This is a genomic window from Labrenzia sp. THAF35, assembly GCF_009363595.1.
Taxonomy (GTDB): Bacteria; Pseudomonadota; Alphaproteobacteria; order Rhizobiales; family Stappiaceae; genus Roseibium; species Roseibium algicola.
In genome coordinates, this window is the sequence record NZ_CP045380.1 from 2,732,440 (window position 1) to 2,846,220 (window position 113,781).

General features: G+C 59.7%; 110 protein-coding genes and 1 tRNA gene (2 of these 111 cut by a window edge). 58 read left to right on the top strand and 53 right to left on the bottom strand.

Features of this window, described 5'->3' with window-relative positions; all coding sequences use genetic code 11:
• The 4 genes in view from FIU93_RS12395 to FIU93_RS12410 are tightly spaced (at most 41 nt apart) and all read left to right on the top strand, a layout consistent with a single transcriptional unit that may run on beyond the window.
• Positions 1-128 carry the final stretch of a DUF6212 domain-containing protein gene (locus tag FIU93_RS12395; protein WP_077291995.1) on the top strand. 1,402 nt of this gene lie to the left of the window's left edge, so the window shows 128 of its 1,530 coding nt (coding positions 1,403-1,530); the start codon falls outside the window, past its left edge; it ends in the stop codon at positions 126-128.
• Positions 129-134: 6 nt separating this feature from the next.
• Entirely contained in the window at positions 135-2,936 is a 2,802-nt protein-coding gene (locus tag FIU93_RS12400; RefSeq protein WP_023003333.1) for a glycosyltransferase, read from the top strand.
• A 41-nt stretch (positions 2,937-2,977) separates the two neighbouring features.
• The gene (locus FIU93_RS12405; RefSeq protein ID WP_152505730.1) at positions 2,978-4,321 is read left to right on the top strand and encodes a polysaccharide pyruvyl transferase family protein; all 1,344 of its coding nucleotides are present in this window, start codon (positions 2,978-2,980) and stop codon (positions 4,319-4,321) included.
• Between the two features lie 15 nt (positions 4,322-4,336).
• Positions 4,337-5,146, top strand: a complete 810-nt coding sequence (locus tag FIU93_RS12410; RefSeq protein WP_152505731.1) for a glycoside hydrolase family 16 protein — start codon at positions 4,337-4,339, stop codon at positions 5,144-5,146.
• 75 nt (positions 5,147-5,221) lie between these two features.
• Here FIU93_RS12410 and galE read toward each other — a convergent pair whose 3' ends face one another.
• A complete protein-coding gene (gene galE, locus FIU93_RS12415; RefSeq protein ID WP_023003336.1) occupies positions 5,222-6,250 on the bottom strand; it encodes a UDP-glucose 4-epimerase GalE in 1,029 nt (342 codons plus the stop codon).
• A gap of 382 nt (positions 6,251-6,632) precedes the next feature.
• On the opposite strand from galE, the gene FIU93_RS12420 reads away from it, so the two are divergent.
• The 4 genes from FIU93_RS12420 to FIU93_RS12435 all read left to right on the top strand — a co-directional run bounded on the left by FIU93_RS12420 (position 6,633) and on the right by FIU93_RS12435 (position 10,114).
• Positions 6,633-7,340, top strand: a complete 708-nt coding sequence (locus FIU93_RS12420) for a metallophosphoesterase (RefSeq protein ID WP_055655991.1) — start codon at positions 6,633-6,635, stop codon at positions 7,338-7,340.
• Positions 7,341-7,537: 197 nt separating this feature from the next.
• A complete protein-coding gene (locus FIU93_RS12425; protein ID WP_139314102.1) occupies positions 7,538-8,752 on the top strand; it encodes a hypothetical protein in 1,215 nt (404 codons plus the stop codon).
• Positions 8,753-8,864: 112 nt separating this feature from the next.
• Positions 8,865-9,386: a hypothetical protein gene (locus FIU93_RS12430; protein WP_152505732.1), complete on the top strand. Its 522-nt coding sequence runs from the start codon at positions 8,865-8,867 to the stop codon at positions 9,384-9,386.
• A 260-nt stretch (positions 9,387-9,646) separates the two neighbouring features.
• Positions 9,647-10,114, top strand: coding sequence for an ABZJ_00895 family protein (locus FIU93_RS12435; RefSeq protein WP_152505733.1), 468 nt, complete (start codon positions 9,647-9,649; stop codon positions 10,112-10,114).
• Between the two features lie 146 nt (positions 10,115-10,260).
• Here the strand turns inward: FIU93_RS12435 and FIU93_RS12440 are convergent, their stop codons facing one another.
• The 4 genes from FIU93_RS12440 to FIU93_RS12455 form a co-directional block, all read right to left on the bottom strand.
• A complete protein-coding gene (locus FIU93_RS12440) occupies positions 10,261-10,494 on the bottom strand; it encodes a hypothetical protein (RefSeq protein ID WP_055655984.1) in 234 nt (77 codons plus the stop codon).
• A 150-nt stretch (positions 10,495-10,644) separates the two neighbouring features.
• Positions 10,645-11,544 carry a hypothetical protein gene (locus FIU93_RS12445; RefSeq protein ID WP_075282386.1) on the bottom strand — a complete coding sequence of 300 codons (900 nt, stop codon included), beginning with the start codon at positions 11,542-11,544 and terminating at the stop codon, positions 10,645-10,647.
• The gene (locus FIU93_RS12450; protein ID WP_152505734.1) at positions 11,541-12,377 is read right to left on the bottom strand and encodes a hypothetical protein; all 837 of its coding nucleotides are present in this window, start codon (positions 12,375-12,377) and stop codon (positions 11,541-11,543) included. The genes FIU93_RS12445 and FIU93_RS12450 overlap by 4 nt, the downstream gene beginning before the upstream one ends.
• Positions 12,378-12,394: 17 nt before the next feature.
• A complete protein-coding gene (locus FIU93_RS12455) occupies positions 12,395-13,708 on the bottom strand; it encodes an oligosaccharide flippase family protein (protein ID WP_152505735.1) in 1,314 nt (437 codons plus the stop codon).
• Between the two features lie 245 nt (positions 13,709-13,953).
• Between FIU93_RS12455 and FIU93_RS31385 the strand changes: the two genes are divergently transcribed.
• Both FIU93_RS31385 and FIU93_RS12460 read left to right on the top strand, forming a co-directional pair.
• Positions 13,954-14,130: a hypothetical protein gene (locus FIU93_RS31385; RefSeq protein ID WP_023003345.1), complete on the top strand. Its 177-nt coding sequence runs from the start codon at positions 13,954-13,956 to the stop codon at positions 14,128-14,130.
• A gap of 50 nt (positions 14,131-14,180) precedes the next feature.
• Entirely contained in the window at positions 14,181-14,858 is a 678-nt protein-coding gene (locus tag FIU93_RS12460; protein ID WP_152505736.1) for an SDR family oxidoreductase, read from the top strand.
• 2 nt (positions 14,859-14,860) lie between these two features.
• Here the strand turns inward: FIU93_RS12460 and FIU93_RS12465 are convergent, their stop codons facing one another.
• The 6 genes from FIU93_RS12465 to FIU93_RS12490 all read right to left on the bottom strand — a co-directional run bounded on the left by FIU93_RS12465 (position 14,861) and on the right by FIU93_RS12490 (position 20,490).
• Positions 14,861-15,457, bottom strand: a complete 597-nt coding sequence (locus FIU93_RS12465) for a hypothetical protein (protein WP_152505737.1) — start codon at positions 15,455-15,457, stop codon at positions 14,861-14,863.
• Between the two features lie 22 nt (positions 15,458-15,479).
• Positions 15,480-16,907 (bottom strand): dihydropyrimidinase, encoded by a 1,428-nt coding sequence (gene hydA / locus FIU93_RS12470; RefSeq protein ID WP_152505738.1) that lies wholly within the window; start codon positions 16,905-16,907, stop codon positions 15,480-15,482.
• Entirely contained in the window at positions 16,904-18,187 is a 1,284-nt protein-coding gene (locus FIU93_RS12475) for a cysteine desulfurase-like protein (RefSeq protein ID WP_152505739.1), read from the bottom strand. The genes hydA and FIU93_RS12475 overlap by 4 nt, the downstream gene beginning before the upstream one ends.
• Before the next feature lie 27 nt (positions 18,188-18,214).
• Entirely contained in the window at positions 18,215-18,952 is a 738-nt protein-coding gene (locus tag FIU93_RS12480; RefSeq protein ID WP_152505740.1) for an amino acid ABC transporter ATP-binding protein, read from the bottom strand.
• The gene (locus tag FIU93_RS12485; RefSeq protein ID WP_152505741.1) at positions 18,952-19,623 is read right to left on the bottom strand and encodes an amino acid ABC transporter permease; all 672 of its coding nucleotides are present in this window, start codon (positions 19,621-19,623) and stop codon (positions 18,952-18,954) included. Before FIU93_RS12485 ends, FIU93_RS12480 begins: the two co-directional genes overlap by 1 nt.
• A 72-nt stretch (positions 19,624-19,695) precedes the next feature.
• Positions 19,696-20,490 (bottom strand): ABC transporter substrate-binding protein, encoded by a 795-nt coding sequence (locus FIU93_RS12490; protein ID WP_152505742.1) that lies wholly within the window; start codon positions 20,488-20,490, stop codon positions 19,696-19,698.
• A gap of 173 nt (positions 20,491-20,663) precedes the next feature.
• On the opposite strand from FIU93_RS12490, the gene FIU93_RS12495 reads away from it, so the two are divergent.
• Positions 20,664-21,350, top strand: coding sequence for a FadR/GntR family transcriptional regulator (locus tag FIU93_RS12495; protein ID WP_152505743.1), 687 nt, complete (start codon positions 20,664-20,666; stop codon positions 21,348-21,350).
• Positions 21,351-21,443: 93 nt separating this feature from the next.
• On the opposite strand, the gene FIU93_RS12500 is transcribed toward FIU93_RS12495, so the two are convergent.
• Complete coding sequence (locus tag FIU93_RS12500; protein WP_173017310.1) at positions 21,444-22,970, bottom strand: phospholipase D family protein; 1,527 nt, start codon at positions 22,968-22,970, stop codon at positions 21,444-21,446.
• 252 nt (positions 22,971-23,222) lie between these two features.
• Positions 23,223-24,419: a mandelate racemase/muconate lactonizing enzyme family protein gene (locus FIU93_RS12505; RefSeq protein ID WP_152505745.1), complete on the bottom strand. Its 1,197-nt coding sequence runs from the start codon at positions 24,417-24,419 to the stop codon at positions 23,223-23,225.
• 376 nt (positions 24,420-24,795) lie between these two features.
• On the opposite strand from FIU93_RS12505, the gene FIU93_RS12510 reads away from it, so the two are divergent.
• The 3 genes from FIU93_RS12510 to FIU93_RS12520 all read left to right on the top strand — a co-directional run bounded on the left by FIU93_RS12510 (position 24,796) and on the right by FIU93_RS12520 (position 28,282).
• Complete coding sequence (locus FIU93_RS12510; RefSeq protein WP_286202425.1) at positions 24,796-26,424, top strand: RNA-directed DNA polymerase; 1,629 nt, start codon at positions 24,796-24,798, stop codon at positions 26,422-26,424.
• Positions 26,414-27,163 carry a hypothetical protein gene (locus tag FIU93_RS12515; RefSeq protein WP_209010354.1) on the top strand — a complete coding sequence of 250 codons (750 nt, stop codon included), beginning with the start codon at positions 26,414-26,416 and terminating at the stop codon, positions 27,161-27,163. The genes FIU93_RS12510 and FIU93_RS12515 overlap by 11 nt, the downstream gene beginning before the upstream one ends.
• A 552-nt stretch (positions 27,164-27,715) precedes the next feature.
• Positions 27,716-28,282 (top strand): hypothetical protein, encoded by a 567-nt coding sequence (locus FIU93_RS12520; RefSeq protein WP_152505747.1) that lies wholly within the window; start codon positions 27,716-27,718, stop codon positions 28,280-28,282.
• Positions 28,283-28,323: 41 nt separating this feature from the next.
• Here the strand turns inward: FIU93_RS12520 and FIU93_RS12525 are convergent.
• Together FIU93_RS12525 and mnmA are read right to left on the bottom strand one after the other, a co-directional pair.
• Positions 28,324-28,400: transfer RNA gene (locus FIU93_RS12525), tRNA-Met, on the bottom strand.
• Positions 28,401-28,514: 114 nt separating this feature from the next.
• On the bottom strand, positions 28,515-29,693 hold the full coding sequence (mnmA, locus tag FIU93_RS12530; protein ID WP_152505748.1) for a tRNA 2-thiouridine(34) synthase MnmA: 1,179 nt from the start codon (positions 29,691-29,693) through the stop codon (positions 28,515-28,517).
• 308 nt (positions 29,694-30,001) lie between these two features.
• Between mnmA and FIU93_RS12535 the strand changes: the two genes are divergently transcribed.
• The 9 genes from FIU93_RS12535 (at position 30,002) to flhA (ending at position 41,126) form a co-directional block, all read left to right on the top strand.
• A complete protein-coding gene (locus FIU93_RS12535; protein WP_152505749.1) occupies positions 30,002-32,122 on the top strand; it encodes a flagellar hook-length control protein FliK in 2,121 nt (706 codons plus the stop codon).
• 31 nt (positions 32,123-32,153) lie between these two features.
• Positions 32,154-32,813 carry a flagellar hook capping FlgD N-terminal domain-containing protein gene (locus FIU93_RS12540; RefSeq protein ID WP_152505750.1) on the top strand — a complete coding sequence of 220 codons (660 nt, stop codon included), beginning with the start codon at positions 32,154-32,156 and terminating at the stop codon, positions 32,811-32,813.
• Between the two features lie 381 nt (positions 32,814-33,194).
• The gene (locus tag FIU93_RS12545) at positions 33,195-33,470 is read left to right on the top strand and encodes a DUF1153 domain-containing protein (protein ID WP_022998157.1); all 276 of its coding nucleotides are present in this window, start codon (positions 33,195-33,197) and stop codon (positions 33,468-33,470) included.
• 310 nt (positions 33,471-33,780) lie between these two features.
• Positions 33,781-35,394 carry a flagellar basal-body MS-ring/collar protein FliF gene (gene fliF / locus FIU93_RS12550; RefSeq protein ID WP_031268276.1) on the top strand — a complete coding sequence of 538 codons (1,614 nt, stop codon included), beginning with the start codon at positions 33,781-33,783 and terminating at the stop codon, positions 35,392-35,394.
• Between the two features lie 2 nt (positions 35,395-35,396).
• Entirely contained in the window at positions 35,397-36,443 is a 1,047-nt protein-coding gene (gene fliG / locus FIU93_RS12555) for a flagellar motor switch protein FliG (protein WP_022998155.1), read from the top strand.
• 38 nt (positions 36,444-36,481) lie between these two features.
• Positions 36,482-37,174 carry a FliH/SctL family protein gene (locus FIU93_RS12560; RefSeq protein ID WP_208984228.1) on the top strand — a complete coding sequence of 231 codons (693 nt, stop codon included), beginning with the start codon at positions 36,482-36,484 and terminating at the stop codon, positions 37,172-37,174.
• A complete protein-coding gene (gene fliN, locus FIU93_RS12565) occupies positions 37,171-37,506 on the top strand; it encodes a flagellar motor switch protein FliN (protein WP_022998153.1) in 336 nt (111 codons plus the stop codon). The genes FIU93_RS12560 and fliN overlap by 4 nt, the downstream gene beginning before the upstream one ends.
• A 12-nt stretch (positions 37,507-37,518) precedes the next feature.
• The gene (locus tag FIU93_RS12570) at positions 37,519-38,871 is read left to right on the top strand and encodes a sigma-54 dependent transcriptional regulator (protein ID WP_055655957.1); all 1,353 of its coding nucleotides are present in this window, start codon (positions 37,519-37,521) and stop codon (positions 38,869-38,871) included.
• A 77-nt stretch (positions 38,872-38,948) separates the two neighbouring features.
• Positions 38,949-41,126: a flagellar biosynthesis protein FlhA gene (flhA, locus tag FIU93_RS12575; RefSeq protein WP_022998151.1), complete on the top strand. Its 2,178-nt coding sequence runs from the start codon at positions 38,949-38,951 to the stop codon at positions 41,124-41,126.
• Positions 41,127-41,193: 67 nt separating this feature from the next.
• Here flhA and FIU93_RS12580 read toward each other — a convergent pair whose 3' ends face one another.
• Positions 41,194-41,469, bottom strand: a complete 276-nt coding sequence (locus FIU93_RS12580; protein ID WP_022998150.1) for a hypothetical protein — start codon at positions 41,467-41,469, stop codon at positions 41,194-41,196.
• Positions 41,470-41,618: 149 nt separating this feature from the next.
• Positions 41,619-41,894, bottom strand: coding sequence for a hypothetical protein (locus tag FIU93_RS12585; RefSeq protein WP_062487580.1), 276 nt, complete (start codon positions 41,892-41,894; stop codon positions 41,619-41,621).
• 144 nt (positions 41,895-42,038) lie between these two features.
• On the opposite strand from FIU93_RS12585, the gene FIU93_RS12590 reads away from it, so the two are divergent.
• Positions 42,039-42,650, top strand: a complete 612-nt coding sequence (locus FIU93_RS12590) for a GNAT family N-acetyltransferase (RefSeq protein ID WP_152505751.1) — start codon at positions 42,039-42,041, stop codon at positions 42,648-42,650.
• 58 nt (positions 42,651-42,708) lie between these two features.
• Here the strand turns inward: FIU93_RS12590 and mtnA are convergent, their stop codons facing one another.
• The gene (mtnA, locus tag FIU93_RS12595) at positions 42,709-43,815 is read right to left on the bottom strand and encodes an S-methyl-5-thioribose-1-phosphate isomerase (protein WP_152505752.1); all 1,107 of its coding nucleotides are present in this window, start codon (positions 43,813-43,815) and stop codon (positions 42,709-42,711) included.
• A gap of 230 nt (positions 43,816-44,045) precedes the next feature.
• On the opposite strand from mtnA, the gene FIU93_RS12600 reads away from it, so the two are divergent.
• A complete protein-coding gene (locus tag FIU93_RS12600; protein WP_023014621.1) occupies positions 44,046-44,627 on the top strand; it encodes a hypothetical protein in 582 nt (193 codons plus the stop codon).
• Positions 44,628-44,731: 104 nt separating this feature from the next.
• Here the strand turns inward: FIU93_RS12600 and FIU93_RS12605 are convergent, their stop codons facing one another.
• Positions 44,732-45,670 carry a metallophosphoesterase gene (locus tag FIU93_RS12605; RefSeq protein ID WP_152505753.1) on the bottom strand — a complete coding sequence of 313 codons (939 nt, stop codon included), beginning with the start codon at positions 45,668-45,670 and terminating at the stop codon, positions 44,732-44,734.
• A 532-nt stretch (positions 45,671-46,202) separates the two neighbouring features.
• Between FIU93_RS12605 and FIU93_RS12610 the strand changes: the two genes are divergently transcribed.
• Positions 46,203-46,688, top strand: a complete 486-nt coding sequence (locus tag FIU93_RS12610) for an NUDIX domain-containing protein (protein ID WP_055655950.1) — start codon at positions 46,203-46,205, stop codon at positions 46,686-46,688.
• Between the two features lie 77 nt (positions 46,689-46,765).
• On the opposite strand, the gene FIU93_RS12615 is transcribed toward FIU93_RS12610, so the two are convergent.
• Positions 46,766-47,740 carry a glutathione S-transferase family protein gene (locus FIU93_RS12615; RefSeq protein ID WP_077292098.1) on the bottom strand — a complete coding sequence of 325 codons (975 nt, stop codon included), beginning with the start codon at positions 47,738-47,740 and terminating at the stop codon, positions 46,766-46,768.
• A gap of 376 nt (positions 47,741-48,116) precedes the next feature.
• Between FIU93_RS12615 and FIU93_RS12620 the strand changes: the two genes are divergently transcribed.
• Positions 48,117-48,629: an N-acetyltransferase gene (locus FIU93_RS12620; RefSeq protein ID WP_152505754.1), complete on the top strand. Its 513-nt coding sequence runs from the start codon at positions 48,117-48,119 to the stop codon at positions 48,627-48,629.
• Positions 48,630-48,865: 236 nt separating this feature from the next.
• On the opposite strand, the gene FIU93_RS12625 is transcribed toward FIU93_RS12620, so the two are convergent.
• From FIU93_RS12625 to FIU93_RS12640, 4 genes are read right to left on the bottom strand one after another with little or no spacing between them, the layout of a single operon-like run.
• Positions 48,866-50,941: a hypothetical protein gene (locus FIU93_RS12625; RefSeq protein WP_152505755.1), complete on the bottom strand. Its 2,076-nt coding sequence runs from the start codon at positions 50,939-50,941 to the stop codon at positions 48,866-48,868.
• An 8-nt stretch (positions 50,942-50,949) separates the two neighbouring features.
• Positions 50,950-53,769 (bottom strand): DUF4159 domain-containing protein, encoded by a 2,820-nt coding sequence (locus FIU93_RS12630; RefSeq protein WP_075282473.1) that lies wholly within the window; start codon positions 53,767-53,769, stop codon positions 50,950-50,952.
• Between the two features lie 3 nt (positions 53,770-53,772).
• Complete coding sequence (locus FIU93_RS12635; protein ID WP_022998137.1) at positions 53,773-54,708, bottom strand: DUF58 domain-containing protein; 936 nt, start codon at positions 54,706-54,708, stop codon at positions 53,773-53,775.
• Positions 54,709-54,741: 33 nt separating this feature from the next.
• Positions 54,742-55,761, bottom strand: a complete 1,020-nt coding sequence (locus tag FIU93_RS12640) for a MoxR family ATPase (RefSeq protein WP_152505756.1) — start codon at positions 55,759-55,761, stop codon at positions 54,742-54,744.
• A 281-nt stretch (positions 55,762-56,042) separates the two neighbouring features.
• Here FIU93_RS12640 and FIU93_RS12645 point away from each other — a divergent pair, with 281 nt between their 5' ends.
• The 5 genes from FIU93_RS12645 to FIU93_RS12665 all read left to right on the top strand — a co-directional run bounded on the left by FIU93_RS12645 (position 56,043) and on the right by FIU93_RS12665 (position 60,071).
• On the top strand, positions 56,043-56,651 hold the full coding sequence (locus FIU93_RS12645; RefSeq protein ID WP_062487595.1) for a DUF1285 domain-containing protein: 609 nt from the start codon (positions 56,043-56,045) through the stop codon (positions 56,649-56,651).
• A gap of 39 nt (positions 56,652-56,690) precedes the next feature.
• Entirely contained in the window at positions 56,691-57,341 is a 651-nt protein-coding gene (locus tag FIU93_RS12650; RefSeq protein ID WP_022998134.1) for a CoA pyrophosphatase, read from the top strand.
• Positions 57,341-57,601, top strand: a complete 261-nt coding sequence (locus tag FIU93_RS12655) for a DUF6111 family protein (protein WP_055655939.1) — start codon at positions 57,341-57,343, stop codon at positions 57,599-57,601. The genes FIU93_RS12650 and FIU93_RS12655 overlap by 1 nt, the downstream gene beginning before the upstream one ends.
• A gap of 4 nt (positions 57,602-57,605) precedes the next feature.
• A complete protein-coding gene (locus FIU93_RS12660; RefSeq protein ID WP_152505757.1) occupies positions 57,606-58,850 on the top strand; it encodes a CCA tRNA nucleotidyltransferase in 1,245 nt (414 codons plus the stop codon).
• Between the two features lie 108 nt (positions 58,851-58,958).
• Complete coding sequence (locus tag FIU93_RS12665) at positions 58,959-60,071, top strand: HD domain-containing phosphohydrolase (protein ID WP_152505758.1); 1,113 nt, start codon at positions 58,959-58,961, stop codon at positions 60,069-60,071.
• Position 60,072: 1 nt separating this feature from the next.
• On the opposite strand, the gene hemF is transcribed toward FIU93_RS12665, so the two are convergent.
• Complete coding sequence (hemF, locus tag FIU93_RS12670; protein ID WP_152505759.1) at positions 60,073-60,999, bottom strand: oxygen-dependent coproporphyrinogen oxidase; 927 nt, start codon at positions 60,997-60,999, stop codon at positions 60,073-60,075.
• A 54-nt stretch (positions 61,000-61,053) separates the two neighbouring features.
• Positions 61,054-61,536, bottom strand: coding sequence for a tRNA (cytidine(34)-2'-O)-methyltransferase (locus FIU93_RS12675; RefSeq protein ID WP_077292107.1), 483 nt, complete (start codon positions 61,534-61,536; stop codon positions 61,054-61,056).
• A gap of 200 nt (positions 61,537-61,736) precedes the next feature.
• Here FIU93_RS12675 and FIU93_RS12680 point away from each other — a divergent pair, with 200 nt between their 5' ends.
• The 14 genes from FIU93_RS12680 to FIU93_RS12745 all read left to right on the top strand — a co-directional run bounded on the left by FIU93_RS12680 (position 61,737) and on the right by FIU93_RS12745 (position 76,781).
• On the top strand, positions 61,737-63,590 hold the full coding sequence (locus FIU93_RS12680) for an ABC transporter ATP-binding protein (protein WP_077292108.1): 1,854 nt from the start codon (positions 61,737-61,739) through the stop codon (positions 63,588-63,590).
• Positions 63,591-63,694: 104 nt separating this feature from the next.
• Complete coding sequence (locus tag FIU93_RS12685) at positions 63,695-64,093, top strand: DUF2177 family protein (RefSeq protein ID WP_082444575.1); 399 nt, start codon at positions 63,695-63,697, stop codon at positions 64,091-64,093.
• Between the two features lie 182 nt (positions 64,094-64,275).
• Positions 64,276-65,595, top strand: a complete 1,320-nt coding sequence (locus FIU93_RS12690; protein WP_152505760.1) for a methyl-accepting chemotaxis protein — start codon at positions 64,276-64,278, stop codon at positions 65,593-65,595.
• 132 nt (positions 65,596-65,727) lie between these two features.
• Positions 65,728-67,590 carry an EAL domain-containing protein gene (locus FIU93_RS12695; protein ID WP_152505761.1) on the top strand — a complete coding sequence of 621 codons (1,863 nt, stop codon included), beginning with the start codon at positions 65,728-65,730 and terminating at the stop codon, positions 67,588-67,590.
• A gap of 394 nt (positions 67,591-67,984) precedes the next feature.
• Positions 67,985-68,413, top strand: coding sequence for a hypothetical protein (locus FIU93_RS12700; RefSeq protein ID WP_152505762.1), 429 nt, complete (start codon positions 67,985-67,987; stop codon positions 68,411-68,413).
• A 2-nt stretch (positions 68,414-68,415) separates the two neighbouring features.
• On the top strand, positions 68,416-70,254 hold the full coding sequence (locus FIU93_RS12705) for an ABC transporter ATP-binding protein (protein WP_152505763.1): 1,839 nt from the start codon (positions 68,416-68,418) through the stop codon (positions 70,252-70,254).
• 306 nt (positions 70,255-70,560) lie between these two features.
• The gene (gene petA, locus FIU93_RS12710) at positions 70,561-71,121 is read left to right on the top strand and encodes a ubiquinol-cytochrome c reductase iron-sulfur subunit (protein WP_022998122.1); all 561 of its coding nucleotides are present in this window, start codon (positions 70,561-70,563) and stop codon (positions 71,119-71,121) included.
• Between the two features lie 25 nt (positions 71,122-71,146).
• A complete protein-coding gene (locus FIU93_RS12715) occupies positions 71,147-72,412 on the top strand; it encodes a cytochrome b/b6 (RefSeq protein ID WP_022998121.1) in 1,266 nt (421 codons plus the stop codon).
• Positions 72,413-72,442: 30 nt separating this feature from the next.
• Positions 72,443-73,327 carry a cytochrome c1 gene (locus FIU93_RS12720; protein WP_022998120.1) on the top strand — a complete coding sequence of 295 codons (885 nt, stop codon included), beginning with the start codon at positions 72,443-72,445 and terminating at the stop codon, positions 73,325-73,327.
• 71 nt (positions 73,328-73,398) lie between these two features.
• A complete protein-coding gene (locus FIU93_RS12725) occupies positions 73,399-73,890 on the top strand; it encodes a heme-binding protein (RefSeq protein WP_022998119.1) in 492 nt (163 codons plus the stop codon).
• A 61-nt stretch (positions 73,891-73,951) separates the two neighbouring features.
• Positions 73,952-74,830 (top strand): S-methyl-5'-thioadenosine phosphorylase, encoded by an 879-nt coding sequence (locus FIU93_RS12730; RefSeq protein WP_031268268.1) that lies wholly within the window; start codon positions 73,952-73,954, stop codon positions 74,828-74,830.
• A 135-nt stretch (positions 74,831-74,965) separates the two neighbouring features.
• Entirely contained in the window at positions 74,966-75,514 is a 549-nt protein-coding gene (locus FIU93_RS12735; protein WP_022998117.1) for an adenine phosphoribosyltransferase, read from the top strand.
• A gap of 7 nt (positions 75,515-75,521) precedes the next feature.
• Complete coding sequence (gene bluB / locus FIU93_RS12740) at positions 75,522-76,184, top strand: 5,6-dimethylbenzimidazole synthase (RefSeq protein ID WP_152505764.1); 663 nt, start codon at positions 75,522-75,524, stop codon at positions 76,182-76,184.
• A 117-nt stretch (positions 76,185-76,301) separates the two neighbouring features.
• A complete protein-coding gene (locus FIU93_RS12745) occupies positions 76,302-76,781 on the top strand; it encodes a GNAT family N-acetyltransferase (protein WP_022998115.1) in 480 nt (159 codons plus the stop codon).
• Positions 76,782-76,859: 78 nt separating this feature from the next.
• On the opposite strand, the gene FIU93_RS12750 is transcribed toward FIU93_RS12745, so the two are convergent.
• On the bottom strand, positions 76,860-77,756 hold the full coding sequence (locus FIU93_RS12750; RefSeq protein ID WP_152505765.1) for an agmatinase: 897 nt from the start codon (positions 77,754-77,756) through the stop codon (positions 76,860-76,862).
• A gap of 348 nt (positions 77,757-78,104) precedes the next feature.
• Here FIU93_RS12750 and FIU93_RS12755 point away from each other — a divergent pair, with 348 nt between their 5' ends.
• Both FIU93_RS12755 and FIU93_RS12760 read left to right on the top strand, forming a co-directional pair.
• Positions 78,105-79,067: an acetylserotonin O-methyltransferase gene (locus tag FIU93_RS12755; protein ID WP_228872725.1), complete on the top strand. Its 963-nt coding sequence runs from the start codon at positions 78,105-78,107 to the stop codon at positions 79,065-79,067.
• A 114-nt stretch (positions 79,068-79,181) separates the two neighbouring features.
• Complete coding sequence (locus tag FIU93_RS12760) at positions 79,182-79,424, top strand: hypothetical protein (protein WP_075282487.1); 243 nt, start codon at positions 79,182-79,184, stop codon at positions 79,422-79,424.
• 113 nt (positions 79,425-79,537) lie between these two features.
• Here FIU93_RS12760 and FIU93_RS12765 read toward each other — a convergent pair whose 3' ends face one another.
• From FIU93_RS12765 to FIU93_RS12780, 4 genes are all read right to left on the bottom strand, one after another.
• On the bottom strand, positions 79,538-80,017 hold the full coding sequence (locus FIU93_RS12765; protein WP_055655912.1) for a MaoC family dehydratase: 480 nt from the start codon (positions 80,015-80,017) through the stop codon (positions 79,538-79,540).
• Positions 80,014-80,472 (bottom strand): MaoC family dehydratase, encoded by a 459-nt coding sequence (locus FIU93_RS12770; RefSeq protein WP_152505766.1) that lies wholly within the window; start codon positions 80,470-80,472, stop codon positions 80,014-80,016. Before FIU93_RS12770 ends, FIU93_RS12765 begins: the two co-directional genes overlap by 4 nt.
• Before the next feature lie 72 nt (positions 80,473-80,544).
• Positions 80,545-80,907: a hypothetical protein gene (locus tag FIU93_RS12775; protein WP_022998109.1), complete on the bottom strand. Its 363-nt coding sequence runs from the start codon at positions 80,905-80,907 to the stop codon at positions 80,545-80,547.
• A gap of 118 nt (positions 80,908-81,025) precedes the next feature.
• Positions 81,026-81,925 carry an NAD(P)-dependent oxidoreductase gene (locus tag FIU93_RS12780; RefSeq protein ID WP_152505767.1) on the bottom strand — a complete coding sequence of 300 codons (900 nt, stop codon included), beginning with the start codon at positions 81,923-81,925 and terminating at the stop codon, positions 81,026-81,028.
• Between the two features lie 189 nt (positions 81,926-82,114).
• On the opposite strand from FIU93_RS12780, the gene FIU93_RS12785 reads away from it, so the two are divergent.
• A complete protein-coding gene (locus FIU93_RS12785; protein ID WP_152505768.1) occupies positions 82,115-83,014 on the top strand; it encodes an AraC family transcriptional regulator in 900 nt (299 codons plus the stop codon).
• Positions 83,015-83,022: 8 nt separating this feature from the next.
• Here the strand turns inward: FIU93_RS12785 and FIU93_RS12790 are convergent, their stop codons facing one another.
• The 4 genes from FIU93_RS12790 to ychF form a co-directional block, all read right to left on the bottom strand.
• Positions 83,023-84,798 (bottom strand): SLC13 family permease, encoded by a 1,776-nt coding sequence (locus tag FIU93_RS12790; protein ID WP_022998106.1) that lies wholly within the window; start codon positions 84,796-84,798, stop codon positions 83,023-83,025.
• A 311-nt stretch (positions 84,799-85,109) separates the two neighbouring features.
• Complete coding sequence (locus tag FIU93_RS12795; RefSeq protein ID WP_022998105.1) at positions 85,110-85,793, bottom strand: fumarylacetoacetate hydrolase family protein; 684 nt, start codon at positions 85,791-85,793, stop codon at positions 85,110-85,112.
• Positions 85,794-85,958: 165 nt separating this feature from the next.
• A complete protein-coding gene (locus FIU93_RS12800; RefSeq protein ID WP_022998104.1) occupies positions 85,959-87,257 on the bottom strand; it encodes an MFS transporter in 1,299 nt (432 codons plus the stop codon).
• A gap of 160 nt (positions 87,258-87,417) precedes the next feature.
• Complete coding sequence (gene ychF, locus FIU93_RS12805) at positions 87,418-88,518, bottom strand: redox-regulated ATPase YchF (protein ID WP_152505769.1); 1,101 nt, start codon at positions 88,516-88,518, stop codon at positions 87,418-87,420.
• Between the two features lie 232 nt (positions 88,519-88,750).
• On the opposite strand from ychF, the gene FIU93_RS12810 reads away from it, so the two are divergent.
• A complete protein-coding gene (locus tag FIU93_RS12810; RefSeq protein WP_173017311.1) occupies positions 88,751-90,445 on the top strand; it encodes a DUF4384 domain-containing protein in 1,695 nt (564 codons plus the stop codon).
• Positions 90,442-91,047 carry an OmpA family protein gene (locus FIU93_RS12815; RefSeq protein WP_152505771.1) on the top strand — a complete coding sequence of 202 codons (606 nt, stop codon included), beginning with the start codon at positions 90,442-90,444 and terminating at the stop codon, positions 91,045-91,047. Before FIU93_RS12810 ends, FIU93_RS12815 begins: the two co-directional genes overlap by 4 nt.
• 51 nt (positions 91,048-91,098) lie before the next feature.
• Here the strand turns inward: FIU93_RS12815 and pth are convergent, their stop codons facing one another.
• Both pth and FIU93_RS12825 read right to left on the bottom strand, forming a co-directional pair.
• Positions 91,099-91,887, bottom strand: coding sequence for an aminoacyl-tRNA hydrolase (gene pth, locus FIU93_RS12820; RefSeq protein ID WP_152505772.1), 789 nt, complete (start codon positions 91,885-91,887; stop codon positions 91,099-91,101).
• 159 nt (positions 91,888-92,046) lie between these two features.
• Positions 92,047-92,670 (bottom strand): 50S ribosomal protein L25/general stress protein Ctc, encoded by a 624-nt coding sequence (locus tag FIU93_RS12825; RefSeq protein WP_022998099.1) that lies wholly within the window; start codon positions 92,668-92,670, stop codon positions 92,047-92,049.
• Between the two features lie 344 nt (positions 92,671-93,014).
• On the opposite strand from FIU93_RS12825, the gene FIU93_RS12830 reads away from it, so the two are divergent.
• Positions 93,015-93,362, top strand: a complete 348-nt coding sequence (locus tag FIU93_RS12830) for a hypothetical protein (RefSeq protein WP_062487639.1) — start codon at positions 93,015-93,017, stop codon at positions 93,360-93,362.
• A 1-nt stretch (position 93,363) separates the two neighbouring features.
• Here FIU93_RS12830 and FIU93_RS12835 read toward each other — a convergent pair whose 3' ends face one another.
• Entirely contained in the window at positions 93,364-94,050 is a 687-nt protein-coding gene (locus FIU93_RS12835; protein WP_022998097.1) for an MOSC domain-containing protein, read from the bottom strand.
• Entirely contained in the window at positions 94,047-94,613 is a 567-nt protein-coding gene (locus FIU93_RS12840) for a MarR family transcriptional regulator (RefSeq protein WP_152505773.1), read from the bottom strand. Before FIU93_RS12840 ends, FIU93_RS12835 begins: the two co-directional genes overlap by 4 nt.
• 87 nt (positions 94,614-94,700) lie before the next feature.
• On the opposite strand from FIU93_RS12840, the gene FIU93_RS12845 reads away from it, so the two are divergent.
• The gene (locus tag FIU93_RS12845) at positions 94,701-95,471 is read left to right on the top strand and encodes a hypothetical protein (RefSeq protein ID WP_152505774.1); all 771 of its coding nucleotides are present in this window, start codon (positions 94,701-94,703) and stop codon (positions 95,469-95,471) included.
• Positions 95,472-95,653: 182 nt separating this feature from the next.
• Here FIU93_RS12845 and FIU93_RS12850 read toward each other — a convergent pair whose 3' ends face one another.
• The 11 genes from FIU93_RS12850 to lgt form a co-directional block, all read right to left on the bottom strand.
• Positions 95,654-96,946: an amidohydrolase family protein gene (locus FIU93_RS12850; RefSeq protein WP_152505775.1), complete on the bottom strand. Its 1,293-nt coding sequence runs from the start codon at positions 96,944-96,946 to the stop codon at positions 95,654-95,656.
• A gap of 9 nt (positions 96,947-96,955) precedes the next feature.
• On the bottom strand, positions 96,956-97,900 hold the full coding sequence (locus FIU93_RS12855) for an ABC transporter permease (RefSeq protein ID WP_152505776.1): 945 nt from the start codon (positions 97,898-97,900) through the stop codon (positions 96,956-96,958).
• A complete protein-coding gene (locus FIU93_RS12860) occupies positions 97,897-98,979 on the bottom strand; it encodes an ABC transporter permease (RefSeq protein WP_062487649.1) in 1,083 nt (360 codons plus the stop codon). The genes FIU93_RS12855 and FIU93_RS12860 overlap by 4 nt, the downstream gene beginning before the upstream one ends.
• On the bottom strand, positions 98,976-100,523 hold the full coding sequence (locus FIU93_RS12865; RefSeq protein WP_152505777.1) for an ABC transporter ATP-binding protein: 1,548 nt from the start codon (positions 100,521-100,523) through the stop codon (positions 98,976-98,978). The genes FIU93_RS12860 and FIU93_RS12865 overlap by 4 nt, the downstream gene beginning before the upstream one ends.
• Positions 100,524-100,619: 96 nt before the next feature.
• A complete protein-coding gene (locus tag FIU93_RS12870) occupies positions 100,620-101,627 on the bottom strand; it encodes a BMP family protein (RefSeq protein WP_075282500.1) in 1,008 nt (335 codons plus the stop codon).
• Positions 101,628-102,017: 390 nt separating this feature from the next.
• Positions 102,018-102,950, bottom strand: a complete 933-nt coding sequence (locus tag FIU93_RS12875) for a ribose-phosphate pyrophosphokinase (RefSeq protein ID WP_031268253.1) — start codon at positions 102,948-102,950, stop codon at positions 102,018-102,020.
• 239 nt (positions 102,951-103,189) lie between these two features.
• Positions 103,190-103,711, bottom strand: a complete 522-nt coding sequence (locus FIU93_RS12880) for a hypothetical protein (protein ID WP_022998088.1) — start codon at positions 103,709-103,711, stop codon at positions 103,190-103,192.
• A gap of 91 nt (positions 103,712-103,802) precedes the next feature.
• A complete protein-coding gene (locus FIU93_RS12885; RefSeq protein ID WP_152505778.1) occupies positions 103,803-104,960 on the bottom strand; it encodes a Xaa-Pro peptidase family protein in 1,158 nt (385 codons plus the stop codon).
• A 9-nt stretch (positions 104,961-104,969) separates the two neighbouring features.
• Complete coding sequence (gene pgeF, locus FIU93_RS12890) at positions 104,970-105,734, bottom strand: peptidoglycan editing factor PgeF (protein ID WP_022998086.1); 765 nt, start codon at positions 105,732-105,734, stop codon at positions 104,970-104,972.
• A gap of 55 nt (positions 105,735-105,789) precedes the next feature.
• Positions 105,790-106,878 carry a class I SAM-dependent methyltransferase gene (locus FIU93_RS12895; RefSeq protein ID WP_286202426.1) on the bottom strand — a complete coding sequence of 363 codons (1,089 nt, stop codon included), beginning with the start codon at positions 106,876-106,878 and terminating at the stop codon, positions 105,790-105,792.
• Complete coding sequence (lgt, locus tag FIU93_RS12900; protein WP_022998084.1) at positions 106,875-107,690, bottom strand: prolipoprotein diacylglyceryl transferase; 816 nt, start codon at positions 107,688-107,690, stop codon at positions 106,875-106,877. Before lgt ends, FIU93_RS12895 begins: the two co-directional genes overlap by 4 nt.
• A gap of 253 nt (positions 107,691-107,943) precedes the next feature.
• Between lgt and FIU93_RS12905 the strand changes: the two genes are divergently transcribed.
• The 3 genes from FIU93_RS12905 to proC all read left to right on the top strand — a co-directional run bounded on the left by FIU93_RS12905 (position 107,944) and on the right by proC (position 109,873).
• A complete protein-coding gene (locus tag FIU93_RS12905) occupies positions 107,944-108,210 on the top strand; it encodes an accessory factor UbiK family protein (protein ID WP_022998083.1) in 267 nt (88 codons plus the stop codon).
• Positions 108,211-108,557: 347 nt separating this feature from the next.
• A complete protein-coding gene (locus tag FIU93_RS12910; RefSeq protein WP_022998082.1) occupies positions 108,558-109,058 on the top strand; it encodes a YbjN domain-containing protein in 501 nt (166 codons plus the stop codon).
• Positions 109,055-109,873 carry a pyrroline-5-carboxylate reductase gene (gene proC / locus FIU93_RS12915; RefSeq protein ID WP_152505780.1) on the top strand — a complete coding sequence of 273 codons (819 nt, stop codon included), beginning with the start codon at positions 109,055-109,057 and terminating at the stop codon, positions 109,871-109,873. Before FIU93_RS12910 ends, proC begins: the two co-directional genes overlap by 4 nt.
• 108 nt (positions 109,874-109,981) lie before the next feature.
• On the opposite strand, the gene FIU93_RS12920 is transcribed toward proC, so the two are convergent.
• On the bottom strand, positions 109,982-110,455 hold the full coding sequence (locus FIU93_RS12920; protein WP_055655871.1) for a ferritin-like domain-containing protein: 474 nt from the start codon (positions 110,453-110,455) through the stop codon (positions 109,982-109,984).
• A 367-nt stretch (positions 110,456-110,822) separates the two neighbouring features.
• On the opposite strand from FIU93_RS12920, the gene FIU93_RS12925 reads away from it, so the two are divergent.
• Positions 110,823-111,521 (top strand): TetR/AcrR family transcriptional regulator, encoded by a 699-nt coding sequence (locus tag FIU93_RS12925; RefSeq protein ID WP_055655868.1) that lies wholly within the window; start codon positions 110,823-110,825, stop codon positions 111,519-111,521.
• 70 nt (positions 111,522-111,591) lie between these two features.
• Complete coding sequence (locus FIU93_RS12930; protein ID WP_022998077.1) at positions 111,592-111,933, top strand: tRNA-binding protein; 342 nt, start codon at positions 111,592-111,594, stop codon at positions 111,931-111,933.
• Positions 111,934-111,972: 39 nt separating this feature from the next.
• Here the strand turns inward: FIU93_RS12930 and FIU93_RS12935 are convergent, their stop codons facing one another.
• The gene (locus FIU93_RS12935; RefSeq protein WP_152505781.1) at positions 111,973-113,307 is read right to left on the bottom strand and encodes an 8-oxoguanine deaminase; all 1,335 of its coding nucleotides are present in this window, start codon (positions 113,305-113,307) and stop codon (positions 111,973-111,975) included.
• 233 nt (positions 113,308-113,540) lie between these two features.
• Positions 113,541-113,781, bottom strand: the end of a protein-coding gene (locus FIU93_RS12940; RefSeq protein WP_208984330.1) for an ATP-binding protein. The gene runs 1,094 nt beyond the window's last position; the window shows 241 of its 1,335 coding nt (coding positions 1,095-1,335); its start codon lies off the right edge, out of view; the stop codon is at positions 113,541-113,543.

Genomic DNA, 113,781 nt, shown 5'->3' on the forward strand with positions numbered 1-113,781 from the left:
GCGCCTTTGCAGGCGAGCGGATCGGGGTCTGGCAGAATGTCTATTTTGCCACCCGGATGAACGAAGCGACCGGTAACGATTTTGCCTGGGCGAAATTCGCCAACTTCCGCGCTGTCGTGAGCGGGTAGGCCGGCATGCTCCAGCACACTGGATCAAGACCGGGCTTGCCGAATGTGCGTTACGCACAGTTCGGCGGTTCCGGCACGGCTTCGGCCACGGTCGCCATCGTCATTCCGGTCTACAAGCATTCGGTCCTTCTGACCGAGGCCATCGACGCGGCATTGGCCCAGCAGGCGCCGTTCAACATCGCGGTCGTGATCGTTGACGATGGTTGCCCCTTTCCCGAAACGGGGCAAACGGGGCGGGCCTATGCGCTCGCCTACGACAATGTCTATTACCTGCGGAAGGCCAACGGCGGTCTGAGTTCTGCGCGCAACTACGGCATCGACTTTGCCTTGCGCAGCTTCTCCGATCTGGAAGCGGTCTATTTCCTGGATGCCGACAACCGGATCACACCCTCGGCGATCCGCGTTCTTCTCGACTTCATGAAATCCAGTGATGGCGTGGATTGGGTCTATCCCAATATCGACAAGTTCGGGATCGAGTGGAACGGCAACTATACGGCGGAATATTCGCGCCTTCTGCACGTTACCTTCGACAATATCTGCGAGGCCGGCAGCCTGGTCTCCAGATCCCTCCTCGACGCCGGGGTTCGTTTCGACGAGAGCATGAAGTCCGGCTTCGAGGATTGGGATTTCTGGCTGCAGGCGATTTCTCATGGCTTCAAGGGAGCGAACTATCCCTTCTTCGGCTTCGAGTACCGCCAGCGCGCCGAAAGCATGTTGCGCGATTCCAACCGAACCCGTGACAGCATCCTTGGATACATCAAGGACAAGCACAAGAAGCTGTTCTCCACCGAGACGCTGCTTGGCTGGGAGCACGAGGAAGCGCCACGGTTCGTTGCATTCGGAGCAGATACCTACCTGGTCGATCTCTTCACCGATCCTGTCGTTGCGCACAAGAAGCGCAGCATCGAGGAATTCGTGAAGACCTTCTGGGCAGCGCAAGCCGAACCGGAAACCTACGGCGTACCTCCGTTCTGGCTGTGGATGTCGCCGGCACACAGGGACGCGCTGAAAAGCTGCGGTCTGCTGCACAACGTCTTGTGGCTGACCGAGCGCCTGTCGGCGTCCCATCATTTTGTCGCGCTTCGGTTCGAAAGCGACAAGGACCGGTTGGCGATTGAGGTGAACGAGCTGGGCGAAGGCAAGGAACTTGCCAAGAAGCCGCTTGGCTGGATGTGCTCGCTCGACATCATGAAGCAATGTGTCGAGGACAAGTCCGACGACTGGATCCGGACATTGAGAGGTGCCAACCCGGCACCGAAGATAGCCGAAGTCGTCGTGCGTGGGCCGTTCTCGGCGGAAGACATTCAGGGCACCGCCCTGTCTGCCACCAACAGCCTTCTGGCCACGCTGGGGGCCCTGCGCGAGTCCGGCTATCGCCACGGGCCCGGCGAACGCTGGATCTGGCGTTCTGCCTACTTCCCGAACCGCAGCAAGTATTTCGAGCTGCTGCGGCACAGTGCGGGGGCAGCCCCGATCATGCCGCGTCTTGGCCGTGAGGGCGCGCCCCTCAGGGTCGGTCTGTTGTTGCCGATCGCCACGTTCGGCGGTGTCGAGAAGGTTGCCTACGCGGCTGCCCGGGTTCTGAAAAAAGCCGGGTGCGAAGTCCACCTCTATGTGTTCGGAAAGCCGGTCTACAACCACATCTCCGACAACGACGGGGTGTTCGACACCATCAACTTTCTGGCCGACGACTATCCTCTGTGGGGTGGTCCCAACATGTTCTCCGGCCACGAGTTGCTGATGGGGCATGACGAAAACGCGCGGGCCGAACAGGTTCTCGGGTTCCTTTCCGGCCTTGATGTGGTGATCAACAACCAGCTTGCCCCGGCCAATGCCATTTTCGGCGAACTTCGCCGGCGCGGGGTCAAGGTCGTCAACTACGTGCATGTGCTGGACAGTTCCGAACTCGGCCGTCCGGCGGGCCATCCCTATCTGACGCTTGCCTATGAGCACATCTACGACAGTGTGCTGACCTGCTCGCGGGACATGGCGGAGTGGCTGCACGGCATGGGCGTGCCTGTTGCCAAGCTGCTTCATATTCCGAATGCCGCCGGTTACCCAATGGCGCCGGAAGAAGCCAAACGGCTGTCGGACAACCGTCAGCAAGACCGCGATGGCCGCCTGCGGGCTGTGTTCCTGGGACGGCTGGACAGGCAGAAAGGCATCGAGCGGATCTTTGCTGCGGCTCGTGCCCTGAAGCGCAAGGGTGTCGACATCGACTGGCGCATTGTCGGTTCCGACGTCATGGACGCAGGGGCAGGCGGTTCCTGGAAGGAGCGGTTTGCCGAACTCGGTATCCGGGTCGATCCGCCGATCTATGACAGTCGCAGGCTCAGCCGATTGCTGGCCTGGGCCGATGCCTTCGTGTTGCCGTCCAGATGGGAAGGTGCGCCGCTCACGATCATCGAGGCACAACGTCTTGGCTGTGTGCCTGTCGCCACCGATGTGGGGGCCGTAAGCGAGCTGATCGAGAACAAGGTTGATGGCCTGTTGCTGCGCTCCTCTGACGATGGCGTGGTGACCCATGATCTGATCACGGCGCTCGAAACACTGGCAAAGTCGGAAAGGCTGCTTCGAACCCTTTCGACCAACGCGTCGCAGCGCAGTGCAGAGCGCAGTTGGGAAAAGAGCCTGCAGCCGTTCCTGCGGCAATTGCACAACTGGTTCCCGGATCGCCTGCAAAGCATCCGCCGAACCAAGGCGCCGGTGGCGCAGATTTCCAGTTCATCCGAAACGACCGTCCGGGGGAGTGCCGCTGACGGAGCAACGCTCTGGCAGCAACGCGGACGTCAGACGTCCGTCCGGTAATCGAAGGGCCCGAGCCCACATTTTTGAAAGGTGCAGTTCACATGAAGAAGCTCTTCGTTCTCAACGGCGGCGCTGCCGTCAAGCCGGGCAACAAGTCGGCATTTCTGAAAATCGATGATCCCCTGTCGACCTTTGCACGCGGCGGGATCAACACGGGCGACGTTCTCGTCTATGACGCGATGTTGAAGGCGCTTGCCTACGACCAGATCACCAACGTGCAGTTCGCCCATGCGGCCGACGAGAAACTCTGGCCGACCGACGATTATGACGCCACCGTCATTCGCGGATCCAACTACCTCACAGAGACGGTTGATATCGGCAATGTCATTCCGCTCCTGAAGAAGCTCAAGGGACCGATCGTCCCGGTGGGTGTCGGCGCCCAGGCGGCGAAATACAAGAAGCTGGAAATGCCGAAAGGCAGCATCGAGGCATGGAAGATCATCGCCGACAAATGCGAAACGATCGGCGTACGCGGTGTCTACAGCGCCGAGGTCTTCAACGACATCGGCATCAAGAACATCCGGATCATCGGCTGCCCGAGCTTCTACCGCAATCTGAGGCCGTCCATCGAGATCAAGCCGCTGGATCCGGCCAACGCTCGTGTCGGCCTGACGCTGAACAAGTATCTTTCCGCCGACTATGCGTCCAACGCCACCAAGACCAACCGCATGCAACGGGCGCTCATCGAGGCTGTGGCAAAGCGGCCGGCCAATCGTCTCTATTCCCAGGGCGAGCGCGAGGAAACGCTGGCAATCTTCGAGACCGGCGAAGCCAAGCAGAAGCACATCCGTTCGATCCTCGGAAAGTACAATCTGGAGGGCGACAAGGATGTCGAGGCGCTGATGAGCGAGCGGATGCAGGCATTCTTCGACGTTGATGAATGGGCGGCAGATGCGCGGGACAATGTCGACGTTCTGGTCGGCTTCCGCCTGCACGGCAACGTCATCGGCCTGCACCAGGGCATTCCCGCGGTGTTCTTCACCTACGATTCCCGCATTCGCGAATTGTCGACGCTGTTCGCGATCCCTTCCGTCGAGATCGAAGACTACATGCCGATCAACCTGGAAAAGATCTTCGAGAGCGCCGACTTCTCCAAGGTTCAGCATGTCTACCGGCTGAATTATGCCGAGTACCATCGCTTCCTCACCGAGAACGGCCTCAACCACGTGCTCGCAAAACCGGTGGCCTCGCCGCCTGAGCAGCCGCTGGTCAAGCCGAACCTTGTGAAGATCGACCAGACGACCGAGGAAGTAACGGACTGGTTCCGGGGCGAGGTCGATTTCATGACCAGCGAGATCGAGACCTTGCGCAGCCGCGCGTGGAACCTGGAACTGAAGCTTCGCGAGAAGACATCGCCGGACGCCAGCGCGAAACTGGCAAGCTGACCGGTTCGCGGGATCATGACACGACCCGGACCTGTGCTGAGCCGTCGCCGGTTTCTGACCGGCGCGGCAGCCGGTGGCATGGCGGGGGCGGCGCTTCTTGCGTCGCCCCGCAGCTTGCTGGCCCTAACCTCGAACGACCTGCCTGCCCCTCTGCAGCGGATGGACGGCGACTGGCAGCTGACCTTCCAGGATGATTTCGACGACCTCCACCGGTTTCAGCAAACCTGGGACCGCATGCGGATCGGAGGGGACGGTCATCCAACCATGCGCTACCCGAGAAACGTGGTGATGCAGGAAGGCGAACTCGACCTCAAACTCGGCCATCAGGCCGATCCGAAACGGCCTTTCACGGGAGGCTACGTTCGGACCCGGACCTTCCGCCAGACTTACGGCTATTTCGAGTGCGAGATGCGCATCGCGCGCGAGGCCGGTGTCAACAATGCCTTCTGGCTGATATCCGATCGCGAGACGGAGGGCGACACACATTTCGAACTGGATGTGGCCGAAGTCAAATATCCGAACATCGTTCAGGTCTCAGCCCGCCGGTGGCGCCCGGAAAAGAAGGTGCTTGCCGCAAGTTACCGGGCGCATATTCGGCTGGACGACACCTTTCACCGCTATGCGATGCTCTGGACCCGGCAGGGATTTCGTTTCTACGTCGATGACATGGAGGTCTTTGACGCACCCAACGATTTTGCTCACACGCCAGCGCTGCTGCTTCTCAGCAATGCGGTCGCGCCCTTTGCCGGCAAGAACGATGGTGACGTTGCCGGAGCTGCAACCAGTATCCGCACCGTGAGAGTGTTTCAGAACACTTCAGCCTAGAAACGATTGGCTCCGCCAATGAATTGAGCCGGCAAGTCCGCTTGCCGGCTCAAACATGTCAGGCGTCAGACCTGGTCAGGCGACGGTTTCGTAGCCGCGCGGGTTCTTGCAGACCCAGTTCCAGGTGTCGCGGCACATGTCCTCAAGGCCGCGCTCGGCCTTCCAGTTGAGCAGTTTTTCCGCAAATTCCGTGTTTGCGAAACACTGTGCCACATCGCCTTCCCGGCGGGGAGCGATGGAGTAGCGAATCTGTCTGTTGGAGGCCCGCTCGAATGCCTTGACCATCTCCAGCACGCTGTAGCCGTTGCCGGTGCCAAGGTTGACCGCAAAACAATTGGACGGGGCGGAGCCTGATCCGAGCACTTCATGTGCCCTCAGATGGCCTTCGACCAGATCGATGACATGGATGTAGTCGCGGATGCCGGTTCCGTCCGGCGTGTCGTAATCGTTGCCGAAGACCGAAAGCTCCTCCCGGCGACCGTCCGCGACCTGGGTGATGAAGGGCATGAGATTGTTCGGGATGCCTTGCGGATCTTCGCCCACCAGCCCGCTTTCATGCGCGCCGACCGGATTGAAATAGCGCAGGATGCCGAAGCGCCAGGAGGGGTCGCTGGCGGCGACATCGCGCAGCATTTCCTCGATCATCAGCTTGGTGCGGCCGTAGGGATTGACGGCGCTCGTCGGGTGATCTTCGGTCAGGGGCAGGAATTGCGGGTCGCCGTAAACGGTCGCCGAGGACGAGAAGATCATTTGCTTCACGCCGCAATTGGCCATCGCCGACAGCAGGCGATGAGTTCCCACGACGTTGTTGTCGTAATAGGCGAGGGGGATCTTGGTGGATTCACCAACCGCTTTCAGGCCGGCAAAATGCACCACCGCCGTACAGCGGTACTGCTTGAGGATTTCCTCCATCCGCGACTGATCCCGGATATCGGCTGTTTCCAGAGATACCTTCGCACCGGTGATGGCTGCTACCCGCTCGAGACTGACCTGGCTCGCGTTGGACATGTTGTCCACCACAACGATGTCGTGCCCGGCCTGAAGAAAAGCCACGCAGCAATGCGAGCCGATATAACCGGCACCGCCGGTAATGAGTACAGTCATCCAAACCTCTTTTGGCTTCGACGGAGAAAACGGAAAGGAAATTCAGCCCAGAATATCAAACGATTATTGTTGTTCGATGTCATGCATTCATCAGTATTTGTTGGGCTGAAATAAGGCCTCAAGATCGAGGCAAAATGAACATATTTTCGTGGCGTTTTGAAGTGTTTCCGTCCAATTGATCTGAACGTGCTCGGACAGTTGGCGTTCCAGGCGTGCGTCCGACCGTATGATCGGACAATCGAGGCACCTGGAGCTGCCGGCTGTATACCGCGCGGTGGTCCGGCAAGAGCGTGGTTCAGGCAAGGTATTGAAATGAAACGCGCTGTTTTATACCTGTCAGACCATGGTAAACAGGCACATATTCATTGGCGATGTTCATGGAATGAGTGAAGCTCTGGCTGCGCTTATTGAAAAGCTTGCTCCCGATGCCGGTGACAGGGTCGTCTTTCTGGGTGATCTGGTGGACAAGGGCCCCGATGCTGCCGGCGTTGTGCGCATGGTCCGCCAAATGAAGGATGAGGCAGCCTTCGAAACCGTTCTCATCGAGGGCAATCATGAAGATCTGCATGCGCGCTATCGTGTCAATCTGGCTGTCCGCCCCACGGTTGCTGCGGAGCAGGAAGCTGGAAACGGCGAACTGGCGTCCCTGAATGCTCAGCTCGCCCCGGAAGATGTCGCCTTTCTTGAAAGCGCTGTACCGTTTTTTCGTTTGGACGCGCATGACATTCTCGCCGTTCATGGCGGTATTCCCGGAGACATGCTTGCGTTTCCAACCAGTCTGGACGAAGCGCTTGAGCTGAAAGGCAAGGACCGTCGCAGCTTTCGCAAGATACTGCGTACGCGGTTTGTCAGCGCCGACACCGGTGCTTTCCTGGTTCAAGGGCATGAAACGGCTGGTGATCCATTCTGGGCAGACAGTTATGATGGCCGTTTCGGCCACGTCATTTTTGGCCACAATCCCTTCATGCAAGGGCCGGCTATGTTTCCGTTTGCTACAGGTATCGATACGGGAGCAGTTCATGGCGGTGCCTTGACCGCCCTGGTCGTTGACGGAAACGGTCGCCGGACGTTCGTGTCCGTGCCCTGCTAGTTGACCTGCGTGAACCGCTGCCACCAGGAATACACGTTTGGCATCACACCCAAAATCTATGTTGTAAGCCTGGTGATTAGCAGTGAACGATACTGCAAGCAGGTTCCTGCCGTCCCACTCCCATTCCTGAGGAAAAGCTACTTGACGAAGCGTCAGGTTCGATCTTGACTCTGCCTGCACCAAGTGTGGGAGAGTACATGAAGATTGGAATATCCGGCGCCTTCGCGGCCGCATTTATTTTGTTTGGTTCCAATGCCTTTGCGCAACAAGCACCTTCCACTGCTCTCGAATGGGCGAAGTCGCAAAGGCTCCTGCCTTCGAAACGGATAAATGGTGATCTCCGCCAGGGTATTCATACGCTCTATGGCCTCAATTCAGTAGGCTCTAGCTCCTTATCGATGCTGGGCAACAGTGACACGAGCCGCTACGTCACGATCGTTAATCCCAGCACCAACCGCACCACGAACATCGTAGAAGTCGGCCGTCCTCAGGACAGGGAGTATCGCGGCATTACCGGGCCTGCAGAACAAGGAAACTCTGTCTTTACCGGAGCATTCGGACCGATTGACTTTTTCGACCTGGACAAAAAGCGCAAACTACTGACGAGCGAAAGAACCAAGGCAAGTCCGGAGCCAGTTGCCGGAGACAGTGCCGGCGGTTTTTCGGTCACTGTTGCCAAAGCCCCCAATGACGGTGGTGTGCTCTTGCACGTGGTCAAGAACGGCCGGGTTTCCACGCTGCAAACAACACTAGGCGCACGTCTGGACAGCGTCTCCATCGGTCAAGTCAGCGGAAGGGAGGTCTTCTTCGCTGTTCTGGGCGATCACACCGCCACCCATTTCTCAATGGTCGAGGGAGGGGACATTCTCAAGCGCGGTCAAGCAAGCATCTTTTCGCCCAAGTTGGAAGACCCGAACGGGCGTTGGAGGCGAGAGGGAGATAGCGGGCCGGTCAGTCGTGCCCGTCTGATAGATGCCGTCAGCAACGTGTACGGTCTCTGGCCACTGAAGAACTTTTACGGTGTGCATGTCCGGCGTGCCAAGGAAGCTGGAAACGATGCTGTTGTAACCAGTCCAACTACCAGCCGGGCGTTCGTGAGCGCCAAAGGCGGCTCGAGCTACCTGATGGACATGGAGGGAAGTTGCAAGGAACGGACGAACTCTCTCGATCCGGTAAAATGCACGATCGCGGTCTCCGTGGCCTTTCGCGACACAAGCGACGGGGTCGACGCGGGTTACGTCATATTCCTGAATCACAAGCTCGAACCTATTGCCCACTTTGGGGGCGCCAACCTCGTCTATCATGATCTTCTGCGGATGCCTGACGGCCAGCTCGCCGCTGCAGGCACTCTTGTCGACGAGGGAAAACGCATGGGTCTGCTCGATGTTTGGGAGAGGTTCCCCGGACTTTGAAATATCTTCGAAAAGTCAGGAATATCCGGAACCAAAAGATCGGACTTGAACCTCCTGAGGCGTTGATGGATGGGGCTGCTTGATGACTGGGCTGCTGGGCTTCTGGAAAAAAATGCATTCCGCCAAAGCCAGGGATCCCGAAACCGGTGATCCGTTCGATGCAGCGGCTTGGCTGGAAAAGGGCCTTGCGGATTTCGATGAAGCAGTCCGGCCAACATTCGGGCTGGTTCAGGTGCGGCGGGACATGGTTGACCTGCTTGCGCGGGCCGAAGCGGAAAATCGAATGACACCGGCCGAACGGGAAGCAACCTGGGCGGCATTCGATGCAGAGATAGCAAGGCGCTTTGGCGAACTTGGAAACGGTTCTACAACAACGGCAGATGTCACCCCGGCAACGACTGTGACCAAGCCCGTGGACCGTGAAGCTGCGGCAATGGACGCAGCGCTTTCTGTTTTCGATACAACGATTGATGGCAGCCAGGAAAGAGCTGACTTCCTGGCAAACAGGGCCACTGGCATCCTTTCAATGTTTCTGGATGAGCAAGGTATCAAGGGTCCGGAGCGCAAGCAGATCGAGCAAAAGGTTCGTCACGCGATAGCCGAAGAAGCAAGAAACTGCGTCTTTCCAAGTTAAGTGTCGGGTTGATGACGTGGTCCAGACTTTAGGCAGGTACGTGTGCCCTGTTGGAGACACTCCCCAAGATGCAGCACCGGATACGCATTTGTCGTCAATGCAAGTGGTTCTGGAAATTGCAACTTAAGATTTAGCTTCTATTAGCCGGACGGCCGTCGCCGGAATTCTCCACTATCGAATGCCGGGGCGGGGCCGCATGGGGCATGTTTTGCCTGTCCCGGTGCTATCAAAAAAAGTGTTTTCAAGTCCTGGGGGTCATTGTGCAGAAAAGTGTTGGATTGGTGAGATTTGCGTTGGTGTACACAGGGCTGTTGATCGCCCTGGCTATTTTCAGTGTCATTCTGGAAACGCTAACCGGCATCAGCGTGGGCGGTTCGGTGAACCAGATCGGTGCCATAATTGGCGCTGCAACCGACGCAGGGCGACACTTTTACAAAAAGTACGAAATCGTCCCCGAAAGCGGTTTCGCCTGGCGGGCCGCTTTTCAGATGGCGCTTGTTGAACTGGCCATTTCGGTAATTACTACCGGGGTGTTCGTATGGTTTCTTCTTTCGCAAGGCGAACTTGCGAACGGGCTCGGCTCCCTCATGGTCATTGTGGTGCCGCTGTTGATCTTTGTGTTCGCGATTTCCCTGGTTGCGAAACGGTACCTGTTTACGAGCGGCGCTCGATATGCAGAGAAAGCCCACCTGAGAAAACAGGAACAGAGCAGTACTGTTTTCGAGTGAGGTGGAAACCTGTCTGGAGACTTCGCAGGGCGCCGCCGCCTACAGGTGAAAACCAAGGCGGCGGCTCCAGTGGAGATTACCCGGTCGGACGTCCGGAGCATCGATACAGGGTTCAGTGAGGCAGGCAGCCCAACGGCAGTTTCGTGTCAGGCAGCCGCGAAGGTGACCTTCACGCCGCGCTGGCGAAAGTAGGCTTGCAAAAGCTTGCGTCCGGAGCGGTTGTTCTGGACGAGCTTTGCCGGATCAAAAACGGCTTCCTTCTGGCCCTCGCGTTTCAACGCTTCCTTGAGAGCAGCGATATGCAGGTCGATATCTTCGTTGTCGGCCTGCAGGGATTCATAAACGCGGTTCGTTGCGTCCGCTACGGTCAGTTCGCTCAATGGTGCATTCCCGATGTTGTTTGGCTGGCGATTACCACATTTTCCGACCTGATCCAAAGGGAGTTGATCCTCCCCAACCTCCACGGCTTCGGATGGTTGCCGGCAAGGCGGCGCAGGCACCACATTGCCAGGCTGGTAAATCTCAGCGCGCTACACCCACTGCGAAAGGGCGGCACGAACATGGGGATCTCCATCGTCGCGGACCAGGCCGACATCCTCGGCGAGATGCTTGCTGTTGGGCAACAGGGATTGCCAGGCCAGTGCCCGCACCTGCGGCGTGTCATGATGTCTTGCAATGTCGCGCAAGGCCTCATGAAGATCGGTATCGCCCATCGCCGCTGCTGTTTCGAACAACGCGCGCTCCTGCGCCTGTCGATCGACATTCCCGGCGATAAGCTTGCCGAAGACACCTTCCGGCGTTTCTTCCAGGGTCATCTCGTATTGCCGGCGGTGCGCCGGATATGTCTTGGGCAGGAGCAGGTTGATGGACGCGGAGATCGAGGGCGCCGGGAGCTGCGTGTGAATATCGCGGCTGCCGTAATAGTACATCACCTTGCCTGGTGGCAGCCCGGTTTCCTCCTGAAACCTCAAGGGAACAAGTTCTCCCGGGACGCCGCGCACGTTCTCGTATTCGTAGTCGTACAACTGGGTGCGGTACCCGGGACCGAAAGCGCCGACCGTGAAGAAATCGAAGCTGTGATCATGGGTTTCGTAATAGGAAAAGATTTCAGGGGGATGTTGAGGGCTTGGCGGCATCCACAGGACGGCACGCAGGGAATACCCGTCGCCCTTGTGCAGCATCAAGGTTGACGGTTTGAAATCGTTGTCGACCTGGTAGTTCAGAAAATCCGCCAGACCATCGACAAGCAGACCGCGCAGCACATCTGGATCGCGTGCCAATGCAGCCATCCATTCGGCAACGCGCGACATTGCTTCCGGAGTGTAGCGGGAGGCGCGAAGATCCGGAACGATGCCGGATGCCTCCAGCCTTTCAACGAACTGATCAAGCGTCAGGGTCTCGTTCCCTTCGGGAAAATATGTCTCGGTCATGCCGCATCCCCGTCCATCGTTCTTGCAAGGGTTGCTCGCGCCGCTTCGCGAAGCGACGCATCGCGGTCACTGTGCGCCATTTGGTGCAAAGCGGTGAGAGCCTGCTGTGGCGCACAGCGATGAAGCAGCTTCAAGGCATCCCAGCGTGCAAAACCTGCCATGTTCGAATGCACCATTTTGGCCAGCGGTTCTTCAAGTCCATCGATCTGTTGCATGGCCTGAAGCAGTTGGAGAACCATCTGCATGCGCGAGGCATGCAGATCGGTGCTGACCTGCTGCAGTGGCTCCAGTGTCTCGCGGTCGAAGGTCCAGGTGCTGTGGGCCCGTGGCGGGGAATGCACGATCAACAACGGCGCGATCGGCGTGGCGGCGGCAATGTCGATGATGTCGCCGAACGCCGGGGCGTCATAGACGTCATGTGCCTTCAGCACGAGGTCGCTGTCCCGGCGCTTGAGGCTGGGCGGGCGTTGATGAAGGTTGTTGCGATCCAGCCCGCACTCCAGCCGCGGTATGTGCACGTCATTTGGTGACAGGTTCAACACGAAGGCGTCAAACTCGTTTGCGGTGTAGACCGGTTGCCGGCCACCTTGTCCACTGAAGCGCAGCATCAGGCTGAACTGATCGGTCCGGCATAGGTAGACGTTGCCTTCCCGCTGTGCCGGCAAGCTGCCGCGTTCGCGCACAACGTGCAGCAGATCCAGCAACAGGCCGTTTATGCGTTGCGGATCGAGTGACCGCAGAATGCTGCCCAATTCGATGAATGAATCTATTTCGCCAGAAGGTGGGGTAAGGGCCTCGATCAAGTGTTGATATGGATTGTCTGTCTTCATCATCACACCTCCGCGTTGTTTCAAATGACGCTCAGAGGACGGATCTCAGGAAGCCGCCTTCGAGCAAAAGCATAGGATATCAAACCCTTGCCCGCCAAGACCAAACCGGTCACGGCGGCCATGCCGTTGTATGAAAAGAGGTAGGTGGCGATGAACCCGCCCCCGAGCACGATAACGAGACTGACCGTCGAGATGCGGGTCGCGACCTGTTCGTGACCCATGGTCTGCAGGATCACGAGGGACTGCCGCGTCAAGGCCTCAATGAAGGCTCCGACAGCAACCATCGCGAGTGCAGTCGTTGCTTCGGAGAACCCAGGGCCAAAGGCATTCAGAATGAAATGTCCGCCGACTAGCATCCCGGCCAGGAGCAGTGAGCAGATCCCCAGGACGACGGCATTCGACTCGTTGATTGCCTTTTGCAATTTGGGACATTGCGACCGGTCGTCGGCGGCAGCACCGCACAACGGGCGGATCATGAAGGATATGGTGGTCGGGATAAGCTGCATGATGCGAACCACCAGAAGGACTGCCGCATATAAACTTGTGGCGGCTTCGTTCGGCGAGGCGATTTCGACGATGAAGAGGTCGAGGTGCCACAACATCAGTGAATTGACCCGCATGATCAGCATTCGATTGCTGGTCCGTGACCAGGCCCTGTGGTGTTCGGCGGATGCGCCCCGCGCCGGTGTCCACCATGCACCGTATATCTCGGGCTCAACGGTCCGAAAGATGACGGCATGCAGGAGCCCCAGGAACACAAACGATACCACGAGGATACCGATCATGACGCTGCTGCTCGAGACCGACAGCCGCAGCCCGTACACTGCCGCGGCGACACAGAAAAGCAGCACAAGATGAAGGGCCAGCGAGCCCAGGATGCTTCCGGTTCGCGGGTACCCGCTGGCGACGAGATATCGGTCGGTCAGAAGCGAAAGTGCGGCAATCGGGGCAATCCAGATACTGTGAAAAGCCAGATGGTACTCTTCGAAGCGCTTGTAATCGGCCAGATGTGTGGCAAGTGCGATTGCCAGAAACACTGCATAGACTGCCAGGATGATTGAAAAGCCGAAGCGTATCCGGCTGCGGTTCCAGGCACAGTATGCCCGAATACCCTCGAGGTTCACCGTTTTGCGCATGGTGGGCAGGTAGCGCGAAGCCACCATATCCGTTCCGGACAGTGACAGGGAGGCCAGCAGCGACAAGAGGGCGAATGCAACCTGATAGTCTCCGAAGAGCTCTGTCCCGAGCATGTTGGACAGAAGCAGGTTCGTCAGGAGAGCCAACCCGTAGCCGGCTATGCTGATCACGGCCAATTGCACTGGTCTCGATGTCATGCAGAGACCCGCGATATCGGCATCCACGCCAAAACGTGCCGCTTTCGTTGAAATTCGAGCCCGTCAGTTGCCTTCGACACGCAGTCTTCCTGTTGATCGTTTCCGGTTGCAGATTATCAGTCTATCGCCGCCTGACAGCTGAAGTCGCTTTCAGAAAATTCACCACATCGCGAGATCGCTCTGGACAATCTAGTAGGTATGAGTGCAGGATTGAAACTGCAAATTGCAAACAAGGAGCACTAGATATGTCTGAAGCGAAAGCAAATATCGAGCGCAATACCGAAGTTGAAGCCGACATCGAGTTTGTTGATCCGTCGGAAACCGTTGCACTTGCCGGCTCCACGCCGCGCCAGTTGACGGGGCAAGAAGCAGGTCGTGTGGTCGGATTTGGCTGCGACGAGGATAAAACCACAGGTCGCTGATACCGGGTCTGTCGTTTTGGCTTCCCGGTTGAATCAGTACCGATAAACGCATGTCACGGATTTTGCTGACAGGCGCAAGTGGTCGGGTTGGGCGAGCGTTGATCGAACGCCTTGCCAGCCCGGAATTCGAGTTTGCCCTGGTTGGGCGCAGTGCGGAGTCTCTTCGGCAATTGTCGGATGAGATACACGCCAGGGGCGGAACCGCCCACATCATCGAAGCAAATCTCTCTTCAAAAACCACACCCGAAACTGTTGTCCAGCAGGCGGCAACTGCAATGGGCGGGCTCGACGTCCTGATCCATGGTGCGGCTGCATATGGGTTCCAGCCCTTCGCACCGTCTTCCCGGGAACTGCTGCTGCGCGTGCTGGAAACCAGTCTTCAGTCCGCCATCCTTCTTACCCACGCCGCCATTCCGGCGTTGAAGCTTTCAAACAAGGCCGTTGTCGTGCAGATCGCCTCTACCGCCGGTCTTCGGCCCGTTAGTGAAGCCGTTGTCTACAGCGCAGCCAAGGCGGGAATGATCGCATTCGGCCAGGCCCTGCGGCCAGAGGTGGAGGGACTGGGTATTGCCCTGCACACCGTCATACCGGGCCAATTGCAGCTTCAGCCCGGGGGCACCGGGCTTCCGCCCGCACATGTTGCCCAATGCATTCATGAGCTGATCCTGCAGCGGGCAACCGGTTGCGTCGGAACCGATGTCATTCTGGACGAGACGCGTTCCGAATAATCCTATGGATCGTCGCAGCCGTTGTATTTGCCACCTTTTCTGGCCTCGACGAATGTCTTCCAGTCACGCCAGCCCTGGGCACAATGAAAGCCCCATTCCCTCACGCGCGGCCCCGTGATGAAGAGGGTCCAGGCCGGTTCGGTGAGGACGGGAGACAGACGGTGCGCGAAGCGGGAATTACGGAGTACGACATCTCCGGCACGCAGTTTGCGCACCTTCTCGCCTTTACGGGCAGCGAAAGTCTCATCGATCGTGCCGGCAAGCATGATCGACACGCTCGGCCAGGGGTGGTCGTGCAGGGCTGCCTCGTCGTCAGCCCGTACGACATTGTGTAAATACGCGTTGATGAGCGGGTTCTTCGGCCACAAGCGCCAACGGAAAATATACGGGGCGTCCGGATCACCCACTAACTGATCAGGCGGCCTGTCGACAGGCAGGAGCCGCCTTTTTAGCCGGGAGGCTAAAGCAGACATTCGGATCATCTGAAAATCCTCGCCGACCTGACCGTCGGTGTCAATCCAGATCCCTTCCCGGTTGAAATGGTCTGCGTTTCTTTTTCCGGGTTTTGGCCCGGCATCATCAGCCGTCAACAGCGACACGCCGGATGATGCCGGGCAGGACTTACAGGCTGGTTTCGCCGTTGATCAGATTGCTTCGTTTACGGGGAAGATATCTGCCCCGGCCCTTGCCAAGAACGGGCACGCCTTTTTCCATCACCAGGTCGCCGCGCAGAAGAACCTTCACGGGCCATCCGGTCACCTCCATGCCTTCGTAAGGCGTGTAGTCGGCGCCATGGCCGAGGTCGTCGTTGGTGATGGTTTTCCTGAGTTCCGGATCCCACACGGTCAGATCGGCATCCGAACCGACCGCGATGGTGCCTTTCTGCGGATAGAGACCATACAGCTTGGCGTGATTGGTGGACGTCAGCGCAACGAAGCGGTTGAGGTCGATCCGGCCGGTCTTGACGCCTTCGGAGAACAATATCGGCAGTCTGGTCGCAACACCCGGAATGCCGTTCGGGATCCATCTGAAGGACTGCATTCCCTTCTCGGTCTTCTTGCCGCCGGGGTCGTCAAACCGGAACGGGCAGTGGTCGGAAGAGTAAAGGTCGAACACGCCGTTTTCCAGACCGGACCAGCAGGCGTCCTGGCTTTCCTTGTCTCTGGGAGGAGGCGAACAGACGAACTTCGCACCCTCGAAATCCTCAAGATCCAGATCGTCTGCCGTCAGAACGAGGTATTGCGGGCAGGTTTCACCGGCGATCTTCTGGCCTCTCAGCCTTGCGCGCGATATTTCCTCCATCGCTTCGCGGTTCGAAACATGGACGATCACGATCGGGGTATCAACGATTTCGGCCAGAGACAGGGCCCGGTGTGTTGCCTCTCGCTCAGCGGCGATCGGGCGAGACGTGGCGTGGTGGTACGGGGCGGTGTCGCCATCTGCTTCACGCCGTCCGATCAGGTAGCGGATGGCATCTTCGTTTTCGCAATGAACCAGCACGACCTGTCTGGAGCGTTTGGCCGCATCCAGCGTGGCCAGGATTTCGTCGTCGCGCAGGCGCAGGCCTTCGTAGGTCATGAACACCTTGATCGACGTATAGCCTTCTTCCGCAAGTGCCGGCATTTCCTGGCCAAGCACATGGGGCGTCGGGTCGGAGACGATCATGTGAAAACTGATGTCGGTGAAACAGTTGCCCTCTGCGAGAGCATGATATCCCTTCAACGCCTCGCGCAGGGTGTCGCCTTTCTGCTGAAGGCAGAAAGGCATTACCGTCGTGTTCCCGCCAAGAAGCGCCGACCTTGTTCCGCTTTCGAAATCGTCCGCCATGACAATGCCTTCGCCTGACGGCTGCGCGATATGGACGTGACTGTCGATGCCGCCCGGCATCACGAGCAAGCCGGTCGCGTCGATGGTCGTGTCTGCTTCCTGCAGATCACGCCCGATTGCCACGATCTTGCCATCCGTAATGCCGATGTCTGCCTGATAGACATCGGCAGCGGTGACGATGGTGCCACCGCGCACCACTGTGTCGAAGGAGGGTGCCGTCATGCCGATGCTTTCACAGGTGCTGTTCCAGACGCTTCTTGACCGAGGGTTTTATCCAGGGCGTTGGTCAGGCGATCGACTTCTTCAAGCGTGTTGTAATGGACCATGGACAGGCGCACGACGCCTCCGGCTTCGGCCAGCCCGAGGTCTTCGATCAGGCGCCGGGAATGGAAATCACCATGGCGGATCGCAACATGGTATTCGTCGATCTTCCGGCACAGTGCCTCCGGCGCCCAGCCTTTTGCCGTGAAGCTGATGGTTGCGATCCTGTTGCCGTTTCCAACCGTGTCACGCCCGACAATCGTGATGTCCGGGTGTTGCTTCGCCCAGTCGAGAAAGCGCTGGGTCAAGGCAATCTCTTGCGCCGCGATGGCAGAAAAGGCGGTCTCGATCAGGGCGCGCGGCTCGGACGAGGCAGGGGCTCCGCATCGTTTCCCGAGTTCCTGCAGATAGGCAGTGATGGCTGTCAGCGAATAGGCAAGTTCATAATTCGGATTGCCTGCTTCCAGTTTTCCCGGGACTTTGTCCTTGCCGTAAAAATAGTGGTAGAGCGTGTCCAGCTCCAGAAGGTGGTCGTATTTGCCGTACATCATCGCGATGTGCGGACCGAAGGTCTTGTACAGGCTGAAGATGTAGTAATCGACGTTCAGTTCCTGCACGTCGATCGCCCGGTGCGGCGCATAGGCGACCGCGTCGACGCACAGTCTGGCACCTCTGTGATGCACATAATCGGCGATTTCGCGAACGGGATTAACTTCACCCAGGATGTTGGAGACGTGGTGAACCGCAACGAGCCTGGTGCGTTCGTTCATCAGTTTGCCGAGATCATCCAGGTGCAGGGTCAGGCTGTCCTTGTCGAGCTGCCAGAAGATCACCTTGATGCCGAATTCCTCCAGCCGCAGCCAGGGGCCGATATTGGATTCATGGTCCGCGTTGGTCACGATCACCTCGTCCCCCGGCGCCAACTGGCGGCGCATGGATTCGACAAGGTTCTGCATCAGCACGGTGGTGGAATGGCCGAAGACGATCTCTTCAGGACGGGAGGCGTTGACCAGAAGCTGACCGGCCTTGCGCGCTTCCAGGAGGGCTGCCGCGGCGGCCTTCGAAACTTCGTAGCTACCGCCGATCTGAACGTTTTTTTCGAGCAGGAACTGTTTGATCCGCTCGACTGCCTGGTTGAGGATCTGCGATCCGCCGGCATTGTCGAAAAAGACCCAGTCCGATTTCAGTCCCGGAAATTGATCCCGGACCCAGGCGATGTCCAGTTGTGCATTGTTTGGCATGGTTGGCTCCAGCAAAGGCAGTAAATTTCAGTGGTTGAGGACCGCGCTTAGAAAATTGCGGGTTCTTTGTTCTTTCGGGGTGTCGAAAATCTGCGCCGGTGTTCCGGTTTCCACGATCCTGCCGCCATCCATGAAGATCACCCTGTCGGCCACCTGGCGGGCAAAGCCCATTTCATGGGTGACCACGACCATGGTCACGCCGGTTCCGGCAAGCTGGCGCATGACGTCGAGAACTTCGCCCACCATTTCCGGATCGAGCGCCGAGGTCGGTTCATCGAACAGGAGCACCTTGGGTTCCATTGCCAGTGCGCGGGCAATGGCAACACGTTGCTGCTGACCGCCGGACAGTTGGCCGGGAAACTTGTCTGCCTGTTCGGCAATGCCGACGCGGGCCAGGAGTTCGCGAGCCTTCGCGGCAGCCTCCGCAGCCGGTGTCCTGCGCACGCGCATGGGGGCCAGCATCACATTCTTCAGGACACTCATGTGCGGGAAAAGATTGAACGACTGGAACACCATGCCAACCTCGGCGCGGACCTGGCCCAGTGTCGGTCCGGGCTGCACCGGAATGCCGTCGACCCGAATGCTGCCCTTGTCGGAATAGCTCTCCAGAAGGTTGATGCATCGGATCAGCGTGGATTTGCCGGATCCGGACGGGCCGATGACACAGACGACCTCGCCTTCGCCGATCGCCAGGTCTATGTCGCTGAGCGCGGCAAAGGCGCCGTAGTGCTTGGTAACGTTCTCGATTTCGATGATGTTTCGCATCACGCATTCCTCCGCCCGAGCCGGTTTTCAAAGCGCGAGACCAGGGCAACCAAAGGCCACAGGAACGCGAGATAGATGATGGCAGCGCCGATCAGGGGCGTGGGGTTGGCGGCAAGGGCCTGGGCCTGGGTCGCCTGCTTGAGAAGGTCCGGCATGGCAACGACGGAGGCCAATGCGGTGTCTTTCATCACGTTGATGCAGTTGTTCGTCAGTGGCGGGATAACGATCTTGATGGCCTGCGGCAGCACGACGTCGACCATCATGTCCTTGTAGGACAGGCCAAGTGCGCGCGAGGCTTCAAACTGTCCGACGGGGATGGCCTGAATGCCCGCCCGAAAGATTTCTGCGGTATAGGCGCCGGACACGAGCGTCAGCGCGAGCGTGGCGGACAGGAATGGTGACAGTCTGATGCCGACGAATGGAAGGGCGTAGTAGACGACGATCAGGAGTACGAGCAGCGGGATTGACCGGAAGATGTCGATATAGATGGCGGCCGGTACACGTATCCAGGGTGAGCCGTACATGCGCACAAGGGAAAGGCAAAGCCCGAGAACGAGGCCGGCAACGATACTGGTTGCCCCGATTTGCAAGGTTACGACAAGGCCGCTCATGAGGAGCGGAAACGTTCGGATGAAGACCGGAACGTTGAAGAACGTTTCGAAGAGGTCCATGAAAAGTCCGGAAGAATGGCTGGAATCAGGGAAGGCGCGGGCCGTCCCGAAGGCGGCCCGCGCGTGCTTTGCTTACAGCTTGGGCATGTCGAGGATGGTAACCGTCGAGGTGGTTTCTTCGGCGCGAGAACCGAACCATTTCTCGTGCAGGTCAGCCACGACGCCTTCCTTCTTCAGTTCTGACAGGACGTCGTTCACCTGGCTTGCCAGTTCCGCGTCCTTGGCAAACATCATGGAGTACTGTTCGCCGGTGGTGATGCGTTCGACGACCGCAAGGTTCGGCTTGTCCTTGGTGTAATAAAGCAGCGCCGGGATGTCGCTAATGTAGCCGTCGATGCGGCCCGCCGTCAGGTCGAGCATGGCCGGGGCCAGGCCTTCGTAGCGGCGGATTTCACCAAAGCCGTATTTCTCCTGATTTTCGGTGGCCCAGATGTCGCCGGTAGAGCCCGTGTCGACACCGATGACCTTGCCTTGCATGTCGGCAACCGATTTCAGGCCACTGTCGGCGGTAACGGTGAGGGACTGGTCGCTGTCATAGTAAGGCTGGGCGAAAGTGACCGATTCCAGACGCTTCTTGGTGATGGTGATCGAGGACACCGCCATGTCGATCCGGCCCGACTGGACCGCGGAAAACAGCCCGTTGAACGGGATGTTTTCAAACTCGATCGATTTGCCGAGCCTGTTTGCGACCTCGGTTGCAAGATCGATTTCAAAACCGACGGTCTTGCCCGACTCATCCTGGAATTCCCACGGAACGTTGCCGATGTTGGCGCCGACTGTCAGGTCTGCGGCCATGGCGGTGGTCATGGAGGAAAACGTGAGCAAGCCTACGGTTGCAGCCGTTTTGATGAAGGAGTGAAGAGACATTTTATTCCCCTGGTGACTATTCTTGGTCTAACTGGTATGACTGGTCTGACCAGTTAGACCAGTAAACAGATCGATCAAACGGGATGCAAGCGTTAAAATGATGCTGATCGCGTTTCGGCGGGCTAAAAGAAAGGCAGAACGGCACACGCGCCGTACGAACCATGAAAGACACAATGATTACACGTACGCCGGTTCCGCAAAGCATCGCCCGCAAGCTTCAGGAGATGATCCTCAGCGGAGCGCTCAAGAGCGGGGAGAAGATCCCTTCGCAGCGGGAAATGTCGGAAGAGTTCGGTGTCAGCAGGGCCTCATTGCGCGAAGCCCTGCTGACCCTTGAAACCATCGGCCTGATCAAGACCGAAGCGGGCAGGGGCACGTTTGTCGTCGGCACCGGTTCGGGCAAGACCATGTCGGACTGGAAGTTCGCCGAGGAACATTCCCTGCAGGAAGTGTTCGAGACCCGGCTTGTTCTTGAAGGCGAGATTGCGGCTCATGCAGCGGGGCGACTGTCGGAGGAAGATCTCGACCGGCTCTCGCAACTGACCGACCTGATGGAACAGGCCTGGTCCAATCGCGACTTTCTCAGCAACGTGGATGCCGATCTGGAGTTTCACGACCTGATTGCCCGGCGGTGCAGGAACCGCATGATTGCGGGTCTTTACGATCAGGTCCGGAAACTTCTGACGGAAACCCAGCGCCAGCCGATCCCGATCACGGATCCGCTGCGCATGCGGGCCTCGCTGGCTGAGCACCGGGTCATCGTTGACGAACTGCGCAAGGGCGACGCGGAAGCCGCCCGAACCGCAATGCGCAGCCATGTCGCCAACACCGCGCTGTGTGCCGGGTTCGAAATCGCTTGACATGCGAAGCGCCGTCGTCGTTTCCAGCTTGTATCGGAACGCTGGGGGCGGGGGCGGTTGGCGGAGAGGAGCCTGCTACCCCTTTCCACCCACCTACAACTGACCTTCGACGGGAAGCGTTGCGATGATGCCGGAGGTGAAGCGCTGGCCCAGTGTCGATCCCGGGTCCGAGGTGAAGGTGACGATTTCGCCATCTTCTTCGCTCTTCCAGAGGATCTTGCCGTTGTCGTCCAGTTCGAGCCGGTAGCTGTTTTTCAGCGAAACGCCTTCATTCAGGAACACTGTCAGCCTGCGGGCAAGTTCCGGGCTTTCCACGTAGAGGCCGATCTCCGTATTGAGGTTGGCTGATCGTGGATCGAGATTGAAACTGCCGACGAATATCGAGGATCCGTCAAAGACGGCGGCCTTGGTGTGCAGTCCGGCCTTGGAATCTGTCGAAAAGAGCGTTTGCTGGACCCTGGCGGAATCGGCCCTGACCTCATGCAGCTCTATGCCGGCTTCCAGAAGTTCCGCGCGGTATTTCGAATAGCCGGCGTGAACCGCAACCACATCATTTGAACTGAGCGAGTTGGTGAGAACGCGGACCTTCACGCCGCGCGCCGTAAGCTGCTTCAGCTTGTCCGCGCCTGCCTGCGTCGGAACAAAATAGGCGTTTTCCATCAGGAGTTCGCGTTTGAGCCCGTCCACCTTGCCGACAAGTGCCTTGAGGATCTTGCCGCCGCTTTTTCCCGCGATGAAATCGGCCGGATCATCCCAGACGACAAAGGCCGGTGCCCAGACCAGCTGCCTTGTGAGCGACGACATCGACTGACGGACGGCAGTGACCCTCTGGCGGAAAGGATAGGGATATCCTTCGGTGTCGATGGTCTCTTCCAGTTTTACCCGGGCCATTTCCAGGTCGGTTTCGCCAAAGGTCCGGTTGACGCTGGCGGCGACAGGCACCGACCAGTCCCTGTTCCAGAAATAATCAAAGACGCTCGAGGCATCCCGCACCACCGGGCCGACCGCTGCAATGTCCAGGTCGCGATAATTGGATTCCTCGGAGACGTCGAAATAGTGGTCGCCGATATTGCGCCCGCCGAGAAGCGCAACCGCATTGTCGGCGATCATCAGCTTGTTGTGCATGCGGTGGTTCAGGCGGTCGAAGTCACCGATCAGGTTGAAGACCCGCGAGGACCGGCTCACGAAGGGGTTGAACAACCGGATCTCGATATTCGGATGGGCGTCCAGACTGGCGAGGATTTCATCGCGTCCGTTGACATTGATGTCGTCGATGAGAAGACGCACGCGCACACCGCGATCCGCGCTGCGCAAAAGGGCTTGCGCGAGGATGCGCCCGCTCTGGTCCGCATCCCAGATGTAGTATTGCAGATCGAGGCTGTGCTCGGCGAGCTCCGTCATGGCCACGCGGATGGCAAAGGCGTTGCGCCCTGTCGTGACCAGCGAGACACCCGATCTGCCCGGATGGCTTTTTTCCGCGGCCCGGAACAGGCGGCCCAGAGAGGTGCTGCGATAGGCCGTAAAGGCACTCGTCTCGACGCGCGGATAGTCTGTGTTCAGCGTCGAACATGCTGCCAGAAGCAGCGTTGCAAGACAGAGAAGGCAGGCCCAGCTTCGCATCGTTCCCCGCATGACGGACACAGGTTGCCAAGGGCCCCGTTCCCGCCCGGCGTCAAGGATCGACGTTGGTGACTGAGGCGAGGACCGGGGCTATCGGCAAACTCTACCCAGAATTGTTACTTCATGCCTGCACGCCGGTCCATTGTGCAGATTGACAGGCGCGCTCGAGCGCCTGCCGCGCGGTGTTTCTTTTTCCTGTGCCTTCGGGGCGAAGATCGCGTGAACGGCGCACGCCAGACGTGGGTGAGACCTTTAAGGAGCGGATAGCGCTTCGGGCATCCAGTGCGTGGAGTTGCGGCTGGCCTTGAAGAAACACTGCCCGTATTTCTTAAGGGTTTCCTGATTGATCTCGAAGCCGAGGCCAGGTGTCTGCGGCATGGCAAACCAGCCGTTTTCGTGCAGGAACGGCTGCGAGAAGATCTGGTCGCGGCCTTCCGGTGTCCAGCCCGGCGGTGAGATTGGATATTCAAACAGCTCCTCACCGGCAAAGCCGCTGGCGGCAAAGACATGCGCATTTGCTATGAAGCCGAAGCCGTTCGACCAGCAATGCGGCGTGAACCTGATGCCTTCTTGCCTGCACAGCGCGGCAACCTTGAGGCACTGGGTAATCCCGCCGGCCCACATGGCATCGGGCTGGAAGATATTGTAGCAGCCCATCTTCATCATCCGGGCGAGTTCCCTGTAGCCCATGACATGAAGTTCGCCACCGGCAACAGGAACGCGAGAATAGGTGGTCAGTCTGGCGATTTCCTCGTGCCATTCGCCAAACAGCGGTTCTTCCACCCAGGCAAGGCCGACATCCGCAGCGGCATCGACAAAGCGTTTGGCCCGGTCCAGCGACCAGAGCGGCGCATCGCCGTTCTGGGTCAGGCGGAAGGCCTGATTGCAGTCGACCGAAATCCTCATCCGTCCCTGCATGTGACGGGCGATATCGGAAATATGGTCGATATCTACGGCCTCATCGAAGTCATGGACACGAATTTTCATCGTGTCGAACCCTTCGGCAAGCCGGGCTTCGGCTTCCTCGCGCCGCGCGCCCGGGGCCCGAAGCTCGCCGGATGAGGCATAAAGCCTGATGCGGTCATCCGTTCCGCCAAGCAGCTTGTAGAGCGGCAGGCCCGCGCTCTTGGCCTTGATGTCCCAGAAGGCAGGCTCAAGCCACCAGTTGAAATTGCCACCCGCCGCCATGATCTGGATACGCTCGGAAAGCTTTTCGATATCGCCTGCATCCTGGCCGAGAAACAGACCGGCCAAGAGGTCGCCCAGCCCGGCGCGCTCGCGCCCCGCAGCCGGAAACCCGCTCCATCCCTCAACACCGTCATCGGTGATGAACCGGACGATGCACATGGAGACATGGGTCCGGATCGTTCCAGGTATCCACGACGGCGCATGTTGCGCGGGCAGGGGTGTTTTCACAAGGTAGAGTTCAACGCGGTCAAGCACTTGCATGTTCGGTCCATTGAAAAGGGGGCGCTGCTGAAGGATCCAGAAGCATCAGGAGAACAGTCGGCTGTTGCGTGAACGCTAGAAAAGAATTGGTCTGGCCAACATATCCAATTTGACAATTTTCAGAGTCCAATTGGATAGCGGGGGCGGTCTCTATAGAGGCAGTGTTTCGGCCTGAATTGCTGTGCTGCTGTTAGGTACGGATGAGTGTGGGTCTATTGAGGGCGGTGAGCGGATTTGTTCAGCACCACGGATTAAAGTCCGAAACGGAACCACGAGCGGACATCGCTAGACTCCTTCCATCTTAGATTGCATAACTCTCTCGGATAGGTTTCTTAGCAACCCAATAAAATACCGACAATTATTGAAAGGTGATAACTTGCAGGTCTTGCGCGACCACTTCTTGAAAGCAGCTGTCGAAATTGGTCGGAGCGGCGAGAATGACACGCTCCCATATGATATTGATGCTGGATTTATTCGTGATACGGCAGAGGGCTTTGCGGATATATGCTTTGATCTGTTCCAAGAGATCGATCAGAAGAGCTTCAAGGACGCGAAAGATTTTTTGAACGAGCTCACGATTGGAGCTGAGAGACTACTAGCGCCGTCTGGTTCCAATGGATTTAGGATCACGACGAAAATACATCCGTTTTGGAATCTGTACCTGAATGGACTGGGTCTTGCCATCGCTCAAGCGAATGAACCAAACCGCAGTAAGCGGGTTCACTCCTATAGGTTAGGAATCGAAGGGGCTGCCTTCTTTGACCGTAGCCACTCTTGGCGAACCTTCAAGGAAGCTACGCTCAAAGAAGAGGCGCTAAAAGAAGATGGCTGCGTGGTCGTTCAAACTGACATTTCGAGCTTTTATGAGCACATCTACCATCACCGGCTCGAGAACGTCATCAAGGATCTGGGCGCTGCAAACTCGACCGTGGCCTTGCAGATTGATCGCATCCTAAGCAAACTCGCGGCAGGCCGATCTTTCGGACTTCCTGTTGGAGGTCAATGCGCACGCATCCTCGCTGAAACTATGATGACACCGATCGACAGATCACTGTCTGATGCTGGTATCGTCTGGCATCGGTACGTTGACGACTACACGCTTATTTGTGACTCACGGCAGCACGCATACGAGGCGCTGTCAGCGTTGTCCCATGCGCTTGCCGACTATGGTCTTTCGCTAAACCGGACGAAGACTACGACCTTGAGTGCGAAGCATTATGCTGACTATGTAGCGGCACAACTCGGCGAAGGTGAAGATGCAAGTGCCGACCTGAGAGACTTGGATTTGCACTTCGATCCTTATTCCGACACGGCGCAGGCGGAGTACGAGCAACTTAAAGAGTCGTTTAAAAAGATTGATGTCCAATTTCTCATTGATCTTGAAAAGGACAAGTCTCAGCCGGATAGCTTCGTCGTAACGCAAATTAGTCGCGCATTGAAATTTCAGGAACCCAAAATCGCCGCTCAACTATGCGAAACACTTCTAGATGTAGGGAATCTAGACTCGTTTCGTGCGTCTTGGTCTAAGATCATGCGCGGCGTTTATGCAGTCCGGGCAAAAGGCGAGTTTTCAGAATTCCATGCTAAAATAGATCAACTTCTAGATCGAGTAATAGTGGCAGCTCCCCACCTGCTCATGCCAGAAGCCAATCTACTTCATTTCTTGCGCGCCATTCGTTTCGCGCGAACAGACACTCGAGGAGTGTTCGTAAGAAATACCTTCGAGCGCAGCTCGTCAGCAACAATCCGGAGAGCCTGTATTGATTGTTGGCACCATTGGCCAGATCGAACGGGTTTCAATTATGTGCGTAACAGATGGCAAAATTTAACGCCCGATGAGCAACGGATGTTTTGGCTTGCAGCTGGAAATTTCGGAGATGAGGGTAAGCATGCGCGTCAACAGCTCCGCGGTTCACTCGCGCAATCTTGGCGCCTAGGCTTCGAGCATAACGGGTCACAAACATTTGCGGCATGTTACCAAGACTGGGTGAAAAATGGCGCTTAAAAGGCTTCCATTTCGCGATCCCAGGACGGTAGCAAGGGACATTCCCGGTGTCCTAGATGTCCTATTCCCTCGGCTCAGTGGAGGGCTGGTAGCAGCGCTGAACAGGGGTGCGTTTTATTACTCTGGTTTGGCTCCAGTACCCAGTGAACTAGTGGAGCAAAGCCAACTTCAAAAGGCAATGCTTTTTGAATTGTCGATAGCTCGCACTGAACTCATCCTTTCCGGCCAAGCAGAGCCGGAATGGGCCGAATGCATTGCCATTGCACTGAAACGGCAGAGCCAACATTACGATGCTCAGAAGCCCGACAGAGTTGAAGAAAGTGACCAGAAGGCCGCAGAGCATGCGGCTCTCAATCTTGTTGAAATGTTACGCCGAGTTGCGGGGGAAAAGGGTTCTCAGATCGAGCGAAGTCCGGTCATTCCCGGAATGGGATGGATTGCTTCGGGAACCGGAGACTTCTCTATCGGCAAAGTCCTGGTTGAGGTAAAACACACGGACCGGAACTTCGTCGCAGGCGACTTTCGACAAGTCTTGATGTACTGGCTCCTTAAGTACGCGAGTGCGATTGAGCACAATGATGAAATCTGGACTGACTGTCTGCTTTTGAACCCTAGGAGGAATTGCGGCCTCGCGTTCAATTTTGATAAACTGCTTCAGTCAGCTTCTTCTAATTCCAATAGAGTGGAACTGTGCGAGGCATTACGCTCGATTGTGGAGCATGAAATCGTTCGTAGGTAGAGTCTCTACTGAACCGCACCGCGAACGGTGCCTTCGGAACATAGCTTCGTACTATAGAACGTCCCCAAAAGGCCGCATAGCAGTCGTTGAACAAATTGAAAACGAACGGCAGCTCCGGGCCGAAATCGCAAGCGAAGGCGGTACAGGTGAATGACTGCTTCGCTCGGATCAACCGTCACGAACAAACCGTCTCCAGTCGGTCCCTCCCAGGACGTTTGTAGTTCCTGATGGGAAATGGGTTTTGATCAATTCGGTGGTTTTGAAACCAAGCCATTGGCTGCGATGAGTGGACACAAGTAGCTGAGAAATTGCTATTGCGCTTTTGCTGGCCGCGAGCAGAGTAAGTCTGTGATCATGTTGCGATCTCGATACGGGGATTACATAGCGGTTCAATCCATGACACAGGGAATAGAACATTCCGGACTAATGGGTGACACGTTCCGTGCTTCACGAGGTGTTAGTGCCGTGGCAAAGGTTCGATCAACTAGCCGACTCGAGATGTTGTTTGTTTCAATTTCAACTGTAGAAATAGAGGCTTAGGGAATTTAATCTATGGCAAGCTTTTTGGGGGTCGTTAAAGCATTTCTTGTTCTGGGAATACTACTCGGTTTTACATCAACAGGGATTGGGGCGGAAAACAAGAGCGTTTCAATCAGACCAATAAGTGCATCGGGTCATATTGAGGATGAACACGTTCAAAGCTTTATGAAGTCTGTAATACAAGTATATTTGCTCTACGGAGATTACTCGACTGAACTCGATGGGACTCCCAATTTTCTTTTTCTCTCGGGCCCGGATTTTTTGATAGACGGAGCTATTAATCTTGAAAAGGCTCAAGATTTTTTGCCTGGAATGACGCGAGAGGAGGCGGAATATTTTAGGGGTAAGTCTGACAGCTGTTTGGTAATAAGCCTTCCTCTGAAGGAATTTGATGTTGTTTTGGGTGTGAACGACACTGCAAAATCTTCTGAAGACATGAATTTTCGTTGCGTATTGGACGCTGTATCCTTCTTTCTGGATGTAGACAGCCATAAAACCATCGACGGTGACAGCGTTCGAGAATATTTTCGAAACCTGATCAACGCATTGAACGCGCGTTACTCAGAAAAGGCGCTGTGACCACAGTCCACGTAAAATTTGGAATAGTCTTTGAGAAAATTTGGTAGCGGAGGAGGGACTCGAACCCCCGACACGCGGATTATGATTCCGCTGCTCTAACCGGCTGAGCTACTCCGCCATCCCGTGCGATCCGGGCCTGGGTGGCCCGCGCGACGTGGGGTGCTTATAGTGAGGCGGCGGGCGGGCGTCAAGCGTTGAATTGGCGTCCGGCCGCAAAGTTTTTTGTCTGGCCTCAGGCCGCGGAAACCGGGGCTTTGACCTGTGGAAAATCGATCGCCCAGTCGCCCGTGCGTTCGGTCTTGTGGATCCAGCCACCGCCCAGAACACGGGCTGTTTCGTCGTCCGTATCAAAGAAGACGCAGGCCTGGCCCGGGGCGACGCCGGTTTCGCCGTTGGCAAGATCCACGAACGCCTTGCCGTTCAGGATGCGCAAGGTGGCAGGTGCCGGCGGACGGGTGGAGCGGACCTTGGCGAACAGCTCGATCTCGTCGCCTTCGTCCAGCGGCTGATCGCCGATCCAGTTCATTTCGCGCAGCAGGATGGTGCGGGTCGCCAGTGCCTCGCGCGGGCCGACGACGACACGGCGTTCGTCCGGGTCGAGGCGCACCACATAGAGCGGGTCCCCCGTGGCAACACCAAGGCCGCGGCGCTGGCCGATGGTGTAGTGGATGATGCCGTCATGCTCACCCAGCACGCGGCCGTCCATATGGACGATCTCGCCCGGTTCGGCCGCATTGGGGCGCAGCTTGCGGATGACCTCGGCATAATCGCCGTTGGGCACGAAGCAGATATCCTGGCTGTCCGGCTTGTTGGCGACGGTCAGGCCGAATTCGGCTGCAAGTTCACGCACCTTCGACTTGGGCATGCCGCCAAGCGGAAAGCGGATGAAATCGAGCTGGTCCTGCGTGGTGGCGAACAGGAAATAGCTCTGGTCGCGGTCAAGATCGGCCGGGCGGAAAAGCGCGCGCTTGTTGCCCTGCTGGGCGGAGCGGACATAGTGGCCGGTCGCCAGTGCATCGGCGCCAAGATCCTTCGCGGTCTTCAGGAGATCGGTGAACTTGACCGTCTGGTTGCAGGAGACGCAAGGGATCGGGGTTTCGCCGGCGATGTAGCTGTCGGCGAAACGGTCCATGACCTGTTCCTTGAACCGGCTTTCATAATCCAGCACGTAATGGGGAATGCCGATGGTTTCGGCCGCGCGGCGGGCATCATGAATGTCGACGCCCGCGCAACAGGACTTTGCCTTGCTGACGGCGGCGCCGTGATCATAAAGCTGCAGGGTGACGCCGATGACGTCGTAGCCTTCGGCCTTCATCAGGGCGGCCACGACCGAGCTGTCGACCCCGCCGGACATGGCGACGACAACGCGAGTGTCTTCCGGGCGGCCGGGCAGATCCAGACTGTTTCGCATCCAGTGTACTTCCAGAAGTTTTTGGCCGATCGCGCAGGCGGGGCGGTTGTCCGTCCCGAGCCTTCCACGCCCTGCCGGGCGGGCGGCGATCAAGGGCCCTATTCAAAGTTGGCGGCACTATACAGATAAGGAGAGCGGCTGCCAATTGCTTCCCCCGCATGGCAGGCACGCTTTGCCGGACCGGCAAAGCTTGCCGCCCGAAACCCGAGAGAGTTTCGCTTCGTCTATGAAAAAGATGAGTAAAATCAAGGGGTCTGGCTGAATTCAACGTTTGGCCCGATGTTTGCTTTCTATTCCGGTGACGAAATATGCCCGCCGGTGCGGGCCGGGATCTGGGGGCAAGCGTGCTGCCATTTGGACTGACAACGGATGTTTCTGCCGGGGCGCTGGCAGCGGGTGCGGGCAGCGCACTTGCTGGCGGGCAGGCTTCTGCAGGTGCGGCTGCTTCCTCTGTTGGGGGTAAGGCAAACGGATTTGCCGACGAGCTGAGCTCGATCTCGGGGCAGGGCGCCGCGAAGGGCGCAGGGCAAGACAAGGGTCAGGTCAGTGCCGTGGTTTCCGCCAAGGCCGGCCGGGCGGCCGATCCGGTGAAGTCGGGGGCGGTTGCCGCGCAGATCCAGACCTCCGTGGTGACAGGCGAACTTGCACCCGCCGTTGCGGTGGATCCGACGGTCCCGGTTACCGATCCTCTTCTTTCCGGCGATATCGTGGCCGGCACTCCGCCGCTCAACGCGGGGCAACCCGGTGATACGGATCAGGGTCTGCTTCCCTCTGAAGGAGATAAGGCAGCGCAAACCGCCGACGTTGCCCTGGTTGCAGAATTTGCGCCGGTCGCTCCTGTTGCACCTGTTGTTCCGGCTCCTGCTGGCGAAGGCGCGGCTATCACGCCTGCCTCTGTCGATGCGGGCGTGCCCGGTGCAGCTCTTTCGGGAAGCGCAGGTCTTGCAGGCAACGTTCCAGCGGTGCCTTCAGCTGGTGCCGCAAACGGGGCTGCGCCTGTTCCTGCAGCAGATGCCGGAGCTGGTGTGGGTTCCGGAGGTTCTGCACCGGCTACGGCACCGAACTTTGCCGGCGCGTTGAACGGTGTTGAGGCAGGTGCTGTGCAGCCTGAAAGAGCCGGACAGACAACACCTGCTAAAGCGGCGGAGGCGCAGGCGGCAGTTGCCCGGCCAGCGCCTGTCACGACAGAGCGCCGCTGGCAGAGCGAACTGCCGAAAGAATTCCGGGCGTCGGTAACGCCCGCCGCTCAGCCAGCCGGCCAGCAGCCGGCCGTGACGTTGCCTGTCCAGGCAAGCGTGCAGGCCGGCGCGGTGGTTGGCGGTCAGGCGCCGGGGCAGGCGGCTGGTGAAGCGCCTGGTTTCCAGGTTGCCGCGGCAACGCCTGCCGGAACTGTTGCTGCGTCTGTCTCGGCAGTCGCCAAGGCTGCTGCGGCATCTGAAGGCACGCAGGTTCCTGCAGTGCCTGCCGCACCCGTGGTGGATGGCGAGACGTCAGCCCAGCCGGTAACGGCGAACACGCAAACGGGTGATGCGAGCGCACAGGCCGGAACCGCGATGAGCGCGGCCACCACGCAGGTCGCGGCCGCCGTGAATGCGGGTGCCGTTCCTGTCCAACAGCCGGTTCAGGCAACGCCGCAGCCGGTGTCGTCCGAACAGTTGCTGGCTGGTGAGCCTGTTGCCGAGGAAGGTACGGGTCTCGTCAAGCCGGTCACGGGTGAAGCTTCCGGTCCGCAGGGGTCAGGCAATACGCAAGATGCTGCTGCCGGACCTGCTGCCAAGGGTGCGGAGCAAACGGGACCTGAGCCGCGCGGTGCGGCCCTGGCTGGTCCTGTCGCTGCTGCGGCGCTGTCGAATATTGCGGCTGACGAAGCGGATATGCCTGCTGAATTGCAGCACACCAGCATTTCCGGCGAGTTCGGTGCGGCAACGGTACGCGGCGGCGATCTGGCAGGGGCAATGCGGACCGAGAGCCTGCAGGCGCCCAGCCAGAGCCAGTCCGGCCAGGTGGCTACCCAGGTGGCCGCCGAGATTGCGCGCAATCTGAAGGATGGTCAGACCCGTTTCCAGATGCGTTTCGACCCGCCGGAGCTCGGCCGGGTCGAGGTTGAGATGAAGGTTTCTCACGACGGCAAGGTCCAGGCCCATCTGCGTGTCGACCGGCCGGAGACGCTGGACATGTTCCTGCGTGATCAGCGCGGCCTGGAGCGCGCGCTGGAAGCGGCAGGGCTCAACCCGGATTCAGACAACCTGCAATTCTCCCTGAGACAGGACGGCGGCCAGCAGTTCGGCTCCGAACAGGGAGGGGATGGACATCAGCCGGCCTCGAATGGTGGCGGAGGCACGGTTTCCGCGGAAGCCGATCCGATGCTTGAAGACATTGTCAGAATGACCATCGCGGAACAGCGCGGCGGCCTGGACATGAAAGTGTAACGGGGCGAGTTGCTGCCTCAGGAGTGAAAAAATGACAACCGTTTCTCCAACTTCCTCTGCATCGTCGCAGACCGGCTCGGCAACCAGCCAGGCCGGCCTCATCGCCGATTACGAACTGTTCCTGAGCATCCTGACGACGCAGATCCAGAACCAGGATCCGCTGGATCCGCTGGACTCGGCCGAATACACCAATCAGCTGGTTCAGTATTCGAGCGTCGAGCAGGCCATCAAGCAGAACCAGAACCTTGAAGAAATCATTGCCTCGCTGACGAGCAACCAGAGCATGAGTTACGTCAGCTATATCGGCAATGAAGTGACTGCTGATGCTTCCACGACGACCCTGTCGGGCAGTCAGGCCAGCTGGAGCTATAATGTGGCGGAAGATGCGACTGGCACCTTCGAGATCCGCAACACCAGCGGTTCCATCGTCTATAGCGGTGACATCGAGCTGGCAGCAGGCGACGGCACCTTTTACTGGAACGGGCAGACTGATTCCGGCCAGCAGGCCGTGAACGGGCTCTACACCATCTCCTTCGATGTGAAGGACGCCTCCAGCCGGCCGGAAACCGTCAAGACGACCGTATCGGGCATCGTCGACAGCGTGGACTGGTCCAGCGGCGAAGCGGTGCTGAAGGTTGGCAGCCAGGAGTTTCCGGTCAGTTCCGTGGTGTCGGTCGCCCGACCGTCCTGATCAGCCACACATTCACATTTTTTGAAAACCGCTCCGGATACCTCCGGGGCGGTTTTTCGCGTTTTCTCGATGTTTCAAGGGGCTGAGGGTAATCCGCGGGACATTTGCCGGCACAAAAAACAAGAATGAAGTGTGGCCGGAGGAGGGATGCAATTTTCAGGTTAATCGAATTGCCTTGCAAATTGCACGGTCAGGTAAATATGGTTAACGATTTCATATAATACTATTTAGAATTGGACCCTTTATCTTTGCGAAATCCTAAATATCATTCACTAAATTTAGATTTTATAGTTAATAAAAACACAATTTTGCTTTAGGCGTTTGTTAAGCGTCATCTTGTAGTCTCAAATCAGCCTTGGTCATGGTTAGTGTGAGAGTACAATGACCGAACACATTCGTTCGCGTGTAAAATATGTCATCGGACCGGACGGGAGCCCGCTTACCATTGCGGACCTGCCTCCGACTTCGACAAAGCGGTGGGTCATCCGCCGCAAGGCAGAGGTGGTTGCCGCAGTTCGCGGTGGCTTGTTGTCCCTTGAAGAAGCGTGCCAGAGATACACTCTGACAGTTGAGGAGTTCCTCTCCTGGCAAAGCTCGATTGAAAAGCACGGTCTTGCCGGGCTTCGAGCGACCCGGGTTCAGCAATATCGAAATTGACCCGGAACACGGTTTCTGCAATGCGCCGGTGGGGCGCAATCAAAAGGTCGGCACTGCCGGCCTTTTTATTTGTCTTGCTGTCCGTACGGAACTTATCCAAAAATTAATGAGGTAGGCAGTTTTTCCCCACCTCAGTTGCAGTTTGCATTAATCGAAATGGCGGAAACCCGCCGATCCGCCCCTATTGGAAAGGTTTTGTTAACCACTTGTTAACCACCTGGGCGGCAAATTTTGCCCATCGAAGGTGTGGCGTGCCCAGCCGACTCCAATAATAACGGCAGGGGCATGTTTCAAATGCGGGCGGGCATTCGTGAACGGACTTGTAGAATTCATCAGAACCTTGGGGGCGGCACGCATTGCTGCAATGGGGGCAGTTGCCGCCATCCTCGTCGGCGTCTTTGCCTTCATCATCTTTCGGGTGACGGCACCCCAGATGACGACACTCTACAATGAGTTGACCCTTGAGGATTCCGCATCGATCGTTTCCCAGCTGGAAAGCCAGGGCGTGCAATTTGAGATCGCCCGTCAGGGTGCCTCGATTCTCGTTCCGAACGAGCAGGTCGCCCGCCTGCGCATGCAGCTTGCCGCTGAAGGCCTGCCGACCGGCGGCTCTATCGGCTACGAGATCTTCGACCGTTCAGACACTCTTGGCGCCACCAGCTTCGTTCAGAACATCAATCACCTGCGCGCCATGGAAGGCGAGCTGTCACGCACGATCGGCTCCCTCGACCGCATCCGCGCCGCCCGTGTTCACCTGGTTATCCCGGAGCGCCAGCTGTTCCAGAGAGACCGTCGTCCGCCGTCAGCGTCGATCGTGCTGAACGTTCGTGGTGCTCTCGGCCCGGGCGAAATCCGCGCGGTCCAGCATCTGGTTGCCACCGCGGTTGACGGACTTGAGCCGGACCGTGTCTCGATTGTCGACGAAAGCGGCCGTCTGCTGGCTTCCGGCGCGGGCAACGACGAAGACGGCCTGATGACGAATTCGCTGCAGGAGCGGACTGTCGAGGTCGAAGGCCGGCTGCGCAACCAGATCGAGGAAATTCTGAACTCCGTCGTCGGCCCTGGACGGGCACGGGTTCGCGTCAACGCGGAAGTCGACTATAATCGCCTGACGGAGACCACCGAGACCTTCGACCCGGACGGGCAGGTGGTGCGTTCGACCCAGTCCAAGGAAGAAGCTTCTTCCGCCGTGTCCCGGAACGGGCAGGTTACTGTTGCCAACCAGCTTCCGAACGCCGATGCTGGTCAGGGGCAGGCAGAGCGCGACACATCGTCCATTACCGAGGAAATCGTCAACTACGAGATTTCCCACTCGACCCGGACCGAAGTTGTCGAAGCTGGCAAGATCAAGCGTCTGTCCGTTGCGGTGCTGGTTGACGGCACCTACCAGCCGGACGGCAATGGCGGCAGCACCTATACACCGCGCGCCCAGGAAACCCTGGACCGGATCGCTGTTCTGGTGCGCTCCGCAGTCGGTTTCGATGCCGAGCGGGGCGACGTTGTGGAAGTCGTGAACCTGCAGTTCGCCCTGCCGCCGCAGGATGACCTGCTGGCTGAAAGTGACAGCCTGTTCGATTTCACCCGCAACGACATCATTCGTTTTGCCGAGCTGGGTGTTCTGTTCCTGATTGCCGTGATGCTGCTGCTCTTCGTGGTTCGCCCGCTGCTGCGCCGCATCGTGACACCGGAAGAAAAGCAACCTCAGGAGCTGATGATCGGTCCGGATGGGACGCTGGTAGTGGAGACGGAAGTGCCACAGGAAGAATCGGCTGAAGACGAATTCGTGATCGAATGGCTGGAACAGGCCAAGCAGGAAGGAGCCATGCAGGCAAGCTCGATTGCCAAGGTAGGCGACATGATCAAGGACCATCCGACCGAAGCGGTGACCATCGTTCGCGGTTGGCTGGATGAACAGGCGGCCTGACGGTGAGCGATCAACTCCAGAAACAGCTGCAGGTCAGCGCGGACGAAGAAGAGCGCGAGCTGAAGGGAGCGGAACGGGCAGCCGTTCTGCTTCTCGCGCTTGGCGAGTCCCATGGCGCGCCGATCTGGGCAAAGCTTGACGAGATCGAGGTGCGCCAGGTTTCGGCCGCGATGGCCAACCTCGGTCCGGTCACGCCGAACATGCTGGAGAACCTGTTCAAGGATTTCGTGCGCCGCGTCAGTTCCAAGGGATCGCTGACAGGGAACGTCGATGCGACCGAGCGGCTGCTGGCCAGCTTTCTGCCGGGCGAGAAGGTCTCCATCATCATGGAGGAAATCCGCGGTCCGGCCGGGCGTAACATGTGGGAGAAGCTCTCCAACGTGCAGGAGAACGTTCTCGCCAACTATCTGAAGAACGAATATCCGCAGACGGTCGCGGTGGTGCTGTCGAAGATCAATTCCGACCACGCGGCACGGGTGCTGGGCATTCTGCCGGAGGAGCTGGCGCTGGAAGTGGTCAGCCGCATGCTGCGCATGGATGCCGTCCAGAAGGAAGTTCTGGAGAAGGTGGAGCAGACGCTGCGCGTGGAATTCATGTCGAACCTCACCAACACCTCGCGGCGCGACAGCCACGAGATGATGGCGGAGATCTTCAACAATTTCGATCGGCAGACCGAAGCCCGCTTCCTGGCAGCCCTGGAAGAGGACAACCGCGAAGCTGCCGACCGCATCAAGACCCTGATGTTCACCTTCGACGATCTGTTGAAGCTGGACGCAGCCAGTGCACAGACACTGCTCAGGCACGTCGAAAAGGACGCCCTGGCCATTGCGCTCAAGGGCTCCACGGATACGGCAAGGGAATTCTTCTTCGGCAACATGTCGTCGCGTGCCGCAAAACTTCTGCAGGACGACATGGATGCGCTCGGACCCGTGCGGTTGCGTGATGTGGACGAAGCGCAGACCGGCATGGTGAACAAGGCCAAGGACCTGGCAGCCAAGGGCGAGATCATGATCTCCAAGTCCAAGGGCGAGGATGAAATTATCTACTGATGCGGCAAACGGCAGGCACTTACAGCAGAATGGGACGCATGACCAACCCATCGAAATTTCTGTTCAACGTCGACTTTTCCGAGCCTGAAGAGCCGGAAGAGGTCGCTCCCGTCGAGCCGGAGATACCGATGATTCCGGTCGCCCAGCATGAGGAATTGCTGAAGAAGGCAAGGGCCCAGGCTTTCGAGGAAGGCCGGGTGAAGGCGCTTCAGGACCTGCAGACCAAGCAGGAGACGTTGCTTACGGCGGAAGTCAATCATCTGGCCGGGGCGGTTTCGCGCGTGCTGGAGACCCTGGACGGGCAGGTGGCGGAACGCGAGAAAGATGCCATCAGTCTCGCTTTTCTTGTGGCCAGGCGTCTGTGTGCCCATCTGATCGCACGCCAGCCGCTGGCCGAGACGGTGGCTTTGGTGTCAGAATGCCTGGGACCGCTGCGCAAGGCGCCGCATCTCGTCATCCGTATCGCCGAGAAGGATGTCGAGGCGCTGAAGGCCCAGGTGGATCCGATCATTCACGAAAAGGGCTTCGAAGGACGGCTGGTCATCCTCGGCGAGCCGGAAATCGGCCGCGGCGATTGCCATATCGAGTGGGCCGACGGCGGTATCAGACGCGACCGCAAGGCGATCGAAGCCGAAATCGATGCCAGCATTCGTTCCTACCTGCGAGGGCGCAGCGCGGAAAGACGAGGCAAAACCTCCGACACGTCGGCGGAAAAGGAAACTGACGCATGAGCGACGAGCAAGATCACAATATCCCGCTCGACGAGCTCGAGGCGCCGCAGCGCCGGCTCGACGATGGCGAAATGCATGTGCCGCAGTCCGCGGCTGACCTTGAGGCCGTGTTCGATGTTCCTGTGCGCATTTCCGCCGTTCTGGGGCATTCCAGAATGCATGTCTCGGACCTGTTGAAACTGGCATCCGGAACGGTTCTGGAACTCGACCGGAAGGTGGGGGAAGCCATCGATATCTACGTGAACGACCGGCTGGTCGCCCGAGGTGAAGTCGTCCTGGTGGAAGACAAGCTCGGCGTGACCATGACTGAAATCATCAAGACGGATCGATAGGGAAAGTAACGGATGCGGCTGTTAATTGTCGGAACGCTCGGCGGTCAGCTGACGACGGCTTCCAAGATCGCGATGCAGGGCGGGGCCCAGGTCACCCATGCGGACGATATCGAAGGTGCCTTGAGGGTGCTTCGGTCCGGGCGCGGAGCGGACCTCCTGATGGTCGAGGTTCATCTCGACATTGCCGGGCTGATCCAGAAACTCCAGAACGAACGCGTGCATGTGCCGGTGGTGGCCTGCGGCGTGGAAACGGATGCACAGGCCGCTGTGTCTGCCATTCGGGCAGGCGCGAAGGAATATATCCCGCTGCCGCCCGATCCGGAGCTGATCGCAGCCGTTCTGGCGGCAGTTGCCCAGGAACGCGGTGACCTGATCTATCGGGACGATGCCATGGCATCGGTGGTCAAGCTTGCCGAACAGGTCGCACCATCTGATGCCTCGGTGCTGATCACCGGTGAATCCGGCACGGGTAAGGAAGTCATTGCCCGCCATGTGCACAAATGCTCGAACCGGGCCTCGAAGCCGTTTATCTCGATCAACTGCGCGGCCATTCCCGAACATCTTCTGGAATCCGAACTCTTCGGCCACGAGAAGGGCGCTTTCACCGGCGCTGTTGCCCGTCGGATCGGCAAGTTCGAGGAAGCCGATGGCGGCACGCTGCTGCTTGATGAAATTTCGGAAATGGACGTTCGCCTGCAGGCCAAGCTCCTGCGCGCCATCCAGGAGCGAGTGATCGACCGCGTCGGCGGCACACGCCCGGTTCCGGTCAATATCCGCATCCTGGCAACGTCCAACCGGGATCTTGCCGAAAGCGTGCGTCAGGGCCATTTCCGCGAAGATCTTCTGTTCCGCCTCAATGTTGTGAACCTGAAGCTGCCGGCTCTTCGCGAGCGGCCGGCGGACATCATGGAACTCGCCCTGTTCTTCATCAAGCACTACTCGGAAGCCAATGGTGTTCCGGTTCGGCCACTGTCCGTCGAGGCCCGTCAGGCACTGATGTCCAATCCGTGGCCGGGTAACGTGCGCGAACTGGAAAACACCATGCACCGCGCGGTGCTGCTGGCTTCGGGAGGTGAAATCGGCGTCGAGGCGATCCGCATGCCGGACGGCACGCCGCTAAGCGTCTCCAAGGGTGCTGCGGAGCGGGCGGCACAGACGGCCGAAGCCGTGACGCGATCCTTCGTCGGACGCACGGTTGCCGATGTCGAGCGTGATCTCATTCTCGACACGCTGGATCATTGCCTGGGCAACCGGACACATGCTGCAAAAATTCTGGGTATTTCAATCCGGACGCTGCGCAACAAGCTGAATCAATATACCGATGAAGGAATAAGCGTTCCGGGACCGGGCGAAGCCCGGGCCTGATCGCACCGGCAGGAACCATAACGAAGGCCACGTCCGTTGATTGACCCGGGCGGCGGTTACAGGAAACCAGACCACAAATGTCGGACACGGCAGCAGGCGAACAGCGCAGACCGGAAGGCCCCGCAGCGGAGCAGCAGACGGCTGCGCCCGCCGCGGCCACCGGTCTTGCAGGCTTCCCCGTCCTTCAGGAGATTGTAGATACCCTTCGCCGGGGTGACGTCGGTCTGGCGACCGGCATTCTCGTCATCCTGACGCTCCTGATCCTGCCGATGCCGCCGATGATGCTGGATACGTTCCTGGCGGTCTCCATCATCTTTTCCGTCATGATCCTCATGACGGGCCTGTTCATCCAGCGGCCGCTGGAATTCTCGTCCTTCCCGACAGTGCTGCTGATTGCGACCATGCTGCGGCTGGGTCTCAATATTTCCTCCACCCGGCTTATCCTGGCAAACGGGCATGAAGGCACTGCGGCGGCGGGCAACGTCATCCAGTCCTTCGGCAATCTCGTCATGGGCGGGAACTTCGTCATCGGGATCATCGTCTTCGCGATCCTGGTGATCGTGAACTTCGTCGTCATCACCAAGGGTTCCGGCCGTATCGCGGAAGTCGCGGCACGCTTTACCCTGGATGCCATGCCGGGCAAGCAGATGGCGATCGATGCGGATCTGTCCGCAGGCCTCATCGACGAAGCCGAAGCCAAGTCTCGCCGCAAGGCGCTCGAGGACGAAAGCGCCTTCTTCGGGGCCATGGACGGTGCGTCCAAATTCGTGCGCGGCGACGCCATTGCCGGCCTTCTGATCACCTTCATCAACATTCTCGGCGGCATCTTCATCGGTGTTGCACAGATGGAGCTGACCTTTACCGAGGCCGCCAACAACTACACGCTGCTGACCATCGGCGATGGCCTTGTCTCCCAGATTCCGGCACTGATCGTTTCCACGGCAGCCGGCCTTCTTGTTTCCAAGGCAGGTGTGCATGGCGCTGCCGACAAGGCGCTGACCAGCCAGTTCACCGGCTATCCGAAGGCGCTCGGCATGTCGGCCGCGGTTATGGTGATCCTGGCGCTGCTTCCGGGCATGCCCATGGTCCCGTTCTTCGGTCTTGCAGGTCTTGCCGGTTACCTGGCCTTTTCCGTCGGGTCGAAGAAGAAGAAGGCCGCGGCAAAGGCCGAGATGGTCAAGGCCGTGGAAGCTGCGCCGAAGCCGCCGCCAGAGCCGCCGATTACCGACGCCCTGAAGATGGACGAACTGCGGATCGAGCTCGGGTATGCCCTGTTGCCGCTGATCAATGGCAAGGCAACGGGCGACAACGATGTTCTGACCGAGCAGATCAAGGCATTGCGCCGCCAGATCGCGGGCGACATGGGCGTGATCATGCCGCCGGTGCGCATCCTCGACAACATTCAGCTTGGCGCGAACGATTACGTCATCAAGGTGAAGGAAGTCGAAGCCGGCCGCGGCGTGCTTTACCCGAACCACTTCATGGTCATGGATCCGGCAGGTGGGCAGGTCAAGCTGCCGGGCACGCACACCACGGAACCGACGTTCGGCTTGCCGGCAACCTGGGTGGAGGCCCAGTACCGCGAGGATGCGTCCCTGCGCGGCTACACCGTGGTGGATCCGGCAACCGTTCTGTCCACACATCTGACCGAGACGATCAAGGCGAACATCAGCGAACTCCTGACCTATGGCGACGTGCAGAAGCTGCTCAAGGAGCTGAAGGGCGAGCAGGCCAAGCTGGTCGAGGACCTGATCCCGTCGCAGATCACCGTGTCCGGTGTCCAGCGCGTGCTGCAGACCCTCCTGGGCGAGCGGATTTCGGTTCGCGACCTTGGAACCATTCTGGAAGGCGTGTCCGAAGCAACCGGCATGACCCGCAACACGGACACCATTGCCGAGCACGTGCGCACCCGTCTTGGCAGGCAGATCTGCGCCGCCAATCTGGCGCCCGGCGGCTATCTGCCGCTCATCGCGCTATCGCCGCAATGGGAGCAGGCTTTCCTGGAATCCATCATCGGCGAGGGGGACGACCGCCAGCTTGCGATGCAACCCAGCAAGCTGCAGGAATTCGTCGGCAGGGTCCGCGATGCGTTTGAGCAGGCTGCGCAGCAGGGCGAGGTTCCCGTGTTGCTGACATCCCCGCAGACCAGGCCGTTCGTTCGCTCCATCGTCGAGCGTTTCCGTGCCCATACGACGATCATGAGCCAGGCGGAAGTTCACCCGCGGATCAAGCTCAAGACAATCGGTTCGATCTGAGGCGGGGCAATCATCAGTGCGTTCAACAAGGCTCTGTTGAACACCCGCTGATGTCATGCCCGGTGTGCTAGACGACCACGTTAATCCTGGCCATGGCGGCGGTTTGACTGGCGTATGTGCCCAGCCGGCCCTGGTTCTGCAGGACAAACAGCGAATTGGCCTGAGAGGCCTGCGTGTTGATCGATTGCATCACGTAAGCGAGGTTGTTCAGCTGGTCGATACGCTTTGCGGCTGTCTGGCGCCGCTTTGTCCAGGCCTTGTTGTAGTCGGCCAGGGACACCTTGCGACTGGAGCTGAAACGTTTGGAATAATCTCGTTGGAAGTAGTTGCCGACCTTAGCCATGCGATTGCCTTTTCAAAAGACTGAAACAGCATAGCTCCCGAAGGAATGAACAAGCTCTTAACGCGCGTTTCTGCAGAAAACGCTACGTAACTTTTTTCGAGAAAATATCATCTTCCCGGGCCTTTGCCCGGCGGTTCATCCGGGAAAATCTAGACGAGCACGTTGATGCGGGCCATCGCGGCGGTCTGGTTCGCATAACCACCCAGCCGGCCTTGGTTCTGCATGACAAACAACGTGTTCGTCTGAGCTGCCTGCGTATTGATGGTCGCGAAGGTGGATGCCAGGTTCCGAAGCTGCTGCATTTTCTGCGACGACGCCTGACGGCGCCCGTTCCAGGCCTTGTTGTAGTCAGACCAAGTCGACTGCCGCTTCGTGCTGAAAGTTTTGTGGTAGTCCCGCTGGACGTAGTTTCCGACCTTTGCCATGGCAGCTCCTTCCTGGAGATCTGGACAGACTGTGTGCGAAGATGGTTAACAGGCCCTTAAATCCGCGCAATGTGCACAGGGCGGCTTGGCGACAAACGTTCCAGCTGTTAAGCCCGGAAAAACACGCGAGATTCTGGAGTTTTCATGTCGACGCAAGCGCTTAACCTCGATGGCTACACGGATATTCCGGAGGGCAAGGTTGCCTTCGTGGTCACGTTCCTGGAAATGCTTCAGGCACCTGAACAGCCTCTCGCGCCATCACGCAGCGATGTGACATTGCAGCGGTGGCAGACGCCGGATCTCGACAGCTATCGAAAGCTTTTTCGGGAGGTTGGTGAAGACTGGATCTGGTTCGGCCGGCTGGTTCATGACGACAAGACGCTGGAGCAGCTGCTCGCCGAGCCTGCCCGCGAGAACTACCTGCCGATCATCGATGGCAAGCCGGTCGGTACGCTGGAGCTGGATTTTGCCAACCCGGAAGAGCCCGAACTTTCCTATTTCGGCCTGGTCCCCGGCGCGATCGGTGGCGGGCTTGGCCGCTGGCTGATGGCCCAGGCGCTGGACATCGTCTGGTCACGCCCGGAAACGAAACGGCTCTGGGTGCACACCTGCACCGGTGACAGCCCGCAGGCGCTGATCTTTTACCAGGCCTGCGGTTTCAAACCTTACAAGCGCGCTATCGAAGTTGCCAAAGACCCGCGTCTGCAAGGACTTCTCGGGCGCAAGCGCGCCCCGCATGTTCCTGTGATCGAGTGAGGACGCGCTTCAGTGCGATCTCGAAGGAATGGGGCTGCCTGCTCGCAAGCGCGCCCGTCTAGGCACTTGCCCGAACCCGCTCCGGAAAGGCATCTGCAATGGCCTTGCGGTTTGCCTCCAGCACGCCGCGCTCGGTGATGAGGCCGGTCACGAGACGGGCAGGGGTAACGTCGAAGGCCGGATTTCCGACAGGAGATCCGTCCGCAACGATGTCCACCGTCTCGATCTCGCCCGCTCTGGTGCGGCCGGTGATGCGGCTGACTTCTTCGCCGCCGCGTTCCTCGATCGGGATCTGCCGGATACCGTCCGACAGGGAAAAGTCGATGGTCGGTGACGGCAGCGCAACGTAGAAGGGCACACTGTTGTCCTTTGCTGCCAGTGCCTTCAGATAGGTGCCGATCTTGTTGCAGACATCACCAGTGGCCGTGGTGCGGTCCGTTCCGGTGATGACGATATCGACCTCGCCGTGCTGCATCAGGTGTCCGCCGGCATTGTCGACAATCACGGTGTGCGGGACACCATGCTGACCGAGCTCCCAGGCGGTCAGAAAAGCCCCCTGATTGCGCGGTCGGGTTTCGTCGACCCAGACATGAACGGGAATGCCGCCGTCATGCGACATGTAGATCGGCGCCGTCGCGGTGCCCCAGTCGACGGTGGCCAGCCAGCCGGCATTGCAATGGGTGAGGATGTTGACCGGCTCACCGGCGCGTTTCAGCCGCGAGATCGCGGCAATCAGCTCCATCCCGTGCATGCCGATGGCCATGTTGATGGCGATGTCCTCGTCGCAGATGTCATTGGCCAGCTTGAAGGCAGCTTCCTCGCGGATTTCAGGTGCCAGCCGGACCAGTGTCCGACGCGCCTTGTCGAGGGCCCATTGCAGGTTGACCGCTGTCGGCCGGGTTTCCAGCAGGGACGAGCAGGCAGCATGGAGATTGTCGTCTGAGGCGTCGGTCCGCATGGCCAGCGCGACACCGTAGGCGGCTGTTGCTCCAATCAAAGGCGCGCCGCGCACCTGCATGAACCGGATCGCATGGGCGGCGTCTTCCATTGTATGCAGGCGGATGGTCTCGAACGTGTGCGGAAATCTTGTCTGATCGATGATCTCGACCGAGCCGCCATCTTCCGCCAGCCAGATCGTGCGATATTTCTTGCCGTCCACGTTCATGAGCGAAACTCCGCAATCGCAATAGGTTTTTTGCATAACCCATGAACAGGCTTCAGGCCAGTCGCGCGTTACTGGCGTGACTGTCAAAAATACCTTAATCTCCGTTAACCATGTTTGGATCATTGCCAGTGGATAGCTCGCAGGTGGAGGCCATGCGGCTGTTTCACTCGCGATAGAGTCAGTTAAGACTTGATTCACCAACGGCAGTACAACGGAGTCACGTGTACCCCATGTCTGAAATGCAGGATAACGTTGTCCCACATACGCGCATGCGGTCCTTGCGCGATGCGATCCGGAAGGTTCAGCTTGGCGAAGTCGAACGTTCGGACGTGGTTGTTGAGCTTCAGGAGACCGAGCGTGCCCGGCTGGACATGCTTGCAGACGAACTCAAGGACGTTTTCAGGGAAATCCCGGAAGACGACGACCAGTTTTCCCTTCAGATCATCTCCGGTTCCACGCCACGGCTCTGGATCGATGCGACCAGCCACGTGGCCGTTGGTGGTGACAGGCGCACCTATCGGTTCCTGAAGGACACGCGCCTCGGCCGGGTGGTCATTCTGGAAACGGCCAACATCGACGACATGGCAGACTGCCTGACCGAATATATTGCCGAACGCGTGCTGGAGCGGGAAAAGGCGCTGGAAGGCGACTGGCTCAACAACCGGCTGCGGCAGGTCGCGCTCGACAGCAAGGTCGTGCGTGTCAAGGAAAGCCGTACACCGTGGATGGCGGTCGCCGGTGCCTTCGGGATCGGTCTTGCCGCGGGTGTCATCGGCCTCATCGTCTTTGCCTGGTTCGCCAACCCGCTCTAAGGCGGCTTTTGTGAAAGACGCCCAGCACTCTCCAGTCTCGATCCTGCTTACCGCAAGCCTGTGAGTGTCTTTCTGGGCAACTCGTCAGGCCTGCAGGAAGGGCCTCAGGGCCTGCCACCCGGAATGGCGACTTCTCGTTCCGTGAGCAGTTTCACCGGCTCGTCTGGCGCGGCAAAGCCATGCTCTTCCATTTGGCAGGACCAGCCCTCGTTTGTCTTTTCGATCCGGAACAGGTTGTAGCGCGCCGCCGGTTTCTTGCCGCCAGGCGCGCTTGTGGCAGATGGCACCCCAACCACCGGGACAAGCCCGTCCGGTCCCTCGATATGCTCGAAACTGTCGACATGGGTGTGGCCGTGCAGGATCAGCTCGGCACCGGCTCTCTTGACGACGGCGCGCACCCTGGAGGCGTCCGACAGGCGCTTGTGCCAACGGGTGGCATGGGGGAATGGCGGGTGATGCAGCATCACCACGCGGAAGAAACCGTCCCGGCCAAGGTCGTCCAGAATTGCCCGCAGACGCTTGCTCTGCTTGCTGCCGACACGGCCCGTTGCGAACCAGGGGCCGCTGGCACGACCGGTCGTCACGCCGACAAGGGCGATGCCGTCCCGCTTGCGAACATAGGGAAAGGTTGCTTCCGAGTTGGTGCCGTTTGACGGCACATTGCCTGCGCCATCGCCGCGCATGTAGGGCCACCATGCCGCACGAGCCCTGCGCACGGCTCCAGGCACATAGGCGTCGTGGTTGCCCGGAACGACGGAGACATCCTCCGGCGGGCCGATATCTTCAAGCCAGGTTCGCGCACCGGAAATTTCCAGGGGCAGCGCGATATTCACCAGGTCGCCGGTGACGGCAATATGGTCGGGCGCCTGCGCCTGCATGTCATCGACGAGTTGTTCGAGATAACTGCCGCCCATGATCCTCGACCGATTGCGGCGCCAGTTGAGGTAACCAAGGATCCGCTTGGAAAAGAGCTGCAGCAGCTTGGGGTCCGGAAGCGGGCCGAGATGGGGGTCGGAAAGATGAGCGAGCGTGAATGTGGACATGGTCGCGCATCTTCAAAACGAAAAGCGCCGCGTCAAGGGGAAATGACGCGGCGCTTTCAAGTGAGTTCAGGAACTGCCGGGAAACCGGTTACTTGACCGGTTTGACTGCCTTTGCGGCTTTCGGCGCTTTCTCGGTGTTATTGTCTGCGGAGCGCGTGGTTTCGCGCAGCGTCGCGCCAACAACATTCACGAATCCGAACATGGGTCTTCTCCGTACAGGTTCCTTCGACCGACCTTAGTTGGTCGGGAAAGTGGTCAGGGTTGCGACGATGCGCGGGTTGGTCAGGTCGATAGCCGGCTTCCACTGGTAATTGTTGCGGTTGCGGCGGCGTTTTCCAAACAGAGCGTTCAACATTTTATTTTTCCTTCAGGTTCGGGCGGTCAGAAGGGCTGCCCTCGAATTCATCAACTTGCCCGATATATATGCATGCGGTGCACAAAGGAGGAGCGTTATTCTCACGGGTCAGCCCTGCGGGGATTGCATGGGTTAAAAAAGTTTTATTTCCTCTCTGGATCCGGTAACGTCCTGAAAATGTTGAAGATATTATCAGTCTTGCCGAAGTCGGTGACCACACGCCTGATCCAGGGAATTGGACTTGTCCGAAACCCGTTCACGCTTGGGGTGCGCGTGATCGTTGAAGACCGGGACAGCCGGGTCCTTCTGGTGCGGCACAGTTATGTCACGGGCTGGTACCTGCCGGGTGGGGGCGTGGACAAGGGCGAGACGATGGAAGAGGCTGCCTGCCGGGAGGTTCTGGAAGAAGCAGGTGTCGTATCGGTAAGCCGCCCGCAGCTTCTCAATATCTTCCTGAACCAAGAAGCGACAGGCCGGGATCATGTCGGGCTTTATCACATGCCCGAGTGGAGACAGGCGGACACCTTCCTTCAGCCCAATGCGGAAATCGAGGAAGCGGCATTCTTTGAGCTGGAGGCTTTGCCGGAGGGGCTTACGCGGTCCACAGCCCGGCGGCTTGACGAGTTTCGCTCCGGCCGCGAACCGGAAAGCGGCAAGTGGTGAGGCTTGCCACCCCCAGGTCGGTCATGTCGTCTTCCGAGGTAAGCCGTAACCGGCTCACCTGGAAGTTTCCTACATGATCAGGCAGCAGCCTTGAAACGCTCGCGGTCGTGAGGGCGGGTGAAATCCAGCGCAGGCCCGACAGGGACAATCCTGGTCGGATTCACACTCTCATGTGAACCGTAGTAGTGCTGCTTGATCGTTGTCATGTCGACCGTGTCTGCAACACCCGGGACCTGATAAAGCTCCCGCAGGTAGTTCGACAGGTTCGGATAGTCGTCGATCCTGCGGATATTGCATTTGAAATGCCCGACATAGACCGCGTCGAAGCGCACCAGCGTCGTGAACAGTCGCCAGTCGGCTTCCGTCAGCTGGTCTCCGACCAGGTAGCGCTGACGGGACAGGCGATCTTCCAGCTCGTCCAGTGCCTTGAACAGTTCCGTGACGGCTTCTTCATAGGCTTCCTGTGTGGTCGCGAAACCGGACTTGTAAACACCGTTGTTGACTGCGTGATAGACGCGCTCGTTGATACTGTCGATTTCGGTGCGCAAGGCAGTCGGATAGAAATCAAGGTGTGAGCCGGTCAGGTCGTTGAACGCCGAGTTGAACATCCGGATGATCTCGGAGGACTCGTTGCTCACGATCGTGTTCTGGTGCTTGTCCCAGAGGATCGGCACGGTCGCACGGCCGCTGTAGTGCGGGTCGGCCTTGGTGTAGACGTGCCAGGCGTATTTCGCGCCGGTCAGCGGATCTATCTCCGGAAACTCCCAGCCGTTCTCCAGCATGAGCGGCTGTACGGCGGAGACGGAAATCAGGTCTTCCAGTTTCTTGAGCTTTCGGAATACCAGCGTGCGATGCGCCCAGGGGCAGGCATAGGAAACGAACAGATGATAGCGATCCGCTTCAGCCTTGAAGCCACCGTTGCCCGTGGGGCCGGCAGTGCCGTCCGCCGTGATCCAGTTCCGAAACGCCGCGTCCTTGCGGACGAAGCGTCCACCGGTGGATTTCGTGTCGTACCATTTGTCTTTCCAGACGCCGTCGACCAGCAGTCCCATGATGCGCTCCCTTGTTGTGCTTCGTCTGGTTAGGTTGTGCACACAGGCGGAAAATCAATCAATTGAATGCTCTGTTCCGGCTCGGTGAACAATCAGCGGACCGTTGAGAAGGGACAAAAAAGGCTGGACCGAAGCAGCCATTGCGTGGTAACCGCTTCTCCTCTTTCTGGAAATATCGGCTTTCGAACACGCTGATATCGCAACGAGACTGGGATAAATGACCGCAGGTCTTACGCTTCGACGACGAACCAGCCGACGAGATAACTCTCGTCCGCACCGTCGCGGCTGACCTGATCCTGGATCTTCCTTACGTTTTATCCAGGCACTGGCAGGCGCGCATTTCTCCAAAGACTGCATGCTTGCTGGAACCAGCCAAATGAAACAGACCACATGGGTCATCCGGCCCGAAGACGCGACCGACACTTCCGCAATTGACGATCTGCAGGCCGAAGCTTTCGGCCCAGGCCGGTTCGCGCGAACCGCTTTCCGGATCCGCGAAGGCGTCCCGCACCGTCCGGATGTTTCTTTCGTCGGCCTGGCGGGTGAGCAGGTGGCAGGGTCAATCAGACTGACACCGATCAGGATTGGCGAGAGTGACGCCCTGCTGCTCGGTCCATTGACCGTATCTCCCGACTTCAAGAACCGGGGTCTCGGCAAGGCGCTCATGCGTACGGCGATGGAAGCGGCGGCTGCGGCCGGAGACAAGGTCGTGCTGCTGGTCGGCGATGCGCCTTACTACAGCCCCTTCGGCTTTCAGCAGGTTCCGTTCGGACGCATTACGTTGCCCGGGCCCGTCGACCCGGCGCGGCTCCTCGTCGCGCTGTTGAATGACGGCGACATTCCGAGCGGAATGGTGCACGGCGGAGCCTCTGCTGCGGTCGCTTCCTGAGGTTGTTTCTGCCTGACGCGGGGCGGGGTGACGGTGGGTGTGGCCCATCCTTCGAGACGGCCTGAAGGCCTCCTCAGGATGAGGAAGAGAATATTGATAGGCCGGTAGCTTCCCTTCGACCTCATCCTGAGGAAGGCCGAAGGCCTGTCTCGAAGGATGGGCCCCAAATACAACAGATCGGTTCGTACTTAGCTCAAGCGGATTGCCGACCGCCGCGAGGGTGGTCGGCGCAAAAGCTACCGCCCTTCGCGATACCAGGTCAGGGACAGGGCACCCAGCAGAAGCGCAAGACCAAGCAGTCCGATCATCAGCGGATAGCGGTCGATGCCGTTGAGGACGCTCGCCTCAGTGGCCTTCAGCCCCAGCCAGCCATTGCCGGCGTAGCTCGCTGACGGACGCATTGAAACAATGCGCGGGACGGTCAAGTCTCCGCCGACATCCCGCAAGCGCTCAGACGCTCCACCCGTCGCTTCGCTGAGCGGGGCCAATGGCTCGGTGGTGGACAGAACGTCGGTATATTCACGCGGGTTCTGGGGCCCAACGTGGATCAGCGCACTCATGTCGCCTTCGGTGATCGAGAACAACCCGGTTTCACCGGCAGGCATGCCGCCACGCCACAGGCCTGGTTCCTGTTCGGTCAGAACGATCTGCGACCGGTCGCCTGTCGGCGAGACGACCGTGACTTCCCCGACGGTCTCGCCCAGGGTCTGGCGTTCGATGACCAGTTCCGGTCCGCGCATGGATACATTCAGCGCTTCTTCTTCCAGATCCGGCTCCTTCATCAGCCAGTGGGCCAGACGGCGCAGCAGCGGAACATGCGGACCACCGCCTTCATAACCACGTGCCCAGAGCCAGACGTGATCGGACAGCAGCATGGCCACTCGGCCTTCGCCTTCGCGGTTGAGAACCAGTAGCGGCGTGTCGCTCGGGCCGGACATCAGCGTCTGGCCGGCGTCGAGTTCGGTGTCGACGATGCGGAACCAGCGGCTCCATGCGGGCGGGTCCTGTTCGGATCCGGGCAGCCCACGGGTGACCGGGTGGCGCTTGCCGAGGTCGGCGAGGGTGGCGTGGTAGGGTTGTTCGAGAATAGTGCCGGTCGGACGGGCCGGAAGGATCGGCGCCAGTGGCGTGCGGTAAAGGCTGCCACCTTCGGCGTAATCAGGACCGCCAGCCAGCAGCATTGCACCGCCATCGCGCACATAGCGGGCGATATTGTCGAAATACAGCATCGGCAGAACGCCGCGGCGCACGTAGCGGTCGAAGATGATCAGGTCGAATTCGTCAATCTTCACCGAGAAGAGTTCCCGGGTCGGGAAAGCGATCAGCGAAAGCTGGTTGATCGGCGTTCCGTCCTGTTTTTCCGGCGGGCGCAAGATGGTGAAGTGAACCAGATCCACCGAGGCATCGGACTTCAGAAGGTTGCGCCAGGTGCGTTCACCGGCATGCGGTGACCCGGAAACAAGCAACACACGCAGATTCTCGCGGATGCCGTCGATGGTCACAACGGCCCGGTTGTTGAGCGTCGTGAGTTCGTCGGTCAGCGGCTCGGCGTCGAATTCGAAGATATTGTTGCCGCCATGGGCGATCTCAACCGGAATGTCGATCTTCTCGCCTGTCCGGGCCGTGCGTTCGGTGACGACATCGCCATCGCGTTTGACGGTCAGGCGCACCTGGTCGCCAGGTCCCGTGCCACGGCCCTGGTCGACGACAGTCAGGCTGACGATCTGCTCTGAATCGACCAGGCCGAACCGTGGGGCCTTGTCGAGTACGATGCGCCGGTCCCGTTCATCAACCGTACCGGTGATAAGGCCATGAACCGGGGCGTCGAAACCCAGGGCGCCTGCGTTGCCGGGGATGTCGTGGATCTGGCCGTCGGTCACGATGATCGCACCACCAACCCGATCCGGCGGAACGTCTGCAAGACCGTTTGCCAGGGTCTGGAACGCCTCGGTGCCATCGCCCGAACCGGAGTTGCGCGCTTCCAGAACGCGCAGGTCAAAGCCATCAAGGGCACCGATGCGGCGGGTCAGTTCTTCCACGGCCTCATCGGTTGTCGACTGGCGATCGGAGAGGCGTTGGCTCTGGCTCTTGTCGACGACAAGAGCAACGACGCTTGAGAGCGGTTCCCTGTCTTCCCGCTCAACAGCGGGATTGGCCAGCGCCAGCAACAGCAAGGCCATTGTCAGGGTGCGCAGCAACCAGCCACGCAAATTCAGAAAGCCGGAAAAGGCGGTGAGAAGAACAGCGATAACGCCGCCTGCCACAAGGGCCCAGAGCGGAACGAGGGGATCGAAGGCGAGTGACCAGACCATCTAGTCTCCTATTGTCCCAAACGCTCAAGCAGAGCGGGAATGTGCACCTGATCGGCCTTGTAGTTGCCGGTCAGGCTGTACATGACGATGTTGACCCCGGAACGGAACGCGTAGTCCCGCTGCATGGGATTGTTGGGCACCGTCGGATACATGAACTCACCTGCCTCGGTGATTGCCCAGGCAGCGGCAAAATCGTTGCCGGTAATGAGGATCGGTGACACGCCGTCACCCGCCCGCACCGGCCGGTCGCCCCTGGCTGCAACTTCTTCCAGGCTTTCCACCCAGAGCGGGCTGGTCGCATACCGTCCCGGGAACGAATCCAGCAGGTAGAAAGCCTTCGTCAAAACGTGATCGGGCGGCACCGGCTCAAGCGGGGGAACGTCCAGGTCTTCCAGGATTTCACGCAGCTTCAGCGTTGCCGGCGTCGAGGCAAAGCCGTTGGCCGAGGCATTGATGTGATCGCGCGTGTCGAACAGGATCGTTCCGCCGTTGCGCATGAAAGTGTCTATGCGGGCAATTGTCTGATCGTTCGGTTTGTCGGCAGCCGCATCGATTGGCCAGTAGAGCAGGGAATAGAACGCAAGTTCGTCGCGTTCGATGTCGATGGCAATCGGTGCCCCAGGTTCAAGCGCAGTGCGTTCCGACAGGAATTGGGTCAGTCCCGAAAGCCCCGCGGAGCTGGCATCGTCGATCTCTGGATTGCCCGTCAGCACATAGGCCAGGCGGGTTTCCAGGGTCGATTCCAAGGCCAGAAGATCATCCGAGCTTGATTGCGCCCTGGCTTGATCAATGCCGGCAGGGGCAAGGAGGCCTGCACCGAAAGCCAGAACAAGAGCGGTGGCGGCGGTGCGGCTGCGCAAGCCGAGACGGCTCAGGCCACCGGCCAGCAGGAAGACGGCAATTGTATCGAGGATCATCAGCAGGAAAGCCAGCGTGAAGAACAGGGCTCTCAGATCAAAGGGATCGGAGGTCGGGTAGGCAGTTTGCACGGTTCGGTCGCCCAGCGCCGAGAGGTCGAGCGGCAGGAGCTCATCGTCCCGCTGCATCAGATTGAGCGCACGGAAGCCGTCTTCCGTGCCGTAAAGACCGGGAGGTGTTCTGCGGCTTGCTTCCGCATCCCGAAAAACGGACGCATTTACAGGCGTGACTTCTACCGGCGGCGGACCGAAACGGCCATAACCGTCCAGCAGGCGCAAGGGCGGCAACACGCTCGTTGCCGGCGTGCCATCTTCGGCGGTTTCAGAGGCGGCGGCCACGTTCGAGACCGACAGGATCCGCCGCAGCATGTTCAGGAAGACGCCAGACAGCGGCAGGTTCGACCAGGAGGAATCCGCTGTGACGTGGAACAGCACCATCGACCCCGCACCGATCGGAGCCGCCGTCACAAGGGGAGTGCCGTCTTCGAGCATGGCCCAGGTGCGTTCAGGCAGATCCGATGTCGGCTCGGCCAGTACCTGCCGGGTCACAGTAACTTCCTGTGGGACCCGCAAGCCCGCGAAGGGCGATCCTTCCGGAAAGTCTGCCAGATGTTGTGGCTGTTTCCAGCTGAGTGAACCACCAAGGGACCGGTCACCTGCGCGCAAACGCACGGGAATGAGATCGTCACTGCCACCCGCGGTCCGCGGGCCGGCGAAGCGGACAAGCGTGCCGCCGTTTTCAATCCAGTCGCGAAGCGTCTCGGTCGTCGATTCAGGCAACCGGCCGACGTCGGCCAGAACCAGCACGGAAATGCCCTGTTCGATCAGCGAAGGTACAGCGTCGGCAATATCCGCATCGCGCGGGCGGCGTATGTCCGAGAAGGGCGCAAGGGCGCGCTCCAGATAATAAAGGGGCGACAGCAGCGGCTGATCCAGATCGCCCGACTGGCCTGAAATCAGTCCAACCGTGCGTCGGCGCCAGCTGTCATCCACCAGTTGGACGGCGCCCGCGGCGGCCTCACCGGTGACTTCGACCCGGGCAATGTCGTTGCGCAATTCGCTTGGCAGTTCGAAGCGCGCCTGTGTTTCGGTCGCGCCAGCGTCAAAATTTGCTTGCACTTCGCCAAGGACAAGGCCCTTCAGATCGAGAGCCTGAAGTGTTGCGGACCCCAGTCTCTGGTCCGGGTGGCGCACAACGGTCAACGACAGGGCGTCGGCGTCGTTGTTGAGGTCCTTCAATCCCATGGGCGTGTCCAGACCTGTCAGGACCGTTATCGGAGCCGTGCCGGAAATCTGTGCGAGATCGGTTAGAAACGAACCTTTGGTGCTGGTGTTGTCCGATAGCCAGATCACGGCACCGGGCGGTGTCTCCTGGGCTGCCTTGCGCAGGCCGATGCTGAGTTCGGCGCGCTGCGGCGGATAGGGACGCGGTTCAAGTGCGCGCAGTTTTTCCAGAGCCGTTGTTGCTGCCTCCGGTGTGAAACTCTGGCCGGGGCCTTCGGCGGAGGCTGCAAACAGGATTGGCTGACCGCTCTGTTCTGCTTCGCTCAGGATCTGCTCGGCTGCATTGACCTGCGCGGTCCATCCCTTTGCGGATGTCCAGCCGTTGTCAACCAGAACCCAAAGGACACCTTCGCCGGTTTCAAGCGGTTCGCTGGAGCGCCAGATCGGTCCGGCCAGGGCAATGATGAGGATGGCTGCCATCAGCAGGCGGAGCAGTGTCAGCCACCAGGGGCTGCGCTGCGGTGTTTCCTCATGCTGATCGATGCCGATCAGCAGCCGGGTCGGCGGGAACCGGATTTCGCGAGGGCGCGGCGGTGTCAGGCGCAACAGCCACCAGATAACCGGCAGCAATGCCAGCGCGGTCAGGATCCAGGGGGCGGTGAATGTCAGAGGCAATCCTGCGAACACGGGTCAGATGCCTCCTTTTGGCAGTACGTCCAGCGCACCGGACAGGGCACTGTGAAGCACGAGCAAAGGTTCGGATGCCGGACGGTCGGTGTGGTGCAGGACATATGTCCAGCCGGCACGCCTTGCGATGTCACGAATTTCCGCGCGGTGGGCTTCCAGCCGGTTGCGGTAATCCTCGCGCCATTTTTCCGCGCGTCCGGCGGTCAACCGAAACCCCTTTTCCGGATCGGTGAATTCGACCCTGCCGTCAAACGGGAAGGTTTCCTCGATCGGATCGAGGACCTGAACCAGGTGACCACGCGCACCCGTGCTGGCAACACGGGCAACCCATGCCGCGACTTCCTCGATCGGGTCCAGGAAATCGGACACCAGAACCACATCGGCAAACCGTTGCACGGCGGTGGTGTCCGGATAGGCGATCGGTTTGGAAAGATGGGTAAGTGCATCGGCAAGGCGTTCAGCGGCGCGCCGGTCGGAAAAGGCTCTGGTCAGGCCGGGCAGTCCGATCCGTTCACCTGTTTCAGCCAGCATGTCGGCAAGTGCAAGCATCAGCACAATGGCGCGGTCGCGCTTGGCGACGCCTGCAAGGCGGGAGCGGAAGACCATGGAGGGCGAAAGATCTGCCCAGAGCCAGACCGTGTGCGCGGCCTCCCATTCGCGTTCGCGAACATAAAGATGATCATCGCGTGCGGAACGGCGCCAGTCGATGCGCTTTGCCGGTTCACCCATGTTGAACGGGCGGAACTGCCAGAAGCTTTCCCCCGGGCCCGCACGCCGACGGCCATGCCAGCCGGCGATGATGGAACTGGCAACATGGCTTGCCTCGACCAGCAGATCCGGCAGGGCATCGGCGACCGACCGGGCTTCGCCGATGACGTTCGGCCAGGTATCGGCATCAATGCCTGTCTGGTTGCTGCCCTGCGTACTGCTCGAATCCATGCGGTCGGCTTCCTGGCTGGTTAAGGGGGGGGATCAGGAGATCAGTTCCTTGACCCGTCGAATGACGTCGCGAACGGTGTGACCGTCGGCTCTGGCTGCGAACGTCAGCGCCATGCGATGCTGAAGGACCGGTTCGGCTAGAGCCAAGACGTCATCGACGGAAGGTGCGAGACGCCCGTCGACAAGCGCGCGTGCCCTGACGGTCAGCATCAGTGCCTGGCTGGCACGCGGTCCCGGGCCCCAGGCGATCAGGTTGGTGAGATCGGAAGGTGCGGAGCTGTTGTCCGGGCGTGCGGAGCGCACAAGCGTCAGGATTGCTTCAACAACGGATTCGCCTACCGGCATGCGACGAACGAGCTGCTGGTATTCCATCAGTTCTTCCGCTCGCATGGCTACCTGGGCCTTGGCCTGATCGGCACCGGTGGTTTCCAGCAAGATCCGGCGTTCGGCTTCAAGATCCGGGTAATGCACGTCGATCTGCATCAGGAACCGGTCGAGCTGGGCTTCCGGCAGCGGGTAGGTGCCTTCCTGTTCGAGCGGGTTCTGCGTGGCAAGCACGTGGAAGGGGCGCGGCAGGTCATGCGGGTGCCCGGCGACGGTCACATGATACTCCTGCATGGCCTGCAGAAGCGCCGACTGGGTGCGCGGGCTAGCACGGTTGATTTCGTCAGCCATCAGCAACTGAGAAAAAACCGGACCGGGAATAAAGCGGAACGAGCGGCTGCCGTCGGCACCCTGTTCCATCACTTCGGCACCGAGAATGTCGGACGGCATCAGGTCTGGCGTGAACTGGATGCGCCGGGCGTCGAGGCCCAGAACGGTGCCGAGCGTTTCCACCAGCTTGGTCTTGGCAAGGCCGGGCACACCGACAAGAAGGCCGTGGCCGCCAGCCAATATGGTGACGAGCGACTGCTCCACCACATTTTCCTGACCGAAGATGATCCGGGCGATATCGACCTTGGCATCGCTGATCCGGTTGACGGCGCGTTCGGCTTGTTCGGCGACGGCGGCGAGATCTTCTTCGCTTGGGCTGGAGGGAGAAATAACGCTCATGGATCACCTTTCCCGCAATCTGCGTTTCGACTGCCTGTCCGGCCCTGGGGCTAACAACACCCCCGACCTTTGTTGCTGCGACTCAAGCAGTCTGACACCATATAAATCAGTAGATAAGGCGCAATTGTGCGCCATACAGTGGAAAGGTCCAAGAATCTTTCCTCACTTTGGGGAAAAGGTCGGGCCTGCGGGAAGCCGGGAGCAGGCGAAGAAGATCCGGGCGGTAGCGGAATTGTCAAAAATTCCGGTACCTTGATGAAGACGACAAGGGCGAAACATCCATGGCGGAGGCAACCGCAAAAACGGACGGGGCACTGCCCGAAGGTTTAAAGGCACTGATGAGCCGGGCGGACACAGGCGGCAAGGGACCACCTCCGGTCGAGAAGTGGAATCCGCCGTTTTGCGGGGATCTGGACATCCGCATTGCCCGAGATGGCACGTGGTATTATCTCGGTTCGCCGATTGGCCGCATGCCTCTGGTGAAGCTGTTTGCCTCTGTGCTGCGCAAGGACGAGGACGGCCGGCATTATCTGGTCACGCCAGTCGAGAAGATCGGGATCACCGTGGAGGATGCCCCGCTTCTGGCCGTCGAGATGGCGGTGGAAGGCGAGGCGGAAGAGCAGCAGCTCACGCTGCGGACAAATCTCGGTGATCTGGTCGCCGTTGGTGCGGACCATCCTCTTCGATTTGAAAAAGAACCGGACAGCGACGGTTTGAAACCCTATGTTCACGTCAGAGGGCGCCTGGAGGCCTTGTTCACCAGAGCGCTGATGTATCAACTGGCGGATCTTATGGAAGAGCAGGAAACAGATGACGGCACCCGGATGGGGGTCTGGAGCGGTGGCCGGTTCTTTTCGGTAGATCCCGCCTTCCTGAGCGTTCAGGACTGACCGAATGAACTGTTTCGTACGACCGGAAACCCCGATTGCATGACTGCATTCCTGACCAAACCACCTGCGGATTCCGCACACTGGACCTCCCTGTTCAGGACGCGGCTGGATGATGCGGCGCTTCGCGACATCGAACGCGAGACCGGTGACCACATTCTCAATCCGGACCTTGGTCCCTATGCGAAGTGGGACGGTCCACCGCGCGATGCGGCAGTTCTCATCGGTATCGTGGAACGCAGCGACGGGCCCAATGTGGTGTTGACGCAGCGAACCGGTCACCTGAAATCCCATGCCGGACAGGTTGCCCTTCCCGGAGGCAAGATCGATCCGACTGACAATGGACCTGTTGAAGCAGCGCTGCGGGAGGCAGACGAGGAAATCGGCCTTGCTCCGGAGCGCGTCGAGTTGATCGGCAATCTTGCGCCCTATCTCACCGGTTCGGGATACCGGGTTATTCCGGTGGTTGGCACCATTCAAGACGGCGCTGCCTTCCGGCCCAATCCCGGCGAAGTCGAGAGCGTCTTCGAAGTGCCATTGGGCTTTTTGATGGATCCCGCGAACCATCAGAAACTCAGCCGCGAGTGGCAGGGAAAACGCCGCTACTTCTACGCAATGCCCTTCGGAGAACGTTATATCTGGGGCGTCACCGCGGGCATTATCCGCTCCTTGTACGAAACGGTCTACCGCTGATGGTTCGTGTGTTCATACTGCATCTGTTACTTTTCCTTCTTCCTTTCATCACCTACGGACTCTGGCTGTGGCTGAGCAAGCGCAACACCGAGCCTGGCCGCTGGTCTGCCAAGCCGATGGCGTGGCTCACGCTGGTGGGCCTCGTTCTGGTCATTACCGGCCTGGTCGGCATGGCATCCTTCGATCACGCACCGGATGGGGCCAATTGGCGGCCATCGGAAATGCGCGATGGGGTGTTTGTTCCGGGCCGGTACGAATAAAGCGATGACAACGACTGCCGATCAGATCCTGCAACAGGCGGACTGGCTGAAAACACCGGGTATTCAGGCGGTGTTTGCGGCGATCGAGCAAGACGGCGACGAAGCCCGCGTTGTCGGTGGAGCCGTGCGCAATACGTTACTCGGTCACCCTGTTCCAGATGTCGATATCGCGACGACTGCCTCGCCCCAAACAGTGATGGAACGCACGCTGGCCGCGGGCTTGAAGCCGGTTGGAACGGGCATTGATCACGGTACGGTGACGGTGGTCAGCAACGGTTATCCCTACGAGGTCACGACGCTGCGGGAGGACGTGGAAACCTTCGGCCGTCAGGCCCGTGTCGTTTTCGGCAGGAACTGGACGCGCGACGCGGAACGTCGCGACTTCACTCTCAACGCGCTCTATGTCGACTGCGATGGCCGATTGCACGATCCGCTTGGTGGACTGGACGATTGTCTGAACCGGCGTGTGCGTTTCATTGGGGAGCCGGACAAGCGCATACAGGAAGACTACCTGCGCATCCTCCGTTTCTTCCGGATCTACGCGGCCTACGGGGCCGGAGAGATGGATGCGGACGGGCTCGGGGCCTGCCTGCGCCAGCGGGACGGCTTGCGGCATCTGTCCGCAGAACGTATCGGCCACGAGATGCGGCGGCTGCTTCGCGCGCCTCTGGCAGGATCCGCACTGAAAATGATGAACGATTGCGGCCTTTGGGAAATCGCGACGGGCGGCCTTGCCCGCATCGACGATTACCTGGCACTGCGCAGCCTGGAAGCCACCGCAAGTGATGTGACCGATCCGGAGCTCGGGCTGGTGGTGCTTGCCGGTTTCGTGCGCGAGGACGTGGAGCGCGTTAGTGACCGGCTTCGGCTGTCGAATGCCGAAAGGGACCGGATGCGGACCGCCTGGGCGGCGATGAAATGTCTTCGCCAGGCCGATGGTCTGCCCGAAGCCGAGCACTTGGTGTATCAGTTCGGCCGTCAGGGCGCTATCGACGGCCTTTTGGGGCGCTGGGCCGGGTTGCGTGCGCAAGGATCAGATCCAACGGAGATCTTTGGCGGGCTGCTGGAGCGGTTGCGGGAGGTTGCCGTGCCTGAATTCCCGGTCAAAGGCGCAGATCTGATTGCAGCCGGGCACTCACCCGGGCGCGCGTTGGGGGATAGCCTCAAGGCTCTAGAGGCCGATTGGCGCGACAGTGGCTTCTCGCTCTCCAAACAGGATTTGCTGACGCGGGCAGGTGCTGCGACTTAATGAAATCTTATTGAGATTGCGTCACATCGTGATGGTGATTTCCTGTTGGTCGGGTTTTCCGGTTAACTTGTCGTGAGAAGGCGTGTGCGGAATACAATGAGGCGATGAATGGAAATTGTCCTGATCTCAGACGGCCCGCTTCCACTCGATTCTCCGGTCAGAAAACTTCCGTTCTTCTTTCCTGCGCGCCTGATCGACATGTCCAAGGTGTCTGCGAAGACGGTCGGCGATGGCCGTGTCGCTGTCGTGGAGTTGCTGGACGCGACTGATGCGGGGCTGACCGCGCTCAAGAAATCCTGGGCCAGCATTGCGGAAATCCCGGTGATCTGCCTGGTGTCCAAGAAGAACCGGCGTGAAGTGATCCAGGCGGCAGCGCTCGGCAAGACCGACATCATGGAGCGTGACACGCCACTGGCAATTCTGGTGCGCAAACTCAAGGCAATCATTCCCGACGACCCGCTTGCCAACGTTCCAACGGGACTTCCGGCGAAGACACTTGAGGCCTACAGGAAAGGCAACTCCTTCCTGGAAAGCATCGCGCTGTCTGCAACGGAAGGATCCAACATCCAGATCAGCCTGATGAACGAGGGGGCGGCGGAGATCCTGTCGTCGCTGTCACTTGACGGTCTCTCACCCTGGCTGGAAGCCGTGCAATCTCACCACAGTGGAACCTATTGTCATTCCCTGATGGTGGCCGGTCTCGCCGGGGCTTTTGCGAAGCATCTCGGCTGGAGCAAGGCGGATTGCCAGGAAGTGATAGCCGGCGGTCTGCTGCATGACATCGGCAAGATGCGCATCCCTCTGACCATCCTGGACAAGGCCAACAAGCTGACGGACGCCGAGCGCGCCATTATCGACAAACATCCGATGTTCGGTCGCGAGATTCTGAAACCGCGGCTCGAAGTGTCGGTCGACATCAAGAAGATGGCCATCCAGCATCACGAGTTTCTGGATGGATCAGGCTATCCCGATGGGCTGAAGGGAGACAGGATCTCGCCAAAAGTCCGCCTGATGACCATTTGCGACATATTCACAGCGCTTACCGAGACCCGGTCCTACAAGGACGGTATGCCGGTTCGCGCTGCCATTGGCGTCATGCTGGAGATGGGCAAGAAACTCGATCAGGTCATGCTGAAGCAATTCGCCCAGATGGTCCTCGATCGGGATTTCGGTGAAGTCAGCCGGCAGCCTCAGAAGGTGAAAGGCACCTCGGCCTTCTGAGCTAGGGCCATTTTACCACGGGGGGCATGGACGAGAGGATCGAGGCAACGTTGCCGCCGGTCTTCAGTCCGAAAATCGTCCCGCGGTCGTAAAGCAGATTGTACTCCACGTAGCGGCCCCTGCGGACCAGCTGTTCCTCGCGCTCCATGTCGTTCCACGGCTTCTGGAAATTGCGGCGGACGAGTTCCGGATAGATGTTCAAGAAGGCCAGGCCGACATCCCTGGTGAAGGCAAAATCGTCTTCCCAGGTTCCGCTGTTGAGGTAATCGTAGAAGATGCCGCCGATGCCGCGCGCTTCGTTGCGATGTTTCAGGAAGAAATAGTCGTCACACCAGGCCTTGTAGGCGTCATAGTCGGCAACATCATGTGCGTTGCAGGCAGCGCACATGGCTTCGTGAAAGGCAACGGTATCGGGGTCGTCCTGCGTTCGCCGTGCGTCCAGCACCGGCGTCAGATCTGCGCCGCCACCGAACCACTGACGGGTGGTGACCACCATGCGGGTGTTCATGTGAACGGCGGGGACATGCGGGTTCTGCGGGTGAGCGATCAGGCTGATGCCGGAGGCCCAGAAGCGCGGATCCTCGTTGGCACCGGGGATCTGACCGCGAAATTCGGGCGAGAATTCACCGTGTACGGTGGAAATATGGACGCCGACCTTCTCGAAAACGCGGCCATGCATCATGGACATGACACCGCCGCCGCCCTTTGCCCCGGTGCTGTCGGTGCGCTCCCAGGGCGTGCGTTCGAAGCGCCCGGCCGGCTGGTCGGCCAGCGGACCGGCGAGATCGCCGATCTCGTCCTCGAGGTCTTCAAAAGCCTTGCAGATACGGTCTCGCAACTCCTTGAACCAGGCCGGTGCGGTTGCCTTCTTGTCCTCGATGCCGTCCGGGATGGGACCGCCGCGGTTTTCAGGTGTGGGTGCGTTCATGTGACTGCCTGGACTGGTTGGGGCCTGCCGGACCGGCGGGCATGCATGTGATTGCTATCTTTGAGTGTACCCTGGGCTTTTAGGAAATGTGCCTGATTGCCGCAAGGCTTCACCCAGCACCATGCCTGTTGAGACGGCGACGTTGAGCGAGCGCATGCCGTCGGCCATGGGGATCGTCAGCCGGGCATCGGCAAGCGTGTGCACGTCCTCCGGCACGCCCGAACTTTCCCGGCCCATCATCAATATGTCGTCTGGCTGAAACGCGAAATCCGCGTAGGGCACTTCCGATTTTGTCGTCAGCAGGATCAGCCTGCGCTTGTTCGAACGTCGCCAGTCATCGAATGCGGCAAACGAGATGTGGCGGACCATCGCGGCCCTTTCCAGGTAATCCATGCCGGCCCGCTTGAGAGCGCTGTCGGAGATCGGAAATCCCGCAGGTTCGATCAAGTGCACAGTTACGCCCATGCAGGCGGCAAGACGCAGGATCGTGCCGGTATTTTGCGGGATGTCCGGTTGGTAAAGGGCAATGTCTGGCATGGGTATCCGCACTGGTTTCGGGAGACCGGCTCAATAGCAGCAGGCATAACAATTGTCACAGGAAGACCGGTTTCAATGCCCGGTACAAGGCCGGGAGCTGCGGGTTTGGGGCAAATCGTTACATATTTTCATTGGGCCAATTTCGCGCCTGGCGCGTAGGATGACGTGAAGAATCGCTCCAGCCTCCATGGAGACGCCACGTGTCCCCGCTCTTTCGCGCTTTTGAATCCTGGATAGATCCTTTCCGGGAGCCGTCCAAATCCGACATGCCCCATGGCGGGTTTGCCTTCCTGATGTATTTCGTCACGCAGGTGCGCTGGCCGTTCATCGCCATGCTCGCCATCGGCGGTGCGACCGCCTTTGTTGAAGTGGCGATCTTCAATTTTCTTGGCCGCATCGTGGATCTTCTGGAAGAAGGCAATCGGGCGACATTCTTCTCCGATCATTTCTGGACACTCATGACCATGGCCTTCGTGGTGCTGGTCGTGCGCACGCTCACCAATTCGCTGATGGCGCTGGTGGAAGAACAGGCGATCGTGCCCGGGTTCTTCAATCTGGTGCGCTGGCAGTGCCATCAGCGGGTGATGAAGCAGAGCCTTTCCTATTTTCAGGACGATCTCGCCGGGCGCCTGTCGCAGAAGGTGATGCAGTCGGGCATGTCGGCGGGTGATTTCATGACCAACCTTTTGCAGGTGGTCTGGTTCATTGTCGTTTATGCCATCACGACGCTTGTGCTGGTTGCGGACCTGGACCTTTGGCTGGGCGCACTCGTGGCGATCTGGCTGCTTTGTTTCACCGCAACCGCCATCATCTTCGTGCCACGGGTTCGTGCTGCGGCAAAGGATTCGGCAAATGCCTATTCGGGCGTGACCGGACGTCTGGTGGATACCTACACCAATATCCAGTCGGTCAAGCTGTTCGGATCATCGGAGGAAGAAAGCCGGGGAGCGCGGGCCTCGGTTGAGACGATGATTGCCAAGATACGCGTCTTCACCAGGCTTTTGACCACAATTCGCATGATCATGACGCTGGTCAACGGGGTGATGATCGTTTCGATTGCGGGCCTGGCACTGTCCATCTGGCAGGACGGCGGCATCAGCGCCGGTCATGTGGCCTTCACGCTCAGCCTGATCCTGCGGCTGAACATCCTTTTGAACCGGCTGTTCAACCAGCTCAACGGCCTGTTCCGCCACTTCGGATCGCTGCAGGACAGCATGGAAACCATCGTCAAGCCAGTGACCCTGACAGACAAACCGGCGGCGCCGGAGCTGAAAGTGACTGAGGGGGAAGTGCGGTTCGATAAAATCCGGTTCCACTACGGCAAGGCGGGCGGCGTCATCGATCATCTCGACCTGACGATCCAGCCGGGTGAGCGCGTCGGTATCGTCGGCCCGTCGGGGGCGGGCAAAACCACGCTGACAAGCTTGCTGCTTCGGTTCTTCGACGTGGAGGCGGGGCGTGTCCTCATCGACGGACAGGACGTGCGCGATGTGAACCAGGAATCGCTGCGCCGGTCGATTGGCATGGTGACCCAGGATCCGTCCTTGCTGCATCGTTCGATCCGCGAGAACATCCTCTATGGCCGTACGTCGGCCAGTGAAGAAGAGTTGCTGGAGGCGACGCGCAAGGCCCACGCGTCCGGTTTCATCCAGAGGCTGGAAGACAGGCGCGGCCGCAAGGGGTTCGACGCCTTTGTCGGCGAGCGTGGTGTCAAACTGTCCGGCGGGCAGCGTCAGCGCATTGCAATCGCGCGTGTGCTCCTGAAAGACGCCCCGATCCTCGTTCTGGACGAAGCGACCTCGGCCCTCGATTCGGAAGTCGAGGCCGCCATCCAGGAGAACCTGCAAGGATTGATGACAGGCAAGACCGTGATCGCGATCGCGCACCGCCTGTCGACCATCGCCGCCATGGACCGACTGATTGTCATGAACAGGGGGCGGATCGTTCAGCAGGGGACACACGAGACACTCCTGGAAGATGCAGACGGCCTTTACGCGCAGCTCTGGCACCGCCAGTCCGGCGGATTTCTGGAACCGGAAAGCGAATTCGCCTGAGTTGAAGTTCGCTGCAGCCGCTTCGGTCAATTCCTGCTGATCCAGTGCTCTTGCCGAGGCGTAGAACCGACGAAACAAGGCAGTGCAAAACCAGGGGGCCGATCTTGAAATACGTCACGGCATACATCGCAACAGTGCTCGTTTTTCTTGCCGTGGACTACGTCTGGCTGACGCAGGTATCCACCCGGTTCTACCTTGACCGTATCGGCCATCTGATGATGGAAAAGCCCAACATCGCCGCCGCAAGTGTTTTCTATCTGGTGTATGTCGTCGGCATAGTGATCTTCGCGGTTGCGCCCGCGCTCAAGGCAGACAGCCTTGTGACCGCCATTGTTTTCGGAGCGCTGTTCGGGTTTTTCACCTACGGCACATACGACGTCACCAACTACGCAACGCTCAGGGAGTGGCCGGTTTCCGTAGTTCTCGTCGACGTTGCCTGGGGGACGGTCCTGTCCGCGGTTTCGGCCGGTGCGGGTTTCACGATCACCCGGCTGATGTCCTGATCCGCTAGACGCGAAACGCAGGGCACAACAGTCTCGTCAAAAATATCAAGACTACGTAGTTCTCCGAGGACTGGCCGTTACTGAATTTTTACGTGCAGAGCGGTAGTGTTTCATCTTGCGATAACGGCGCTGAGCAACAGCGGCCGTAAGCGGGGCTGAAAAATTACTGTCGGAGTTTCCACGTGACGCTTTCAATCAAGGGCCGGTTCGTCGCCATGGTTCTGACGGCTGCCGCCATCATGATGGCCGGTACCGCATTTGCTTTCTATACCTTCCGCCAGGCCTTCATGGAAAAGATCGGCACACCCGCCGGTGCGCAGGACTTTCTGACAGGCAATGTTGCCGGCAAGATTGACGGGCTCATCCTGGATCAGATGATCACCATCGGTCTGGTCGTGCTGCCGGTCGGTCTGGCCTTTCTGGCCTTTGCCGTCATTCTGGCCGTGGGGCTCGCCCGGCCGATGAACCGGTTGCAGACCGGCCTCGACATGCTGTCCGAAGGCAATCTCGACATCCAGATCGACGGTGCCCATCGGAGCGACGAAATCGGAGCCATTGCACGGTCCGTGACCGCTTTCCGGGCCAACCTCGCCGAACGGGCCAAAGAGCAGGCGAGGCAGGAACTTGCCCACCAGGAAGCCCTCAGCGAGGAGCGCAAGGCGCTGATGCAGGATGTCGCCGATGATTTCGAGAAGTCCGTCATCGGTGTGGTGTCTGCCTTGTCGACGGCAGCCAGAAGCGTTGAAGGCAATTCGGCGGATCTGAACAGGGCGGTGAACTCGTCCATGCAGGCCGTCCAGGAAGTACATCAGGCAACATCGGAAGCCAGCAGTTCCGTCGCTTTCGTGACGAGTTCGGCAGACCGGCTGTCCGGTTCGCTGAGCCGTGTGCGCGAGGACGTCGACCAGGCAACGGACATTGCCAGCACCGCGGTGGCGGAAGCCCGGAAAACCGACGAGATTGTCGGTCGGCTTGCGGAAACGGGCCGTGCCATTGGTGAAATCGTCGAGTTGATCAGCCAGATCGCAAGCCAGACCAACCTGCTCGCGCTCAATGCGACCATCGAAGCGGCAAGGGCTGGCGAAGCCGGGCGGGGATTTGCCGTCGTTGCGAATGAGGTGAAGGCCCTTGCCGAGCAGACGACCAGGGCGACCGAAGACATCTCCGCGCAGGTGACAGCGGTGCAGGAAGTCGCGGAGCTTTCCGAAACCGCCATCCGTTCGATCGCGGAAACCATTGGCCGCGTCAGCGAGATTTCCGGAAAAATCCGCGAAGCGGTCGAGGAACAGACTACCGCCACCCACGAGATCAGCAGCAATGCACTGACGGCGCGGACCAGTTCCGATCAAGTGGCCGAAAACGTTGACACCTTGAGCGACGTTATGGAGACCAGCCGGACGGCTACCGATGAAATGAACGGTGCTGCTGCCGAACTGGGGCAATTGTCAAACAGCCTGCAAGAACAGGTTCGGCAATTTCTGCAAAGCGTGCGGGCTGCCTGAGAGGGAGCCGCGGAACGCCTTGTGTATTGGTATAAATGACAGTAACCCAATAAAATAACTTGCGGTTTAGAGATTGGTTCAGTTTTGCTCCCGTAGAGTAAGCGGAACTAATATCTTGGCTGAAGACGGAATATGGCAGAATTCTTAGCGAATGTGCCGGGTCAACATCTCCTGCTCGCATTGGGAGCCGCTCTGGTTCTCATGGCCGTATGCTATTTATGCGGCCGAAAGCAGCGGGACGGCTCGGCTCCTTCCAACGTTTCCAGATTTGGCAATGATGCCGCAATCCTTCAGCTTGTCGTGGAGCATGCCCATGAAGGACTGGTCATGCAGGACATCGACGGGCACATCGAATGGACGAACCCGGCCTATTCCCGCATCACCGGTTTCAGCGCTGAGGAAATTCGCGGCCGGCGGCCTCAGGAATTCATCTTGCCGCCGGAAAACCAGCTCTCCCCGGACGAGATCGAAAACTTCCGCTACGACCTGACGAAGTTCCGGTCGGGAACCGAAGAGCTGATCCTCAACCGGCGCAAGAACGGCGAATTGTTCTGGAACCAGCTGACCTTTGCTGTCGTCGAGGGAAAGACGCTGGAAGAAACCAAGATCATTCTGATTTGCCGGGATGTAACCAGCCAGGTTGAGCATGTGAAGGAGCTGGAGAACGCGCGCATCCGGTTGAAACATCAGGCGGAGCATGACGACCTGACCGGCGTTGCCAACCGGGCCAAGCTGAATGCCTACCTGAAGGAGCGCGTTGCAGAGGGCACGGCCGGCAACGCTCAGATCGGGATCATTCATTTTGATCTGGACCACTTCAAGGACATCAACGACAGCCATGGACACGGAGCAGGCGATGCGGTGCTGCGTCATGTGGCCATGGTGATGAGCCGTGTGCTGGGCAACAAGGGGTTGGTTGCACGTATCGGCGGGGATGAATTCGTCGCGGTGGTCGCGGACCCGTCCGGACCAGGCGAAATGGAAGATCTGGGCAACCGGATCCTTGAGGGACTGGCCAAGCCGGTGAGAGTGGACCGTCACGAGTTGAGGGTTGCCGGCAGTGTCGGGCTAGTGCTGGCGAAAACGGCGACTGCGAGTGCGTCGGAGCTGATCAATTGTGCCGATATTGCTCTTTATGCCGCCAAGCGCTCGGGCCGTAGCCAGATCTCCTGGTACACGGATGCGCTTGGAGCGGCACATCGCCACCGGCGCATGATCCAGGCACAGCTGGACGAGGATCTTGAAAACGGCGGTCTGTCTTTGATGATGATACCGCAGTACGACCTGGAGAGCCGGCGGATCATCGGATACGAAGTTACTGCCTGCTGGCTGCATCCTTCCGAAGGGCTCGTGGACCCGGTCAGCCTACTGTCGACGCACGAAGATGCCAAGAGAATCGCCCAGATCGAGCGTTTCGCGCTGCTGGAGGGGCTTTCCCAGGTCAGGCGACTTCGAGAGCTCTCGAATACGGCGTTCTTCCTGTCGGTGAACCTGAGCGGAGCCAGCCTGAAGGAAAAGGGCTTCGTCGAACAACTTCGCCAGGCTGCCTGTGAGGCCGGTTTCAGGACCGACGACATCGTGGTCGAGCTGGACGAAAAAATCATCCGTTTCGACGAACCGGACGGCCTCGCCGGATCCGTTGACCTTCTGAGGGAAATCGGCTGCAGGGTTGCCCTGGACAAGTTCGGCGGCGGACATGGCGGCGCCGGTCAGCTTATCTATCTGAACGCGGATCAATTGAAGCTGTGCCCGATGCTCATCGCGGGGCTTGAGGACAGCAAGGAAAAACGGCAGCTGGTTCAGTCGGTCATCCGGCTTGCCGGCAATCTGGGGCTGAAGATTTCCGCGGCGGGGGTCGATACGACAAAGCAGGTCGATCTGCTCAAGCAATTCGGCTGCACGACGGTGCAGGGCAAGGTCATTGCGGATCCGCTATCGCCGCATGAAGCGGAAATTCACATGCGCGAGTTCGAGCTGCTGGAGTATCAGTCCTAACCTCTCTGCCGCGGGGAGAGGTTTGGGGGTCTGTGGCCGATGGGCAACAGATCGATATTTCGTGCTGCAATTTGACGCATTTTTGCTTTTCAAGTTCTCCGAAAGCAGGTACCAACATCCCCAGTCAACTCATGGTGGTTGGCTTTGTTTCCCCAGCAGCCGCCCGGCTGCGCAACCAGGAGGGCACTAAATGACAGATCGCTGCATGATCCACCCATATGCCGCTCTCCAGGCTTGCCCAGGTATCACTGTCCGCTTTCGCTAGGAAGCCACAGACCTTCTTCAAATTCCTGACTTTTGCGGTGACCGGCTGAAGCCGTTCCCATTGAGCTGCATGCGTTGCCGCGCGTGTCTGCCGTCACCACGTTTACGATCCCATTTCGGAGATGATCCGATGTCATTCCATTTCACGCCGGACCTGTCCCCAGCGACAGGCCGTCCGGATATTGAAGTGTCTTTACCAGAAGAGCCACGACAGGCTTTCCCCCGCCGTGCGATGCGTGCCGCTGTCGCCGCCGGCGTCTTTCTGGGAACCACTTTTGCGATCGCCGTCGTGTTCTTCATTCCGGTCATCGTCTTCAATCTGAGCCGGATCGAGGCTCTGGAAATCGCCGGCCGACACATACCGGTGACGCAGTTTGCCGATGAACTCGGCGCGCTTTTCTGGGGCACCTTCATCGTGGCTCTCGCCTTTACAAGTTTCATCGCCAGTCTGCTGCTGTTCGCGACTAGCCGCATAATTCGCCCGCATAGAAAACCTGTGCGCACTGACGATGCCCTGGTGCATCTCAATGTGTTACGGTTGAGCGGGGCCGAGAGGTAATCATGTTCGAGCGTTTCGAAAAACTCGTGGACCCCTTCGAGAAGACTGTTCTCGAAGTGCCCCCGAAGGGCTTCTGGGCCTTCTGTTGGTACTACACCAAACCTGTCTGGCCGATCCTGGCCGGTGTGTCGCTTCTCGGCACGCTGGTCGCGATCGTGGAAGTCTATATCTTCACGTTCCTCGGCGACCTGGTCACGTGGCTGGAAAAATCCGATCCGGATACGTTCGTCAGTCAGAACTGGCGCACGCTCCTCTTCATGCTGGTGATCCTGCTGGTGCTGCGCCCGCTGCTGGAGGTTATCTGGCAGCTGCTGTTTCACCAGGGGCTGATGGGCAACTATCCCATGTCCATCCGCTGGCGGGTGCATCGATACCTGCTGCGCCAGAGCGTGTCGTTCTATCAGAACGATTTCGCGGGCCGGATCGCGACGAAACTGATGCAGACAGCGCTTGGCGTGCGTGAAGTTGTCTCGCGCATGGCCGATATCATGGTCTATGTCGCGGTCTACTTCACCGCGGCCGTGATCGTGGTCGCGGGAGCCAATATCTGGCTCAGCCTGCCGTTCCTGGTGTGGATCTGTGCCTATCTGCTCACGATCCGCTTCTTCATTCCGAAGTTGCGGGACGTGTCGAAGGAGCAGGCTGATGCGCGCTCCCTGATGACCGGTCACGTGGTTGATGCCTATACCAACATCACCACGGTGAAGCTGTTCTCCCATGCGGAGCGCGAAGAAGCCTATGCTCGCACGTCGATGCTTGGCTTCCTGAAGACGGTCTTCCTGCAGATGCGGCTGGTGACGGGACTGAATATCGTCCTGGTGTTCATCAACATGCTGCTGCTGACCTCCATCGGTGTTCTTTCGATCATTCTGTGGCAGGCCGGCACTGTGACCATCGGCGAAGTCACCATTGCGGTTGCCTTCGTGCTGCGTCTCCAGGGGATGTCCCACTGGATCCTTTGGGAGCTTGCGGGATTGTTCGAGAACATCGGCACCGTGCAGGATGGCATCTCCACCATTTCGCGGGAACGCGAGGTGATGGACGTCAAGAACGCCAAGGCGCTCGAGGTCGGGCAGGGCGAGATCCGTTTCGATCGCATCCGGTTCCATTATGGCAAGGAAGCCGGCGTGATCGAGGACCTCAGCCTGACGATCCATCCGGGTGAGAAGATCGGCCTGATCGGTCGGTCGGGTGCAGGCAAGTCGACGCTGGTCAACCTGATCCTGCGCTTCTACGACCTGGAAGGCGGCCGGATCCTGATCGATGGCCAGGACATTGCCAATGTCCGTCAGGACGACATCCGGGCCGAGGTTGGTGTGGTGACGCAGGATACATCGCTCCTGCATCGGTCGATCTTCGACAACGTGGCCTATGGCCGTCCGGATGCGACGCGGGAAGAGGTGCTGGCAGCGCTTGAAAAAGCACATGCACTGTCCTTCGTCGACGAGCTGGAGGACATGGAGGGCCGCAAGGGTCTCGATGCCCATGTCGGCGAGCGGGGCGTCAAGCTGTCCGGTGGCCAGCGCCAGCGGGTGGCGATTGCCCGAACCCTGCTGAAGGATGCACCGATCCTGGCTCTCGACGAGGCGACATCCGCTCTCGACAGTGAAGTGGAGTTGGCCATTCAGGAGAGCCTGTTCGATCTGATGCAGGGCAAGACGGTGATTGCGATTGCCCACCGTCTGTCCACGATCGCGGCCATGGACCGGCTGATCGTGATGGACAAGGGTCGAATCATCGAGGAGGGGTCCCATCAGGAACTTCTGGAGCGGGGCGGACTTTACGCACAGCTCTGGGAGCACCAGTCGGGGGGCTTTCTGTCCTCGGTTCAGGCCGCCTAAATCCAAAGACCAATGGCAAGAGCGGGATTCAATCGGATTCCGCTCTTGCACTCATTCCCCAAAAAAGGGCAGAAAAGCGGCGCGGCGGTTGTTTTGCCTGCGACATATGCGTTTCGAGGCGTTTGTTGAACTGGACAAGCGTTTCGAAGGGTGCAAAAAGACAAGCCGCTTGGCCGGTGCGGAATAGCCCGTATCCGGCCCCCGATGAGCCCGGCATGGTTCCGTTCCCTTCTTGGGCAAAGAAGGGGTCCCGGACGTGATGCGGGCTTTCGGTACAGGTTGAACAGGTTTCGAGAGGACGCGACCTTGGCACATACGGATCAGGCGGAACCGACCCGCCGCGATTTCCTCTATATTGCGACCGGCGCCATGGGCGTCGTTGGCGCTGGCGCGCTGGCATGGCCGTTCATCGATCAGATGAACCCGGATGCCTCCGCATTGGCTCTGGCTTCCATCGAGGTGGATATCTCTGCCGTGGAAGAGGGGCAGTCGATTACAGTCAAATGGCGCGGTAAGCCGGTATTCATCCGCAACCGTACCGAAACGGAAGTGGAAGAAGCCAAGGCTGTTCCCCTGGCTGATCTTCCCGACCCGCTTGCACGAAATTCTAACCTGCCGGCGGACGCGGAAGCGTCTGACGCCAACCGTGGCGTCGAAGGCAACGAGAAATGGCTCGTCCAGGTCGGTATCTGTACCCACCTCGGCTGCGTGCCAATCGGCAGCTCCGGCGACTTCGGCGGCTGGTTCTGCCCGTGCCATGGGTCTCACTACGACACCGCCGGCCGTATCCGTAAGGGCCCGGCTCCCGAGAATTTGCTGATTCCGCCGCTCGAGTTCGTCAGCGACTCGACGATCAAGATCGGCTAACGGCATAGATTTTTAGGAGACAGCCATGGCTGGACATTCAAACTATGTACCGCAGAGCGCTCCGGCAAAGTGGCTGGAAAGCCGCCTGCCGGTCATCTCGCTCGTTCGCGGCTCTTTTGTTGATTTCCCGACGCCGAAGAACCTGAACTACTGGTGGACCTTCGGTGGCATCCTGTTCTTCGTGCTGATCGCGCAGATCATCACCGGCATCGTGCTGGTGATGCACTACACGCCAAGCACCGATGCAGCCTTCAACAGCGTCGAGCACATCATGCGCGACGTGAACTTCGGCTGGATGCTGCGTTACCTGCATGCAAACGGCGCGTCGATGTTCTTCATCGCCGTATACATCCACATCTTCCGTGGTCTTTATTACGGTTCCTACAAGGCACCGCGCGAGATCTCCTGGATCCTCGGCGTGATCATCTTCCTGATCATGATGGGCACCGCCTTCATGGGTTACGTGCTGCCGTGGGGCCAGATGTCCTTCTGGGGCGCAACGGTTATCACCAACCTGTTCTCGGCCATTCCGCTGGTCGGCGAAGAAATCCGCACCTGGCTGTGGGGTGGTTTTGCGGTCGACAACCCGACCCTGAACCGCTTCTTCTCGCTGCACTATCTGCTGCCGTTCATGATCTTCGGTGTCGTTATCCTGCACGTGTGGGCGTTCCACACCACGGGTAACAACAACCCGACAGGCGTTCAGCCGAAGACCAAGCAGGACACGGTTCCGTTCCACCCGTACTACACGATCAAGGATCTGTTCGCGATTATCGTGTTCATGATCCTGTTCGCATGGTTCGTCTTCTACGTGCCCAACTACATGGGTCACCCGGACAACTACATCGAAGCAAACCCGCTCGTGACCCCGGCGCACATCGTTCCGGAATGGTACTTCCTGCCGTTCTACGCGATCCTGCGCGCCATCCCGGACAAGCTCGGCGGTGTTGTCGCCATGTTCGGTGCCATTGCAGTTCTGTTCGTTCTGCCCTGGCTTGACACGTCCAAGGTTCGCTCCGGCACCTACCGCCCGCTGTTCAAGCAGTTCTTCTGGATCTTCGCTGCCAACGCCGTTGCGCTTGGCTATCTCGGCGCCATGCCGGCCGAAGGCACCTACGTTCTGCTCGCCCGGGTCTGCACCGCCTACTACTTCGCCCACTTCCTGATCATCCTGCCGATGCTCGGGTTCCTGGAAAAACCGCGGCCCTTGCCGGCCTCGATTTCCGAAGCGGTTCTGAAGGGCGGAGCCGGCAAACCGGCTGGTGCGACTTCAGCACCGGAAACGAAGTAACGCGGCCCGGATCAGGAGTTAATTGAGACAATGAGCACCATGATCAAAATGGTTCGTTCCTTCGCTGCGGTGGCGGCTGTCGCCATCGCGACCCCGGTCTTCGCAGCAGGCAACGCCCCGCACATCGAGCGGGAGCAGTGGTCCTTCTCGGGTCCGTTCGGTTTCTACGACCGTGGCCAGCTGCAGCGTGGCTTCAAGGTCTACCGGGAAGTCTGTGCTTCGTGCCACGGCCTGAAGCAGGTTTCTTTCCGTAACCTTGCTGAAGACGGTGGCCCGAGCTTCACCGAAGACCAGGCCAAGCAGATCGCGTCCGAGTACACCGTCATCGACGGTCCGAACGACGACGGCGACATGTATGAGCGTCCGGGTATTCTGGCGGACAAGTTCCCGTCTCCGTTCCCGAACGAGCAGGCTGCCCGCGCTTCCAACGGCGGCGCTTACCCGCCGGACTTCTCGCTGCTGGCAAAGGCCCGTGCGGCGCACCGCGGTTTCCCGTGGTTCGTCTTCGACGCCTTCACCCAGTATCAGGAGCAGGGCCCGGATTACATCTACGCGCTTCTCACCAGCTATCCGGAAGAAAACCCGGCATGTCTGGGTGAGGACTTCACCGGCAACTACAACCCGGCATTCCTGGGTGGTTCCGTTACCGCTGAAGCTTGTGCGCACGAGCATCTGACAGGTGGTCCGATCGGCATGGCCGCACCGTTGTCCGACGAGCTGGTCGAATACACCGACGGCACACCGATGACGGTCGACCAGTATGCGCATGACGTCGCTGCATTCATGATGTGGGCCGCCGAGCCGCATCTGGAAGAGCGCAAGAAGATCGGCTTCCGGGTCATGATCTTCCTGATCGTCTTCGCCGGCATGCTCTACTTCACGAAGAAGAAACTGTGGCGCAACGTTGAGCATTGATTGATTGCCGCCTAAGTGCATGATGAAAGCCGCCGGACCTTCCGGCGGCTTTTTCTTTGAGGGGTAATGCAATGCGCCGCGCATTGATGTTTCTGGCAATTCTCCTGCTTCCTGTCCCCGCAAATTCGCAATCGGCCGCAACCCACATGGTCGAGGTTCTGGACATGCATCTCGCCATGCGCGCTGCGCTGCGCGCCGTCGAGGTCTGCAACGAGGCAGGTTTTCAGGCCGGAGCTTCCGTGGTGGACCGTTTCGGCGTCGAGCAAGTGACACTGCGCAGCAACATGGGCGGTGCGCATGTTGCCGAAACCGCCCGTCGCAAGGCCTGGACCGCCGCTTCATTCAACCTTCCCAGTTCGGATCTTGGTTCGCTCGCCGGACCGGGCGGAGAGGCCAGTCTTGCAGCTATTCCAGGGGCGTTGCCTCTGGCTGGGGGGCTGCCCATCGTCTCGGCGACCGGAATGCTTCTCGGAGCGATTGGCGTTGCCGGAGGCGGAGGCGGCGAGAACGAGGCGAAATGCGCCAAGGCCGGGCTTGACGCCATCGCGGATCAATTGAAATAAACCATCGCTGATGCGGGCCTGTGTCCCGCAGGAATTGATTTTGAATCTGTTTGGAGTGGTTATGGCAGACGCAGTATTGGGCATTATCGGCGGGTCTGGAATCTACGACCTTCCGGGTCTGGAAAACTCCGAATGGATCGCCGTCAACAGCCCCTGGGGCACGCCGTCCGATGAAGTGCGTATCGGCACCATTGATGGTCTCAAGGTGGTTTTCCTGCCCCGCCATGGGCGCGGACACGTTTATTCGCCGACAACCATCAACTACCGCGCCAACATCGACGTGATGAAGCGCTGCGGTGTCACCGATCTTCTGTCTGTCTCTGCCTGCGGATCGCTCAAGGAAGAACATGCTCCGGGCACCTTCGTGCTGGTGGACCAGTTCATCGACAGGACGTTTGCGCGGGAGAAGAGTTTCTTCGGTACCGGCTGTGTCGCGCATGTGTCCATGGCGACACCGGTCAGCCCGAAGCTGGTCGATGCAGTGGCGGCAGCCGCGAAAGCTGAGGGCCTCGCCTATGCCAAGGGCGGCACCTATCTGGCCATGGAAGGCCCGCAGTTCTCTTCTCTAGCGGAAAGCCAGCTCTACCGGTCCTGGGGCTGCGACGTCATCGGCATGACCAACATGCCGGAAGCAAAGCTTGCCCGCGAGGCCGAGATTTCCTACGCCACCATCGCGATGGTCACCGACTATGACAGCTGGCACCCGGACCACGGCGAAGTCGATATTCAGGCCATCATCAAGGTTCTTCACGAGAACGCGGAAAACGCCCAGAGGCTTGTTGCCCGTGTCGCAAGGGATCTGCCGCGCGAACATCAGTCCTGCCCGGCCGGGTCCGATACTGCGCTGGAGTTTGCCATGATGACCGCACCGGACAAGCGCGACCCGGCGCTGGTGGCGAAGCTCGACGCTGTCGCAGGACGGATCCTGAACCGGACCTGACCGGATTGCCGGCTGAAAGTATGGCCGGCATAACCCCTTGAGACAAAGCGAAATTGCTTCGACCGGCAGGTCAAACTTGTTATAACCACCGGCCGGGGCAGATGCCTGGAACTATTTTAACAGAGAGATATCCCGATGACCGCACAGACCATTCAGGATGAACTTGTCAGTGCAATCCGCACGATCAAGGACTATCCGAAAGAGGGCATCCTGTTCCGGGATATCACGACGCTGCTCGGCGATGCCCGTGCCTTCCGCCGGGCGGTCGATGCCCTGGTGCAGCCCTGGGCCGGCTCCAAGGTCGATCAGATTGCGGGCATCGAGGCGCGCGGTTTCATTCTCGGGGGCGCGGTCGCGCACCAGCTGTCCGCCGGCTTCGTGCCGATCAGGAAGAAAGGCAAGCTCCCGCACGAAACCGTCCGGATCGCCTATTCCCTGGAATATGGCCTGGATGAGATGGAAATGCACAAGGACGCGATCAAACCGGGTGACCGTGTCATCCTGGTTGACGACCTTATTGCTACCGGTGGAACGGCAGAGGCTGCCTGCAAATTGTTGCGGTCGATGGGCGCCAACATCGAGTCGGCGTGCTTCATCGTCGATCTGCCAGATCTCGGCGGGCGCAAGAAACTGGAAGCGATGAACGTTCCAGTGCGCACCCTCGTGGAATTTCCGGGTCACTAGGTCTGTCATGGCGGGAGGAGCCGAGGGCAGGGACGTGATACCGGACTTTTCAGCGAAATTTCAGAAGGATTTCGAGACCCTTCTGAAATGGCGCCGGGACGTGCGCCGTTTCAAGCAGGAGCCGTTGCCGGCAGGCGCTCTCGACCATCTTCTGCAACTGGCAGACCTCGCGCCCTCTGTTGGAAACAGTCAACCCTGGCGAATTGTTGTCGTCGACAGCGCCGAGGCGCGTGGGCGGATCATCGCGAGCTTCGAAGCCGAAAACGAAGAAGCCGCCAGGACCTACAGTGGCGACAAGGCGCTCGCGTATCGCCAGCTCAAGCTGGCGGGACTGAAGGAAGCCCCCGTGCATCTGGCGATTTTCTGCGACGACGACCCGGAACAGGGCCACGGACTGGGCCGGCTGACCATGCCGGAAACGCTGGCCTATTCCACGGTCAGTATGATCCACACATTCTGGCTGGCGGCTCGTGCTGAAGGTGTCGGGGTTGGCTGGGTGTCGATCCTTGATCCGGACGCGGTGACAGAGGCGCTGCAGGTTGACGCCGGTTGGCGCCTCGTGGCTTATCTATGCGTCGGTTATCCGGAAGAAGAGCATATCGACCCGGAGCTGGAGCGAGCGCGTTGGCAGGCGCGCACGCCTCTGGCATCCCGCGTCATTCACCGATAGGGCATCCTGCGGCCAGACGACCGCAGAAAGGATGCTCGCAAATTATGGAAGCGATCGGCAAATGCTTGTTCAATTGGCGACGATTGAAAGGCCGCTGATCTGGAGGCAGGGCAGACCATGAGCGTGATCATCCGACGGATCAACGAGGAAGACAAGGAAGCTGTGTTCCAGCTTCTGGCAGACCGATGGGCAGGCCCCGAAATGCTATTGGACGGCGAGATCGTCGATGCGTCGAGCCTGCCGGGTTATGTTGCCTACGCAGGCGACGATCTTGTGGGGCTCGTCACGCTGATCAAGCGGGAAAGCGAATGGGAAATCCTCACGCTGGACTCACTCAGCCGCTGGGGTGGCACCGGAACACTGCTGCTGAACGCCGTGGTCGACGAAGCTAAGGCGTCCGGCATCAACCGGCTGACCGTCCGTACGTCCAACGACAACCTCGACGCCTTCCGCTTCTATCAACGGCGCGGTTTCCGTCTGGAGCGGATCGCGCAAGGTGTCATCGACGCCGAGCGCGAGAAGAAGCCGGAAATCCCGCTGCGTGGCGACTACGGTATCGAAATCCGCGACGAAGTCCTGTTTGCCCGCAGCCTTTGAGGTGCTGGCGACATCCCCTTTCTTTCCCAGCTTTTCTGCATCGGTCTTGCCAGCCCGAACACCTGTCCGAGCATCCTGTTATTGCCGGACGATCGCGCCGACGGCGTTGACCAATAGTCTTGAGGCGGTCAGCGCGCTGAGGCCATCGATATCGTTTGGCGGGTAGAATTCAACCAGGTCAAACCCAACGATCCTTGCGCGTCTGCCCAGACCCGCAATCAGATCGATCACCTGCGTGTAGGTGAGCCCGCCGGGCGTGCGCGCGGCAACGCCGGGCATGATGGCCGGGTCGAGGCCGTCACAGTCCAGCGTGACGACACAGCGCGCGCCGTGTGGAATATGCTTCAACGCGGCCGAGATGCCTTCTGCGTGGACCTCGCGCGCTGTGACAAAGCGGCTGCCATAGGTTTGTGCAGCCTCGATTTCGTTTTTGCCGGCGCTGCCGACGGCACGCAGGCCAACCTGAACGAGGCCCGCAACATGCGGCATCTCGCTGATGCGGCGCATCGGGCTGGAGTAGCCGTAGCGCTCGCCGTCGACCTCATCGCGCCAGTCGATATGGGCATCTATCTGCAGCACCCATAGGGGCCCCTGATCAGCGAAGGCGGCGAGGAAGGGGATCGGCAGGGAGTCATCACCGCCAAGCAGGATCGGAACGGCTGGCAGTGCCAGGATCGAGCGTGTTTGTGCCTCGATCCGTGCCCGGTTGCCTGCGTTGTCGTGCAGCCGGGTGTCGATATTGCCGATGTCGGTGCAGCATACCGGCTGACCCTCGAATAGCGGTCCGCCGAGATCGAAGTCCCAGTGGCCGACGAGGCCGGCATCTTCCTGACTGGCTGCGCGAATGGCATCGGCTGCTCCGGTGTACCCGCTGCTGTCCTTGCCAGGGTAAGTGCTGCCGTGTCCGGCACCGAAGATCACGGCACGTGGTGTCCGGTTTTCCGGAAGCTGTGCGGGAAAGTCGAGAAAAGGCACTCGGTCGGTCCTGTTCGGTTTCTTGCGGGCGGTATACTGCAGAAAGGCAAATTACCAGGCGTTTGAGAACGCTTTCGATGCCTGGCAGCATCGGCCTCAGCTTAATCGAAGACCGGGGTCTGCCAAAGTTCAAGGACAAAAACCGGCTCCCGCGTCAGCTCTTGCCGGCTGGGGAGCGGAATTTGCATTGCGGCGCACAATAGTTATACTTGCTCATTCCCAAGTTCATTTTTCCTGAACGGAAAAATTCCGCACATTTGTGCTCAGAATTCCTGAGGAGGATAATTTATGCCCGTCGCCAGGTCCTTGGAAACGGCTGAGGAAATTTCAGATATTGCTTTCGGATTTATGGGCTCCAAGGCTCTTTTTTCTGCACTTCATGTAGATTTGTTTTCACTGCTTTCCGAAAAGACCTTGACGCCACAGCAAGTTGCTGAAGAAAGCGAGCTTGATCTTGATCGTGCCACAACACTGTTGACCGCGCTTACGAGCCTCGGGCTGGTGCGCCGGGAGGGAGCAGGCTTCACCAATTCGCCCGCAGCGGAGGCGTTTCTGGTGAAAGGACGGAAGTATGATTTCGGCGACTATCTGCGGTTTCAGATCGACAAGCAGATGTACCCCTTCATGACGCAGCTCAACGACGCCCTGACGGACAGTCTGGAGGACGACCAGGTTGCTTCCTACGAGACGTGGTTCAGCGACCCGGAAGAAGCACGGCTTTATTCCCGGTCCCAGCATGCAGGCTCGCTTGGGCCCGGGCGGGGACTTGCCAAGCTTGTGGATCTGTCCGCTGCCAAGCAGTTGCTGGACGTTGGCGGTGGCACCGGGGCCTTCTCGATTTCGCTTTGCAAGGCGTATCCGGGACTGCGATCAACCGTTCTGGATTTTCCGAATGTCGCCAAGGTGGGCGAAGAGTTCATTGCCGAAGAAGGCCTGCAGGACCGCATCCGCTATGCGCCGGGCAATGCCCTGAAGGACACATGGCCGGACAGCGCGGACGCAGTGCTGATGTCCTATCTCTTTTCCGGCGTCCCGGGCACGGCCATTCCCGGGCTTGTGCGCAAGGCCTTCGAGGTTCTGACGCCGGGCAGTGACTTCATGGTGCATGATTTCATGGTCGACGAAAACCGCGACGGGCCGAAGCTGGCGGCGCTCTGGCAGCTTCAGCACACCGCCTTCAACCCGGAAGCCCGTTCGATCACGAGTTCCTACGTTGCCGGCTTGATGGAAGCCGCCGGCTTCACGGATATCGCAGTTGAAGTGATGATCCCGGGCATGACGATGCTGGTGCACGGCCGCAAACCGGAATAGCATCACGCGGCAAACTGCGGCAAATGGGCATGATGTCCGTTTGCCGCAGTGCCTGGAACAGGCAAACGGATTAGGGACAAACTCTACGTGTTTTCCCTAAGATCCGGAGAAGAGATGTCTGCTTCATCTGCCCCCAAGGAAGTCCTGGTGCTACGGCTGCTTCTGGCCGTGCCCATCTTGAACCTGTTTCTCAAGGAAGCGCTTTATGGCGCGGAAGATGCCAAATACTGGTTCATCGCCAATCTTGCGATGATCTGGGCGGTGTCGATCTATGCCTTCGGATACCCGGCGATCATCCTGCCGGCGCTGACCATGGTGCCGATGGCCTTCTTGTGGATCTTGGACGTCTGCCGCTGAGGCACAGCTCGCAAGCGAGGCATGGCAAGACAGGATTGCCAACCGCAAAGCGTGCTGCCGTCTTGAGGACGCAGCTCGCTTTTGCGTTTTAACAGGGCCGACTGATTGTCCGGTTAGCGCTTGCGGCGTTCGACGAAGACCGTGCCCTTGAAGGAGAACACCAGCGTTCCGTCCTGATTGAAGGCCTGCATGTCGGAATGAACCAGACCCCAGTCCGGGCGGGTCCGGCTTTCGGTCTTGCCGGTGACCACACGCCGGTATCGCAGCGTGTCACCAACAAAGACCGGCCTGATCCACTTGAGATCCTCGAACCCGGGCGAGGGGCCGATATTGGCTGGTGTTTGCCCTGCCGCCAGCGCTTCTTCCTGAAGAGCCTTGTGCCTTGCGACCCAGAGCTTCATGAAAACCGCTGCCGTGTGCCAACCGGAAGCGCACAGGCGACCGAAATGGGTCTGCGCGGCGGCCTCCTCGCTGAGATGAAAAGCCTGCGGATCGTATTTTTCCGCAAAACGCACGATGTCTTCCCGGGTGAAGGTGTGTTCCCCGAGGTCAAGCGTGTCACCCACTTCAATATCTTCGAAAAAGGCACTCACCGGGCGACCTCCCGTCTCGCGAACAGGTTCGGATTTTCCCAGACGAGCACTTCAATGCCCTTCTGGTTCTTGGCAGTCACGCGAATGTTGACGAGCCCAAGGTCCGGTTTCGACCGCAAGTCTCTCGTGTCGAGTATTTCGACCCGGGCCGTTAGGCAGTCACCTGGATGAACGGGACGCTTCCACTGCAGCTTGGTGATACCCGGCGAACCACGGCCGCTTGTCCTGGTCAGGAAATTTTCGGCAAGCAGGCGCATCACCATCGAACCTGTATGCCATCCGGAGGCAGCGAGCCCGCCGAGGATGGATGCCTTGCCGGCCTCTTCGTCGAGGTGGAAAGGCTGCGGATCGAACTCGGCAGCGAAATCGATGATTTCGTCCCTGCTGACGGTGAGGGAGCCCAGCTCGAAGACCTGATCAGGTTCGAAGTCTTCAAAATAAAGGAGATCGGTCATGAATTCCGGTGGTGTTGGCAGTCCGCGGAAACGCGATGGTCCGCGTTTCCGCCTTGAGATTGGAAGAAAAGATCAGTCGTAATAGATCTCGTTATCATCCATGTAGACGTTGCTGGCTTCGCAGATATCGATGTCGATCGGATCGTCGAGAACTTCGGTATCGTCGTCGGCCAGCCAGCCGACCTGGAAGGTCTGCGCGCAATTGCCGGTGTCGGCGGCGAACTCGGCTTTCGCGCTTTCACCCGGCGAAAGCGGTCCGGACAGCCAGTTGTCCGACCAGCCGTCGCCGTCATTGGTGTAGAAGCCGACGACGACGTTGTCTTCGGTGTTGTTGTAGATCTGGAAGTACCCTTGCGAGCCGGTTCCCTGTGCGACGGCTGCAGTCGCAGACGCCAGGAGGGCAAGGCCGAGAGTGGCAGATTTCAGTAGCTTCATGGCACGTTTCCCAGGTGGGCAGCCTTGCTGCCCGACAGTGTTGCGTTCAGAAGCTAGTCCCAGCCGTATCGGAAGTAAAACTAAATCCGCCAGCCTTCGTTCTTGCCTGGATCACCGGTTATACGGTCACGTATTTGCGCCAGTTGTGCTCTTCCTGGAAGCCCAGAACCTCGCGGATCTTGCGGTTCGAAAACAGGGCCTCGTGCTCGCCGAGTTCCCGGCCCAGCGGCACGTTGGGGAAGAAGCGCTTGAGGATTTCCGCATTCGGAATATCGACGGAATTCGTGTCGTTGCCGGCGTTGAAGACCTGGTAGCCGAGCCCGTCCTTTTCAAGGCAGCGGTCGACGATCTGACCGAGGTCGCGCGCATCGATATAGCAGAAGATGTTTCTGCGGCGTTGCGCAGGATTGGCGAAGAAATCCGGGAACCGGTCGTATTCGTGCGGCTCGATGACATTGCCGATCCGCAGCGCATAGATATCGAAGCCGGACCGGCGCTGGAAGGCGCGGGCGGTCTGTTCGTTGACCACCTTGGAAAGCCCGTAACTGTCCATCGGGTCGACGTCATAATCTTCTTCCACGGGTAGCACCTTCGGGTCGACCACGCCATCGGCGAAACAGACGCCGTAGGTGGTTTCCGAAGAGGCGATCACGATCTTGCGGATGCCGAGCTTCACGGCGGCTTCAATGACGTTGTATGTGCCGATCGTATTGACTTCGAAGGTTCTGTTGTCCGGATGAATGAGAATGCGCGGCACGGCCGCGAAATGGACCACCGCATCGAAAGTTGGCACCCCGTTGCCCGGTTCCAGTTCATCGAAATTGGCGTAGCTGGTCATGACGTTGAACATTTCACCCGATGAGGTGATGTCGGCGATGAGGTTGTCGACACCTGGATGATCAAGCGGTTTCAGGTCGACATTGACGACGCGATGTCCCTGCGCCAGCAGATAGGGAATGACGTGCCGTCCGGCCTTGCCGGAACCGCCGGTGAACAGAATGCGTTTCTGGGTGGTCATGGTTCAACTCCCCTGTTTTTGAGTTGCGTACATCATGGCCATTCCGACGCCGGAAGCCAGTGCCTGTTTTGTCTTTCTGGAAGAAAGACCTTGTTCTTCCGGAATGTGCCGGCGTGAGAGGGTGGAAGTCAGCAAGATTTATCAAAAAGCATGGTGCTAGGGTCCCATCAATCGAACGGGGCCAAGTCCATGACCAATCACGAAAAGCTCACACTCTCACCGCGAGACAACGGCTATGTCCGCCGTTTCACAAGGGTGATCGAATATATCTACGCCAACCTCGATGAGGATCCTGATCTGGCGACGCTTGCCGAGGTGGCGGCCCTTTCTCCCTCACACTGGCACAGGGTCTGGCAGTCGACCTATGGCGAATCCATCTTCACGACGGTCAAGCGTCTGCGCCTTCATCGTGCCGCGGGAGACCTTGCCTATACGGATCTGGCCTTGCCCGCCGTCGCAAAACGGGCCGGTTACGGCAGCCTAGAGGCTTTTTCACGCAGCTTCAAACAGGCTTACGGCCAGACCCCCACCGCCTACCGCTCCTCCGTTTCCTCGCGCCGGGTTCAACCGGCCAACGGCGGTGCACCACTTCCCAAACAGAAAGGACCAACTCCAATGCATGACGTTTCCGTCAAAACCCTTCCGTCCGAAACCCTGGCCGTGCTGCCTCACCGAGGCGCCTACATGGAGATCGGCAAGGCGTTTGAGACACTTTTCGGCATTCTGGTGAGCCGTCAGCTGGTCGGCCGGATCGGTGCGATGAAGGCGCTCTATTATTCCGACCCGACCCATGTCGCCGAAGATGATCTGCAGTCGGCTGCCGGAGCGGTCATAAACGATAGCTTCCCGGTCGATGCTCCGCTCGAGAAGCGGGAAACGCGTGCTGGTGACTACGCGGTGCTGCGTTACAAGGGACCCTACGCCGACATGAAATGGGCCTACGAGTGGCTTTACGGCGAGTGGCTGACGCAGTCCGGCCGTGAACCGGACGATGCGCCCTGTCTGGAAGTCTATCTCAACAACCCGCGCGACACGGCGCCGGCGGACCTTCTGACCGACATCTGCCTGCCTCTGAAGCCTGCTGCCTGAGCTCTGTTTCAGAGCGGCCAGAACAGCAGGATGGCCGGGATGCTGACGGCCAGGACGAGGATCTCGAGCGGCAGGCCCATGCGCCAGTAGTCGCCAAAGCGGTAGCCGCCCGGGCCCATGATGATGGTGTTGTTCTTGTGGCCGATCGGCGTCAGGAACGCACAGGACGAAGCAACCGCCACCGCCATCAGGAACGGGTCGGAGTTCACCTGCAGGGAATTGGCGATCTGGACCGAGATAGGCGCTGCGATCAGGCAGGTGGCAACGTTGTTCAGGAAGTCGGAAAGGGTCATCGTCACCACCATCAGGATGGCGAGGGTGACCCAGGCCGGAGCCGTCGAGGTGAGGGCGAGAATACCGTCGGCGATCAGCTGTGCGTTGCCTGCTTCCTCGAAAGCCTGTCCAAGGGGGATCAACGAGCCGAGCAGCACGATCACCTTCCACTCCACGGACTGATAAACCTCCGATCCGCTGATCAGGCCGGCGGCGGCATAAAAAATCACACAGGCAGCCAGGGCAACCGGGAGATAGGCAAGGCCGGCAACGGCTGCTGCAATCGCAACGGCAAAGCCTGCGATCGCCAGCCAGGCCTTGTTGCGCTGCATGACGCCCGTCTTGCGTCCTTCCAGAGGCAGAACACCAAGCCAGGCGCAGGCGCTTTCCAGCCGCTCCGGGGTGCCCAGCAGCAGAAGCACATCACCCGGGCGTATCTCTTCGTGGCGAACGCGTTTCTGTACGCGGCGACCCTGCCTGGAAATGCCGAGCAAGGTAACGCTGTGGCCGTAAAGGAGACGCATGTCGAAACTCGACCGGCCGATGATCCTGGCATTGTCCGGCGCGATTGCCTCGATCAGTGACAGGGCGTCGTTGTTCAGGCCGCCCTTGTGCTGTTCTGAGCCGGCGAATTCCAGCTTGGCGGCGCCCATGAAGGCCTCGATAGCCTTGGGGTCGCCTTCCACGAACAGGTAATCTCCGGACTTGATCGCCTCGCGGCGGGCAAACCCGCGTACACGCCGGCCATTGCGGATGAGGCCGATGATGGCGACATCCTTCTCGTCGGCAACGGGGTAAAGATCGCCGACGGTAAGCGGCTTTTCTTCCGAGATTTCCCCGACCTTCAGTTCGGCCGCATAAAGGCTTTCGGCAAAGCCCTCCTGCTTCGGCTTGTCCCGGAAATGGCGGGGCAGCAGGCGCCAGCCGAACAGGGCAACAAAGGCAATGCCTGTCACTGCGACCACGAGGCCGACAGGGGCAAAATCGAACATGGAAAAGGGCGCACCAAATGCATCCGAACGATACTGCGCGATGACGATGTTTGGCGGTGTTCCGATCAGGGTGATCATGCCGCCAAGGATCGTTGCGAAAGACAGGGGCATCAGGGAGAGGCCAGGCGAACGTTCCGCCTTCTTGGCTGCCTCCATATCGAGCGGCATGAGCAATGCCAGCGCGGCCACGTTATTGATGATTGCCGACAGGCTGGCGCCGACGATGGCCATCAGACCGATATGCCGCGACAGGCCTCTGGAAGCGGAAATCACCACGCCCGCAATCAGTTCCACAGCGCCTGAGTTCATCAGCCCACGCGAAACGATCAGCACGAGGGCAATGATCATGACGGCGGAATGGCCGAAGCCGGAGAAGATTTCCTCGGAAGGGACGAGACCCAGGAACGCACCCAGGATCAACGCGCCAAAGGCAATGAGATCGAAGCGGATACGGCCCCAGACCAGCAGTGCGAAGACAGTGCCGAAGAGGACGAACAGGGCAATCTGGTCAAAGGTCACGAACAGGCTCCGGCAAAGACTTCAAAATCCGGGTTCGACCTGAACATGGCCGACCCGCAATCTCAAGACCACTTAAAGGACTTGGTCCGTCTTCCTTTGCATTTCCGGCCGAACGGAGCTGGACAGCGCCGTTGTCGGAGAAACCGGGACCACGACTTCTAAACACGGATTGCCACCAAAAGGTTCCGCAGCTTTCAAGGGCGAGAGAAGGCCAATAAGACCAGGCCCGGAAAGCGGCTGCTTTCCGGGCCCTTGCAATGCGGCAATACCGGGGATCTCAACGCGAGCGCGCACACGCCCACCCGGGCCTGTCAAATGACCCTGACGGTCAGCTCCGGCAAGCCGTCGATGGTCGCCAGCATGAGATCGCCGCGCTGGACGGAGCCGACACCAGCGGGGGTTCCGGTCAGGATGACGTCGCCCGCACCAAGCTGGAACAGCTCGGACAGCTTGGCGATGATTTCCGGTATTTTCCAGATCAACTGGTTGAGGTCGCCTTCCTGGCGAAGCTCTCCGTTCACACTGAGTGCAATCCGGCCCTGGTCGAGGAAGCCGCTGTCTGCCGCCGGCATGATCCGGCCGATAGGGGCAGAGCGTTCAAAAGCCTTGGCGGCTTCCCACGGGCGCCCCGCCTTCTTGGCCTCCGCCTGCAGGTCGCGGCGGGTCATGTCGAGGGCAACGGCGTAGCCGTAAACATGTTCAAGTGCACTGGCTGCCGGGATGCTGCGCTTGCCGGACTTCAGAACGACCGCGAGTTCGACCTCGTGGTGCACGTCGCTGGACAGGGGCGGATAGGGAAATTCGCCGGAAGGATCGAGGTTGTCCGGGTTCTTCTGGAAGAAGAACGGCGCTTCCCTGTTCGGATCGTGGCCCATTTCCACGGCATGAGCGGCATAGTTTCGACCGACGCAATAGACCCGGCGGACTGGAAAACCCTTCTGGCTTTCGCTGACGGGCAGGATCGTGGGGAAGGGAGCCGGAATGACGGTCGACATCGCAGACACTTTCGAGAATTGACGAAAGCCTGCTTGTACCGGGTTCGGCAGCATCCTGTCGAGCGGGAGTTATGTTCGCCCCGGTGGAGCCAGCCTTTGCCGTGCGATTTGTTGGGCACACCAGAGGCGTTCAGGCCGAAATGCAGGTGGTCCTGTTGCCCTGGACTACGTTGGAGCCGGCTCCGCTTCTTCGTCCTGGCTGATACTACCGTCCTCCGAAGGCATGAACCAGATGACCACGAAGGCCAGCAGGCCGGCAGCGATCATGTAGAACGCCGGCGCAAGCTGCAGGTGGGTCTTGTCGATCAGATAGGTGGCAAACAGCGGTGCCGTGCCGCCAAAGAGCGCCAGCGGGATGTTATATCCGATGGAATAGCCGGTCACGCGCACGGACACAGGGAACTGGCCGACCATGGCGGCCATGAGCGGGGCAAAGAAGGCGGTGAGAATAACGGCCATGCCGAGCTGGCCCAGAATGACCATGACCGGATCCGGATGATGCACCAGCCAGAACATCGGCAGGGCGAAGAGGGCGACACCGCCCGATCCGAACAGCAGTATGGTTCTTCGGTCGATCCTGTCGGCGAGATAGCCGACAATAGGCAACAGCAGCATGAAGACGACCATCACGCTGGTATTGATCGTCAGGGCCCGGCTTTCCGTGAACTTGACGTAGTCGACCAGGTAGGACGTGAGATAGACGAACGTCAGATAGAAGCCGACACCGTTGAGGATGTTGCAAGCTATCGTCCGCAGCAGGGCGGGCCGGTGGTTGCGCAGGACTTCGCCAACCGGAGCACTGACAGGATCGTGCGAGGAGGGCGGTTGGTCCCTTTCCTCTGCCTTGGTGCCGCTTCGGATCATGAAACCGGTCAGGCCGACCAGCAGACCGAAGGCGAAGGGAATGCGCCATCCCCAACTTCCCAGATCGTCCGCCGGCAGGAGGCCGGTTGCCAGAGCCGCCACGCCGGAACCGAGCAGAATGCCGAATGTTGCCCCGACCAGGGCCCAGGAAACCGTGAAACACCGACGCTTGGGCGGGGCGATCTCGTAAAGGTAGACGGTTGAACCGGTGTATTCGCCGCCGACGGAAAGCCCCTGCAGTAACCGCAGCAGCGTCAGCAGCACAGGTGCGGCAATGCCAATCTGGTCGTAGGTCGGCAAGAAGGCGATCAGCGTCGTCGGAATGGCCATCAGGGCGACCGACAACAGAAGAGCCCGGCTGCGGCCGGTCTTGTCGGCAATATGGCCGAGCAGCAGACTGCCGATGGGACGCATGAGGAAGCCTGCCGCAAAGACACCGAAGGTGCTGATCAGGCTGACGGTCGGATCGTCACTCGGGAAAAACTGTTGCGCAAGGATGGGGGCAAGATAGCCGTAGACGGCGAAATCGTACCATTCCAGCGTGTTCCCCACCGTTCCCGCAATGATCTTGCGGATCCTGGTGTCGCTTCGTCCCGCCATATTGGCCCCTCCTGCAGGTCGAATTCCCGTTTGTTCGGGTAACCCTAGAGGGGATGTCTTTATCTTCCGTTTCCGTGCCTTCTGAGGAAGGCGGCTGACCGGGAGGTGGAAGCGGACGGGAAACGCGCAGGCGGCGCCTGGCTGCCTGCGCGGGATTTCGTCAGGTGTTAAACTTGAAGAGCAGGACGTCGCCGTCCTTGACGACATATTCCTTGCCTTCGTCGCGAGCCTTGCCCGCTTCCTTGGCTGCGGTTTCGCCGCCGAGGCCGACGTAATCGTCGTAGGCAATGGTCTGCGCGCGGATGAAACCGCGTTCGAAATCCGTATGGATGACGCCGGCTGCGCCCGGGGCCTTGGTGCCTTCGGTGATAGTCCAGGCGCGGGTTTCCTTCGGGCCTGCCGTGAAATAGGTGATCAGGCCCAGCAGGTCGTAGCCTGCGCGGATCAGCCGGTCGAGGCCCGGCTCTTCAAGCCCGATGGTCTCCAGGAACTCTTCCTGTTCTTCCTTGTCGAGCTGGGAGATTTCCGCTTCGATGGCAGCGGAAATCACGACGGCGGCAGCGCCTTCTGCCTTCGCTTTTTCGGCGACCTTGGCGGAGAGAGCATTGCCTTCGCCTGCGGATGCCTCGTCGACGTTGCAGACGTAGAGAACCGGCTTTGCAGTCAGGAGGTTCAGACCCTTCAGGATCTTCTCTTCATCCGGACCGGAGACTTCCAGAACGCGTGCCGGCTTGCCGTCCTGCAGCAGGGCCAGCGCGGCTTCCATGACGGGCAGCACAGCCTTGGCTTCCTTGTCGCCGCCGGAGGCCTTTTTCTTCAGCGGCGCAATGCGGCGCTCAAGGCTTTCCATGTCGGCGACCATAAGTTCGGTCTCGACCGTTTCGGCATCGGCGATCGGGTCGACAGTGCCTTCCACATGGGTGATGTCGTCGTCTTCAAAACAGCGCAGCACGTGTGCGATTGCGTCGACTTCGCGAATGTTGGCCAGGAACTGGTTGCCGAGGCCTTCGCCCTTGGAAGCGCCGCGCACGAGGCCGGCGATGTCGACAAAGGTGATGCGCGTCGGAATGACTTCCTTGGACCCTGCAACTTGACGGATCGCGTAGAGGCGCGGATCCGGAACGGCAACTTCGCCCGTATTCGGCTCGATGGTGCAGAACGGATAGTTGGCAGCCTGTGCAGCTGCCGTCTTGGTGAGCGCGTTGAAGAGTGTGGACTTGCCGACATTCGGCAGTCCGACAATGCCGCACTGGAAACCCATGGGAGTTCGCTTTCGGTTGGTCTTGAGACTTTGCAGCGCTAAATGCCCGAGCCGGGTCAAGAGGTCAAGGCTTTGGCGGACTGCGGGCGGGTGTTTGTCAAGAGCATGTCAGGAAGAAGCGGCAAAAGGAAAGGCGTCCGGCGATGTGATCCGGCTGAAAGCTTCCCTCCGGTTGTTTATCGGTTATAGTCGTGTGGGTGTTTTGGGCGATTGTTTTGGGAATTGGGACGCGATGATTTTCAGTCGCAAGAAACACGGGTTTCTGTGTGCATTTTCCGGCAGCCTGTTTGCCACCCTGGCTGCCGTCACCACTTGTGCCACTTTCTTCTCGGCAAATCCGGCATCGGCTCAAAGCTTCAATCCACGTGATCTGACAGGCCTTCTGGGCGATGCGCCGATCGATCCTGCGCTGCTGGAAGGCGTCGGACAGGTAAATGTCACGCGGGCCTATATCCCCGACGCGATCGACCTGTCGCCAATGATGCCACCACCCCTGCTGCAGACATACGGCAGCTGTGTTTCCTATGCCATCGGGTATGCCATGCGCGGCTATTACGCTGCGCTTGAAAACAACGTGGAACCCGGCAACCGCACCTTCACGCCAAGTCCGGCGTTTCTCCATTCGCAGATCCGCAACCGGCAGGAGGCGTGTGAAACCGCCGGAAGTCATGCGCTTCTGGCGATGGCCTATTTCAAGGGCAACGGCTCTCCCGACCAGGACGACATTCCTGACGCCGCCATGTGCTCGGAACGGGTGGAAACCGCAACGATGGCCCCCGACAGGTTCCGCATTCGAGACTTCCTGTTCGTGTTCGACAAGGGTCGCCAGCGCCGCAATGCGACGGACCGGGATCTGGATGCGATCAAGCAGCAGCTGGCGGCGGGTAACCCCGTGGCCACCGGGTTCCTGATGGTCGGCGTGGTGCCGTCCTCCCAGACGCCGGACGGGGTGACGCTGCAATATCTGAAATCGGGAGAGATCTACCAGGGATCGCTCGGGCGTCACAGCGGGGCCGCCGGAGGACACCAGATGGTGTTCGTCGGGTACGATGAACGGCGTCAGGCATTCCTTGTCCAGAACTCCTGGGGGCCTTACTGGTCCGGAGACGGGTATGGCTGGATCAGCTACGAAGCAACGAAGGCCGACATGCACAACGCGTCGGTCATGCGCACGTCCATCGTGCCTCCGCGTCCGGTGCCAGGACTGACCAGAACCGACCGGGACAATGAGGTGGCCTTTGCGGGGGATAGCTGCAGCAGCCTTTACGTGAGCGAGGATACGCCGGACGGCATGCCGCTGCTCGCCGGTTTCGTGAGCACACAGGAAGCGCTCCGGAAACTGGAAGCGGAGTTTCCGCCCGAGCAGCTTCAGAAAATCGATGTCAGGCCCTGGCCCGTGTGCGAAGCCCTGAAGACCCTAGCCCGGCCACTGGCGGAACCTTCGCGACCGCGCATTCGGCTCCTGGGAGGCAGCGCGGATCTACGCTACGGAGATTCGCTGGCCTTCGAGGTGACCGCACCGGATTTCGCCTCGTTTCTCTACATCGTCTATCTGCAGGCCGACGGCACTGTGGTGAACCTCTTGCCGCGTCGCGGTCCTGTGCGCCAGCAGGTGCAATTCGGCGACCGTTTCGTCTATGGCGATGGCCGGCAGGGGCGTCAGAAATTCACCGTGCAGCCACCTGCCGGATCGGAAGCCATTATCGTGATTGCAGCTCATAGCCCCGTCATCCAACTGGAAGAACTGGAAAACGGCGGATCCGGGCAATTCTCCATGCCTGTGAGCGCTGAAGGCGGCGCCGGTACCGCGGACGACAGATATTTCCTGACGGCATTGCGGGCAGGGATGGCGGACCGGCCGGACGAAATGAGCCTGCCACGTGAGATTTCTGCAGCCGTCCTTCATTTGACGATCCGGGAAGAGTGACACTCAAAGGTTTCGACATGCGCTTTCTTATCGAATTTGCGACCGCCCGCCTGGCATTGGCACCCGTTCTGGCGCTGCTGGTCCCCATGATGCTGCCAGCCGGCGCCTCCGCCCAGTCCGTCACGCCGGATCAGATCATCAACGCGTTGTTGCCAGACGCCGGCGCGCCGAAATCCCGGTCCATGCGAAAGCAGGAACCGCACCCGTTTCGAGGGATCAGCATCGAGGGCCAGTTGCCGCCGGAAGTGGAGCTGCCGCGCATCAATCTGACGGTCAATTTCGAGTTCGATTCCGCCTCACTGACCAACGACGGCATTCTGACGTTGCAGGCGCTCGGACAGGCCTTGCAGGATCCGCGGCTCAGGAACATGCGTTTCCAGATCGCCGGGCACACGGACCTGCGCGGCACGTCGGCCTATAATCTGGACCTGTCGAAACGAAGGGCCTTCATGGTCGCGGAGTTTCTGGCAGCGTTCTATACGATCCCCCGTGAACGGCTTGTGCCGGTGGGCTACGGCGAAAGCCGTCCAGTCGATCCGGGCGATCCGGCCAGCGGCCGCAACAGGCGTGTGGAGATCATCAACGTTCAGCCGCTGTCCTGACCGCCAATTACAGGCAGCCCGGTTGCGCTGGTGTACTTGGAGGGACCGTCCTCAGTCGCCGCCGCCAAGCAGCTTCTTCAGCATGTCAGCCATGGGCCCTGACTTGGGCAAGTTGACCGACTTGCCTTGCCGGGCCTGGCGGATATGGCTCTGGCCCTTGGGTTTGGCTGGTGCGGGGGTGCCCTGTCCGGGAGCAATGGCCTTGGCGGCTCCGGTCGTGCCATCCTTTACCTTGCCGTCCTGGCTCTTGCCCTTGCGCTGTGCCTTTTCGGGCTCCAGGGCCAGGGTCAACTTGTTGGCAAACTGGCTGTCCTTGCCTTCGGCCAGCAACGGAGCCTGATCGGCGACTTCCATCAGGAGCGGCTCCAGCCAGTCCCGATCGGCCTTTGCGAAATCACCCAGGACGTAGTTGGACACCAGCTTCTTGTCGCCCGGATGACCGATGCCGAGGCGCAGCCGGCGGTAGCTTTCGCCGATATGCGCCGTGATTGATCTCAGGCCGTTGTGGCCGCCGTGGCCGCCGCCGATCTTCATGCGGAATTTCGCAGGCGGCAGGTCGAGTTCGTCGTAGATGACGACAATGTCTGCCGGCTCGATCTTGTAGAACCGCATGGCTTCGCCGACAGAGCGGCCGGATTCGTTCATGTAGGTGCTGGGTTTCAGCAGCAGGACCTTTTCCGAGCCGAGGCGGCCTTCGGAAACCTGACCTTGAAAACGGGCTTTCCAGGGCTGGAAGCCGGAGTGGCGGCGATGGATCTCATCAACGGCCATGAAACCGATATTGTGCCGATTGCCTTCGTATTTGGCGCCCGGATTGCCCAGGCCGACGATCAATTTCATGGTGTGCCTTTCAAGGTAGAGCGGCTGCATGTAGCGCAATGCAGACCGGCTGGCTAATCCTGAAACGAAAAAGCAGCCGATGGCGGCTGCTCTGCAAGTTTTCCCGCAAGGAGAAGGGAGGCGGAGGCCGCCTCCCGATTTTTAAAGCAAGGCTGCAGCTTATTCAGCTTCGCCTTCACCTTCTTCTGCTTCAGCTTCGTCGTCGGTCTCTTTCATACCGGCCGGAGCAGCGATCGTGGCGATGGTGAAATCGCGATCGGTGATGGTCGGCTGGCAGCCTTCCGGCAGCTTAACTGCGGAAATGTGCAGGCTGTCGCCCGGCTGTGCCTTGGCCAAGTCGATTTCGAGAGCTTCCGGAATGTTGTCGGCCGGAACGGTCATTTCGACGGTGTGGCGAACAATGTTCAGGACGCCGCCCTTCTTGATGCCCGGGCAGGTTTCTTCGTTCAGGAAGTGAACCGGAACTTCAACCGTCAGCGTGGAGCCCTTGGCAACGCGCAGGAAGTCGACGTGCATGACGTCGTCGCGTACCGGGTGCAGCTGGAAATCCTTGGCAATAACCTGATGCTTTTCGCCGTCCACATCGATGATACCGATGTGTGTAAGGAAACCACCCTTGTGCAGGGTAATGGTGGTTTCTTTCACCGGAATGGTGATCGGCAGTGCCTGTTTCTTGTCGCCGTAGATCACGGCAGGGAGAAGGCCTTCGCGACGCAGTGCCCGTGCGGCCCCCTTGCCCACCCGGTCCCGTGCCGACGCCTTCAGCTCATAGCTGGCAGCCATGGCAAAACTCCTTCGAGTGTATAGGTAACGGACCGGCGAACCACCGTGCCAGAAGACTCATGTTGTCCGGGATCGGTCCAGAAGCGCCTCCTCCAGGGGTGCAGGCGCGAGCGCGGATATACCCAAAGCGCAAGGAAAGTGCAAGTCCGCAGTCGCTCGTTTGTCGCAGGGAACTGCGGAAATTTCAAGCTGGTCACCTGCAAACCGGTCTGTAACACAGATTTGCTGAACCTTCCGGTTGACCGATTGGCTCATCCGGAAGAGGCTGCGGTCCTCTGTGCGGGTGTGTCTCCTGCTGTCCGAACCCGTTTTTCTGACCTTCCCTGTCTGAAAGAATCGACCCAATGGCCATCGATGAAGACCTCAACGACCGCTTGCGCGAGGCGCTTGGAAACAGGGCAGGCATCAGCGAAAAAAGGATGATGGGCGCGATGTGCTTTCTGCTGCATGGCCACATGATCGCGGGTGCCGACCGCACCAGGGAGGGCGAACGGCGTTTCATCTTCCGTCTTGGCAAGTCCAGCCATGCTGCCGGGCTGGCACTGCCGGGTGCTGAACCGATCGTACAGGGCGGGCGCATGTTGAGTGGCATGTTCTTCGTCGGTGAGGACGATTGCACCGACGAAGTTCTGCAAAACTGGCTGGATCTTGCCATCGCCAATGCTTTGACACTGCCGCCGAAAGGTGCCTGACCTATCCGTTGAGCCTTTTCGATGTGTCTTCCTGAAAGGCCGGGTCGGCTTTTTTGGCGAAGGAGACACGCCAGGGTTCAGCCAGCTCTTCAAGTTCTGACAGAGCCTTTGCCACCGCCGGATCCAGCCGAGGGTTGAACCGGGCGTGGATCACCTCGCGCAGGTTCCAGTCAGGGCAGGGGCGTTCAACGACGGTCAACTCGTCGCCTGCCTGAAACGACCCTTCCTGCAGCACCCGGAAATACCAGCCGGTTCGGCCTGTCTTCTGGAAATGGGCTGCCTGCGTAGGGTTGTCTGTATGCATGTTCAGCTTCCAGCAGGGCTGGCGGCCCTGGGAAATCTGCATGCGGACCGTGCCCGCCGACAGGATGTCGCCGATGCACAGGTCTTCCTCGGTAAAGCCTTCTGAAGCGATGTTCTCGCCGAAACCGCCTGGCTGATAGATTTCCGCCTTTTCCGGAAAGGCGTCCCGCCAGTGGGCATAATGCTCCGATGGATAGATATGCAGTGCCTTTTCCGGTCCGCCATGTACGGAAAGATCCGCCTGACGGTCGGTGGTGATGCCGGTGGAGCTGACCTGGAGGATACCATCTGCGCGGGTCTTGCGGATGGCAGACGGCTCCTTGCCCTCCCAACGGTGTTCTGGCTCTCCGGTGAAGAGGGAGACGATACGGGCTTTGGCGGTCATGGCTGATGGCTTTCGGCTGGTGTGTGTTCGTGACAGAGCTGTGCGGCATCGACAGGCGAGAGCGGCACGTTGAGCAGCTTGCAATAGCCCCCCGTTTCCCTTGCCTCGTGATGGCGGCAGGTGCGGCAGAGACCGAACGAGCGGCCACCGCGCTGATGCAGCATCGTCAGGACAAGTGCTTTCAGGGACGAGGCCAGAGACGCGGCGACGTTCGGCGGCAAGGCGTTGATGACATTCTCCAGAGACGAAGGGTCCTGCAGCAGGTCCCGGCCTGCCTGGGTGACGTCATAACGAATGCTGCGCTTGTCTTCCTCCGAACGCGTTTCGGCGATCAGCTCCTTGCGGGAAAGTGCCTTGAGGGTTTGCGAAGCCGTGCCGCGTGTCGTTGCCAGAAAATCGGCGACGTGCGAGGGCGCGCGTGAAAAGCGGTTTGCCCGGGCAAGATAGTTGAGCGCAGCAAATTGTGACGGGTTCAAAGGCCCATTCCACTCCTCGGCAGCGGCAAGACGCGTCAACCGGTCGATCAGGTCGCGAATGGTCTGTGTGTCGGTTGGAGCAAACATGCTCTCTATGTAGCGAGTCGAAATTAAACTTGCAATAGTTTCGACTCGCTACTAATAAGACTGCGTCCTCAATCAAGGAGAAAGCCGATGTACAAATCCATTTCCCTAGCCGTTCTGACTGCCGGAGTGTCGGCAATTGCCCTGCCGACTGTGGCATTTGCAGGCGGTAATCATGCGCTCCACCAGACGGGAGCAATCCTGTCGCCGGAAAACCAGGAGATCGACCCGAACTACGACATCCTGGCCGCCCATGTGCACCGCAAGGGGCGTGTCGTAACCTTCCACATGACACTGAAGGGAACGGCCGGTGCGAGCGTGCCGGAGGCAAACGGTGCGCTCGCAGGGGCGCCGGTGCAGTCCTATGTCTGGCCAACGTCACTGAAACCGGAAACGGTCGGGTTTGAAGGGGGGAACGGCATCCTTGCGCTGGTGGCTACCAGCCATCCGGATTTCGACGACACACCGCTTTTTGATGAAGACGGCGACGGCGACCTTCTGAACGATGGCGCGAATTGGCACTCGCACTGGGTGGTGCTGACACCGAACGAGGCCTGCGGTGCCGGCGCACTCTCCGTGCAGGATATTCCCGCTGACACCAACCCGAAGATGCCGGCCACCTGGCCGGGCCTGCCGATCTACATCGACAGCCCTGGATTTTCACCCGTGTTGGAGGCAGAGGAAATTACCCTCAACGTGGCCTTTGCCGATGAAAGCACTGTTGAGACCCTGTCGTATGACGGCGTCACGTCGGCCCTGCGGGTGAACCAGAACGTCCACGCCCCACTGCTGTGCGTCGTCGACGTCTTCGACGTTGCCTCCGGCGATCTCAGCCTGCCGGGAAAATTGACCGGGAACTGAACCGCATCAGCACCAACCACTCACCGCGTCATTGCCGGGCTCGTCCCGGCAATCCATGCCATGACCGGGCTGGGTTCCTAGGCCGTGACTGGGGCAGGGAAACGGCGTGGATGCCATGGTCGAGCCATGGCATGACGGGGGAAGGGGGCTCTGAGGCGCAGGGGGCGAACTTGGAAAAACGGTCAGCCCTCGTGCGGAGCGTAGGAGGCCGGGTCGACCTGGGCCGGACGTCCGGAGAGGGTGAGTTGCGCCTGCCGGGCCGGGGTTGTTGCGATCACCTTGCCGGACTTGACGACCGCAAGGCGCGTTGCCTTCAGGCGAATGGCCTCGATCGTGTCGCGGGCCTGCAGCAACACGAAATCCGCCTTGCAGCCTTTGTCCAGACCGTACCCGTCCAGGTTCATCGCCTTGGCCGGATGCGCGGTGACGCAGTCGTAGCAGTAACGGATGGCGTCGCGGCTGGTCATCTGGGCAACGTGAAGCCCCATGGAGGCGACCTCCAGCATGTCGCCGGAGCCCATCGAGTACCAGGGGTCCATCACACAGTCGTGGCCGAAGGCGACATTGATGCCGTAGGACCGCATCTCCGGAACACGGGTCTGGCCGCGGCGCTTGGGATACGTGTCGTGCCGGCCCTGCAGCGTGATGTTGATCAGCGGGTTCGCAATGGCATGCACTTCCGCTTCGGCGATCAGCGGCAACAGCTTGGAGACGTAGTAATTGTCCATGGAATGCATGGACGTCAGATGCGATCCGGCAACGCGGCCCTGCAGCCCGAGGTGCTGGGTCTGATAGGCGAGCGTCTCGATGTGACGTGACATCGGATCGTCGGTCTCGTCGCAGTGCATGTCGACCATCAGACCGCGTTCTGCCGCGATTTCGCACAGCCGCGCGACCGACCGGGCACCGTCGTCCATGGTGCGCTCGAAATGCGGAATGCCGCCGACGATGTCGACGCCCATGTCGAGTGCCGTCAGAAGGTTCTTCTCGGCGGTGGCAGAGCGGTAGAGCCCGTCCTGGGGGAAGGCGACCAGTTGCAGGTCGATGTAGTCCTTCACCTTCTCTCGCACTTCCAGCAGGCCTTTGACGCCCGTCAGCCTGTCGTCGCACACATCCACATGGGTGCGGATCGCCAGCAGCCCCTGCGAGACGGCCAGATCGCAATATCTCAGGGCGCGCTCGACAACGGCATCGACGGTCAGGATCTCCTTCAGTTCTCCCCAAAGCGCGATGCCTTCCAGCAGCGTGCCGCTGCGGTTCATGCGCGGCAGGCCGAGCGACAGCGTCGCATCCATGTGGAAGTGGCTGTCAACAAATGGTGGCGACACGAGGTGTTCGCCAGCATCGATCACCTGGCCGGCGTCCGCCGTGATCCCGGCTTCCACAGCCTCGATACGGCCGTTCCGGCAGGCAATGTCGATGCCGTGGCGGCCGTCGGGCAGGTTGGCGTTCTTGACGAGGAGATCGAAACTCATGGGACTGTCTCAGCGTTGACCACGGAAGTAGGGCACAAGAAGGGCCCTTGGATAGTCTGCCCGGCGGGCAACGACAATCAGTGCGGCGATGGAAAGCAGATACGGCATCATCAGGAACACCTGGCCGGGAATGAAACTGCCGACCTCGGTCTGAAGACGCACCTGGAAGGCATCAAAAGCCCCGAAGAGCAGAGCGCCGATCAGGGCCTTGCCGGGTCGCCAGGAGGCGAACACCGTCAGGGCGATGCAGATCCAGCCACGGCCGTTGACCATGCCGAAGAAAAACGCGTCGAAGGCCGACATGGTCAGGAAGGCGCCGCCAAGCGCCATGATCGCGGAGCCCGCAACCACCGTCCCGATGCGGATCGCATAGACCGAGAGGCCTTGCGATTCCACGGCAGCCGGATTGTCGCCGACCGCCTGAATGGCCAGGCCGAGCGGGGTTCGGTAGAGCACATAGGCCGTGACCGCGACCAACAGCAGGCCGAGGAAGGTCAGGGGCGTCTGCTGGAACAGGGCTGGCCCGAGGAACGGCAGGTCACTCAGGCCCGGAATGTCGAGCGGCTTGAAAGCCTCGATCCGGGGCGGTGACGAGACATCCGGCAGGGCCGTCCGGTAGATGAAATAACTGAGCGAAGTGGCAAACAGCGTCACGCCAATGCCCGAGACGTGCTGAGAGAGCCCGAGAGGCACGGTCAGAATGGCATGGATCAGTCCGAAGAAGGCTCCGGCCATCGCCGCGACCAGAACGCCGCCCCACAGGCCTGCGCCGAGCCAGACCGCCATCCAGCCGGCCATGGCACCGGCGGTGAAGATACCTTCGATGCCGAGGTTGAGGACGCCGGCGCGTTCGCAAACAAGCGCTCCGATGACGCCGAAGATCAGCGGGGTCGCGATGCGGAGCGCGGCCGCCCAGAAGTTGGCGGAGATGAGAATGTCGAGGATCTCGGTCATTCTGCCGCCTCCGGGTTTGCCTGGCTGCCGACAAAGCGGATCTTGAAGCGCAGGAACAGACCGGAGACCAGGACGCACAACAGCGCCATGGCGACGATCAGGTCTGCCAGATAGTTGGAGACACCGGTGGCACGGGACATGGAATCGGCCCCTACAAAGATGCTGGCGATGAAGAGAGCTGCCAGAACGACACCGGCCGGGGAGAGCCCGGCAAGCATGGCGACAACGATGCCGGAGTAGCCGAAACCGGGTGATAGGTCAGCGGTCAGATAGCCTTTCAGACCGGCAACTTCACCAACGCCGGCGAGCCCTGCCAGCGCGCCGGACAGAAGACCGACGCGGATGAAGGTTGCGGTGACCGGAATGCCGGCGTGACGGGCGGCAGCGGCGTTCTCGCCAACCGCGCGGATTTCGAAACCCCAGACGGTGCGTTTCAAGAGGAAATAGACGCCGAGCGATGAAACGAGGGCGATGACAAGACCCCAGTGAATGCGCATCCGGTCCATCAGCTTGGGCAAGGCCGCTTCATCGAGGATGGGTTCTGACTGTGGCCAGCCCATGCCCATGGGGTCCTTCATCGGGCCTTCCAGCATCATCTGCACGAAAAGCAGGATGATGAAGTTCAGCAGCAAGGTGGTGACGACTTCATCGACGCCAAGCCGGGTTTTCAAAAGGGTTGGACCAAGCATGACCAGCCCTCCGGCGAGCGCACCGGCAACGATCACCATGGGAATGAGAAGGTAGGGCGGCGCGGAAATGACACCGGTACCGACGGCAACCGCCGCAAGGGCGCCGGCATAAAGCTGGCCTTCCGCGCCGATGTTCCAGAGTTTGGCCCGGAAGGCGACGGCTGCCGCCAGGCCGGTGAGGATCAGCGGTGTCGCCCTTGTCAGCATTTCGGTGAAGGCAAAGAGTGAGCCGAAGGCGCCCTTGGCCATGAGGCTGTAGGCCTCGAACACCGACAAGCCGGCAAAGGCCATGGGGATGGCGGCAAGCACCAGGGCAGCAACAGCCGCGGCAATCGATACACCCAGCATACGGGAAACGGAGGAAGGGCCACGCGGTTCGAAGCGGATCATGCTGCGTCCTCCGCATTGTGTCCGGCCATCCTGAGGCCGAGAGAGCCGCGGTCCAGCGTCTCGCTCGGTTCGGCTTCGGACAGATGCCCGCGGTGGATCACGGCGATCCTGTCGGAAAGGCGCATGAGTTCGTCAAGATCCTCCGAGATCAGGATGACACCGGCCCCGCGGTCGCGAGCCGCCAGCAGGCGCTTGTGAACATCGGACGTGGCGCCGACGTCCAGCCCGCGCGAGGGTTGGGCGGCCAGCACCACCTTTGGAACGGTTTCAAGGGTTCTGGCCAGTACGATCTTCTGGATATTGCCACCCGACAGCAGCCGCGCCGGGCTGTCCTCGCTCTGGCAGCGGATATCGTAAGCCTTGATCAGGTTGCGCGCCCGCTCCCGCATGGCGGAGAACCGCAGCAGACCGAGGCGCTGGTTTTCCGGTTTGCGGATGGCTTCGATGGCAAGGTTTTCCGAAACGCTCATCGCTCCGACAATGCCGTCGTGGTGACGGTCTTCGGGTATGCGGGCAAGGCCGTTGTCGATCATGGTTCGGGCACTTGCGTGGCCGATCACCGTGCCTTCCAGCGTCATGGATCCTTGGGTGAGCGGTTCCAGACCGGAAATGACCCGTGCAAGCGTCGTCTGGCCGTTACCCGAAACCCCTGCAATGCCAAGGATTTCACCGGATTTCAGTGTGAGGTCGACCGCGTGCAAGGCATCGCGGCCATGTCCGGCGGAGGCCTTGTTCAAGACGAAAAGCGGTGCGCCCGGTGTGCCAGGGGACCGCATAGTCTCGACAATGGCATGGCCGACCATCAACTCGGCCAGCTTGCGCCGGTCGCATTCGGCTGTCGGCAGGTCGGCCACCTTGCGGCCACCGCGCAGCACGGCGACCCGGTGCGAAGAGGCAAGGACTTCCGCCAGCTTGTGCGAGATGAAGATGATGCCGAGCCCGTCGTCGGCCAGCTTTTTCAAGGTCGCGAACAGAGTGTCGGATTCCTGGGGTGTCAGCACAGCGGTCGGTTCGTCCAGAACCAGCACGCGGGCATCGCGGTAGAGCGCCTTCAGGATTTCCACCCGCTGTTTTTCGCCGACGGAAAGCTGGGAAATGCGAGCGTCGAGGGAAACCGTCAGGCCGGAGCGGGCCATCAGCTCTTCCAGTTTGCGGCGGGCAGGCGCCCGGGAAGAGGAAAGCGCGGCAAGCCGTTCCGTGCCCAGAAGGATGTTGTCGAGCGCGCTCAGGTTTTCGGCAAGGGTGAAGTGCTGGTGCACCATGCCTATGCCGGCCTGGAGCGCGGCATGCGGCGAGCCTGGTTCCAGTTCGCTCAAGCCGGAGCCGTCCGGCGAAACCATGACCTGGCCTTCGTCGGCCACGTAGTGCCCGAAAAGGATGTTCATCAAGGTGGTCTTGCCAGCGCCGTTCTCGCCGAGAAGGGCAAGGATCTCGCCCTGTTTCAAATCGAGCGATACGTCGCCATTGGCCGTCAGAGCGCCGAAGCGCTTGGTGATGCCGTCCAATCGCAGCACGACACCAGCGTCCTGTGCCGGACCTGCCATATGATCCCCCCGGGAAAAGAATGAATGCCGCGCTTGAACCCCGCGGCCGGGAAACGCCGGCGGTCATTGTGACCGCCGGACGTGGCAGGCGAAAGCCTACATGGTGGATTTCGGTTCGCTGTCGTTCACATTGACGCGGAACAGGCCGTCGAGGATTTCCTGCTCCTTGGCCTTTGCCGCGGAAACCGCGTCGGCAGGAGCAAGGCTTTCGTCCACAACGAAGCTGCCGCCGCCGTAGGACATGAAGCTGTAGGGGCCGAAATCGGCAGGTTCAAAGGTGTCGCTGGCAACAAGGCCGATCGCCTTGTCGATGGTCGGTTCCATGTGCCACAGCGCGGAGGACAGGATGGTGCCCGGATAGTCGCTTGCCGTGTCGATCACGTTGCCGATCGCCAGAATGCCCTTTTCCTTGGCCGCATCGGAAACGCCGAAGCGCTCTGCGTAGAGAATGTCCGCACCCTTGTCGATCATCGCGAAGGCAGCTTCCTTGGCCTTGGGCGGGTCGTACCAGGAGTTGATGAAGGTCACGAGGAACTTCACGTCCGGGTTCACGGAGGTTGCGCCTTCCATGAAGGCGTTCATCAGGCGGTTCACTTCGGGAATGGCGTAGCCGCCAACCATGCCGATGACATTCGACTTGGTGGTAGCGCCGGCGATCATGCCGGAGAGATAGCTCGGCTCATGGATCCAGTTGTCGAAGACGGCAAAGTTCGGCTGAGCCGGTCCAAAGGACGACCCCATCAGGAAAGCCGTGTCCGGATATTCCGCAGCCACCTTGCGTGCGGCGCGCTCGACGGCGAATGCTTCGCCAACCACCAGATCCATGCCCTGTTCGGCGTATTCGCGCATGACACGCTCATAGTCGGTGTTGGCAACGTTTTCGGAGAAGGTGTAGGTGATTTCACCGCGTTCCTGGGCGGCTTTCAGCGCCTTGTCGATGCGGCTGACCCACTGCTGTTCGACCGGAACGGTGTAGATCGCTGCGACCTTGACCGGGTCGGCGGCATTGGCGGAAGGAATGGACAGTCCTGCCGATACTGTGACAGCCAGAGCGGCCGTCAACATGGCCCTGCGGGCCCTGGAAAATGGTTTGGAAGTGAGCATCTGAAATCCCCTGGAAAAGACCTTGTGCAGACTTAGATGACCACAAAATATGCGTGCTCACAAGCTGGGCAGGAGCTTCGGCGGCAAATTTTTTGAACAATTGGGAAAATTTGTGAAGCTTGGCGCGGACTGGTTGTGAGGGGTGGAAACTACCCGTCCGGTGTCGGCGTGAATGCGGCCCGAAGGAGCGGTTACAAGGTCCCGGCTGCAAAACCTGTGGCTGCCGGCATCCGGCTCCGATTCCCTCCCGCCGGCTCGGGCGTGGCCGCAATTTTACGGCGGCGAGCAATGCGGCAATCGTGGAAAAGGCAAGTCTCGCAGAAAAATGTGGGCTGAACGCAAAAACGCCCGGCACGGGCCGGGCGTCTTGAGCAGTCGACGTTTCGGCGATCAGCTGAAGAGGCTGGAAACCGACTTTTCCAGTGCCGTGCGGTTGATTGCTTCGCCGATCAGCGGGGCAATCGAGATTGCACGGATGTTGGCTGCAGCCGTGATGGCGGCAGTCGGTTCGATGGAGTTGGTGATGACCAGCTCCTTCAGCTTGGAAGAGGTCACGCGGGCAACGGCACCACCGGACAGAACGCCGTGAGTGATATAGGCCGTTACCGACTGTGCGCCCTTGGACAACAGGGCTTCGGCAGCGTTGCAGAGCGTGCCGCCACTGTCGACGATGTCGTCGACCAGGATGCAGTCATAGCCTTTGACATCACCGATGATGTTCATGACTTCCGATTCCCCGGGCTTGTCGCGACGCTTGTCGACGATGGAGAGCGGAGCTTCGATGCGCTTGGCAAGTGCACGGGCGCGCACCACGCCGCCGACATCCGGAGACACGACCATGACATTGTCGGTCGCGTAGCGTTCCTTGATGTCGCGCGTCATGACGGGCGCTGCGAACAGGTTGTCTGTCGGGATATCGAAAAAACCCTGGATCTGACCGGCGTGGAGATCCAGGGTTAGAATGCGGTCGGCACCGGCTTCGGTAATGAGATTGGCCACCAGCTTTGCCGAGATCGGGGTTCGGCCGGAGGCGCGGCGATCCTGCCGGGCGTAGCCGAAATACGGAATGACCGCGGTGATGCGGCGGGCAGAGGACCGGCGGAGCGCATCGATGATGATGAGCAGCTCCATAAGGTGGTCGTTTGCCGGATAGCTGGTCGGCTGGACGACGAATACATCTTCGCCGCGTACGTTTTCCTGGATTTCTACGAAGATTTCCTGGTCGGCAAACCGCCGGACCTGGCATTTGGCGAGAGGGGCATCCAGGTATTTGGATATTTCCTCAGCCAGGGCTCGGTTGGAATTGCCCGCGACGATCTTCATGAGCCGCAAGTCCTTCTGGTGCGACGGCGGTTTTGCAGACAGGTTGTGCCTTGCAAACACGCGGAAAGGCCTAGGTCTTAAGTCATGTGCCGGGTGCCGGGAGCCTCGCTCGGAAACCCTCGGCAGGCGGCGGCGTTGTAACAACCAAGCAACCGGACCACAACAGGCGTTCGTGCCTGACGCCCGCTTTTTTTTATTTTTTGTGACGCCACGCCGGAATTACCCGTCAAAGCAATTCATTATCGGTTGAGCCAGGCCTTGATTTCCACCATCGAGCGATTGGCAATGCGCGACAGCGTGCCGGAGCTGACAGCCTGCCATGGGTCGCCCGAGGCTCCGCCGGTATCTTCCGTTCCGGAGATTCGCTTCACGCGGCGACCAGAGCTGTCGACGATGTCGAAAACGTAGAAGACCGTGCCGTTGGAAGGCTGCCCGGTGGCCGACAGATAGCCATTGACCCGGTAGGTGGCGGCCGCGCCGATGCGGCGCACCAGCGTGATGCCCTGTTTGCGGGCTTCGGAGCCGATCATTTCGGAAAGCTCGTCGGCAATGTTGCCCGGTGCGCCGGTAAACGGTTCGAACGCGAAGGTGATGCCTTCTTCCGGGTCGACTTGACCGGCGATCGTCGGCGCGGTGACAGTGGTCGAGATCGGAGTAGGGGGCTGTGGAGCAGCCTGACAGGCTGCAAGCCCTGCTCCAAGCAGTAGAACCGCCAACAGGCGCCGGGAAGAAATGGATTGTTGGGTGGTCTTGTCTGTCATGGAGACGCTTGGCTCTCGCGGTCGATATCGTCGTGGCAGCGGCCCTGCCGGAAACGCGAAACGCGAACCGGGCCGCAAGGTTGAAACTGGTTTAGCCTGACTTGACCGGCAGGTCGAGAGGCAGCTTGGACAAGCACTCTGGCGTTCCGGTCGTGGTCAGATAGGTCTGGCCGAGCGTCATGGCGGTTCCGGAGTTGGAATCCATCAGGATCATATGCATGAAGATGACCATGTCGGGCTTTACCTCGGCCGGATTGGCCCGGTACGCCATCGGCATGTCCATCCAGCTTGGTGTGAACCTGGCACCCAGGGAATAACCGCAGGCGTTCAGCCGGTGCGGCATCAGGCCATGAGCGTCCACCCGTTCCGCATGAGCGTCGAAAACATCGCCGAATGTCTTGCCGGGAACGAGCTGTGTTTCAACAGCGGCCAGTGCTTCGCGTGCGGCGGTGTACATCTCCAGATGCCGGTCCGTCGGCGTGCCGATCACCACCGTGCGCATCAGTGCGGCATGGTAGTGGCGGTAGGCGCCTGCCCATTCCAGTGTCAGCTGGTCCTGTTCGGACAGGTTCCGGCGACCTGCCTTGTAACGGCACAGGAGAGCGTCGCGGTCGGAGCCGATGATGAACTCGTTGCCGGGGTAATCGCCGCCACCTTCAAAAATGGCGCCCTGCATCGCAGCCAGGATGCGGCCCTCGTCGGCTCCGGGGTGGATTTCATCCATTGCCGCATAAAAGGCCTTGTCCGCCAGCTCCGCGGCCTTGCGCACATACACGATTTCCTCGGCGCTTTTCACCGCACGAAGGTCGGGGATCAGGGGCGAGGCATCGCTGACATCGGCGAAACTTGTAAGTTCCTCGTTCAGCTTCAGCGCTATTTTGCCGGTCATGCCCTGTGTGTCGTATTCAACGCCCAGCTTGCAGCCGAGCAGGTCCATGTCGAACAGCAGTTCCTTCAGCTGCAGCACCGGGCTGGCGGATCCGCGGTCGATCCAGATGCGGATGTCCTCGATGTTCGAGGTGTGCTTGGCCTGGCGTTCGTCGGCAGATCGGGTGAGGAGTACCCGGCGTCCTTCCTTCGTCACCACGAGGCACTGGAAGAAGCAGAAACCGAAGGTATCGTAGCCGGTCAGCCAGTACATGCTCTCCTGGGCGAAGAGCAGCATGGCATCCAGCTTCTGCGCCTCCATGGCGGCTTTCAGCTTGTCAAAGCGGCTTTCAAACTCGGCATCGGAAAAATGAAGTGCCATGGTTGGTCCTCACAAAAGTGCAATCGCGCTGATCTGGCGGCCGTAATCCGGTTCCTTGCGATGGGTCGTCCGGCGGTAGGAGAAGAAGCGGTCTTCATCGGCATAGGTGCACAGTGCCAGGTCGGCAACAGCCCCCAGTCCAAGAGCCTGAAGCTTGTCCGTAATGAAGGCGGGCAGGTCGAACATGAAGTGCTCTGCCCGTTCCGAAGGCTTGAAGTAGCGGGTGTTGTCCGGGTGTTCCTGAAGGAAACGTTCCTTGAATTCGGGGCCGACCTCATAGGCGCCCTGCGAAATCGTCGGACCCAGCACGGCCGTGATGTTGGTTCTGGTCGCGCCGAGAGCTTCCATGGCGGCAACCGTATTCTGCAAGATGCCGGTAACGGCGCCTTTCCAGCCTGAATGGGCAGCGCCGATGACACCCGCCTTGGTATCCGCAAACAGAAGCGGGCCGCAATCTGCCGTCGCGATGCCGATGGCAAGGCCCGGTGTGGCCGTGACCAGGGCATCGGCCTTGCGGTCCGCATCCTGTGCGAACGGTGCGCTGACAGTGATCACGTCGGCGGAGTGGATCTGATAGGGGGACACCAGGCGATCGGCACCAATGCCGAGCTGGCCGGCAACCCGGTCGCGGTTTTCAAGAACGCTGCTGCGCTCATCGTCCGAACCGAGACCGATATTGAGGCTGGTGTAGATGCCGCCGGAAACGCCGCCCTGGCGGGTGAAGAAGCCGTGCCGGATGCCATCCAGCTTCAAGACGTCTGCTTCAATTTTCATTCAGGGCTCCTGAGGGGAGGGGATTCGCCACGCCAGCGACTGATCCTTGGGGTGTTCAGGACGCGCTGTCAAACGGGGGAAACGAATTTCCGGAATTCGTCACAGCGAGCACCTTGAAAAGATCCCCCATCTGGTCAGGCGCGGCCAGCCGTTCGACGGCATCGCGGATCGCCTCCTGTTCGCTGTGGGTTTTACCCGCACCAAGGGTACCTGCCCGTTCCAGAAGACCGGTGCGAAGCAGGAATTCGCCCTGGGTCAGCGGCGCAAGAGCGCGGGCGCCCGCCCGCACTGCGGCCGCCGCCAATGCCTCGAAATTCACATGGGCGGTCAGATCCGCTTCTCCCGGATGAGCCAGGACGTCGTCATAGGCGTGCCTGTAAAGTGCTTGCAGCGTGTCGCCAGCAGCAGTCTTCAGATACCCGTAGTCAATGAAGAGTGCTGCACCGCCGCTATCTGCAATCCGCCGGCCGATTTCTTCGGCGATCGCATTGGCTGCAGGCTGGGTTTCGAAGATCGTGCCGTCCGGTGCAGTGGAAAGGCCAGCGGGTACAGCGTCTTCGGGCAGACGGGCGGTGCCGACACCGAAGATCAGCTCTTCGTGCTGCGAAAGCCCGATCTGGCGTTCCTGCCAGCCGTGTTCGGTCTTGACGAACTGATGGATCGGCAGGGCGTCGAAAAACTCGTTGGCAACCAGGATCAGCGGGCCGTCCGGAACGTCCTGGAACCGATCGCGAAATTGCGGTTTCAACGGACCGCGCTTCAGAGCCGCTGACTGCATGTCCCTCAGTCGCTGGCTGGTCTCAACCAGGTTCAGGCGAGCCGCCTTCACAAAGGCAGGACGCAGGGCTGCCATCCGCAAGAGGTCGGACATCAGTGTGCCGCGACCAGGCCCAAGTTCGACCAGCTGAAATTTCGCGGGCTCTCCAAGCGCCTGCCAGGCGGACAGGCAGGTTGCCCCGACGAGTTCGCCGAACATCTGGCTGACTTCGGGTGCTGTGACGAAATCGCCCGCGGTGCCGAACGGTTCGCGCGTCATGTAGTAGCCGGCGTCCGGGTCCCCGAGGCAAACAGACATGTATTGTGCGACCGAAAGCGGGCCCTCGGTTTCGATCCGTGCCTTGATCCTGTCTTTCAGTCCCGTCACGCCGCGGTTGCTCCGGTCCGGCGCCGGGCGGCCCATATCATGGTTGCGAGACCCGCCAGGATCATCGGTACGGACAGCAGTATGCCCATGGTGAGAAAGCCGCTCAGATAGCCGATATGGGCATCCGGAACCCTGTAGAGTTCTGCTATCGACCGGGCGATGCCGTAGCCGAAGGCAAAGGCACCGGCAAGAAAGCCGGGCTTTTGCAAAAGCTTGAAGCGCCGGCTGAGCACCATCAGAACCAGAAACAGCACGATGCCTTCGAGCGCGGCTTCATAGAGCTGGCTTGGATGACGGGGATCCGGTCCGCCGTTCGGAAAAACCACGGCCCAGGGTACATCCGTCGGCCGGCCCCAGAGCTCGGAATTGATGAAATTGGCGATACGGCCGAAGAACAGGCCGATGGGAGCCGCGCAGCCGGCAAGGTCGAACAGGGTCCAGATTGACAGGCCGCGTTTCCAGGCAAACAGGATCATCGCGATGACGGTGCCGGCAAAGCCGCCGTGGAAGGACATGCCACCGGTCCAGATCTCGAGCGCTTCGGCCGGGTGGGCGATATAATAGCCAGGATTGTAGAACAGCACGTAGCCGAGGCGGCCGCCGATGATGATACCTAGCGTTCCCCACAGCACGAAGTCGTCGATCTCGAGCTGTGTGGGGCGGGCAATGCCACCCCACAGCCGGTCGTTGGCCACCAGCAGACGCATGTAGCGCCAGGCCAGCAGAATGCCGACGATATAGGCAAGCGCATACCAGCGCAGGGCAAAGGGCCCGAATTCGACGAGTACAGGATCGATTGCGGGAAAGGGCATAACCAGAACAGGCGGCACGGCAGAACCTTCCGATGGTGCGCGGGCGGGTTTCGGGCTGAACGCTTGCGCGATCTTGTCCGCCTCGTCAAGCCGACACGGGTTTGTCAGGCCGGTGGGGCGCTACCCGCAAGAGGGTTCGGGAGATTGCTCCTGTTGATAGTGAATTCGGCTGCGGCGGAATTGGTCCTTGAAGTTCCCGCCATTCCCTCATACCTCTCTCCCATCGCATGTTTTTCCGATCAAGGAGGGTCCGATGACCCAAGGCCCGAACCGTCTTCTCGATGATTTTGCCAAGCTGATGACCGACGCCGCCGGTGTTGCCCAGGGTGCCCGCCGCGAGGTGGAGACCGCCTTCCGTGCGCAGGCCGAGCGTTTCCTGTCCGACATGGACGTGGTTTCGCGCGAAGAGCATGAAGCGGTCAAAGAGATGGCAGTGCGCGCTCTGGACCGGATCGACGAGCTCGAATCGCGGATCGCCAAACTCGAAAATCCGGAATCCGGTGCTGCTGGAGACGCTTAACCCGATTTGTTGACGTCGATGTGAGCGTTTTCTGTTAATAGTTGATGACAGAATTACGACGCGTGAACATGGCGGGTTTGCGTTGATTTTGGGCAGTGTGATGAAAAATACCGCTGAGTCGTCCACAAGTTTCGGCTTTTTTCGCTCAATTGGTATGTATCGCTTAAATCAATCCTGCTCCTATACTGAAAGATAACAGGGATTCGTCGGAGCAAGACGGAACCGGTTCCCTTCTAAAGGGCCGTAACAGGACGCGTTTTGCTCCTCCGGCATGGGACTTTTCCCGGCGGCCCGCCCGGTTATCGTGATCGGGTTCCAGGCCCCCGGCTCAGAAGGGGAGTAGGCACATGAGCCTCATCGAGCTTGAACTCGAGCGACCTGGTAATCCCGTTGACACCATCGAGACGTTCGCCGCGTTGAACGACTGGACGTTCGAAAGGTCGGACGAAGACGAGATCACCATATCCCTGGAGGGGAGCTGGTGTGATTACCACGTCTCCTTCTCGTGGATGGAGGAAGTCGAAGCCCTTCATCTTGCCTGCGCTTTTGACCTCAAGGTCACCGAATTGCGCAAGACGGAAGTTGTCCGTCTGCTCGCACTGGTCAATGAACAGCTCTGGATGGGCCACTTCGATCTCTGGAACAAGGAGAACGTGGTGATGTTCCGGCAGTCGCTGCTTCTTGCGGGCGGTGCGGAGGCCTCCTCGGCACAGATCGAGGGAATGCTGACAAATGCCCTTGAAAACTGCGAACGTTTCTATCAAGCCTTTCAATTCGTCGTCTGGGCCGGTCATTCGGCAGCCGAGGCGTTGAATACGGCCTTGTTTGAAACCGCAGGAGAAGCATGAGCTTTTCAAAGGAACGGCCTTTCCTTCTTGTCGGAGCCGGCAAGATGGGTGGGGCAATGTTATCAGGCTGGATGGCGGAAGGGATTGATCCCGCCGCCATCGTGGTCAGCGACCCGCGTCTTTCCGAAGAGATGGACGCCCTCCTCAAGAAACACGGCATCCGCCATGTGACTTCGGTCCCGGATGACCTTACGGCTGGCATCGTGCTGGTGGCGATCAAGCCACAGCTCATGGACCAGGTCCTGCCCGGGCTGAAGTCTGCCGTTGCTGCCGACACGCTCGTGCTGTCGATTGCGGCTGGTACTCCGGTTGCCAAATTCGAGGAATACTTCGGCAAGGTGCCGATCTGCCGCTGCATGCCGAACACACCGGCCATGGTCAAGCGCGGCATCACGGCGGTGTATCCGACTGAGGCAGTTTCCGCTTCTTCCCGAGACGATGTCACCAAGCTTCTGTCGGCGGTCGGAAAGGTGGTCTGGCTCGACAGCGAAGACCAGATCGATCTGGTGACCGGTGTCAGTGGATCGGGCCCAGCCTATGTTTTCTTCCTCGCAGAAGCCTTGAGCGAAGCGGGCAAGCAGGCCGGGCTTCCCGAAGAGATAGCTCATGAGCTGGCCGTTGCCACGGTGTGCGGGGCAGGCGAGCTGATGCACCAGTCCGGTGAACATCCCTCCATCCTGCGCCAGAACGTTACCAGCCCGAACGGCACGACGGCTGCTGCGCTTGACGTGCTGATGCACGCCGAAGGATTGCAGCCGGTTATGAGCGAGGCGGTTGCCGCCGCCGTCAAACGCGCGCGGGAGCTGGCCGGCTGAGGTCGTCCCGGCAACACGGGTTTTATCAGACAAAAGGCCGCCGGAACTCCGGCGGCCTTTTGGTTCTCTGACCCGAAAGCCGAAGGGCCTTCGAGCAGCATGGCGCGATTACTGCGCGTTAATGGTCGAAACGGCAAGATTGGTCAGCTTGCTGTTTGCCGCCTTTTCCTGATCGAGAATGCCGGTCAGCAGGTCGTGGGCCTCATCGTGGCCGAGGACCTTCGCCCATTCGCGCAGCGTCCCGTAGCGGGCGATCTCATAATGCTCGACCGCCTGGCAGGCAGCCAGCAATGCTGCGTTCTTGGCCGCGCCGCTCGCCTCGCTAATGATGCCGTCGGTTTCCTTGATCAGGCCTTCAATGGCATCGCACTTCTCGCCTTCCGGCTTCTTTCCGAGCGACTTGAAGACCTGTTCCAGAACCTTGACCTGGGATTTCGTTTCTTCCAGATGCTCACCGATAGCATCCTTCAGTTTCTTGCCGTTTGCAGCTTCCTGCAGTTTCGGCATGGTCTTGGTCATGGTTTTCTCGGCGTAGTAGATGTCCTGAAGCGTATGCTCGAAAGCATCGGCAAGCGTTTTCATGGGGCGTCCTTTCACAAGATGCGCTTGGCCCGGGGCGGGGCTCGGCAAAGGTCTGTCAAAGCCACCCGGAGACGACCGGCGCGATGCTCCGTTTCAACGGGGCTTCGCGTGGGGGAACCGATCGCTCGGGCGGAACAGGCCATGAGAAAGGTGACCGGGAGTCCTTCCGGACACTCCGTAAACGGTCTCAGGCCCGTCAGTTCAGGAAACGCCGTGCCAGTCGGTTTGGTTCCTGTTCGGTGCCTGCATTTGCCTGAGAACCGCGTTCCTGGAGGGGCGTTCCGACAGCCTGCGGCAGCGGGCCGCCCTTTTCTGAAAGCATCTGCGATCCTATGTTGAGGGCAGAAAACACACAGGAGGGCCAGCAATGGCGACCGCGAAGACCAAGCAGAAGATCCTGAAGACCTTTCTCGATCTGTTGTCGGAACATCCTTATGAAGACGTCTCGCTGCCGTTGATCGCCGAGACGGCCAAGGTCAAGCTTTCCGAAATGCGCAGCGCCTATGCCTCCAAGCTGAAGCTGGTTGCCGCCTTCCTGGAACAGATCGACACCGCTGTTCTGGACGAACGCGACGAGGATATGGGCGACCAACCCCCGCGCGATCGTCTGTTCGACATCCTGATGAGCCGCATCGACGCCATGGCCGAACACAAGGAAGCCGTGCGTGCGCTCCACAAGGCGGCGCGAAAGGATCCCGCCCTTGCGCTTGACTTCAACGCCCTTGAAGTGCGCTCGCAGAAATGGATGCTGATCGCTGCCGGGATCGATGTTTCCGGGGTCAAGGCAACCGTCGTTGCCCAGGGTCTCTCCGTTGCCTTTGCCCGTGTCATCGGCGTTTGGCTGGACGAGGAAGACGAAGGCATGCCGCGCACCATGGCGCGCCTCGACAAGGAACTGGACAAGGGCACGTCCTTCATGAAGCGGCTGAACAAGCTGGACGGCGTTGCAAAAGGCATCCGGTCGTTCTTCCGCAAGGCATCTGAACGCTCTGGCCGCCGCGGTGACAGGGCGGAAAGTGGCCGGGAAGACACAGACCTCGGCGGAGAGGCCCCGGCAGGCGCCTGAGCGCTGCCCGGGCCTTGCGAACAGTCATCTGACCGTCCATGGTCGCTCGCGGAACAAAAGGAATGTTTTCGTGAGCGATCAGATCAGTTTTGACGATTTCCTGAAAGTGGATGTGCGTGTCGGCCGCGTTATCAAGGCCGAGGAATTTCCCGAAGCACGCAAGCCAGCCTACAAGATGCAGATCGATTTCGGTCCGGAAATCGGCATCAAGAAAACCTCTGCACAGATCACCAAACACTACACGCCGGAAACCCTTGTCGGAAAGCTGGTGATGGCGGTGGTCAACTTCCCGCCGCGCCAGATTGGCCCCGTCATGTCCGAAGTGCTGACACTCGGCGTTCCGGATGCCGATGGCGAAGTGGTGCTTTTGTCGCCGACCAAGGACGTTCCGATCGGCGGTCGGCTTTACTGATCCGGCGCGCCTGGCCCCGTCTCCAGGGACAAGCTCGTTTCAGGGTTGCAGATTTCGCGCAAGCCGGTTCTGGCGTTCGATCACCCTCGGCAGGTCGATTGTGGTGATCTGGCCGTCGTTGACGACCTGACGGCCCTCCACGAACAGGTGTTTGACGCGTGTCGGACCGGCGAGCAGCAGGGCCGCCGGATCCCAGCTGCCCGCGCTTTCTATGCCGGAAACATCCCACAGTGCGATATCTGCACGTTTGCCGAGGGCGAGCCGGCCGCAGTCCGGCCGGTTGAGAACATCGGCTCCGCCACGCGTCGCGATTTCCAGGGCTTCGCGGGCAGACATGGCATCCGCACCGTTGGCCACTCGTTGCAGCAGCATCGACTGGCGCGCTTCCAGGACCAGGTTGCCGGCATCGTTGCTGGCCGAACCGTCAACACCAAGGCCAACCTTCACCTGGGCGTCGCGCATTGCGCGAACAGGGGCAATGCCGCTGCCAAGCCGGCAGTTGGAGCAGGGGCAATGGGCAACGCCGGTGCCGCTGCCGGCGAACAACCGGATTTCCCGATCATCCAGTTTGACGCAATGGGCGTGCCAGACATCCGGCCCGGTCCAGCCGAGATCCTCGGCGTATTGACCCGGTCGGCAGCCGAATTTTTCCTGCGAGTAGGAAATGTCCTCATCGTTTTCCGCAAGATGGGTATGAAGCATAACCTTCTTGTCGCGAGCCAACAGAGCCGCATCACGCATCAGGTCCCGGCTGACCGAGAAGGGTGAGCAAGGGGCAAGGCCGACACGAACCATCGCGCCTTCTGACGGGTCGTGAAAGGCGTCTACGACGCGAATGGAATCTTCCAGAATGCTGGCTTCCCGTTCAACAAGGCTGTCGGGCGGAAGGCCGCCGTCGCTCTCGCCAATACTCATGGCGCCACGGGTCGGGTGAAAGCGAAGGCCGATCTCTCTTGCGGCGGCGATGGTGTCATCCAGCCGCGACCCGTTGGGATAGAGGTAGAGATGATCGGAGCTGAGCGTGCATCCGGAAAGTGCCAGTTCGGCAAGTCCGGTTTGCGCGGAAACGAACATTTCCTCCGGGCCGAAGCGGGACCAGATCGGGTAAAGGGTCTGCAGCCAGCCGAAAAGCAGGGCGTCCTGGCCGCCGGGAACGGCTCTGGTCAAGCTCTGGTAAAGATGATGGTGCGTGTTCACAAGGCCGGGTGTCACGACGCAGCCACGAGCGGACAGCGTTTCGCCGGAGGTCTCCAGATCTTTACCGATTTCCGCAATCACGCCATCACGCAGACGAATGTCGACGGCCGACAGTTCCCGGCGGTCATCATCCATCGTGAGGACGGTATCGGCATTTTTCAGCAGAATTTCAGGCATGGTGCATTCCTCAAGTCCCCGTCTCATCGGAATGCGCTCGGCTGGTGGAAAACGGGGGCAAGAACCAGCAAGCCATTTGGTAGAAAATTGATGTTTGCCCAGTCAACCGGAAATTGGGTGGCGATTGTGTTCGCTCACCTTGAAAGACTTTCAAATGAAACAAACTGGTGGCTGAAAAGGCAAGTCTCTCGGCCAGTATGGCGGCGAATTCCTGCCTGGAAAGTAAAGTTTTCCTATGCCGGGATACGCAGCCGTGCCCGCAAGCCGCCCATTGGACTGTCTTCGAGATAAAGATCGCCGCCATGGGCACGGGCAATATCACGGGCGATGGCAAGGCCGAGGCCGCTGCCGGTTTCATCCATGTTGCGGGCAAGATCCAGCCGATGGAAGGCCCTGAAGGCAATCTCGCGCTGGTCTTCGGGAATGCCCGGGCCGTCGTCGTCGACAGTGATGGTGATCCAGCCTCTGTCGACC

Bases quoted from the DNA above. Each gene is read 5' to 3' on its own strand.
- FIU93_RS12400 (WP_023003333.1), top strand. From the start codon at position 135: ATGCTCCAGCACACTGGATCAAGACCGGGCTTGCCGAATGTGCGTTAC.
- FIU93_RS12405 (WP_152505730.1), top strand. From the start codon at position 2,978: ATGAAGAAGCTCTTCGTTCTCAACGGCGGCGCTGCCGTCAAGCCGGGC.
- FIU93_RS12410 (WP_152505731.1), top strand. From the start codon at position 4,337: ATGACACGACCCGGACCTGTGCTGAGCCGTCGCCGGTTTCTGACCGGC.
- galE (WP_023003336.1), bottom strand. From the start codon at position 6,250: ATGACTGTACTCATTACCGGCGGTGCCGGTTATATCGGCTCGCATTGC.
- FIU93_RS12420 (WP_055655991.1), top strand. From the start codon at position 6,633: ATGAGTGAAGCTCTGGCTGCGCTTATTGAAAAGCTTGCTCCCGATGCC.
- FIU93_RS12425 (WP_139314102.1), top strand. From the start codon at position 7,538: ATGAAGATTGGAATATCCGGCGCCTTCGCGGCCGCATTTATTTTGTTT.
- FIU93_RS12430 (WP_152505732.1), top strand. From the start codon at position 8,865: ATGCATTCCGCCAAAGCCAGGGATCCCGAAACCGGTGATCCGTTCGAT.
- FIU93_RS12445 (WP_075282386.1), bottom strand. From the start codon at position 11,544: ATGACCGAGACATATTTTCCCGAAGGGAACGAGACCCTGACGCTTGAT.
- FIU93_RS12450 (WP_152505734.1), bottom strand. From the start codon at position 12,377: ATGATGAAGACAGACAATCCATATCAACACTTGATCGAGGCCCTTACC.
- FIU93_RS12455 (WP_152505735.1), bottom strand. From the start codon at position 13,708: ATGACATCGAGACCAGTGCAATTGGCCGTGATCAGCATAGCCGGCTAC.
- FIU93_RS31385 (WP_023003345.1), top strand. From the start codon at position 13,954: ATGTCTGAAGCGAAAGCAAATATCGAGCGCAATACCGAAGTTGAAGCC.
- FIU93_RS12460 (WP_152505736.1), top strand. From the start codon at position 14,181: ATGTCACGGATTTTGCTGACAGGCGCAAGTGGTCGGGTTGGGCGAGCG.
- hydA (WP_152505738.1), bottom strand. From the start codon at position 16,907: ATGACGGCACCCTCCTTCGACACAGTGGTGCGCGGTGGCACCATCGTC.
- FIU93_RS12475 (WP_152505739.1), bottom strand. From the start codon at position 18,187: ATGCCAAACAATGCACAACTGGACATCGCCTGGGTCCGGGATCAATTT.
- FIU93_RS12480 (WP_152505740.1), bottom strand. From the start codon at position 18,952: ATGCGAAACATCATCGAAATCGAGAACGTTACCAAGCACTACGGCGCC.
- FIU93_RS12485 (WP_152505741.1), bottom strand. From the start codon at position 19,623: ATGGACCTCTTCGAAACGTTCTTCAACGTTCCGGTCTTCATCCGAACG.
- FIU93_RS12490 (WP_152505742.1), bottom strand. From the start codon at position 20,490: ATGTCTCTTCACTCCTTCATCAAAACGGCTGCAACCGTAGGCTTGCTC.
- FIU93_RS12495 (WP_152505743.1), top strand. From the start codon at position 20,664: ATGATTACACGTACGCCGGTTCCGCAAAGCATCGCCCGCAAGCTTCAG.
- FIU93_RS12500 (WP_173017310.1), bottom strand. From the start codon at position 22,970: ATGCGAAGCTGGGCCTGCCTTCTCTGTCTTGCAACGCTGCTTCTGGCA.
- FIU93_RS12505 (WP_152505745.1), bottom strand. From the start codon at position 24,419: ATGCAAGTGCTTGACCGCGTTGAACTCTACCTTGTGAAAACACCCCTG.
- FIU93_RS12515 (WP_209010354.1), top strand. From the start codon at position 26,414: ATGGCGCTTAAAAGGCTTCCATTTCGCGATCCCAGGACGGTAGCAAGG.
- FIU93_RS12520 (WP_152505747.1), top strand. From the start codon at position 27,716: ATGGCAAGCTTTTTGGGGGTCGTTAAAGCATTTCTTGTTCTGGGAATA.
- mnmA (WP_152505748.1), bottom strand. From the start codon at position 29,693: ATGCGAAACAGTCTGGATCTGCCCGGCCGCCCGGAAGACACTCGCGTT.
- FIU93_RS12535 (WP_152505749.1), top strand. From the start codon at position 30,002: ATGCCCGCCGGTGCGGGCCGGGATCTGGGGGCAAGCGTGCTGCCATTT.
- FIU93_RS12540 (WP_152505750.1), top strand. From the start codon at position 32,154: ATGACAACCGTTTCTCCAACTTCCTCTGCATCGTCGCAGACCGGCTCG.
- FIU93_RS12545 (WP_022998157.1), top strand. From the start codon at position 33,195: ATGACCGAACACATTCGTTCGCGTGTAAAATATGTCATCGGACCGGAC.
- FIU93_RS12560 (WP_208984228.1), top strand. From the start codon at position 36,482: ATGACCAACCCATCGAAATTTCTGTTCAACGTCGACTTTTCCGAGCCT.
- fliN (WP_022998153.1), top strand. From the start codon at position 37,171: ATGAGCGACGAGCAAGATCACAATATCCCGCTCGACGAGCTCGAGGCG.
- FIU93_RS12570 (WP_055655957.1), top strand. From the start codon at position 37,519: ATGCGGCTGTTAATTGTCGGAACGCTCGGCGGTCAGCTGACGACGGCT.
- flhA (WP_022998151.1), top strand. From the start codon at position 38,949: ATGTCGGACACGGCAGCAGGCGAACAGCGCAGACCGGAAGGCCCCGCA.
- FIU93_RS12580 (WP_022998150.1), bottom strand. From the start codon at position 41,469: ATGGCTAAGGTCGGCAACTACTTCCAACGAGATTATTCCAAACGTTTC.
- FIU93_RS12585 (WP_062487580.1), bottom strand. From the start codon at position 41,894: ATGGCAAAGGTCGGAAACTACGTCCAGCGGGACTACCACAAAACTTTC.
- FIU93_RS12590 (WP_152505751.1), top strand. From the start codon at position 42,039: ATGTCGACGCAAGCGCTTAACCTCGATGGCTACACGGATATTCCGGAG.
- mtnA (WP_152505752.1), bottom strand. From the start codon at position 43,815: ATGAACGTGGACGGCAAGAAATATCGCACGATCTGGCTGGCGGAAGAT.
- FIU93_RS12600 (WP_023014621.1), top strand. From the start codon at position 44,046: ATGTCTGAAATGCAGGATAACGTTGTCCCACATACGCGCATGCGGTCC.
- FIU93_RS12605 (WP_152505753.1), bottom strand. From the start codon at position 45,670: ATGTCCACATTCACGCTCGCTCATCTTTCCGACCCCCATCTCGGCCCG.
- FIU93_RS12610 (WP_055655950.1), top strand. From the start codon at position 46,203: ATGTTGAAGATATTATCAGTCTTGCCGAAGTCGGTGACCACACGCCTG.
- FIU93_RS12615 (WP_077292098.1), bottom strand. From the start codon at position 47,740: ATGGGACTGCTGGTCGACGGCGTCTGGAAAGACAAATGGTACGACACG.
- FIU93_RS12620 (WP_152505754.1), top strand. From the start codon at position 48,117: ATGAAACAGACCACATGGGTCATCCGGCCCGAAGACGCGACCGACACT.
- FIU93_RS12625 (WP_152505755.1), bottom strand. From the start codon at position 50,941: ATGGTCTGGTCACTCGCCTTCGATCCCCTCGTTCCGCTCTGGGCCCTT.
- FIU93_RS12635 (WP_022998137.1), bottom strand. From the start codon at position 54,708: ATGGATTCGAGCAGTACGCAGGGCAGCAACCAGACAGGCATTGATGCC.
- FIU93_RS12640 (WP_152505756.1), bottom strand. From the start codon at position 55,761: ATGAGCGTTATTTCTCCCTCCAGCCCAAGCGAAGAAGATCTCGCCGCC.
- FIU93_RS12645 (WP_062487595.1), top strand. From the start codon at position 56,043: ATGGCGGAGGCAACCGCAAAAACGGACGGGGCACTGCCCGAAGGTTTA.
- FIU93_RS12650 (WP_022998134.1), top strand. From the start codon at position 56,691: ATGACTGCATTCCTGACCAAACCACCTGCGGATTCCGCACACTGGACC.
- FIU93_RS12655 (WP_055655939.1), top strand. From the start codon at position 57,341: ATGGTTCGTGTGTTCATACTGCATCTGTTACTTTTCCTTCTTCCTTTC.
- FIU93_RS12660 (WP_152505757.1), top strand. From the start codon at position 57,606: ATGACAACGACTGCCGATCAGATCCTGCAACAGGCGGACTGGCTGAAA.
- FIU93_RS12665 (WP_152505758.1), top strand. From the start codon at position 58,959: ATGGAAATTGTCCTGATCTCAGACGGCCCGCTTCCACTCGATTCTCCG.
- hemF (WP_152505759.1), bottom strand. From the start codon at position 60,999: ATGAACGCACCCACACCTGAAAACCGCGGCGGTCCCATCCCGGACGGC.
- FIU93_RS12675 (WP_077292107.1), bottom strand. From the start codon at position 61,536: ATGCCAGACATTGCCCTTTACCAACCGGACATCCCGCAAAATACCGGC.
- FIU93_RS12695 (WP_152505761.1), top strand. From the start codon at position 65,728: ATGGCAGAATTCTTAGCGAATGTGCCGGGTCAACATCTCCTGCTCGCA.
- FIU93_RS12700 (WP_152505762.1), top strand. From the start codon at position 67,985: ATGTCATTCCATTTCACGCCGGACCTGTCCCCAGCGACAGGCCGTCCG.
- FIU93_RS12705 (WP_152505763.1), top strand. From the start codon at position 68,416: ATGTTCGAGCGTTTCGAAAAACTCGTGGACCCCTTCGAGAAGACTGTT.
- FIU93_RS12715 (WP_022998121.1), top strand. From the start codon at position 71,147: ATGGCTGGACATTCAAACTATGTACCGCAGAGCGCTCCGGCAAAGTGG.
- FIU93_RS12720 (WP_022998120.1), top strand. From the start codon at position 72,443: ATGAGCACCATGATCAAAATGGTTCGTTCCTTCGCTGCGGTGGCGGCT.
- FIU93_RS12725 (WP_022998119.1), top strand. From the start codon at position 73,399: ATGCGCCGCGCATTGATGTTTCTGGCAATTCTCCTGCTTCCTGTCCCC.
- FIU93_RS12730 (WP_031268268.1), top strand. From the start codon at position 73,952: ATGGCAGACGCAGTATTGGGCATTATCGGCGGGTCTGGAATCTACGAC.
- FIU93_RS12735 (WP_022998117.1), top strand. From the start codon at position 74,966: ATGACCGCACAGACCATTCAGGATGAACTTGTCAGTGCAATCCGCACG.
- bluB (WP_152505764.1), top strand. From the start codon at position 75,522: ATGGCGGGAGGAGCCGAGGGCAGGGACGTGATACCGGACTTTTCAGCG.
- FIU93_RS12745 (WP_022998115.1), top strand. From the start codon at position 76,302: ATGAGCGTGATCATCCGACGGATCAACGAGGAAGACAAGGAAGCTGTG.
- FIU93_RS12755 (WP_228872725.1), top strand. From the start codon at position 78,105: ATGGGCTCCAAGGCTCTTTTTTCTGCACTTCATGTAGATTTGTTTTCA.
- FIU93_RS12760 (WP_075282487.1), top strand. From the start codon at position 79,182: ATGTCTGCTTCATCTGCCCCCAAGGAAGTCCTGGTGCTACGGCTGCTT.
- FIU93_RS12770 (WP_152505766.1), bottom strand. From the start codon at position 80,472: ATGACCGATCTCCTTTATTTTGAAGACTTCGAACCTGATCAGGTCTTC.
- FIU93_RS12775 (WP_022998109.1), bottom strand. From the start codon at position 80,907: ATGAAGCTACTGAAATCTGCCACTCTCGGCCTTGCCCTCCTGGCGTCT.
- FIU93_RS12780 (WP_152505767.1), bottom strand. From the start codon at position 81,925: ATGACCACCCAGAAACGCATTCTGTTCACCGGCGGTTCCGGCAAGGCC.
- FIU93_RS12785 (WP_152505768.1), top strand. From the start codon at position 82,115: ATGACCAATCACGAAAAGCTCACACTCTCACCGCGAGACAACGGCTAT.
- FIU93_RS12795 (WP_022998105.1), bottom strand. From the start codon at position 85,793: ATGTCGACCGTCATTCCGGCTCCCTTCCCCACGATCCTGCCCGTCAGC.
- FIU93_RS12800 (WP_022998104.1), bottom strand. From the start codon at position 87,257: ATGGCGGGACGAAGCGACACCAGGATCCGCAAGATCATTGCGGGAACG.
- ychF (WP_152505769.1), bottom strand. From the start codon at position 88,518: ATGGGTTTCCAGTGCGGCATTGTCGGACTGCCGAATGTCGGCAAGTCC.
- FIU93_RS12810 (WP_173017311.1), top strand. From the start codon at position 88,751: ATGATTTTCAGTCGCAAGAAACACGGGTTTCTGTGTGCATTTTCCGGC.
- pth (WP_152505772.1), bottom strand. From the start codon at position 91,887: ATGAAATTGATCGTCGGCCTGGGCAATCCGGGCGCCAAATACGAAGGC.
- FIU93_RS12825 (WP_022998099.1), bottom strand. From the start codon at position 92,670: ATGGCTGCCAGCTATGAGCTGAAGGCGTCGGCACGGGACCGGGTGGGC.
- FIU93_RS12830 (WP_062487639.1), top strand. From the start codon at position 93,015: ATGGCCATCGATGAAGACCTCAACGACCGCTTGCGCGAGGCGCTTGGA.
- FIU93_RS12835 (WP_022998097.1), bottom strand. From the start codon at position 94,050: ATGACCGCCAAAGCCCGTATCGTCTCCCTCTTCACCGGAGAGCCAGAA.
- FIU93_RS12840 (WP_152505773.1), bottom strand. From the start codon at position 94,613: ATGTTTGCTCCAACCGACACACAGACCATTCGCGACCTGATCGACCGG.
- FIU93_RS12845 (WP_152505774.1), top strand. From the start codon at position 94,701: ATGTACAAATCCATTTCCCTAGCCGTTCTGACTGCCGGAGTGTCGGCA.
- FIU93_RS12850 (WP_152505775.1), bottom strand. From the start codon at position 96,946: ATGAGTTTCGATCTCCTCGTCAAGAACGCCAACCTGCCCGACGGCCGC.
- FIU93_RS12855 (WP_152505776.1), bottom strand. From the start codon at position 97,900: ATGACCGAGATCCTCGACATTCTCATCTCCGCCAACTTCTGGGCGGCC.
- FIU93_RS12860 (WP_062487649.1), bottom strand. From the start codon at position 98,979: ATGATCCGCTTCGAACCGCGTGGCCCTTCCTCCGTTTCCCGTATGCTG.
- FIU93_RS12865 (WP_152505777.1), bottom strand. From the start codon at position 100,523: ATGGCAGGTCCGGCACAGGACGCTGGTGTCGTGCTGCGATTGGACGGC.
- FIU93_RS12870 (WP_075282500.1), bottom strand. From the start codon at position 101,627: ATGCTCACTTCCAAACCATTTTCCAGGGCCCGCAGGGCCATGTTGACG.
- FIU93_RS12875 (WP_031268253.1), bottom strand. From the start codon at position 102,950: ATGAAGATCGTCGCGGGCAATTCCAACCGAGCCCTGGCTGAGGAAATA.
- FIU93_RS12880 (WP_022998088.1), bottom strand. From the start codon at position 103,711: ATGACAGACAAGACCACCCAACAATCCATTTCTTCCCGGCGCCTGTTG.
- FIU93_RS12885 (WP_152505778.1), bottom strand. From the start codon at position 104,960: ATGGCACTTCATTTTTCCGATGCCGAGTTTGAAAGCCGCTTTGACAAG.
- pgeF (WP_022998086.1), bottom strand. From the start codon at position 105,734: ATGAAAATTGAAGCAGACGTCTTGAAGCTGGATGGCATCCGGCACGGC.
- lgt (WP_022998084.1), bottom strand. From the start codon at position 107,690: ATGCCCTTTCCCGCAATCGATCCTGTACTCGTCGAATTCGGGCCCTTT.
- FIU93_RS12905 (WP_022998083.1), top strand. From the start codon at position 107,944: ATGACCCAAGGCCCGAACCGTCTTCTCGATGATTTTGCCAAGCTGATG.
- FIU93_RS12910 (WP_022998082.1), top strand. From the start codon at position 108,558: ATGAGCCTCATCGAGCTTGAACTCGAGCGACCTGGTAATCCCGTTGAC.
- proC (WP_152505780.1), top strand. From the start codon at position 109,055: ATGAGCTTTTCAAAGGAACGGCCTTTCCTTCTTGTCGGAGCCGGCAAG.
- FIU93_RS12920 (WP_055655871.1), bottom strand. From the start codon at position 110,455: ATGAAAACGCTTGCCGATGCTTTCGAGCATACGCTTCAGGACATCTAC.
- FIU93_RS12925 (WP_055655868.1), top strand. From the start codon at position 110,823: ATGGCGACCGCGAAGACCAAGCAGAAGATCCTGAAGACCTTTCTCGAT.
- FIU93_RS12935 (WP_152505781.1), bottom strand. From the start codon at position 113,307: ATGCCTGAAATTCTGCTGAAAAATGCCGATACCGTCCTCACGATGGAT.